Annotated in this window: 105 protein-coding genes, 2 pseudogenes and 1 riboswitch (1 of these 108 cut by a window edge); of the genes and pseudogenes, 58 read left to right on the forward strand and 49 right to left on the reverse strand. The window is 72.2% G+C overall.

Annotated elements, in window-relative coordinates:
* Positions 1–505, forward strand: the end of a protein-coding gene (locus tag EV284_RS33515) for a transglycosylase family protein (RefSeq protein WP_130331551.1). Its footprint begins 719 nt before the window's first position; the window shows 505 of its 1,224 coding nt (coding positions 720–1,224); its start codon lies beyond the left edge, outside the window; its stop codon occupies positions 503–505.
* Between the two features lie 65 nt (positions 506–570).
* Here EV284_RS33515 and EV284_RS07405 read toward each other — a convergent pair whose 3' ends face one another.
* From EV284_RS07405 to EV284_RS07415, 3 genes are all read right to left on the reverse strand, one after another.
* The gene (locus EV284_RS07405; RefSeq protein ID WP_130331553.1) at positions 571–2,028 is read right to left on the reverse strand and encodes a M23 family metallopeptidase; all 1,458 of its coding nucleotides are present in this window, start codon (positions 2,026–2,028) and stop codon (positions 571–573) included.
* Between the two features lie 191 nt (positions 2,029–2,219).
* Positions 2,220–2,789 carry an SMI1/KNR4 family protein gene (locus EV284_RS07410; RefSeq protein WP_130331555.1) on the reverse strand — a complete coding sequence of 190 codons (570 nt, stop codon included), beginning with the start codon at positions 2,787–2,789 and terminating at the stop codon, positions 2,220–2,222.
* Between the two features lie 47 nt (positions 2,790–2,836).
* Complete coding sequence (locus EV284_RS07415) at positions 2,837–3,691, reverse strand: alpha/beta fold hydrolase (protein WP_130331557.1); 855 nt, start codon at positions 3,689–3,691, stop codon at positions 2,837–2,839.
* A 238-nt stretch (positions 3,692–3,929) separates the two neighbouring features.
* Between EV284_RS07415 and EV284_RS07420 the strand changes: the two genes are divergently transcribed.
* Positions 3,930–4,349 (forward strand): cobalamin B12-binding domain-containing protein, encoded by a 420-nt coding sequence (locus EV284_RS07420; protein ID WP_030811885.1) that lies wholly within the window; start codon positions 3,930–3,932, stop codon positions 4,347–4,349.
* A 6-nt stretch (positions 4,350–4,355) separates the two neighbouring features.
* Here EV284_RS07420 and EV284_RS07425 read toward each other — a convergent pair whose 3' ends face one another.
* Together EV284_RS07425 and EV284_RS07430 are read right to left on the reverse strand one after the other, a co-directional pair.
* A complete protein-coding gene (locus EV284_RS07425; RefSeq protein ID WP_242625617.1) occupies positions 4,356–5,966 on the reverse strand; it encodes a DUF5691 domain-containing protein in 1,611 nt (536 codons plus the stop codon).
* Between the two features lie 41 nt (positions 5,967–6,007).
* Entirely contained in the window at positions 6,008–7,363 is a 1,356-nt protein-coding gene (locus EV284_RS07430; protein ID WP_130331561.1) for an SWIM zinc finger family protein, read from the reverse strand.
* Between the two features lie 132 nt (positions 7,364–7,495).
* Between EV284_RS07430 and EV284_RS07435 the strand changes: the two genes are divergently transcribed.
* From EV284_RS07435 to sucD, 5 genes are all read left to right on the forward strand, one after another.
* Positions 7,496–8,626: an AAA family ATPase gene (locus tag EV284_RS07435; protein WP_130331563.1), complete on the forward strand. Its 1,131-nt coding sequence runs from the start codon at positions 7,496–7,498 to the stop codon at positions 8,624–8,626.
* A complete protein-coding gene (locus EV284_RS07440; protein WP_165425477.1) occupies positions 8,623–10,974 on the forward strand; it encodes a DUF5682 family protein in 2,352 nt (783 codons plus the stop codon). The genes EV284_RS07435 and EV284_RS07440 overlap by 4 nt, the downstream gene beginning before the upstream one ends.
* Positions 10,971–12,149 (forward strand): VWA domain-containing protein, encoded by a 1,179-nt coding sequence (locus EV284_RS07445; protein WP_130331565.1) that lies wholly within the window; start codon positions 10,971–10,973, stop codon positions 12,147–12,149. Before EV284_RS07440 ends, EV284_RS07445 begins: the two co-directional genes overlap by 4 nt.
* Before the next feature lie 265 nt (positions 12,150–12,414).
* A complete protein-coding gene (sucC, locus tag EV284_RS07450) occupies positions 12,415–13,596 on the forward strand; it encodes an ADP-forming succinate--CoA ligase subunit beta (protein WP_130331567.1) in 1,182 nt (393 codons plus the stop codon).
* A gap of 28 nt (positions 13,597–13,624) precedes the next feature.
* The gene (sucD, locus tag EV284_RS07455) at positions 13,625–14,509 is read left to right on the forward strand and encodes a succinate--CoA ligase subunit alpha (RefSeq protein WP_030811903.1); all 885 of its coding nucleotides are present in this window, start codon (positions 13,625–13,627) and stop codon (positions 14,507–14,509) included.
* A gap of 85 nt (positions 14,510–14,594) precedes the next feature.
* On the opposite strand, the pseudogene EV284_RS07460 reads toward sucD, so the two are convergent.
* A pseudogene (locus EV284_RS07460) lies at positions 14,595–15,389 on the reverse strand (sigma factor-like helix-turn-helix DNA-binding protein); the annotation flags it as partial.
* Positions 15,390–15,509: 120 nt separating this feature from the next.
* Here EV284_RS07460 and EV284_RS07465 point away from each other — a divergent pair.
* Complete coding sequence (locus EV284_RS07465) at positions 15,510–17,204, forward strand: DUF6350 family protein (protein WP_242625619.1); 1,695 nt, start codon at positions 15,510–15,512, stop codon at positions 17,202–17,204.
* Positions 17,205–17,441: 237 nt separating this feature from the next.
* On the opposite strand, the gene EV284_RS07470 is transcribed toward EV284_RS07465, so the two are convergent.
* Entirely contained in the window at positions 17,442–18,209 is a 768-nt protein-coding gene (locus tag EV284_RS07470) for a hypothetical protein (protein WP_130331569.1), read from the reverse strand.
* 270 nt (positions 18,210–18,479) lie between these two features.
* Here EV284_RS07470 and purN point away from each other — a divergent pair, with 270 nt between their 5' ends.
* Complete coding sequence (gene purN, locus EV284_RS07475) at positions 18,480–19,118, forward strand: phosphoribosylglycinamide formyltransferase (protein WP_130331571.1); 639 nt, start codon at positions 18,480–18,482, stop codon at positions 19,116–19,118.
* Positions 19,115–20,686, forward strand: coding sequence for a bifunctional phosphoribosylaminoimidazolecarboxamide formyltransferase/IMP cyclohydrolase (gene purH, locus EV284_RS07480; protein WP_130331573.1), 1,572 nt, complete (start codon positions 19,115–19,117; stop codon positions 20,684–20,686). The genes purN and purH overlap by 4 nt, the downstream gene beginning before the upstream one ends.
* A 67-nt stretch (positions 20,687–20,753) precedes the next feature.
* On the opposite strand, the gene EV284_RS07485 is transcribed toward purH, so the two are convergent.
* A complete protein-coding gene (locus EV284_RS07485; RefSeq protein ID WP_130331575.1) occupies positions 20,754–21,470 on the reverse strand; it encodes an RDD family protein in 717 nt (238 codons plus the stop codon).
* A 263-nt stretch (positions 21,471–21,733) separates the two neighbouring features.
* Between EV284_RS07485 and EV284_RS07490 the strand changes: the two genes are divergently transcribed.
* From EV284_RS07490 to EV284_RS07505, 4 genes are all read left to right on the forward strand, one after another.
* Complete coding sequence (locus EV284_RS07490; RefSeq protein ID WP_130331577.1) at positions 21,734–22,588, forward strand: bifunctional methylenetetrahydrofolate dehydrogenase/methenyltetrahydrofolate cyclohydrolase; 855 nt, start codon at positions 21,734–21,736, stop codon at positions 22,586–22,588.
* Positions 22,578–23,042, forward strand: coding sequence for a DUF3017 domain-containing protein (locus tag EV284_RS07495; protein WP_130331579.1), 465 nt, complete (start codon positions 22,578–22,580; stop codon positions 23,040–23,042). Before EV284_RS07490 ends, EV284_RS07495 begins: the two co-directional genes overlap by 11 nt.
* A 303-nt stretch (positions 23,043–23,345) precedes the next feature.
* Positions 23,346–24,278 (forward strand): XRE family transcriptional regulator, encoded by a 933-nt coding sequence (locus tag EV284_RS07500; protein ID WP_130331581.1) that lies wholly within the window; start codon positions 23,346–23,348, stop codon positions 24,276–24,278.
* A 309-nt stretch (positions 24,279–24,587) separates the two neighbouring features.
* On the forward strand, positions 24,588–25,577 hold the full coding sequence (locus tag EV284_RS07505) for a malate dehydrogenase (protein ID WP_130331583.1): 990 nt from the start codon (positions 24,588–24,590) through the stop codon (positions 25,575–25,577).
* A 66-nt stretch (positions 25,578–25,643) separates the two neighbouring features.
* Here EV284_RS07505 and EV284_RS07510 read toward each other — a convergent pair whose 3' ends face one another.
* A complete protein-coding gene (locus EV284_RS07510) occupies positions 25,644–26,330 on the reverse strand; it encodes a siderophore-interacting protein (protein ID WP_130331585.1) in 687 nt (228 codons plus the stop codon).
* A gap of 217 nt (positions 26,331–26,547) precedes the next feature.
* On the opposite strand from EV284_RS07510, the gene EV284_RS07515 reads away from it, so the two are divergent.
* From EV284_RS07515 to EV284_RS07550, 8 genes are all read left to right on the forward strand, one after another.
* The gene (locus tag EV284_RS07515; RefSeq protein ID WP_130331587.1) at positions 26,548–28,275 is read left to right on the forward strand and encodes a hypothetical protein; all 1,728 of its coding nucleotides are present in this window, start codon (positions 26,548–26,550) and stop codon (positions 28,273–28,275) included.
* Positions 28,272–28,619: a hypothetical protein gene (locus EV284_RS07520; protein ID WP_130331589.1), complete on the forward strand. Its 348-nt coding sequence runs from the start codon at positions 28,272–28,274 to the stop codon at positions 28,617–28,619. Before EV284_RS07515 ends, EV284_RS07520 begins: the two co-directional genes overlap by 4 nt.
* Positions 28,620–28,644: 25 nt before the next feature.
* Entirely contained in the window at positions 28,645–30,018 is a 1,374-nt protein-coding gene (locus tag EV284_RS33185) for a hypothetical protein (RefSeq protein ID WP_242625620.1), read from the forward strand.
* A gap of 223 nt (positions 30,019–30,241) precedes the next feature.
* Positions 30,242–31,762, forward strand: a complete 1,521-nt coding sequence (locus EV284_RS07530) for an aldehyde dehydrogenase family protein (protein ID WP_130331591.1) — start codon at positions 30,242–30,244, stop codon at positions 31,760–31,762.
* A 55-nt stretch (positions 31,763–31,817) separates the two neighbouring features.
* Entirely contained in the window at positions 31,818–33,350 is a 1,533-nt protein-coding gene (locus EV284_RS07535) for a GMC oxidoreductase (protein WP_130331593.1), read from the forward strand.
* Complete coding sequence (locus EV284_RS07540; protein ID WP_130331595.1) at positions 33,347–34,495, forward strand: glycine betaine/L-proline ABC transporter ATP-binding protein; 1,149 nt, start codon at positions 33,347–33,349, stop codon at positions 34,493–34,495. Before EV284_RS07535 ends, EV284_RS07540 begins: the two co-directional genes overlap by 4 nt.
* Positions 34,495–36,441: an ABC transporter permease subunit gene (locus EV284_RS07545; protein ID WP_130331597.1), complete on the forward strand. Its 1,947-nt coding sequence runs from the start codon at positions 34,495–34,497 to the stop codon at positions 36,439–36,441. Before EV284_RS07540 ends, EV284_RS07545 begins: the two co-directional genes overlap by 1 nt.
* 1 nt (position 36,442) lies before the next feature.
* A complete protein-coding gene (locus EV284_RS07550; protein WP_130331599.1) occupies positions 36,443–37,405 on the forward strand; it encodes an ABC transporter substrate-binding protein in 963 nt (320 codons plus the stop codon).
* A 68-nt stretch (positions 37,406–37,473) separates the two neighbouring features.
* On the opposite strand, the gene EV284_RS07555 is transcribed toward EV284_RS07550, so the two are convergent.
* Positions 37,474–37,974 carry a carboxymuconolactone decarboxylase family protein gene (locus EV284_RS07555; RefSeq protein WP_130331601.1) on the reverse strand — a complete coding sequence of 167 codons (501 nt, stop codon included), beginning with the start codon at positions 37,972–37,974 and terminating at the stop codon, positions 37,474–37,476.
* A gap of 46 nt (positions 37,975–38,020) precedes the next feature.
* Between EV284_RS07555 and EV284_RS07560 the strand changes: the two genes are divergently transcribed.
* Positions 38,021–39,415 (forward strand): PLP-dependent aminotransferase family protein, encoded by a 1,395-nt coding sequence (locus EV284_RS07560; protein ID WP_130331603.1) that lies wholly within the window; start codon positions 38,021–38,023, stop codon positions 39,413–39,415.
* Between the two features lie 46 nt (positions 39,416–39,461).
* Here the strand turns inward: EV284_RS07560 and EV284_RS07565 are convergent, their stop codons facing one another.
* Positions 39,462–40,337 carry a hypothetical protein gene (locus EV284_RS07565; RefSeq protein WP_130332934.1) on the reverse strand — a complete coding sequence of 292 codons (876 nt, stop codon included), beginning with the start codon at positions 40,335–40,337 and terminating at the stop codon, positions 39,462–39,464.
* Positions 40,338–40,453: 116 nt separating this feature from the next.
* Here EV284_RS07565 and EV284_RS07570 point away from each other — a divergent pair, with 116 nt between their 5' ends.
* The 6 genes from EV284_RS07570 (at position 40,454) to EV284_RS07595 (ending at position 46,066) form a co-directional block, all read left to right on the forward strand.
* Positions 40,454–40,810 (forward strand): hypothetical protein, encoded by a 357-nt coding sequence (locus tag EV284_RS07570; protein WP_130331605.1) that lies wholly within the window; start codon positions 40,454–40,456, stop codon positions 40,808–40,810.
* A gap of 17 nt (positions 40,811–40,827) precedes the next feature.
* Complete coding sequence (locus EV284_RS07575; protein ID WP_130331607.1) at positions 40,828–42,015, forward strand: glutathionylspermidine synthase family protein; 1,188 nt, start codon at positions 40,828–40,830, stop codon at positions 42,013–42,015.
* An 84-nt stretch (positions 42,016–42,099) separates the two neighbouring features.
* A riboswitch (ZMP/ZTP riboswitch) is annotated at positions 42,100–42,185 on the forward strand.
* Between the two features lie 38 nt (positions 42,186–42,223).
* Positions 42,224–43,681, forward strand: a complete 1,458-nt coding sequence (locus EV284_RS07580) for a glycine hydroxymethyltransferase (protein WP_130331609.1) — start codon at positions 42,224–42,226, stop codon at positions 43,679–43,681.
* 107 nt (positions 43,682–43,788) lie between these two features.
* Positions 43,789–44,166: a nuclear transport factor 2 family protein gene (locus tag EV284_RS07585; protein ID WP_130331611.1), complete on the forward strand. Its 378-nt coding sequence runs from the start codon at positions 43,789–43,791 to the stop codon at positions 44,164–44,166.
* Positions 44,167–44,248: 82 nt separating this feature from the next.
* The gene (gene trpS / locus EV284_RS07590; protein WP_130331613.1) at positions 44,249–45,283 is read left to right on the forward strand and encodes a tryptophan--tRNA ligase; all 1,035 of its coding nucleotides are present in this window, start codon (positions 44,249–44,251) and stop codon (positions 45,281–45,283) included.
* Between the two features lie 204 nt (positions 45,284–45,487).
* Positions 45,488–46,066: a 2'-5' RNA ligase family protein gene (locus tag EV284_RS07595; protein ID WP_130331615.1), complete on the forward strand. Its 579-nt coding sequence runs from the start codon at positions 45,488–45,490 to the stop codon at positions 46,064–46,066.
* A gap of 11 nt (positions 46,067–46,077) precedes the next feature.
* Here the strand turns inward: EV284_RS07595 and EV284_RS07600 are convergent, their stop codons facing one another.
* Complete coding sequence (locus tag EV284_RS07600; protein WP_130331617.1) at positions 46,078–46,833, reverse strand: decaprenylphospho-beta-D-erythro-pentofuranosid-2-ulose 2-reductase; 756 nt, start codon at positions 46,831–46,833, stop codon at positions 46,078–46,080.
* Between the two features lie 163 nt (positions 46,834–46,996).
* Here EV284_RS07600 and EV284_RS07605 point away from each other — a divergent pair, with 163 nt between their 5' ends.
* Complete coding sequence (locus tag EV284_RS07605) at positions 46,997–47,905, forward strand: YihY/virulence factor BrkB family protein (RefSeq protein WP_130331619.1); 909 nt, start codon at positions 46,997–46,999, stop codon at positions 47,903–47,905.
* On the opposite strand, the gene EV284_RS07610 is transcribed toward EV284_RS07605, so the two are convergent.
* Positions 47,853–49,145 carry a D-alanyl-D-alanine carboxypeptidase gene (locus EV284_RS07610; RefSeq protein ID WP_242625621.1) on the reverse strand — a complete coding sequence of 431 codons (1,293 nt, stop codon included), beginning with the start codon at positions 49,143–49,145 and terminating at the stop codon, positions 47,853–47,855. The two genes, EV284_RS07605 and EV284_RS07610, sit on opposite strands and share 53 nt — an antisense overlap.
* Positions 49,146–49,236: 91 nt before the next feature.
* Between EV284_RS07610 and EV284_RS07615 the strand changes: the two genes are divergently transcribed.
* Together EV284_RS07615 and EV284_RS07620 are read left to right on the forward strand one after the other, a co-directional pair.
* The gene (locus EV284_RS07615) at positions 49,237–49,476 is read left to right on the forward strand and encodes a hypothetical protein (protein WP_130331623.1); all 240 of its coding nucleotides are present in this window, start codon (positions 49,237–49,239) and stop codon (positions 49,474–49,476) included.
* A 12-nt stretch (positions 49,477–49,488) separates the two neighbouring features.
* On the forward strand, positions 49,489–50,871 hold the full coding sequence (locus tag EV284_RS07620) for a metallophosphoesterase (RefSeq protein WP_130331625.1): 1,383 nt from the start codon (positions 49,489–49,491) through the stop codon (positions 50,869–50,871).
* A 67-nt stretch (positions 50,872–50,938) separates the two neighbouring features.
* On the opposite strand, the gene EV284_RS07625 is transcribed toward EV284_RS07620, so the two are convergent.
* The gene (locus EV284_RS07625) at positions 50,939–51,772 is read right to left on the reverse strand and encodes a PIG-L family deacetylase (RefSeq protein ID WP_130331627.1); all 834 of its coding nucleotides are present in this window, start codon (positions 51,770–51,772) and stop codon (positions 50,939–50,941) included.
* A 152-nt stretch (positions 51,773–51,924) separates the two neighbouring features.
* On the reverse strand, positions 51,925–52,704 hold the full coding sequence (locus EV284_RS07630) for a VOC family protein (RefSeq protein WP_130331629.1): 780 nt from the start codon (positions 52,702–52,704) through the stop codon (positions 51,925–51,927).
* Between the two features lie 182 nt (positions 52,705–52,886).
* Between EV284_RS07630 and EV284_RS07635 the strand changes: the two genes are divergently transcribed.
* Genes EV284_RS07635 through EV284_RS07645 form a run of 3 tightly spaced genes read left to right on the forward strand, consistent with a single transcriptional unit; the run spans position 52,887 to position 53,901 of the window.
* Entirely contained in the window at positions 52,887–53,072 is a 186-nt protein-coding gene (locus EV284_RS07635; RefSeq protein ID WP_130331631.1) for a hypothetical protein, read from the forward strand.
* A 59-nt stretch (positions 53,073–53,131) separates the two neighbouring features.
* Entirely contained in the window at positions 53,132–53,575 is a 444-nt protein-coding gene (locus tag EV284_RS07640; RefSeq protein WP_130331633.1) for an NUDIX domain-containing protein, read from the forward strand.
* Positions 53,572–53,901: a hypothetical protein gene (locus tag EV284_RS07645; protein WP_130331635.1), complete on the forward strand. Its 330-nt coding sequence runs from the start codon at positions 53,572–53,574 to the stop codon at positions 53,899–53,901. Before EV284_RS07640 ends, EV284_RS07645 begins: the two co-directional genes overlap by 4 nt.
* Before the next feature lies 1 nt (position 53,902).
* Here the strand turns inward: EV284_RS07645 and EV284_RS07650 are convergent, their stop codons facing one another.
* The 12 genes and pseudogenes from EV284_RS07650 to EV284_RS07705 all read right to left on the reverse strand — a co-directional run bounded on the left by EV284_RS07650 (position 53,903) and on the right by EV284_RS07705 (position 62,194).
* Positions 53,903–54,400, reverse strand: a complete 498-nt coding sequence (locus EV284_RS07650; RefSeq protein WP_130331637.1) for a hemerythrin domain-containing protein — start codon at positions 54,398–54,400, stop codon at positions 53,903–53,905.
* Positions 54,401–54,485: 85 nt separating this feature from the next.
* Positions 54,486–55,214 carry a TetR family transcriptional regulator gene (locus tag EV284_RS07655; RefSeq protein WP_130331639.1) on the reverse strand — a complete coding sequence of 243 codons (729 nt, stop codon included), beginning with the start codon at positions 55,212–55,214 and terminating at the stop codon, positions 54,486–54,488.
* A 9-nt stretch (positions 55,215–55,223) separates the two neighbouring features.
* Entirely contained in the window at positions 55,224–55,739 is a 516-nt protein-coding gene (locus EV284_RS07660; protein WP_130331641.1) for a DUF393 domain-containing protein, read from the reverse strand.
* Entirely contained in the window at positions 55,736–56,143 is a 408-nt protein-coding gene (locus EV284_RS07665) for a hypothetical protein (protein ID WP_130331643.1), read from the reverse strand. The genes EV284_RS07660 and EV284_RS07665 overlap by 4 nt, the downstream gene beginning before the upstream one ends.
* Positions 56,144–56,238: 95 nt before the next feature.
* The gene (locus tag EV284_RS07670; RefSeq protein WP_130331645.1) at positions 56,239–56,649 is read right to left on the reverse strand and encodes a VOC family protein; all 411 of its coding nucleotides are present in this window, start codon (positions 56,647–56,649) and stop codon (positions 56,239–56,241) included.
* 92 nt (positions 56,650–56,741) lie between these two features.
* On the reverse strand, positions 56,742–57,227 hold the full coding sequence (locus tag EV284_RS07675; RefSeq protein ID WP_130331647.1) for a hypothetical protein: 486 nt from the start codon (positions 57,225–57,227) through the stop codon (positions 56,742–56,744).
* A gap of 76 nt (positions 57,228–57,303) precedes the next feature.
* Positions 57,304–57,912, reverse strand: coding sequence for a Uma2 family endonuclease (locus EV284_RS07680; RefSeq protein WP_130331649.1), 609 nt, complete (start codon positions 57,910–57,912; stop codon positions 57,304–57,306).
* Between the two features lie 147 nt (positions 57,913–58,059).
* Entirely contained in the window at positions 58,060–58,821 is a 762-nt protein-coding gene (locus EV284_RS07685) for a succinate dehydrogenase iron-sulfur subunit (RefSeq protein ID WP_130331651.1), read from the reverse strand.
* Complete coding sequence (sdhA, locus tag EV284_RS07690) at positions 58,821–60,575, reverse strand: succinate dehydrogenase flavoprotein subunit (RefSeq protein ID WP_130331653.1); 1,755 nt, start codon at positions 60,573–60,575, stop codon at positions 58,821–58,823. Before sdhA ends, EV284_RS07685 begins: the two co-directional genes overlap by 1 nt.
* Positions 60,576–60,594: 19 nt before the next feature.
* Positions 60,595–60,975: pseudogene (locus EV284_RS07695) on the reverse strand (succinate dehydrogenase hydrophobic membrane anchor subunit); the annotation flags it as partial.
* Between the two features lie 98 nt (positions 60,976–61,073).
* Entirely contained in the window at positions 61,074–61,454 is a 381-nt protein-coding gene (gene sdhC / locus EV284_RS07700; protein WP_037774792.1) for a succinate dehydrogenase, cytochrome b556 subunit, read from the reverse strand.
* 209 nt (positions 61,455–61,663) lie between these two features.
* Positions 61,664–62,194 carry a 2-oxo-4-hydroxy-4-carboxy-5-ureidoimidazoline decarboxylase gene (locus tag EV284_RS07705; protein WP_130331657.1) on the reverse strand — a complete coding sequence of 177 codons (531 nt, stop codon included), beginning with the start codon at positions 62,192–62,194 and terminating at the stop codon, positions 61,664–61,666.
* A gap of 243 nt (positions 62,195–62,437) precedes the next feature.
* On the opposite strand from EV284_RS07705, the gene EV284_RS07710 reads away from it, so the two are divergent.
* The 5 genes from EV284_RS07710 to EV284_RS07730 all read left to right on the forward strand — a co-directional run bounded on the left by EV284_RS07710 (position 62,438) and on the right by EV284_RS07730 (position 66,491).
* The gene (locus tag EV284_RS07710) at positions 62,438–64,012 is read left to right on the forward strand and encodes a glycoside hydrolase family 20 protein (protein ID WP_130332936.1); all 1,575 of its coding nucleotides are present in this window, start codon (positions 62,438–62,440) and stop codon (positions 64,010–64,012) included.
* A 108-nt stretch (positions 64,013–64,120) separates the two neighbouring features.
* On the forward strand, positions 64,121–64,780 hold the full coding sequence (locus EV284_RS07715) for a DUF4328 domain-containing protein (protein WP_130331659.1): 660 nt from the start codon (positions 64,121–64,123) through the stop codon (positions 64,778–64,780).
* 91 nt (positions 64,781–64,871) lie between these two features.
* Entirely contained in the window at positions 64,872–65,384 is a 513-nt protein-coding gene (locus EV284_RS07720; protein ID WP_130331661.1) for a hypothetical protein, read from the forward strand.
* Between the two features lie 121 nt (positions 65,385–65,505).
* Complete coding sequence (locus EV284_RS07725) at positions 65,506–65,904, forward strand: hypothetical protein (protein WP_130331663.1); 399 nt, start codon at positions 65,506–65,508, stop codon at positions 65,902–65,904.
* Between the two features lie 143 nt (positions 65,905–66,047).
* Complete coding sequence (locus EV284_RS07730; protein ID WP_130331665.1) at positions 66,048–66,491, forward strand: Rrf2 family transcriptional regulator; 444 nt, start codon at positions 66,048–66,050, stop codon at positions 66,489–66,491.
* 8 nt (positions 66,492–66,499) lie between these two features.
* On the opposite strand, the gene EV284_RS07735 is transcribed toward EV284_RS07730, so the two are convergent.
* Both EV284_RS07735 and EV284_RS07740 read right to left on the reverse strand, forming a co-directional pair.
* Positions 66,500–67,243: an SDR family oxidoreductase gene (locus EV284_RS07735; protein WP_130331667.1), complete on the reverse strand. Its 744-nt coding sequence runs from the start codon at positions 67,241–67,243 to the stop codon at positions 66,500–66,502.
* Between the two features lie 105 nt (positions 67,244–67,348).
* On the reverse strand, positions 67,349–68,179 hold the full coding sequence (locus tag EV284_RS07740; RefSeq protein ID WP_130331669.1) for an alpha/beta hydrolase: 831 nt from the start codon (positions 68,177–68,179) through the stop codon (positions 67,349–67,351).
* A gap of 325 nt (positions 68,180–68,504) precedes the next feature.
* On the opposite strand from EV284_RS07740, the gene EV284_RS07745 reads away from it, so the two are divergent.
* Both EV284_RS07745 and EV284_RS07750 read left to right on the forward strand, forming a co-directional pair.
* Complete coding sequence (locus EV284_RS07745) at positions 68,505–69,167, forward strand: RNA polymerase sigma factor (RefSeq protein WP_130331671.1); 663 nt, start codon at positions 68,505–68,507, stop codon at positions 69,165–69,167.
* Positions 69,167–70,195, forward strand: a complete 1,029-nt coding sequence (locus EV284_RS07750; RefSeq protein ID WP_130331673.1) for an extensin — start codon at positions 69,167–69,169, stop codon at positions 70,193–70,195. Before EV284_RS07745 ends, EV284_RS07750 begins: the two co-directional genes overlap by 1 nt.
* Before the next feature lie 98 nt (positions 70,196–70,293).
* Here the strand turns inward: EV284_RS07750 and EV284_RS07755 are convergent, their stop codons facing one another.
* Positions 70,294–71,085, reverse strand: a complete 792-nt coding sequence (locus tag EV284_RS07755; RefSeq protein WP_130331675.1) for a L,D-transpeptidase family protein — start codon at positions 71,083–71,085, stop codon at positions 70,294–70,296.
* 89 nt (positions 71,086–71,174) lie between these two features.
* Between EV284_RS07755 and EV284_RS07760 the strand changes: the two genes are divergently transcribed.
* On the forward strand, positions 71,175–72,755 hold the full coding sequence (locus EV284_RS07760; RefSeq protein ID WP_130331677.1) for a methylmalonyl-CoA mutase family protein: 1,581 nt from the start codon (positions 71,175–71,177) through the stop codon (positions 72,753–72,755).
* 32 nt (positions 72,756–72,787) lie between these two features.
* Positions 72,788–73,441: a leucine efflux protein LeuE gene (gene leuE / locus EV284_RS07765; protein ID WP_130331679.1), complete on the forward strand. Its 654-nt coding sequence runs from the start codon at positions 72,788–72,790 to the stop codon at positions 73,439–73,441.
* 1 nt (position 73,442) lies between these two features.
* On the opposite strand, the gene EV284_RS07770 is transcribed toward leuE, so the two are convergent.
* Entirely contained in the window at positions 73,443–74,819 is a 1,377-nt protein-coding gene (locus EV284_RS07770) for an FAD-dependent monooxygenase (RefSeq protein WP_130331681.1), read from the reverse strand.
* Positions 74,820–74,890: 71 nt separating this feature from the next.
* Here EV284_RS07770 and EV284_RS07775 point away from each other — a divergent pair, with 71 nt between their 5' ends.
* Positions 74,891–75,541 carry a TetR/AcrR family transcriptional regulator C-terminal domain-containing protein gene (locus tag EV284_RS07775; RefSeq protein ID WP_130331683.1) on the forward strand — a complete coding sequence of 217 codons (651 nt, stop codon included), beginning with the start codon at positions 74,891–74,893 and terminating at the stop codon, positions 75,539–75,541.
* Positions 75,542–75,543: 2 nt separating this feature from the next.
* On the opposite strand, the gene EV284_RS07780 is transcribed toward EV284_RS07775, so the two are convergent.
* Genes EV284_RS07780 through EV284_RS07790 form a run of 3 tightly spaced genes read right to left on the reverse strand, consistent with a single transcriptional unit; the run spans position 75,544 to position 79,000 of the window.
* Positions 75,544–76,650 (reverse strand): acyltransferase, encoded by a 1,107-nt coding sequence (locus EV284_RS07780; protein ID WP_207228966.1) that lies wholly within the window; start codon positions 76,648–76,650, stop codon positions 75,544–75,546.
* Positions 76,651–76,691: 41 nt separating this feature from the next.
* Positions 76,692–78,026: an alpha-2,8-polysialyltransferase family protein gene (locus EV284_RS07785; protein WP_130331685.1), complete on the reverse strand. Its 1,335-nt coding sequence runs from the start codon at positions 78,024–78,026 to the stop codon at positions 76,692–76,694.
* Positions 78,023–79,000: a glycosyltransferase family 2 protein gene (locus tag EV284_RS07790; protein ID WP_130331687.1), complete on the reverse strand. Its 978-nt coding sequence runs from the start codon at positions 78,998–79,000 to the stop codon at positions 78,023–78,025. The genes EV284_RS07785 and EV284_RS07790 overlap by 4 nt, the downstream gene beginning before the upstream one ends.
* Before the next feature lie 198 nt (positions 79,001–79,198).
* On the opposite strand from EV284_RS07790, the gene EV284_RS07795 reads away from it, so the two are divergent.
* Genes EV284_RS07795 through EV284_RS07810 form a run of 4 tightly spaced genes read left to right on the forward strand, consistent with a single transcriptional unit; the run spans position 79,199 to position 83,877 of the window.
* Entirely contained in the window at positions 79,199–80,509 is a 1,311-nt protein-coding gene (locus tag EV284_RS07795; protein ID WP_130331689.1) for a DUF6716 putative glycosyltransferase, read from the forward strand.
* Between the two features lie 35 nt (positions 80,510–80,544).
* Complete coding sequence (locus EV284_RS07800; protein WP_130331691.1) at positions 80,545–81,786, forward strand: acylneuraminate cytidylyltransferase; 1,242 nt, start codon at positions 80,545–80,547, stop codon at positions 81,784–81,786.
* 13 nt (positions 81,787–81,799) lie between these two features.
* On the forward strand, positions 81,800–82,738 hold the full coding sequence (locus EV284_RS07805; protein ID WP_130331693.1) for an N-acetylneuraminate synthase family protein: 939 nt from the start codon (positions 81,800–81,802) through the stop codon (positions 82,736–82,738).
* Between the two features lie 47 nt (positions 82,739–82,785).
* Positions 82,786–83,877 carry a hypothetical protein gene (locus EV284_RS07810; RefSeq protein WP_130331695.1) on the forward strand — a complete coding sequence of 364 codons (1,092 nt, stop codon included), beginning with the start codon at positions 82,786–82,788 and terminating at the stop codon, positions 83,875–83,877.
* Between the two features lie 4 nt (positions 83,878–83,881).
* Here EV284_RS07810 and EV284_RS07815 read toward each other — a convergent pair whose 3' ends face one another.
* Positions 83,882–84,532 carry a class I SAM-dependent methyltransferase gene (locus EV284_RS07815; protein ID WP_130331697.1) on the reverse strand — a complete coding sequence of 217 codons (651 nt, stop codon included), beginning with the start codon at positions 84,530–84,532 and terminating at the stop codon, positions 83,882–83,884.
* A 233-nt stretch (positions 84,533–84,765) separates the two neighbouring features.
* Between EV284_RS07815 and EV284_RS07820 the strand changes: the two genes are divergently transcribed.
* From EV284_RS07820 to EV284_RS07850, 7 genes are all read left to right on the forward strand, one after another.
* Complete coding sequence (locus tag EV284_RS07820; RefSeq protein ID WP_130331699.1) at positions 84,766–85,992, forward strand: M20 family metallopeptidase; 1,227 nt, start codon at positions 84,766–84,768, stop codon at positions 85,990–85,992.
* Positions 85,993–86,287: 295 nt separating this feature from the next.
* Positions 86,288–87,343: a BMP family ABC transporter substrate-binding protein gene (locus tag EV284_RS07825; protein ID WP_130331701.1), complete on the forward strand. Its 1,056-nt coding sequence runs from the start codon at positions 86,288–86,290 to the stop codon at positions 87,341–87,343.
* A 174-nt stretch (positions 87,344–87,517) separates the two neighbouring features.
* A complete protein-coding gene (locus EV284_RS07830; protein ID WP_130331703.1) occupies positions 87,518–89,077 on the forward strand; it encodes an ABC transporter ATP-binding protein in 1,560 nt (519 codons plus the stop codon).
* Positions 89,074–90,201 carry an ABC transporter permease gene (locus EV284_RS07835; RefSeq protein WP_130331705.1) on the forward strand — a complete coding sequence of 376 codons (1,128 nt, stop codon included), beginning with the start codon at positions 89,074–89,076 and terminating at the stop codon, positions 90,199–90,201. The genes EV284_RS07830 and EV284_RS07835 overlap by 4 nt, the downstream gene beginning before the upstream one ends.
* Positions 90,201–91,490 (forward strand): ABC transporter permease, encoded by a 1,290-nt coding sequence (locus EV284_RS07840; protein ID WP_130331707.1) that lies wholly within the window; start codon positions 90,201–90,203, stop codon positions 91,488–91,490. Before EV284_RS07835 ends, EV284_RS07840 begins: the two co-directional genes overlap by 1 nt.
* Positions 91,487–91,918 (forward strand): cytidine deaminase, encoded by a 432-nt coding sequence (locus tag EV284_RS07845; protein ID WP_130331709.1) that lies wholly within the window; start codon positions 91,487–91,489, stop codon positions 91,916–91,918. The genes EV284_RS07840 and EV284_RS07845 overlap by 4 nt, the downstream gene beginning before the upstream one ends.
* 70 nt (positions 91,919–91,988) lie before the next feature.
* A complete protein-coding gene (locus EV284_RS07850; RefSeq protein ID WP_130332940.1) occupies positions 91,989–93,272 on the forward strand; it encodes a thymidine phosphorylase in 1,284 nt (427 codons plus the stop codon).
* A gap of 189 nt (positions 93,273–93,461) precedes the next feature.
* On the opposite strand, the gene EV284_RS07855 is transcribed toward EV284_RS07850, so the two are convergent.
* The 11 genes from EV284_RS07855 to EV284_RS07905 all read right to left on the reverse strand — a co-directional run bounded on the left by EV284_RS07855 (position 93,462) and on the right by EV284_RS07905 (position 106,902).
* Positions 93,462–94,679: a saccharopine dehydrogenase C-terminal domain-containing protein gene (locus EV284_RS07855; RefSeq protein ID WP_130331711.1), complete on the reverse strand. Its 1,218-nt coding sequence runs from the start codon at positions 94,677–94,679 to the stop codon at positions 93,462–93,464.
* Positions 94,669–95,742 (reverse strand): saccharopine dehydrogenase, encoded by a 1,074-nt coding sequence (locus EV284_RS07860; RefSeq protein WP_130331713.1) that lies wholly within the window; start codon positions 95,740–95,742, stop codon positions 94,669–94,671. Before EV284_RS07860 ends, EV284_RS07855 begins: the two co-directional genes overlap by 11 nt.
* Positions 95,743–95,836: 94 nt before the next feature.
* A complete protein-coding gene (locus EV284_RS07865; RefSeq protein WP_130331715.1) occupies positions 95,837–97,051 on the reverse strand; it encodes an ATP-grasp domain-containing protein in 1,215 nt (404 codons plus the stop codon).
* Positions 97,052–97,144: 93 nt separating this feature from the next.
* Positions 97,145–98,095, reverse strand: a complete 951-nt coding sequence (locus EV284_RS07870; protein WP_130331717.1) for a cupin-like domain-containing protein — start codon at positions 98,093–98,095, stop codon at positions 97,145–97,147.
* A 21-nt stretch (positions 98,096–98,116) separates the two neighbouring features.
* A complete protein-coding gene (locus EV284_RS07875) occupies positions 98,117–98,857 on the reverse strand; it encodes an alpha/beta hydrolase (RefSeq protein ID WP_130331719.1) in 741 nt (246 codons plus the stop codon).
* A gap of 2 nt (positions 98,858–98,859) precedes the next feature.
* The gene (locus EV284_RS07880) at positions 98,860–99,465 is read right to left on the reverse strand and encodes a GNAT family protein (protein ID WP_130331721.1); all 606 of its coding nucleotides are present in this window, start codon (positions 99,463–99,465) and stop codon (positions 98,860–98,862) included.
* A 1-nt stretch (position 99,466) separates the two neighbouring features.
* The gene (locus EV284_RS07885) at positions 99,467–101,110 is read right to left on the reverse strand and encodes an AMP-binding protein (protein ID WP_165425478.1); all 1,644 of its coding nucleotides are present in this window, start codon (positions 101,108–101,110) and stop codon (positions 99,467–99,469) included.
* Complete coding sequence (locus tag EV284_RS07890; protein ID WP_130331725.1) at positions 101,103–103,109, reverse strand: class I tRNA ligase family protein; 2,007 nt, start codon at positions 103,107–103,109, stop codon at positions 101,103–101,105. The genes EV284_RS07885 and EV284_RS07890 overlap by 8 nt, the downstream gene beginning before the upstream one ends.
* Positions 103,106–104,164 carry an FAD-binding oxidoreductase gene (locus EV284_RS07895; protein WP_130331727.1) on the reverse strand — a complete coding sequence of 353 codons (1,059 nt, stop codon included), beginning with the start codon at positions 104,162–104,164 and terminating at the stop codon, positions 103,106–103,108. Before EV284_RS07895 ends, EV284_RS07890 begins: the two co-directional genes overlap by 4 nt.
* The gene (locus EV284_RS07900) at positions 104,161–105,480 is read right to left on the reverse strand and encodes a SidA/IucD/PvdA family monooxygenase (RefSeq protein WP_130331729.1); all 1,320 of its coding nucleotides are present in this window, start codon (positions 105,478–105,480) and stop codon (positions 104,161–104,163) included. The genes EV284_RS07895 and EV284_RS07900 overlap by 4 nt, the downstream gene beginning before the upstream one ends.
* A 129-nt stretch (positions 105,481–105,609) precedes the next feature.
* The gene (locus EV284_RS07905; RefSeq protein ID WP_130331731.1) at positions 105,610–106,902 is read right to left on the reverse strand and encodes an MFS transporter; all 1,293 of its coding nucleotides are present in this window, start codon (positions 106,900–106,902) and stop codon (positions 105,610–105,612) included.
* Between the two features lie 873 nt (positions 106,903–107,775).
* On the opposite strand from EV284_RS07905, the gene EV284_RS07910 reads away from it, so the two are divergent.
* Positions 107,776–108,156 carry an STAS domain-containing protein gene (locus EV284_RS07910; protein WP_130332942.1) on the forward strand — a complete coding sequence of 127 codons (381 nt, stop codon included), beginning with the start codon at positions 107,776–107,778 and terminating at the stop codon, positions 108,154–108,156.
* Here the strand turns inward: EV284_RS07910 and EV284_RS07915 are convergent.
* Positions 108,040–109,053, reverse strand: coding sequence for a sigma-70 family RNA polymerase sigma factor (locus EV284_RS07915; RefSeq protein WP_130331733.1), 1,014 nt, complete (start codon positions 109,051–109,053; stop codon positions 108,040–108,042). The two genes, EV284_RS07910 and EV284_RS07915, sit on opposite strands and share 117 nt — an antisense overlap.
* A 130-nt stretch (positions 109,054–109,183) precedes the next feature.
* Positions 109,184–110,491 (reverse strand): MFS transporter, encoded by a 1,308-nt coding sequence (locus tag EV284_RS07920; protein ID WP_130331735.1) that lies wholly within the window; start codon positions 110,489–110,491, stop codon positions 109,184–109,186.
* Positions 110,492–110,554: 63 nt separating this feature from the next.
* On the opposite strand from EV284_RS07920, the gene EV284_RS07925 reads away from it, so the two are divergent.
* Complete coding sequence (locus EV284_RS07925; protein WP_130331737.1) at positions 110,555–111,508, forward strand: LysR family transcriptional regulator; 954 nt, start codon at positions 110,555–110,557, stop codon at positions 111,506–111,508.
* Between the two features lie 6 nt (positions 111,509–111,514).
* Here EV284_RS07925 and EV284_RS07930 read toward each other — a convergent pair whose 3' ends face one another.
* On the reverse strand, positions 111,515–112,276 hold the full coding sequence (locus EV284_RS07930; RefSeq protein WP_130331739.1) for an alpha/beta hydrolase: 762 nt from the start codon (positions 112,274–112,276) through the stop codon (positions 111,515–111,517).
* Between the last annotated feature and the right edge of the window lie 411 nt (positions 112,277–112,687).

Raw genomic sequence — 112,687 nt, forward strand, 5'->3', positions numbered from 1 at the left:
CGCGGTGAAGGTCGACGACAACGGCCAGCTCACCGACATCTCCGCCGCGGCTCTGCCGGACGGGACCCTGCACGTCCAGTCGCTGGTGAACGGCGACATCTGGGACCGGACCCGCTCCGCCGCCGGTGCCTGGTCGAGCGCCGTGAAGATCGACGACAACGGCGGGATCAAGGACCTCGCCGCCTCCGGGGTCAAGGACGGGACGCTGCACGTCCAGTCGGTCGTCAACGGAGACGTCTGGGACCGGACCCGCTCCGCCGCGGGTTCCTGGTCGAGTGCGGTCAAGATCGATGACAACGGCTCCATCAAGGCCGTCTCCTCGGGCGCCGTCACCGACGGCACGGTGCACGTCCAGTCGCTGGTGAACGGCACCGTCTGGGACCGGACCCGTTCGGCGTCGGGTTCCTGGTCGAGCGCGTCGCAGATCGACGACAACGGCGCGATCCTCGCCAGCTACGGCGCCGGACTGCCCGACGGCACCTTCCACGTCGGCACCATCGCCTGACCGCTGCGCGAACCGCTCACGGGCCGGGGCTCCTCACGAGGGGTCCCGGCCGGCCGCGTTCGGGATCAGGTCGGGTCCAGGCCGTGGCTGCGGAGCCAGGGGAGGGGGTCGATGGCGGCACCGCCCGCCGGACGGACCTCGAAGTGGAGGTGGGGTCCGGTGGAGTTGCCGGAGTTGCCGGAGTAGGCGATCGGTTCGCCGGCCTTGACCGAGGTTCCGGAGGGTACGCGGTAACTGGAGAGGTGGCAGTACCAGGTCTCCGTGCCGTCCTTCGCCGTGAGGACCAGCATGTTGCCGTAGGCGCTGTTCCACTTGGTGGTGACGACACCGTCGGTCGCGGCCATCACGGTGGTGCCGTACGACACGGGGAAGTCGATACCGGTGTGGACGGACATCCAGTTGACGCCCGCCTGCCCGAACTGGGCGCTGAGGCCCTTCTGGAGCACCGGGAGCATGAACTTGGGCCGGAGTCTCTCCTTGAGCGCGGCCTCGGCGGCGGCCTTCTTCTTCTCGAGGGCCTGCTGCGCCCTGAGGTCGATGCGCTCCTGGGTCCGGCTCACCCGGTCGGTGAAGTCGTCGGCACCGGCGGACAGGGTCCGCAACTGGGTGTCGAGCTTGCTGTTGGCGACGGACGGCTTCACGGTGTGCGTGTCGGCGGCGGAGGCGGCGGCCTCCTGCGTCTCACCGGTCAGGTCGCCGACCGAGGCGGCGGCGATTCCCGCCACACCCATCACACAGGCCGACGGCACGGCGACGGTCAGCAGGGCGGAGCGCTTGGCGGGCGTGCGGCGCCGGGAGCGGGCCGCGGCGCGCGAACCCGCGCGCGGGACCGGGGTGACCTCCTCCTGGTCGTCCAGGAGAGAGGGGACGGCGGGGAGTTCACCGGTGCCGGCCAACTCGTCCTCGGCGTCCGGGCGTTCGGTGTGCCGGTGGTCCGCGTACTCGGCGTAGGCGGCGTCGTCCCCGTACGGGTCGTGGGTGACCTGGTCGAAGGTGGCCGTCGCCTGCTGGTCGAACGGCTCCTCGGCCCGCTGGTGCTCGGGCGTGCCGTCGGTGTTCCACTGGGTGGCGTCGTAGGCGCCGGTGTCGAAGGTCTGCGTGCCCCAGTCCCACTGCTGCGCGGGGTCGGAGGCGGACTGCTGCCCGTACTGCGTCCAGGCACCGGTGTCCTCCGGGCTGCCCTGCGCGGGGACGGTCCAGGCGGTGGTGTCGTAGGCGCCCGTGTCGTACGCGGTGTGCTGCTGGGCCGCGTAGGGGTCCTGGGCCAGGTGGCCGCCGTCGCCGGTCTGCCAGTGCGTCGTGTCGTACGCGCCCGTGGCGTGCTGGGCGTCCTGGTATCCGCCGAGGTGCGGGTCGGCAGCGTAGGCCGCCTCGGCCACCGGAAAACCGGTGGTGTCGTAACCGCCGTACGTGGTGAGGTCGTCGTACGGGACTTCCGGTGCTCCGTACGGCGCGTAGTGCGCGGTGGAGGCGTCGGAAGCCGGAGCCGGGGTCATGGTCCCCGACGGGTGACGGTCGTTCACCAACTTCTCTTTCGCCTCGACAACAGGGGCTGCCAGAGCAGTGCGGCGACTGTACCCGGCGGTATGCGGGCGCGACAATCTTCCGCTGGTTTCATGTGGACGGGAAACGGGCATTCGGCCGTGTTTCGGGGTTTGATGAACGCGAGTTTGGCTCTGTGTTCGAAGAGCGTTCGAAGATATGTGACGCTACGTCATCCCTGAGGAGGCTGTGACAGGGCGGACAGCCACTTCGTGTACCACCTGTGGAAGTCGCGCTCCCCTGCGGTGAAGCCATCCCAGTCGGGGTCCAGCAGCCAGATCTCTCCGGCGCGCGGTCCGTTCAGGACGAGGCGGACGTACGTCCCGCAGCCCTGGTCGGCCAGTGTGAGGGTGCCCGGTGTCAGCGCCTCGGCGGCGGCACCGAGGCGGCCGGGCGCGGGCTCGGTCAGAGGGAACGGCGAGGCCAGGCGGCCGGGGAGCCGGTCACGCGCCCACTCGTCGTCGACCGCCCAGTCGTCGTCGGCCTCGGGGCGCGGGGTGATCAGCGGCAGCAGGCCATGGCCGGGGCCGGCGGGGCCGTCGCCCACCTCGGCGACGAAGGAGCGGTACTGCGAAGGCAGCTCGATGCCGTGGGCGGTCTCGAAGGCCCGGATCTCTCGCTCCGCCAGCGGGGGCCGCAACCGGTAACGGTGGGTATCCGCCCCGAAACGCTCCATGCCCGGGTCGAGCGCCGCGGCCTCCCGCAGGCGCGCCTTCACGGTGGTCCACTCCCGGCTCTCCATGGGGTCGAACCTAACGAGGGGGTACGACCCGTCGTGGCCCGGGTGTCTCAGGCGACCGTGAGGCCGCCGCCCTCCTGCCGGCGCATGGCGGAGTCGGAGTCGAGGGCCTCGCGGATGCCGGCGGCGATCGTGGGGTGGACCGGGAGGGCGAGGTGACCGATCCCGCTGACGCGGATGTTGTGGGCCTCCAGGTCGGGGTGGTCGACGCAGGCCGCCTCCAGGGGGGCCATCACGGAGTCCAGGTCGCTCCAGAAGCTGACGAAGCGGGTGCGGCAGCCCGGTGCGGGACGGGCCAGCTCCTGGATCACCGGCGAGTCGGGCCGCATCTGCCGGACGATCGGGTGGGCGTTGGCCAGCGGCACCGCGCGGGTCCCGGAGTGCGGGGTGCCCAGGGTGACCACGGTGCGTACCCGGACGTCACCACCGAGGCACTGCGCGTAGTACCGGGCGATCAGGCCCCCCAGGCTGTGGCCGACGATGTCCACCTGGGCGCTGCCGGTGCGCTCGCAGATCTCCTCCACATGCCGGCCCAGCAGCTCGGCCGCGGTGCGGATGTCGCAGGTCAGGGGGGAGTAGTTCAGCGATTCCACCCGCTGCCTGCCGTGCTGGGCGAGGCTGCGGCGGAGCAGGACGAACACCGAGCGGTTGTCGATGAAGCCGTGCACCAGCACGACCGGCGGACCGGTGGGCACAGGGAGCATCGCCGTGCCCGCGGGCGCGGGAAGGGCGGCCTGACGGCGCTCCTGGGTGAGGCCGGTCGGGTACAGCAGCATGTGACCGGCCAGGATTGCGGCCTCCAGCGCGGTGGCCTTCACCAGCGTCACGGACACGGAGGCCAGTCTGCCGGGCCACAGACGTCGGCAGATCGGGAGGAAGAGTGGCAGTACCCCGGTGACCTTCATTGGCCGACCTCCTGTCGGCACGTGGGGGGCGGCTCTGTCCCCCGCGTGCCCTCATGTCCCACCATGTGATTTCCCCCTCGCAGGGTGCCGCGAAACAGTCCGCTGCGGGATGCTGGGGATAACGTTCGTTCACTTCTCACAGGTGGCGGAACGTGCCAGGTGTGCGGTACTTGTCGGTACGGGACGGAAGCGGCCGCTTCCGCGGTCCCTTGACGGTGGTCCCTTGATGGAGGCAGTGATGGGTGTGGCAGCCGGTCCGATCCGCGTGGTGGTGGCGAAGCCGGGGCTCGACGGCCACGACCGCGGGGCCAAGGTCATCGCCCGCGCGCTGCGGGACGCGGGCATGGAGGTCATCTACACCGGCCTGCACCAGACGCCCGAGCAGATCGTCGCCACGGCGATCCAGGAGGACGCCGACGCGATCGGCCTGTCCATCCTCTCCGGCGCCCACAACACGCTCTTCGCGGCCGTCATCGACCTCCTCAAGGAGCGCGACGCCGCCGACATCCTCGTCTTCGGCGGCGGCATCATCCCGGAGGAGGACATCCCGCCGCTGCGCGAGAAGGGTGTCGCCCAGATCTTCACGCCGGGTGCGACCACCACGACCATCGTGGAGTGGGTGCGGGAGAACGCGCGCCAGCCCGCCTCCTCCTCCTGAGCCCCCTCAGGCCGGGCCGTCCGGGGCCAGCTCGCGCACCATCGCCGCGCGCAGCCGCAGGGTGGTCGCCAGCCGCTGGAACGCCTCCGCCCAGTAGCCCCCGGCGCCGGGGGAGGCGTCCTCCCGCTCGTCCGGCACGGCCAGCAGGCTGTCCAGCCGGGCCGTCTCGGCCGGGTCGAGACAGCGCTCGGCCAGGCCCATCACCCCGCTGAAGCTCCAGGGGTAGCTGCCCGCCTCCCGCGCGATGTCCAGGGCGTCCACGACCGCGCGGCCCAGCGGTGCCGTCCACGGCAGCGCGCACACCCCGAGCAGCTGGAACGCCTCGGACAGGCCGTGTACGGCGATGAACCCGGCCACCCACGCGGCCCGTTCGTCCGCGGCCAGCGCGGCCAGCAGTTTCGCCCGGTCCGCCAGCGACACCGCGCCCGGCCCGCCCGCCTCCGGTGCCGACGGCGAACCCAGCAGCGCCCGCGCCCACCGCGCGTCCCGCTGCCGCACGGCCGCCCGGCACCAGGCGGCGTGCAGTTCGCCCTGCCAGTCGTCCGTCACGGGCAGCGCCACGATCTGCTCCGGGGTACGGCCGCCCAGCCGGTCCGGCCAGGTGTCCAGCGGTGCCGACTCCACCAACTGGCCCAGCCACCAGGATCGTTCGCCCCGGCCCGTCGGGGGCCGGGGGGTCACGCCGTCGCGCTCCATCTCCGGGTCGCAGGCGGCCGGCGCCTCCACGACGATCGCGGCCGCGCGGCCGGTGTGGTCCAGGGCGACGCAGGTCGCGGCCCGCCGCGCCATCCGCGCGGCGAGCGCCGAGCCGGGCAGGGTGGACAGCAGCTCGGCCGCCGTCGCCCGGACGTTGCGGCTGCGGTCGCCGAGCGCCTGCTCCAGGAAGGGCTCGTCGTCGGCCGAGAGGCCCGCGCGCAGCGAGTCCAGGAACATCAGCCGGTCCTCGGCCCGCTCCTGGGTCCAGGTCTCCGCCAGCAACTCCCGTGCGGACGCGGGGGTCCGGGCACGCAGGGCGGTCAGCAGAGCCACGCGTTCCGCGAACAGGCCCTCCTGCCACAGCCGTCGTACACCCTCCGCGTCCTCCGCGCCGGGCAGCGCCGAGCTGCCCCCGGAGGCCGAGCGCTGGGCGAACCGCCAGTCCGGGTTCAGCCGCGCCAGCCACAGGGCCCGCGCACCCGCGAACTTGAGCGCCGCCGGGCGGAGATCGGTGCGGGCACGGGCCGCGTCCAGCAGGGCGGGCACCGTCTGCGGGGGTGCCGCGTAGCCGTGTGCGTTGGCCGCGGCGAGCCATTGGGGGAGCAGTTCGGTGAGGTCGGGGGTGCTGCCCCGGCGGCCGCCGCCTCCGCCGGGGCGGTCGGCCAGGAGGAGGGTGAGGCGGTGGGCCGCTGCGGGCGGCAGGGCGGGGCGGGTCTCGGCGGGTGCGGGTGCCGGGCGGGTGCCCGCCCGGCCGGGACGCAGGCCGGCCCGGCGCCGCACGGCCGCCACGGCGGCGGCGTCCAGCAGGGCGGCCGGGGCCTCGCGGCCGGCGAGGTCGGCGGGGCCGAGGGGGAGCGCGCGGCGGTCGGTGCCCAGGAGGGCGGTGGTGAGGAGGTCGTCCCAGGTGGGCGCCGTGGTCATGGGGTTCCCTTCCGGGCGGGTCATGGACGTGGGCGGGGTGTTCAGCACAGGCTCACCGGCGCGGCCGTCCCTTCCGCCCATGCCGTCAAGGGCGTGAAGCCCCGGTGGCCGCACTCGCCGAAGACGGTGAGCGGAGCGCCGCCGGCCAGCGCGACCAGCCGCCACAGGCCCGGCCGGGCCAGGAACGACGGGGTGAGCGGCAGAGCGGTGTCCGACTCGGCGTCGGCCAGGTGCCAGGAGCCGGAGGTGTCCTCCGGCACGGGTATGACCGCGTCCAGGGTGACCGGGACGGAGTCCAGCCAGGGGTCCTCGCGGAGGGCCTGGCCGTAGGAGGTGAGGGCCTGGGCGGTCGAGGTGCCGGGCGGGCGGGAGGCGGCGGGTGCCGCCGGGGCGTGCCGTTCGCCCAGGGTGGCCCGGACCTGGCCCGCGCCCGGGTGGTCGGACAGGTCCGCGTCCAGGGACAGGCCGACCGGCAGGGAGAGTTCGGGCGCCCGGCCCGCCGCGCCGAAGGAGAGGAGCAGGCGGGTGCGGCCCGACTCCGCGCCGTGCAGCCAGATGCGGCGGGTCGTCAGCTTGGCGTCGGCCGTGTCGTACTGCGCCAGCACCTGCCAGTGGTCCCGCACCGGTGGCCCGTCCGCCGAGGTGGGCAGGCCGAGACGGGTGCGGACGGTGGCCGCGAGGGCGTCCGGGAGCCGGTCGCGGTGCAGCCAGCCCTGGTCGAGCAGATGGAGCAGGGCGCACTCCTCCAGCAGCCGGGCCGGCCAGCCCGTACCGGATGCCGCTATGGCCCCCAACTCCCGTACGCGTGAGGCGAGTCCCGGTGCCTGGGCGTCGACCATGCGGGCCGCCGTCTCCTCCCACAGCCCGTACCCCGCGCGCTCGGCCGAGGCCAGGCCGTCGCGGAGCAGGTCGGCGAGGCGGCGCTCCAGCTCGGTCGCGCCCGCGGTGACCCGCTGGTCCCGGCGCTCCGCACGCTTCCGCGCGGCCTCTGGATCGGCCGCGGGGCCCGCCGCTGCCCGCGTCCTCGTGGTCTCCGCCCGCCCGCGCCGGGCCGCGAGCCACTGCTCCGCCCAGTCCGGCGCCGCCTCCGACCCGGGCACCGCGCCTTCGTCCCCGGCCCAGAGCAGCAGCAGCCCCAGCGCGTGTTTGCACGGGAACTTACGGCTCGGACAACTGCACTTGTAGGCGGGTCCGGCGGGGTCCGACAGGTCCACCACCGTCTGGTACGGCTTGCTGCCGCTGCCCTTGCACAGCCCCCACACCGCCCCCTCCCGGCCGCTGCCCGCACCGGACCACGGCCCCGCCACACCCAGTTTGCTTCCCGCTTTGCGCGACGACGCGTCAGGCGCCAGGTCCAGCACCTGCTCCGCGGTCGGGCGCACCCCCTGCTGAGTCATGCCAACGACGTTAGAACGCCCCACTGACAATCGGTCATGTGAGCGCGTCAGTGCAGGTCAGGGCAATTGTCAGTGGGGTGCTGCATGGTGGATGCCAGATGACCCACGGCCGAGCTGGAGGGGGCCTCAGCCATGACTGTGTCCATGGAACCCACGCACGTCGAACCGATCCCGAGCCAGGCGCCGCAGGCGTTGCGACCGCACGCCGAAGACGCCTTCGCCGCCGAACTCACCGCGCTCGGCGCGCAGGACGACCGGCCGCGCCCGGAGCGCTGGAAGCTGTCCCCGTGGGCGGTCGCCACGTATCTGCTCGGCGGCACGCTGGCCGACGGCACCGTGATCACACCCAAGTACGTGGGCCCGCGCCGGATCGTCGAGGTCGCCGTGACCACTCTGGCCACCGACCGCGCCCTGCTCCTGCTCGGTGTGCCCGGCACGGCCAAGACCTGGGTGTCGGAGCACCTGGCGGCCGCCGTCAGCGGTGACTCCACCCTGCTGGTGCAGGGCACCGCCGGCACCCCGGAGGAGGCGATCCGGTACGGCTGGAACTACGCCCGCCTGCTCGCCCACGGCCCGAGCCGGGACGCCCTGGTGCCCAGCCCCGTCATGCGGGCCATGTCCGAGGGGATGACGGCGCGGGTCGAGGAGCTGACCCGGATTCCGGCCGACGTGCAGGACACGCTGATCACGATCCTGTCCGAGAAGACCCTGCCGATCCCGGAACTGGGCGAGGAGGTGCAGGCCGTGCGCGGCTTCAACCTCATCGCCACCGCCAACGACCGCGACCGGGGCGTCAACGACCTCTCCAGCGCGCTGCGCCGCCGCTTCAACACCGTGGTGCTGCCGCTGCCGGAGAGCGCGGACGCCGAGGTCGAGATCGTCAGCCGCCGTGTCGACCAGATGGGCCGCTCGCTCGACCTGCCCCAGGCGCCCGAGGGACTGGACGAGATCCGCCGTGTCGTCACCGTCTTCCGCGAGCTGCGCGACGGCGTGACCACCGACGGCCGCACCAAGCTGAAATCGCCGAGCGGCACCCTGTCCACGGCGGAGGCGATCTCCGTCGTCACCAACGGCCTGGCCCTGGCCGCCCACTTCGGCGACGGCGTGCTGCGCGCCGGTGACGTGGCCGCGGGCATCCTCGGTGCCGTGGTGCGCGACCCGGCCGCCGACCGGGTCGTCTGGCAGGAGTACCTGGAGACGGTCGTGCGCGAGCGCGACGGGTGGACGGACTTCTACCGGGCCTGCCGGGAGGTGAGCGCGTGAGCGAGGCCCCGCCCCCGGCCGGGGCGTTCGAGGCGGGCCCGCTGCTGCTCGGCGTCCGGCACCACGGGCCGGGCTCCGCGCGGGCGGTGCGGGCCGCGCTGGACGCCGCCGCGCCCGCCGTGGTCCTCATCGAGGGCCCGCCCGAGGCCGACCCGCTGATCCCGCTGGCCGCCGATCCCGGTCTGCGTCCGCCGGTCGCGCTGCTCGCCCACGCGGTGGACGAGCCCGGCCGGTCCGCGTTCTGGCCGATGGCGGAGTTCAGCCCGGAGTGGGTGGCGATCCGGTGGGCCGTCGAGCGAGGCGTCCCGGCCCGCTTCATCGACCTGCCCGCGACCCATTCGCTGGCCTGGGAGGAGGAGACGGGCGACGGCGATCCAGGGGAGGAAGGGGAAGAAGCCGAGCACGCGCGCGTGGACCCGCTCGCCGCCCTGGCCGAGGCCGCCGGGTACGACGACCCCGAGCGCTGGTGGGAGGACGCCGTCGAGCACCGGGGTCCGGGCCGGAGTGAGCCGTTCGCGCCGTTCGCCGCGCTGGAGGACGCCATGGGCGCCCTGCGCGAGCGGTACGGCGACGGCGGCCGGCCGCGCGACCTCGTGCGCGAGGCGTACATGCGGCTCCAGATCCGTGCCGCCCGCAAGGAGTTCGGGGACGAGGTCGCCGTGGTCTGCGGCGCCTGGCACGTGCCCGCCCTCCGCGCCAAGGCCACCGTCACCGCCGACCGGGCGCTCCTCAAGGGCCTGCCCAAGCTCAAGACCGACCTGACCTGGGTGCCCTGGACCCACCGCAGGCTGGCCCGGTCCAGCGGGTACGGCGCCGGGATCGACTCGCCGGGCTGGTACGCCCACCTGTTCGGGGCGCCGGACCGGCCGGTGGAGCGGTGGCTCACCAAGGTCGCCGGGCTGCTGCGCGAGGAGGACCGGATCGTGTCCTCCGCCCATGTCATCGAGGCGGTCCGGCTGGCCGACACCCTCGCCGTGATGCGCGGCCGTCCGCTGGCGGGCCTCACCGAGACCACGGACGCCGTGCGCGCGGTGCTCTGCGAGGGCTCGGACGTCCCCCTGTCCCTGGTGTACGACCGGCTGGTGGTGGGGGACGCGCTGGGCGAGGTCCCGGAGTCCGCGCCCGCGGTGCCCCTGCAGCGGGACCTCGCCCGCGAGCAGCGCCGGCTGCGGCTCAAGCCGGAGGCGCTGGAGCGCGAGCTGGAGCTGGACCTGCGCAAGGACACCGACGCCGCGCGCGGCCGGCTGCTGCACCGGCTGCGGCTGCTCGGCGTCGGCTGGGGCGAACCGGCCCGCTCGCGCGGGAGCACGGGCACCTTCCGGGAGACCTGGCGGCTGCGCTGGGAGCCCGAGCTGTCGGTGCGCATCGCGGAGGCCGGGGTGTGGGGCACCACCGTGCTGGGCGCGGCCACCGCCAGGGCCGAGGCGGACGCGGTCGGCGCGCGGGCGCTGGCCGACGTGACCGCGCTGGCCGAGCGGTGCCTGCTCGCCGGGCTGCCGGACGCGCTGCCCGTGGTGATGCGGGTGCTCGCCGACCGCGCGGCGCTCGACGCCGACGTGAGCCATCTCGCCCAGGCGCTCCCCGCCCTGGTCCGCTCGCTGCGCTACGGCGACGTGCGCGGTACCGACACCGGTGCGCTGGCCGATGTCGCCGCCGCCCTCGCGGAGCGGGTCTTCATCGGGCTCCCGCCCGCCTGCACCACCCTGGACACCGACGCCGCCCAGGAGATGCGGGGCCATGTCGACGCCGTGCACGGCGCGGTCGGGCTGCTCGCCGAGACGCTCACCGGGCACGACGGCCTCCGGCCCCGCTGGCGGGCGGTGCTGCGCACCCTGTCCGGGCGGGACACCGTGCCGGGGCTGCTCCGGGGCCGGGCGGTGCGGCTGCTGCTGGACGACGGCGTGCTCGAGGCCGAGGACGTGGCCCGGCTGATGGGGCTGGCCCTGTCGCCGGGGACTCCGCCCGGTGACGCGGCCGCGTGGGTCGAGGGGTTCGTCGGGGGCGGCGGTGGAGGGCTGCTGCTGGTGCACGACGAGCGGCTGCTCGGGCTGGTCGACGCCTGGCTGACCTCCGTACCCGCCGACGCGTTCACCGACGTGCTGCCGCTGCTGCGGCGCACCTTCTCGGCGTACGAGCCCGGTGTGCGCCGCACGCTCGGCGAGCTGGTCCGGCGCGGTCCGGGCGGCGGTGCCGGGGCCGCGGGCCACCCGGCGACCTCGTCCGGCTTCGCGCCCGAACCCGATGCCGGACGCGCGGACGCCGTGCTGCCGGTGCTGCGCCTGCTGCTCGGTCTCACACCGGAGCAGCCGCAATCGACGGACGACGACCTCGTGGGGGTGCGGGCATGACGAACGGGACGACACGACTCGACGGCGACGCCGAGCGGCTGCGCCGGTGGCGCCTGGTGCTCGGCGGGGACCAGGCGGACGGCACCGGGGTCGCGCTGACCGGCCGGGACGCCGCGATGGACGGCACCCTGACCGCGCTCTACGGCCGGGGCGACAAGGCGGCCAAGAGCCCGGCGGGGCGGGAGCGTTCGGCGGGACTCGGCGGTTCGGCGCCCTCCGTGGCGCGCTGGCTCGGGGACATCCGCACCTACTTCCCCTCCTCCGTCGTGCAGGTCATGCAGCGCGACGCCATCGACCGGCTCGGGCTGGCCGCGCTGCTGCTGGAGCCGGAGATGCTGGAGGCGGTGGAGGCCGACGTCCACCTGGTCGGCACCCTCCTCTCGCTGAACAAGGCGATGCCGGAGACCACCAAGGAGACCGCCCGGGCGGTCGTGCGCAAGGTGGTCGAGGACCTGGAGAAGCGGCTGGCGACCCGCACCCGCGCCACCCTCACCGGCGCCCTGGACCGCAGCGCCCGCGTCAGCCGGCCGCGCCACCACGACATCGACTGGAACCGCACGATCGCGGCCAACCTCAAGCACTACCTGCCGGAGTACCGGACGATCGTGCCGGAGCGGCTCATCGGGTACGGGCGGGCCGCGCAGTCGGTGAAGAAGGAGGTGATCCTCTGCATCGACCAGTCCGGGTCGATGGCCGCGTCCGTGGTCTACGCGTCGGTGTTCGGGGCGGTGCTCGCCTCGATGCGGTCGATCAGCACGCGCATGGTCGTCTTCGACACCTCCGTCGTCGACCTCACCGACCAGCTCGACGACCCGGTGGACGTGCTCTTCGGCACCCAGCTCGGCGGCGGCACCGACATCAACCGGGCGCTCGCCTACTGCCAGTCGAAGATCACCCGGCCCGCCGAGACGGTGGTCGTGCTGATCAGCGACCTGTACGAGGGCGGTATCCGGGACGAGATGCTGAAGCGGGTCGCGGCGATGAAGGCGTCCGGCGTGCAGTTCGTGACCCTGCTCGCGCTCTCCGACGAGGGAGCGCCCGCCTACGACCGGGAGCACGCGGCGGCGCTGGCCGCACTCGGCGCCCCGGCGTTCGCCTGCACCCCGGACCTCTTCCCGGAGGTGATGGCCGCCGCGATCGAGAGGCGTCCGCTGCCCATACCGGACACCGCGTGACAAGCTGGATGGGGGTAGGGGTCGAACAAGTGCACCCCATGAGGCACGGCGTGTCAGGGAAAACGGCATCATGTGACAGGTATCACCGCTCGGGTGTGACTCGCGATTTAGAGGCCCCCGGCAACCAGGGATAACCTGCGAGACGGACATGCCGCGCGCTCGGACACCGTGTGCGCACCCCTTGTGACAAGCGGACGTCACGTTGCCCTTCGCGGCACGCCCACGCATCCAACGACCGCGAGATCACTGATAGGGACGGAAGCGCGTGGACCTGTTCGAGTACCAGGCGAGGGACCTCTTCGCCAAGCACGATGTACCGGTGCTGGCCGGTGAAGTCATCGACACGCCTGAGGCGGCGCGCGAGATCACCGAGCGCCTGGGCGGCAAGTCCGTCGTCAAGGCGCAGGTGAAGGTCGGTGGTCGTGGCAAGGCCGGCGGCGTCAAGCTCGCCGCCACCCCGGACGAGGCCGTCGCCCGCGCGACGGACATCCTCGGCATGGACATCAAGGGCCACACGGTCCACAAGGTGATGATCGCCGAGACCGCTCCGGAGATCGTCGAGGAGTACTACGTCTCCTTCCTCCTCGACCGTGCCAACCGCACCTTCCTCTCCATCGCCTCCGTCGAGGGCGGCATGGAGATCGAGGAGGTGGCGGCCACCCGCCCCGAGGCCGTCGCCAAGACGCCGATCGACGCCATCGACGGCGTGGACGAGGCCAAGGCCCGCGAGATCGTCGAGGCCGCCAAGTTCCCGGCCGAGGTCGCGGACAAGGTCGTCAACGTCCTGATCAAGCTGTGGGACACCTTCATCAAGTCGGACGCCCTCCTCGTCGAGGTCAACCCGCTGGCGAAGGTCGCCTCCGGCGACGTCCTGGCCCTGGACGGCAAGGTGTCGCTCGACGAGAACGCCGAGTTCCGTCACCCCGAGTACGAAGAGCTGCACGACAAGGAAGCGGCCAACCCGCTCGAGGCCGCCGCCAAGGCGAAGGGCCTCAACTACGTCAAGCTCGACGGCGAGGTCGGCATCATCGGCAACGGCGCGGGTCTCGTCATGAGCACCCTGGACGTCGTCGCGTACGCCGGTGAGAACCACGGTGGCGTCAAGCCCGCCAACTTCCTGGACATCGGTGGCGGTGCCTCCGCCCAGGTCATGGCCAACGGCCTGGAGATCATCCTGGGCGACCCGGACGTCAAGTCCGTGTTCGTCAACGTCTTCGGCGGCATCACCGCCTGCGACGAGGTCGCCAACGGCATCGTCCAGGCGCTGCAGCTCCTCGAGGAGCGCGGCGAGAAGGTGGAGAAGCCGCTCGTCGTCCGCCTCGACGGCAACAACGCCGAGCTGGGCCGCAAGATCCTCACCGACGCCGACCACCCGCTGGTCCAGCGCGTCGACACCATGGACGGCGCGGCCGCGAAGGCCGCCGAGCTGGCCCACGCCGCAAAGTAAGCACTCAGGACGAGGACACCAACACACCATGGCTATCTGGCTCAACAAGGACAGCAAGGTCATCGTCCAGGGCATGACCGGCGCCACCGGCATGAAGCACACCAAGCTCATGCTGGGTGACGGCACCGAGGTCGTGGGCGGCGTCAACCCGCGCAAGGCGGGTCAGACCGTGGACTTCGACGGCACCGAGGTACCCGTCTTCGGGACCGTCAAGGAGGCCATCGAGAAGACCGGCGCCAACGTCTCCGTCATCTTCGTGCCGGAGAAGTTCACCAAGGACGCCGTCGTCGAGGCGATCGACGCCGAGATCCCGCTGGCCGTCGTGATCACCGAGGGCATCGCCGTGCACGACACGGCCGCCTTCTGGGCGTACGCCGGCAAGAAGGGCAACAAGACCCGGATCATCGGCCCGAACTGCCCCGGCATCATCACGCCGGGCCAGTCCAACGTCGGCATCATCCCGGGCGACATCACCAAGCCGGGCCGCATCGGCCTGGTCTCGAAGTCCGGCACGCTGACGTACCAGATGATGTACGAGCTGCGTGACCTGGGCTTCTCGACCGCCGTCGGCATCGGTGGCGACCCGATCATCGGCACCACGCACATCGACGCCTTGGCCGCGTTCCAGGACGACCCCGACACCGACCTGATCGTGATGATCGGTGAGATCGGTGGCGACGCCGAGGAGCGCGCGGCCGCGTTCATCAAGGACAACGTGACCAAGCCGGTCGTCGGCTACGTCGCGGGCTTCACCGCGCCCGAGGGCAAGACGATGGGCCACGCCGGCGCGATCGTCTCCGGTTCGTCCGGCACCGCCCAGGCGAAGAAGGAGGCCCTCGAGGCCGCGGGCGTCAAGGTCGGCAAGACCCCGACCGAGACCGCCAAGCTGGCGCGGGAGATCCTGAGCGCCTGACGCTCGGCCCCTCGCGGGCAGCACACCGGCGGGCCCGTCCCCTTGTCTGGGGGCGGGCCCGCCGCTGTTTTCCGCCGGCCGGGTGTCAGCCGGGTGACGGTGCCAGCCGTTCGGGGCCGTTGGCCGCCTCCCCGCGGAGCTTGGCGCGCAGGGTCGCCTCGGTCGGGGAGAGCGGGCCGAGGGCGGGGGCCGGGGGGACGCCCCGTACGGCCTGGGCGGGGGCGACGGGTGCCTCGTAGTGGGTGGGTGCGGAGCGCAGGGTGAGGCCGGTCGCGCCGATGATGGCGACCGTGAAGGCGATGGCGGCGCGGGTCCAGAAGACGTTGCGGCGCTCGCCCGAGGCGCGGACGGTGGTCGGGGCGTCGGCGCGGAGCCGTTCCGTGGAGGCGAGTTCCATCAGGCGCCGGTGCAGGGCGGCCGGGTCGGCCAGCTCCGGCACCTGGGCGGCGACGGCCTCGCGGGCGCGGGTCAGGCGGCCCGCCGCGGCCGGGGTGCTCGCCTCGGTCTCGGCCGCCGTCTCGGGCAGGTCGAGCCCGACGCCGTCGTACAGCACGAGGGTGCGGCGGTAGGAGGGCGGGAGGCGGAGCAGCGCGTTCAGCAGGGCGCGGGCGTCCGGGTCGGCGGGCGGGGGCTCGGGGGTGCGGTAGCGGGGGCGGAAGCCGTGCCAGGGGGAGAGGGCGTACTCGTACGCCGTCGCCCGGACCCAGCCGCCCGGGTCGCGGTCGCGGGCCACCTCGGGCCAGCGCTGCCAGGCCGCCTGGAACGCCCGCTCCACCGCCTCGCGGGCCAACTCCCGCCGCCCGGTGAGCAGATAGGTCTGGCGGACCAGGGCGGGGGCGCAGAACGCGTAGAGCGCGTCGAACGCCTGATCAGGGGTCAGGGAGAGTGCGGTGTTCCGCGTCACGGCTCACCCCTCTGTGTGAAAAGGCACATAAACATATATTGGGCGACACTTCGGAGGTTCGCCTGTTACGCCGGTAAAGCGCGTGTCGTTGGGAGCATGGCGGGCGTGATGCCGCTGACACTCCGTCGCATGTCGTCGTCCCTGCGGTCCCGGATGCGCGACCGTTCACCTGGCCTCGGGCCCGCGCTGGCGGGTGGTGCGCTCGCGGCCGGGCTCGGGCTCGGCGCGTGCGCGGCACTGGTGATGGTGCTGTGGGTCAGTTCGCCCTACCCCGACAGCGGACCCGGCGGGGCGCTGCACGTCGCGGCCGCGCTGTGGCTGCTGGCGCACGGGGTCGAACTGGTCCGCGCCGAGACGCTGTCCGGGGCGCCCCAGCCGGTCGGGCTGACCCCGCTGCTGCTGCTCGCCCTGCCGGTGTGGCTGGTGTACCGGGCCGCGCGGGACGCCACGGACGCGTCCGACGAGCCCGACGGCCCGCCGCCGGTTCCCGCGCGTACGGCGTGGACGGGGGTCGTGCTCGGGTACCTCGGCGTGGGCGCGGCCGCCGCGCTGTACGCCTCCGGCGGCGAACCCCGTCCCGAGTGGACCTGGGTGACGGTGTGTCTGCCGCTCCTCGCCGGCGGCGCCGCCGGGGTCGGTGTCTGGGCGGGCGCCGGGAGGCCGCACCCGCCGGTGTCGTCCCGCCTGCCGCACTGGGTACGGGGGGACACGCTCGGTACGGCGGCCCGCGCGGCCGGAGTGGCCACGGCCGTGCTCGCCGGGGGCGGGGCGCTGCTGCTCGGCGCGTCCCTGGTCTGGCACGGGGAGACCGCCCGGCTGGCGTTCACCCAGCTCACGCAGGGGTGGACCGGACGGCTCACGGTGCTGCTGCTCGCCGTCACGCTGGTCCCCAACGCGGCGCTCTGGTCGGCCTCCTACGCGCTCGGCCCCGGATTCGCCCTCGGCGCCGGGCACCTGGTGCATCCCCTCGCCTCGGACCCCGCCCCGCTGCTGCCCCCGTTCCCCCTGCTGGCGGCCGTCCCCGACGCGGGTGCCGGTACGCCGCTGAACTGGGCCGTCGCTCTGGTGCCGGTGGCGGCCGGGGTGACGGCGGGCTGGTTCGTGGCCGCGTCCGCCGTGCGGCGGGCCCGGCCCTGGCTGCACTGGTCGGCGGGCCGGAGCATCGGTGTCCTGGCCCTGGCCGCCCTGCTCTGCGCCCTCGCCCTCACCCTCCTCGCCGAGCTCTCCGGCGGCCCCCTGGGCACCTCGACCCTCTCCCGCTTCGGACCCCTGGGCTGGCAGACCGGCCCGGCGGCGGCCCTCTGGCTCCTCCTCCTGGGCACCCCGGTGACCCTCATGGCACGAGCCTGGCGCCTGCGTGGTCTCCGCCGCGGCGGCGCGCTGCCCGCCCGCCGCGGGAAGAAGCGCACCCGGCCGACGGCAGCCAAGGCCTCCCGTGCGGCGGAGCCGTCCCCGCAGCTCCCCGGCCCCACCCCGGAGCCGAAGCGGGAGGACCTCTACGACTTCCTGGAAGCGGACACCCCGGAGCCGGCGGCCCCGGCACCCCGGACCCCGGACCGGAGCGAAGACGGGGACCGCAGCGAACGCGGGGACCGCAGCGAACCCGGGGACCGGAGCGAAGCCGAGGACCGGAGCGAACGCGAGGCCCCGTCCCCCGGCGGCCCGACGTCATCCGAGCGCGAGGAGGCCCCCGACCCGGCAGCCGCACCCCGCACTCCCGAGCCGGCCGAAGCCCTGTCCCGGGCCCCGGAAGCCGACCCGGACCCGGCGGGGCCGACCCCCTCGGCCTGACGCCCCGTCGCTCAAGTGCCTACGGGGCGGAGGGGGCGCCCGACAGCCACCGGGCCCCCCGCCCCTGCTTCGTTCCTGCCGCCCGGCACCCCGGTTCCGACCGGGGCACGCCCTTCTCGGCCCGCCGCCGGGGACACTCCGAACCGCCGCCCCGGGAGCCCGCCGCGTGTCCGGCCCGCACCCCGTGGGGCAGTCGACGACGGAGCCGGTTCGGCCGCCGCCCCCTCCGGGCGACCCCTACGAGTCGGCCGACCCCAGGACCCCCCGCAGATGCTCCGGCAGGAGCTGGTCGCAGGACTGCTTCGACTGCTGGGTCAGGGCGTCGTTCACGCACGTGTAGTAGTCGCGGTACACCAGCTGGACGGTGAAGACGGCGGCGACCAGGACGAGGGCGAGAGCGGCGGTGATCATGCCGGTGACGGCCGCGGTGACCTGGGGGCGGGTGCCCGCCGGCCGGGGTTCGTCCGGCGAGGGGGTGCGGGGCTTGGCGCGCAGGGAGCTGCCGCCCCAGTAGAGCGCGAGGGCGCCGAGGAGGAGGGAGACATAGGGCCAGCCGAGGAGGACGAAGAAGACGGCCCACATGCCGGACAGCAGGGCGTAGCGGGCCCGGCGCTGGGCCGGGTCGGTGGGGTCCCAGCGCTGCTTGCCCGCACTGCCGCCGCCCTGGCCCTCCGGCCCCGCGCCGGGGCGCTCGCCGAAGCCGCCGGGGGCGCGGCCGGGCTGGCGGTCGCTCCACTGGCTGCCCCAGCGCGCGTCCCCGGAACCCTCGTGACCCTCCTGGCCCTCGGGGTGCCGCGGGCGCCACGGCTGGTCGGGGCGGTCCTCGGGCGGGGGCGCGTACGGGTTGTCGTCCTTGCGGTCACCGCCCCGGTCGTCGTCGCCGCGGCCTCCGGAGGGTGCCTGGGGCGGCGAGGTCGGCCGCTCCCGCAGCAGGACAACGCCACGCTCGCCCTCCTGGCCGGTCAGCGGCGGGAACGTGAGGAGTCGCGGGCTGCGATCGGGCATCAAAGGAGCGTCTTCCCCTAGGTGATTCGAAGTCCGGCATGAGCCGTCATCCCGTGAACGCGCCGCACGACGGCCGCGTTCCCGGGCCGGCTCGTCCAGAACGCTACCTTCCGGCCACGCCCCCGTCCCGTGGGGGCCGTCCGGAGTGCCGGTATCGTTGCTGGCGGCCGGCCGCTTCGTAGACTTCCCCGTATGGCGGGACGCGAAGCATTCGTAGAACCCTACAAACGTCGGCCGCGACCCACCGCCGTCCCGAGAAAGGGCCCCATCGTGGCCGCCACCCCCGCCGGTCCAGCGGCCCGGCGACTCGTCGTACTGGTCTCCGGTTCCGGGACCAACCTCCAGGCCCTGCTGGACGAGATCGAGCGCGTCGGAGCCGAGGCGTACGGCGCGCGGATCGTCGCCGTGGGGGCCGACCGTGACGGCATCGAGGGGCTGGCCCGCGCCGAGCGCGCCGGGCTGCCCACCTTCGTGTGCCGGGTGAAGGACCACCCGAGCCGCGAGGAGTGGGACGCGGCGCTCGCCGGGGCGGTCGCCGCCCACGAGCCCGACCTCGTGGTCTCGGCCGGCTTCATGAAGATCGTGGGCAAGGAGTTCCTGGCCCGCTTCGGCGGCCGGTTCGTCAACACCCACCCGGCCCTGCTGCCGAGCTTCCCGGGGGCCCACGGCGTACGCGACGCGCTCGCGTACGGCGCCAAGGTCACCGGCTGCACCGTCCACTTCGTCGACGACGGCGTCGACACCGGGCCGATCATCGCGCAGGGCGTGGTGGAGATCCGGGACGAGGACGACGAGAGCGCGCTGCACGAGCGCATCAAGGACGTCGAGCGAAGGCTGCTCGTCGAGGTCGTGGGGCGGCTCGCCCGCAACGGCCATCGCATAGAGGGACGAAAGGTAGTTATCCCGTGACCGCCACCGCCGAGAGCACCAAGCGGCCCATTCGCCGGGCGCTCGTCAGCGTCTACGACAAGACCGGCCTGGAAGACCTCGCGCGCGGCCTGCACGAGGCCGGAGTGGAGCTGGTCTCCACCGGCTCCACCGCGGCCCGTATCGCCGCCGCCGGCGTCCCCGTCACGAAGGTCGAGGAGCTGACCGGCTTCCCCGAGTGCCTGGACGGCCGGGTCAAGACCCTGCACCCCAAGGTGCACGCCGGCATCCTCGCCGACCTGCGCCTGGACAGCCACCGCGAGCAGCTCGCCGAGCTGGGTGTCACGCCGTTCGACCTCGTCGTGGTCAACCTGTACCCGTTCCGGGAGACCGTCGCCTCCGGCGCCTCGCCCGACGAGTGCGTGGAGCAGATCGACATCGGCGGCCCCTCCATGGTCCGCGCCGCCGCCAAGAACCACCCCTCGGTCGCCGTGGTCACCAGCCCCGAGCGGTACGCCGACGTGGCCGCCGCCGCCCAGGAGGGCGGCTTCGACCTCGCCGCCCGCAAGCGGCTGGCCGCCGAGGCGTTCCGGCACACCGCCGCCTACGACGTGGCGGTGGCCGACTGGTTCGCCTCCGAGTACGCCCCGGTCGACGACTCCCCGTTCCCCGACTTCCTCGGCGGCACCTGGGACCGCGCGCACACCCTGCGCTACGGCGAGAACCCGCACCAGCCGGCCGCGCTGTACGTGGAGCCGGGCGCCGAGGGCCTCGCGCAGGCCGAGCAGTTGCACGGCAAGGAGATGTCGTACAACAACTACACCGACACCGACGCCGCCCGCCGGGCCGCCTACGACCACGACGAGCCCTGCGTGGCGATCATCAAGCACGCCAACCCGTGCGGCATCGCGGTCGGCGCCGACGTGGCCGAGGCGCACCGCAAGGCGCACGCCTGCGACCCGCTGTCGGCGTTCGGCGGGGTCATCGCGGTGAACCGGCCGGTCAGCAAGGAGATGGCCGAGCAGGTCGCGGAGATCTTCACCGAGGTCATCGTGGCGCCGGACTACGAGGAGGGCGCGCTGGAGGCCCTCGCCCGGAAGAAGAACATCCGGGTGCTGAAGGCGCCGCAGGGTCCCGCCGCCACCGTCGAGATCAAGCCGGTCGACGGCGGGGTGCTGGTCCAGGAGGCCGACCGCCTCCAGGCCGACGGTGACGACCCGGCCAACTGGACGCTGGCCAGCGGTGACGCGCTCTCCCCGGCCGAGCTGGCCGAGCTGGCGTTCGCCTGGCGGGCGTGCCGTGCGGTGAAGTCCAACGCGATCCTGCTGGCCAAGGACGGCGCCTCGGTCGGAGTCGGCATGGGCCAGGTCAACCGCGTCGACTCCTGCAAGCTGGCCGTCGAGCGGGCGGGCGAGGAGCGGGCGCGGGGTGCCTTCGCGGCCTCCGACGCGTTCTTCCCCTTCCCCGACGGACCGCAGATCCTGATCGACGCCGGGGTGCGGGCCATCGTGCAGCCGGGCGGCTCGATCCGGGACGAGCAGGTCGTGGAGGCCGCCAAGGAGGCGGGCGTGACCATGTACTTCACCGGCACGCGGCACTTCTTCCACTGAGCGGACGTACGCCGAGGGCCGTGCCTCACCCGATCCGGGTGGGACACGGCCCTCGGCCGTACGCGGGTCAGTTCTTGTGCACGACCAGGGTGCCCGCGGCCTTGTCGTGCCAGCCCTGCAGCCGTCCCGAGTTGTCCCAGAACGGGGACAGGTAGACGAGGACCTGGCCGAGGCCGCAACTGACGTAGCCCGCGGCGGTGGGGATGATCCAGCGGACGAAGGACTTGAGCAGACCGGGCTTCTGGCCGGTGTCGGCGCGCAGGACGCGGATGCCGACGGCCAGCTTGCCCAGGGTCGCGCCGACCAGGCCGACCATCAGCCACTCGTACAGCAGCGTCGCTATGCCGAACATGAGCGCGATCGGGACGATCGTGCTCACCATCCCCGAGCTGGCGTCGTTCATGCAGGTCTCGTATGTGGTCGAGGCCGGGTCGCAGTCCTGGGCCGAGCTGGCGAAGCTCGCGATGCCGCCGCCCACCACGACGAGGTAGACCACGAACATGATCGCGAAGTCGATCGCGCGGGCACCGAAGCGGCGGCCCATCGACGCCTGGCGCGGGCCGGGGCCGCCCGGGTGGCCGAAGCCGGGCTGCTGCGGGTAGCCGTAGCCGGGCTGCTGCGGGTAGCCGTAGCCCTGGGGCGGGACGCCGTCGCCCTGCGGGTAGCCGTACTGCGGGGGCACGCCCTGCGGCGCCTGCGGGTAGCCGGGCTGCTGCGGCTGCCCGTATCCCTGCTGGGGGTCCTGAGGCTGACCGTACGGGTTCTGGGGCGAGCCGAAACTCATGGCTGGATTCCTCCGTTGGCACTGCGGGGACGACGCGGACAGCACGGAGGAACGTCAAGATCTGAGCGGTTTGCCCCCCCACCGGACCGCGATGTATGCGCCGTTCATGGTTGTGGAGCCGTCACGCGTTGTCCAGCCGCATTCGCGAGGTGTTGTGCAAGTGCAACATCAACGATCAACGGAGGACATCTGGGACGCGACGGTGGCGGAGCCCACGGGGACCGGATTGGAACCGGGGGGCCGTCATCCGCGAGGATGGGGGTATGACCGCCCAGATTCTCGATGGCAAGGCCACCGCAGCCGCGATCAAGTCCGATCTGACCGCCCGCGTGGCGGCGCTGAAGGAGAAGGGAATCACGCCCGGCCTCGGCACCGTCCTGGTCGGTGAGGACCCCGGCAGCCAGAAGTACGTCGCGGGCAAGCACCGCGACTGCGCCCAGGTCGGCATCGCCTCCATCCAGCGCGAACTCCCCGCCACGGCCACGCAGGAGGAGATCGAGGCGGTCGTCCGCGAGCTGAACGAGGACCCCGACTGCACCGGCTACATCGTCCAGCTCCCGCTGCCCAAGGGCATCGACGAGAACCGCATCCTGGAGCTGATGGACCCGGAGAAGGACGCCGACGGCCTCCACCCGATGAACCTCGGCCGCCTGGTCCTCAACGAGCCCGCCCCGCTGCCCTGCACCCCCAACGGTGTGCTCACCCTGCTGCGCCGGTACGGCGTGGAGACCAAGGGCGCCGAGGTCGTGGTCGTCGGCCGCGGTGTGACCATCGGACGCTCGATGCCGCTGCTGCTCACCCGGCGCAGCGAGAACGCCACCGTCACCCAGTGCCACACCGGCACCCGTGACCTCTCCTACCACCTGAAGCGGGCCGACATCGTCGTCTCGGCCGCCGGTGCGCCGCACCTGATCCGCGCCGAGGACATCAAGCCGGGCGCTGCCGTGCTGGACGTCGGCGTCTCCCGCAACGCCGAGGGCAAGATCGTCGGCGATGTCCACCCGGACGTCGCCGAGGTCGCGGGCTGGATCTCGCCGAACCCCGGCGGGGTCGGCCCGATGACCCGCGCCCAGCTCCTGGTCAACGTGGTGGAAGCGGCGGAGCGGCGTGCCGGCTGACGAGTCCGGGGAGCCGCAGGTGCGGGACGCGATCAGCGCTCCCGACGCGCAGGGGCGCACCAGGCGCATCACCCGCCGCTTCCCGCTGTTCACCAAGGACACCGCGCGCCCCGAGGGCGGCGGCCGGGCCGCGAGCGGCGACGCCCCGGCGCCGGCCCGGCAGTGGCCGGTGCTGGTCGTGCTCTTCGCCGTCGCGCTCGGCCTGCTGCTGGTCGCCGTCGACGTGACCCGCGCCGGGCTCCTGCTGATCGGCGCCGCCCTGCTGGCGGGCGCCGCGATGCGCTGGACGCTGCCCGGCGTCGGCATGCTGGCCGTCCGCTCCCGCTTCACGGACATCGTGACGTACGGGGTGCTGGGCCTCGCCATCGTCCTGCTGGCCCTGATGGCCCAGCCCGACCCCCTGCTGCAGATCCCGTTCCTGAAGGACACCCTGCACTTCACGGTGTCCAGCTAGGGCTCCGGGCAAGGCCGGTGGCTCGCCCCCACCCCCGATCAGGGGCGAGCCACCGGGACCTCACCCTGGCGGGCCGGGCCGGTGCCGGGCAATGTCCTGCCGTGCGCTGTGGCACGGAGGTGACCGTTCCGCCATCGTGTCCGCGCCCTGCCACATCCGGGCAATCGGCGCCGCGACAAGGGCAGTTCGCCGGATACGTTCCGATCACCCCCCTCCCGAGGGCTACCGTGGAGCGGGGGCGGCGGCGAGACGCGGGGAGGCGTCGCGGTGCCCGCCGGGGGAGGAACGAGGGGGGAGCGGGCCATGGCTCGTTGGAAGGCGCTGCCGGAGGAGCTCGACCCGCAGATCGGGGAGTTCACCCGTCAGTTGCGGCGGCTCGTGGACCAGGGGGGCCTGAGCGCCGCCGCGCTGGCCGACCGCACCGGATACAGCAGGACGTCCTGGGAGCGGTATCTGAACGGGCGGCTGCTCGCGCCCAGGGGGGCCGTCGTCGCCCTCGCCGAGGTCACCGGCACCAGCCCGGTGCACCTCGCCACCCTGTGGGAACTTGCCGAACGCGCCTGGAGCCGGGCGGAGTCGCGGCACGACCGGACGATGGAGCAGATCCGGATCACGCACGCCCGCGCGGAGCTGGGCGACCTCGGCGGGGGCACCGGGACCGCGACGGCCGACGCCCCGCCGGTGTCCCCGTCGTCCGCCGAGTCCCTGTCGTCCGCCGAGCCTCCGCCGTCCGCCGAGCCCCCGGCGGGCAAGCGCCGCGTCCTGTTCTTCCTCGCGGGTGCCGTGGCCGTACTCGTCGTCCTCGGCACCGTCTTCCTGCTCACCGGCCGGGGTGACGGCGAGGGCGCGGGGCAGGCCGCCGGGTCCCCTTCGCCGTCCGCCACCGGTGCCGCCGGTCTGCCGCCCGGCGTGAAGTGCGTGGGCGTCGGCTGCACGGGCAAGGACGCCGAGGCCATGGGGTGCGGCGGCGACCTGGTGACCACCGCCGGGACCGCCACCGTCGGCGCGGCCACCCTGGAGGTCCGCTACAGCAGGACGTGCGGCGCGGCCTGGGGCCGGATCACCGGCGCCAGGCCGGGCGACCGGGTGCGTGTCACGGCGGACGGCGAGACGCGGCGGGGCGCGGCCGTGGCCGGGGAGACGTACACGTACACCCCGATGGTCGCCGTCGGCCGCGCGGGCGAGGCCGAGGCGTGCGTGAGCCTGGTGTCAGGACGGACCGGGTGCACCAGGTAGGCGGAGTTTTCCGGCGCGGCACGCATGGGATGCCCGAACCGGGGCACGCGGACTTGTACCCCCCCCACGGGAGTCCGGCGAGCCGGTACCCCCACCGGCGGCCGCCTTCGTCCTCCTCTCCCGGACGGGCGGCCGCTGCCGTGTGTGGCGGCGGCCCCCGCCGAGCCGGGCTGTGGGGTGGGCCACAGGGCCCCGGACGTACCGCGTGCCGGATGCGCGATAGCCTGACCGCTGATCTCTCTTGATGCCAAGAGATCGATCATCCGCACGGGGCAGGGACGCCCCACCGCCAGCCATACGGAGAACGCCATGACCCGCACTCCCGTGAACGTCACCGTCACCGGCGCGGCCGGCCAGATCGGTTACGCCCTCCTCTTCCGCATCGCCTCCGGGCAGCTCCTCGGCGCGGACGTGCCGGTCAACCTCCGCCTCCTGGAGATCACCCCCGCGCTCAAGGCCGCCGAGGGCACGGCCATGGAGCTGGACGACTGCGCGTTCCCGCTGCTGAGCGGCATCACCATCACCGACGACCCGAACGTCGCCTTCGACGGCACCAACGTCGCCCTGCTGGTCGGCGCCCGCCCGCGCACCAAGGGCATGGAGCGCGGTGACCTCCTTGAGGCCAACGGCGGCATCTTCAAGCCGCAGGGCAAGGCCATCAACGACAACGCCGCGGACGACATCAAGGTGCTCGTCGTCGGCAACCCGGCCAACACCAACGCGCTCATCGCGCAGGCCGCCGCCCCGGACGTACCGGCCGAGCGCTTCACCGCGATGACCCGCCTGGACCACAACCGCGCGCTGACCCAGCTCGCGAAGAAGACGGGCACCCCGGTCTCCGAGATCAAGCGCCTGACGATCTGGGGCAACCACTCCGCGACCCAGTACCCGGACATCTTCCACGCCACGGTCGCCGGCAAGAACGCCGCCGAGGTCGTGAACGACGAGCAGTGGCTGGCCGACGACTTCATCCCGACCGTCGCCAAGCGCGGCGCCGCGATCATCGAGGCCCGCGGTGCCTCCTCGGCCGCCTCCGCCGCCAACGCGGCCATCGACCACGTGTACACCTGGGTCAACGGCACCGCCGAGGGCGACTGGACCTCCATGGGCATCCCGTCGGACGGCTCCTACGGCGTCCCGGAGGGCCTGATCTCGTCCTTCCCCGTCACCACCAAGGACGGCAAGTACGAGATCGTCCAGGGCCTGGACATCAACGAGTTCTCCCGCGCCCGCATCGACGCCTCGGTGCGGGAGCTGGCGGAGGAGCGCGACGCGGTCCGCGGTCTCGGCCTCATCTGAGCCCGGTGGACAACGAGTGACGGGCCCCCTCCGGTCTTCCGGACGGGGCCCGTTCCCGTCTCCCGCCTACTCCAGGCCGCGCTTGCCCGGCGCCCAGAACGGCTTGGTCAGCACCGAGCGCCGGTCCCAGCCCGCGTCCCGCAGCACATGCCGTACCGCCTGCACGGTCCGCGCCTCCCCGGCGACGTACGCCATCCCGCCCGGCGCCGGGGCCAGACGGCCCACCGCCTCGGGGAGCGGGACGGTGCCGCGCAGCACCCAGTCGAGCCGGCCGGCGTGGGCCAGCGGGAGCCGGTCGTCCGCCGTGGCGGTCTCCACACAGCCCGAGACCCGCGCGCCGTCGGGCAGCGCGGCGAGCATCGCGCCGAAGGCGACGGACGCCGTCTCGTCCCCGACGAAGACGTGGTGCGCGGCGTCCGGGCGCAGGGTGAAGGAGCCCTCCGGCTTGCCGAGGCGCACCTCGTCGCCCGCCGCCGCCCGGCGCGCCCAGCGGGCACCGGGGCCGTCGCCCTCGTGGTCCAGCACACACAACTCCAGGGCGCCGGACGGTTCGTAGTGCCACACCGAGTACGTGCGCCGGGTGAGCGCGGAGCCCACGAGCACCCGGACCTGCTGGCCGGGGAGCACGTCGAGCCCGGCCAGCGCGTCGCCCTCGATCCGCAGGCGCCGCATCCGCGCGGTGAACCGCTCCACGGCGGTCACGGTGCCACGGAGCATCAGCAGATCGAGGACAGGGTTCAGCAGCGCAGGCATGCACGGCTCCTAGAAGTGGACAACTCGGGTCTACCGGACCGGAGTTGATCATCGGTGGGGGGTGGAGGGCGATGCTACGCGCTCCGGGACGGGGGCGGCGGCGGGGTGGTCCGGTTCCGGTCGCCGGATTCCGGTTTCCTGACCGGCCGTCACCCCTCTATGCTCGGCGCTCGTCCACTCCTCGTGGGCGAGGGACTTCCATGCATCGGGGGATGGCATGAGCAGTGCTCAGGTGCCGCCGCAGGCGGAGCGGACGTCGGCCGAGCGGGCGCCGGTCCATCCGCCGCCCGTCCCGCCCCACACCAGCGAGGCCACCCGGCTGCTGTGCGCGGGCACCTATCTGGATTCCGGCTACCGCGACCGCGTCATCGAGGAACTCCACCTCAACGAGCAGCGGATCGCCGCCCCTTCGCTCGGCTTCGACGCGGCGCGGGTGCTGGCGCACGCGCTGCGGGCCCGGCGGCAGGAGCTGGTCTGGGCCGGGGCCATCGCCGGACTGTGGCTGGTGGGCATGCCGCTCAGCGGCGGGCTGCTCGCGCTCTACCTGTGGCCCAGCATCTGGCTCGCGCTCGCCCCCTGGCTGCGCGGCCGCGCCGCGACGCCGCCGCTGTACCGGCTGGTCCTCGCCTTCCTGGCGCGGTGGTGGGGGCGGGTGTGGTTCGCCGCGCTGTTCCTGCTGACCGTCGTCACCGCGTTCGGCGGGGGCCCCTCCCCCGAGCCGTCCTACGATCCGTACGGGTACGGGGGGTACGGCGACTACGGCGGTTCCGAAAGCCTCTCCGACTCGCTCACCCCGGCCGTGGAGCTGTGGCAGGCGTGGTGCACCCTCGTCGTGCTCGCGCTCATCGCGCTGTGCGTGCACGCGCAGCGGACCCAGTTCAGCCGGGCGCTGGCGGGTGAGCTGTCCCCGCAGCGCTTCCCGGACGCCGCCGCCGACCCCGCCGAGCAGGCGCCGAGCCCGCGTTTCCAGCGGCTCCGGCAGCGCATCCGGCTGGAGCAGCACGCCCCGCTGGTCATGTACCACGAGGCCCGGCCCTTCTGCGGGGCCGGAGACGCGTACGACACGTGGGTGCTGGCGGTGGAGCTGAAGCCGGACGAGTTGGCCAAGGAGCGGCAGCCGCTCAGCAACCGGGCGATCCTGGAGAAGATCCGCCCCCGCCTGGAGCAGCTCCGCGTCCCGGCCGCGTACGCGGGGCCCGGCGTCCGCGACCGGCTGCGCTGGCTGGAGATCGACGAGTGCGTGTTCCTCCCGGTGGAGGGGCTGAAGAAGCGGGAGCAGGCCCCTTACACGGCCGAGGCGTTCGAGCAGCACCGGGCGCGGGCGGTGGAGGAGGGGGCCGAGAAGCGGCGGCACTTCCTGCGGGTGCGGGTCGGCGGCTGGGAGGAGGAGCTGGTCGTCACCGTGTACGTCCGCGTCCACACCCAGGGCGGCATGCTGATGCTGGAGATCGCCCCGCATGTGCTGACCCCCGTGCGCGAGGACTTCAAGGACGCCGACCGGGCGGCCCACCGGTTCCGGCACAACAACTCCCTCGGCAAGGCCGCCACCGCCCTCGTCCTGGTACCGGGTTCCGCCGGGCGGGCGCTCGCCCAGCTCGGCCGGGGGCTGGTGCTCGGCTGGCGGCTGCTGACCGGCGGGTACGCGAACGCGCTGCCCGACGGTCCCGCGCTCTCGGTCCGCGAGCTGGGGTCCGCGCCCGTCGGCTCGCTGTTCCAGGAGATGGACGTGGTCCGGTACCTGCGCGGGGTGCAGGACCGGGTGGCCGACGGGGTGCGGTCCGCGCTCGCCGAATCCGGCTACCAGACCGGGGAGTTCGTCCAGAAGGTCGTCAACATCCGCAACGGGGACGTCCACATCGGCCGCGTCGAGGGCAGCACCTTCGCCGTCGGCAGCCACGCCAACGCCACGGGCGCGCCCGCGCCGCAGAAGGGAGCCGGAACATGACCGGTCAGGAGCCGAACGTGCGCATCGGGGACGTCTCGGGCAGCACCTTCGCCATCGGCAGCCACGCCCACGCCGAGAGCCACCAGCACGGTACGGGCACCCCCGCCGACCAGGAACTCCTGGCAGCGGTACGGGAGCTGCGCGCCGACCTCGCACGGGTACGAGCCACCGACCAGACCGCCGCGCTGGGCGAGGCGCTCGCCGACACCGAGGCCGAACTCAGCCGCACCGGCCAGGCGAGCCCCACCCGCCGGGAACGCCTGCGCGAGCTCCTCGCCGACTCCCAGTCCCTCCTGACCGTCCTCGCCTCGGCCGGCACGGTCGCCGGCCTGCTCGGACTCTGACCGCGACAACACAAGGGGGGCCGCGATGAGCGGGGGAGAGCAGCACTGGAACGAAGACACCCAACGCTGGGAGACGGGGCCGGGCACCGACCCGGCCCCGCCGCCACCGTCCCGCCCGGACCACGCCCCGGCTCCGGTGTGGCCCCCGGCCGACCCGCCGGGTCCCGCCGGGCCGCCGGCCTCCGAGTGGCCGGCCGCCCCCACCCAGGCCCCCGGCGCCCCGGCTGCCACCTGGCCGCCGGCGGACCGCCGCACGCCGCCCGCCCCGGCCGACTCCCCATCTTCCGTCGACCCGTCGCCCCCCACCCCGCCCCCGGCCGAGCCGCCGGCGTCCACCGACCCCTCCACGCCCACGGGGCCGACGGCCGGCGACCGGCCCCCGGCCGAGCCAACGGCGTCCACCGACCCCTCCGAGGGCCCCGTCACACCGCAGGGCGCGACGCCTGATACCCGGCCCCCGGAGGGCCCCTCGGCTCCCACCTGGCCGCCCGCAGGCCCGCGCACGCCCCCTCACTCGGCCTGGCCGCCGGCCGAGACCTCGACGCACGCCGAGCCCCCGGCCGCCTCGTGGCCCCCGGCCGAACCGGCCGCCGCCTGGCCGCCCGCCGATGCCTCGTCCCCGACCGCCAGCTGGCCCCCCACCGCTCCGACCTCGGTCTTCCCCGCCGCCGACCCGGTGCCGCCCCGCGACGGTCCCAGCCGTCGTGTCCTGTGGTCCGTCATCGTCGGGGCGGCGGCGGCCGGGATCGCGGTGAGCCTGGTGCTGACGCTGGTCGTCGGGAAGGACGACGGGGACGACCGGAGCCGGAAGGGCCTGGGGCACAGCTCTTCCGCTCCCGTCACCCGCAGCCCGAGCCCCGTCTCCACTTCCCCCGAGCCCAGCCCCTCGCCCAGCGCGCCCCCGGCCGGATACGAGCTGCACGACGACGGTGAGGGGTTCCGGGTGGCCGTGCCCGAGGGGTGGACGCGGGCCACCGTGCCCTCCGAGTACGGGATGGCCGTGGTGAACTTCCGCAGCCCCGACCGGGAGCGCAGGCTCCAGGTGTACGAGGTGTCGGAGGCGAGCCCGGACGCGTCCTTCGACCTGTACCTCTCGGACCAGACGGCCAAGCCGCGCGGATTCCAGCAGCTGGCGCTGACCAACCTGGACGAGGGGGACTTCACCGGCTCCCGGCTGGAGTACCTCGCGGACACCATCCGCAACGAGCCCGAGGTCGGGACCTGGCACGTCTACGACGAGCGTTTCGTCGCCGCCGACGGCAAGATCTACGCGCTCGCCGCCTACGGCCCGGACGCCGACGGCAGACAGGCTGAGCTGGAACTCCTCACCACCGCGCTCGCCTGGTTCTGCCCGCCCGGCATGAACTGCGACCCGGCCGGGAACGCGGCGCTGGACTGATCGAATAGACCCGGTTCGCACGGGTGCGTACCGCGGTCGTGATCCACGCCACCTTCTTACGTCCGATTCCTCCGGCTTTCTCCCGTAATTTCCGTGACCCAGCGCACTTTCGGCCACCAAATGCGCATGCGCTTCATCCGCCTCGGGCATGCGGTCATCCGCCCGGACGTGGCAGCTCTGGTCACGCAGGGCGTCTGAACAGGAACGGAAGGCAAAACCGATCATGGCGGACAGAACGGAACGACCGGCCGAGGCCACCATTCACGCCGGAGGCGCGTGGCTGGAAGCAGCCTCGGGTGCGACCCGCGAGATCCTCGACCCCGCGGACGGCAGGCCCTTCGCCGTCGTCGCGGAAGGCGGCAGCGAGGACGTCGACCGGGCGGTGGCCGCCGCCCGCCGCGCGTTCGACGAGGGCCCGTGGCCGCACACCCCGGTCGCCGAGCGCGCCGCCCTGCTGCGCCGCGTCGCCGACCTCCTGGTCCGCGACCGCGAGGAGCTGGGCCTGCTGGAGAGCAGGGACGCGGGCAAGACCGTCGAGGAGGGCCGCGTCGACATCGACTGCGTCGCCGACGCCTTCCGCTACTTCGCGGACCTGGTCGCCGCCGAGGCGCCCGGCCGGGTGGTCGACGCGGGCTCGCCCGACATCCACAGCGTCGTCGTGCACGAGCCGGTCGGTGTCTGCTCGCTGATCACCCCCTGGAACTATCCGCTGCTCCAGGCGAGCTGGAAGATCGCCCCGGCACTCGCCGCGGGCAACACCTTCGTGATCAAGCCCAGCGAGATCACCCCGATGACCACCGTCGCGCTCATCGGGCTGCTGATGGAGGCCGGACTCCCCGAGGGCGTCGCGGGCCTGGTCACCGGCCCCGGTCACACCGTCGGCGCCCGCCTGGCCGACCATCCCGACGTCGACCTCGTCTCCTTCACCGGCGGCCTGGTCAGCGGCGTCAAGGTGGCCCAGGCCGCCGCGCCGAGCGTGAAGAAGGTCGCCCTGGAGCTCGGCGGCAAGAACCCCAACGTGGTCTTCGCCGACGCCTGCGCCACCGAGGAGGGCTTCGACACCGCCGTCGACCAGGCCCTCAACGCCGCCTTCATCCACAGCGGCCAGGTCTGCTCGGCGGGCGGACGGCTGATCGTCGAGGAGTCCGTCCGGGACCGCTTCGTCGCCGAACTCGCCTCCCGCGCCCGGAAGATCAAACTCGGCCGCGGCACCGCCCCCGGCGTCGAGTGCGGCCCGCTCGTCTCCGAGCAGCAGCGCGCCAAGACCGAGGACTTCGTCGCCTCCGCGCTCGCCGAGGGTGCCACGCTGGTCTGCGGCGGCAAGCGCCCCGAGCCCACCGCCGACCGCCCCGAGTCCGGCTACTTCTACGAGCCGACCGTCCTCGACCACTGCCACCGCGAGATGCGCGTCGTGCGGGAGGAGGTCTTCGGCCCCGTCCTCACCGTCGAGACCTTCCGCACCGAGGACGAGGCCGTCGCCCTCGCCAACGACACCGAGTACGGCCTCGCGGGCGCCGTCTGGACCGCCGACCCCGGCCGCGCCCGGCGCGTCGCCGCCCGGCTGCGGCACGGCACCGTGTGGATCAACGACTTCCACCCCTACCTGCCGCAGGCGGAGTGGGGCGGCTTCGGCAAGAGCGGCACCGGCCGCGAACTGGGCCCCGCCGGCCTCGCCGAATACCGCGAGACCAAGCACGTGTACCAGAACCTCGCCCCGAGCCCGGTGCGCTGGTTCGCCGGCTGACCCCGGCCCCTGAAGACCTTCGTACGACCTCCCGCCCCCAGGAGTCAGACACCCCATGCCCGAAGACACCCACGAGTACGACTACGTCGTCGTCGGCGGCGGCACGGCGGGCTCCGTCATCGCCTCCCGCCTGACCGAGAACCCGGACGTCACCGTCGCCGTCATCGAGGGCGGCCCGAGCGACGTCGACCGCGACGACGTGCTCACCCTGCGCCGCTGGATGGGCCTGCTCGGCGGCGACCTCGACTACGACTACCCGACCACCGAGCAGCCGCGCGGCAACTCCCACATCCGGCACAGCCGGGCCCGCGTGCTCGGCGGCTGCTCCTCGCACAACACCCTGATCTCGTTCAAGCCGCTCCCCTCCGACTGGGACGAGTGGGAGCAGGCCGGGGCCACCGGCTGGGGCGCCGTGCAGATGGAGGCGTACTTCGCCCGGCTGAAGAACAACATCGTCTCGGTGGACGAGAAGGACCGCAACGCCATCGCGCGGGACTTCGTGGACGCCGCGCAGTCCACGCTCGGCGTGCCGCGCGTCGAGGGCTTCAACAAGAAGCCGTTCACCGACGGTGTCGGCTTCTTCGACCTCGCCTACCACCCCGAGAACAACAAGCGCTCCTCGGCCTCCGTCGCCTACCTGCACCCGGTGATGGACGAGCGTCCCAACCTCCACCTCTTCCTGGAGACCTGGGCGTACAGGCTGGAGCTGGACGGCACCCGTGCCGAGGGCGTCCACGTCCGCACCAAGGACGGCCGCGAACTGCTGGTCAAGGCGCGCAACGAGGTGGTCCTCTGTGCCGGCGCCGTCGACACCCCGCGGCTGCTGATGCACTCGGGCATCGGCCCGCGCGCCGACCTGGAGGCCCTCGGCATCCCGGTCGTGCAGGACCTTCCCGGCGTCGGCGAGAACCTGCTCGACCACCCGGAGTCGGTCATCGTCTGGGAGACCCACGGACCCATCCCGGAGAACTCCGCGATGGACTCCGACGCGGGCCTGTTCGTCCGCCGCGACCCCGAACACGCGGGCCCGGACCTGATGTTCCACTTCTACCAGATCCCGTTCACGGACAATCCGGAGCGCCTCGGCTACGAGCGGCCCGAGTTCGGCGTCTCCATGACCCCGAACATCCCCAAGCCCAAGAGCCGCGGCCGTCTCTACCTCACCAGCGCCGACCCCGAGGTCAAGCCCGCGCTGGACTTCCGGTACTTCACCGACGAGGACGACTACGACGCCCAGACCCTGGTCGACGGCATCCGCATCGCCCGCGAGGTGGCCAAGTCGGAGCCGCTGGCCCACTGGCTCAAGCGCGAGGTCTGCCCCGGACCCGAGGTCCAGGGTGACGAGGAGCTGAGCGAGTACGCGCGCAAGGTCGCGCACACCGTGTACCACCCGGCCGGCACCTGCAAGATGGGCGCCGCCGATGACGAACTCGCCGTGGTCGACCCCGAGTTGCGCATCAGGGGTCTGCACGGCATCCGCATAGCCGACGCGTCCGTCTTCCCGACGATGACCGCGGTGAACCCGATGATCGGAGTGCTCATGGTCGGGGAGAAGGCCGTCGAACTGATCGGTGGTGACGCGCGATGACGCTCACCGTTCCCACCCGTAAGCCGCCCACCTCCGCCGAAGGGTCCGACGCGCCGGTGTTCGCCGTCGACGGCCTGTGGAAGGTGTTCGGCCCCAAGCCCGAGCGCGTCCCCGCCGACCCGGCGCTGGCCGCGCTGAGCCCCGCCGAGCTGCGCGCCGAGACCGGCTGCACGGCCGCCGTGCGGGACGTGTCCTTCGAGGTCCGCAAGGGCGAGGTCTTCGTCGTCATGGGCCTGTCCGGCTCCGGCAAGTCCACCCTGGTGCGCTGCCTGACCCGGCTGATCGAGCCCACCGCGGGCACCATCGCCATCGACGGCGAGGACGTACGCGCCATGGACCGCGGCCGGCTGCGCGAACTGCGCCGGCACCGGGCCGCGATGGTCTTCCAGCACTTCGGCCTGCTGCCGCACCGCACGGTCCTCGACAACGTCGCCTACGGCCTGGAGATCCAGGGCATGGGCCGCGCCGAGCGCCGTGAGAAGGCCGCCGAGGTCGTCGCCAAGGTCGGCCTGGCCGGCATGGAGAAGCGCCGCCCCGGTCAGCTCTCCGGCGGTCAGCGCCAGCGTGTCGGGCTCGCCCGCGCCCTCGCCGTCGACCCCGAGGTGCTGCTGTTCGACGAGCCGTTCAGCGCGCTCGACCCGCTGATCCGGCGCGACATGCAGGACGAGGTCGCCCGCCTGCACAGTGAGGAGGGCCGCACCATGGTCTTCATCACCCACGACCTCACCGAGGCCCTCAAGCTCGGCGACCGCATCGCCCTGATGCGCGACGGCCGCGTGGTCCAGCTCGGCACCCCCGAGGAGATCGTCAACTCCCCGGCCGACGACTACGTCCGCGAGTTCGTCCGCGACGTGCCCCGCGAGCAGGTCGTCACCTGCCGCACCGCCATGCGCCCCGCCTCCCTGGAGGAGGCCGGCAGCGGCCCCGCCGTCCGCCCCGAGGCACCGGTCGCCGAGGCCATCGAGGCCGTCGCCCGCGCGGGTGAACCGGCCCGCGTAATGGACCACGGCACCTGCATGGGCGTCGTCGACTCCGACGCCCTGCTCAACGTGGTCGCGGGCACCGGCACGGCCGCCCCCGCCCCCGCCGAGCGGGAGGCCGAGCCCACCCTCGTGTCCGCCGCCCCCGAGTCCAAGGCGGTCTGATGGCCACGCTCACCGCCCCCGCGGCCCGGCGCGCCCTGCCCGGCCTGCTGAAGTCCCGTCCCGCGGCCAAGCTGCTCACGCTCGCCGTCGCCGCCGTGATCCTCGTCCCCCTGCTCGACAGCCGGTGGGGCAGCGGACACTGGCCGCACGCGCTGACCGTGAGCCTCACCGGCCCGCTCGGCGACGCCAGCGACTGGGTGATGAACAACCGGGACACCCACCCGCTGTTCCTGTACTTCTTCGGCCACATCAGCAACGCGGTCGTGCTCTGCGTACGCGGTGTCTACCTCGCCCTGCTCGCCATGGGCTGGGTCGGCGTCACCGTGCTCGGCTCCCTGGTCGCCTGGCGGGCGGCCGGAGCCAGGCTCGCCGCCGGGACGGCCGTGGCGTTCCTCGCCTGCGGTGCGCTCGGCATGTGGCTGCCCACCATGCAGACGCTCGCGCTCATGGTGGCCGCCGTACTCGCGTCCGTCGCCGTCGGCGTCCTGCTCGGCCTCGCCGCCGGGCTCTCCGACCGGCTGGACCGCGCCCTGCGCCCGGTGCTCGACACCATGCAGGTGCTCCCCGCCTTCGCCTACCTGCTGCCCGTGGTGCTGGTCTTCGGCATCGGCGTCCCCGCCGCCGTCCTCGCCACCGTGGTCTACGCCGCCCCGCCGATGGCGCGGCTCACCGCGCTCGGTCTGCGCGGCGCCGACCCCGAGGTGCTGGAGGCGGTGCGCTCGCTGGGCGCCACCCCGCGCCAGCGGCTGCTGACCGCCCGTATCCCGCTGGCCCGCAAGGAACTCCTGCTCGGCCTCAACCAGACGATCATGATGGCGCTGTCCATGGCCGTCATCGCCTCCGTCATCGGCGCGGGCGGCCTCGGTGACCGCGTCTACCAGGCGCTCGCCTCCGTCGACGTCGGCGCCGCCCTCGCGGCCGGCATCCCGATCGTGCTGCTCGCCGTCGTGCTGGACCGGGTGACCGGCGCCGCCGGCCGCGCCGCCGACAGCCCCGGCGAGTCCCGCCGTACGGTGTGGCTCCTCGCGCTCGCCGGCACCGCCGTCGCGGCTGTCGTCGCCCGGCTGCTCGGCCGCGCCGAGTGGCCCGCCGGCGCCACCCTCAACATCGCGGAGCCGGTCAACCACGCCGTCAACTGGATGACCGCGCACCTCTACTCCGGCGTGCCCGTCATCGGCGGCACCGCCGACTGGGCCGCGCACTTCACCACCTGGATGCTGGACCCGCTCCGCGACGGCCTGCGCGCGCTGCCCTGGTGGTCGGTACTGCTGATCGTCGCCGCGCTGGCGTGGCTGATCGGCACCTGGCGCACCGCGCTGACCGCCACCCTCGCCATGGCCGCGATCGGGGTGCTCGGCGTCTGGGACTCCTCCCTCGACACCCTCTCCCAGGTGCTCGCCGCCGTCGCCGTCACGCTGGTCCTCGGCATCGCCACCGGTATCGCGGCGGCCCGCAGCGACCGGGTGGACCGGATGCTGCGCCCGGTGCTGGACGTGTTCCAGACCATGCCGCAGTTCGTGTACCTGATCCCGGTCGTCGCCCTGTTCGGCGTCGGCCGCGCCCCCGCCGTCGTCGCCGCCGTGGTCTACGCCCTCCCGGCCGTCGTCCGGATCACCGCGCAGGGCCTGCGCCAGGTCGACCCGGCCGCGCTGGAGTCCGCCCGCTCGCTCGGCGCCACCGGCCGCCAGCAGCTCTGGCAGGTCCAGCTTCCGCTCGCCCGCCGCTCGCTGCTGCTCGCGGTGAACCAGGGCGTGGTCCTGGTCCTCGCCGTCGTCATCATCGGCGGCCTGGTCGGCGCGGGCGCCCTCGGCTACGACGTCGCCTTCGGCCTCGCCCAGGGCGACCTCGCCACCGGCCTGGTCGCCGGTGCCGCGATCGTCTGCCTCGGCCTGATGCTCGACCGGGTCACCCAGCCCACCGGCCGCCGCACGAAGAAGGGAGCGTGACATGCGATTCCGTACGACCCTCTCGGTGAGCGTCGCCGCCGCGTCCGCGCTCGCCCTGCTCACCGGCTGCGGCGCGGCCGACATGACCAAGCAGGCCAGCCCGTTCGCCAACGCGGGCGGTGCCAGGAGCATGACCCTGTCCGTGCAGTCCTGGGTGGGCGCGCAGTCCAACGTGGCGGTCGCCAAGTACCTGCTGGAACACAAGCTGGGCTACCGCGTCGACACCGTCCAGGTCGACGAGATCCCCGCCTGGGACGCGCTCAGCCAGGGCCGCGTCGACGCCCTGCTGGAGGACTGGAGCCACCCCGACCAGGAGAAGCGGTACGTCCACGACAAGAAGACCGTCTCCTACGCGGGCGGGCTCGGGGTCACCGGGCACATCGGCTGGTTCGTGCCGACGTACTTCGCCAAGCAGCACCCCGACGTCACGAACTGGAAGAACCTCGACAAGTACGCGTCGCGGTTCCGCACCGCCGAGTCCGGCGGCAAGGGCCAGATCATGGACGGCTCCCCGGCCTACGTCACCCACGACAAGGCCCTGGTGAAGAACCTGAAGCTGAACTACCAGGTCGTCTTCGCCGGGTCCGAGGCCGCGCAGATCACCCAGATCAAGCAGTTCGCCAAGGAGAAGAAGCCCTTCCTGACCTACTGGTACACCCCCCAGTGGCTCTTCAAGAAGGTGCCGATGACCGAGGTGAAGCTCCCGCCGTACAAGGAGGGCTGCGACACCGACGCCGCGAAGATCACCTGCGCGTACCCGAAGACCCCGCTGCGCAAGTTCCTCAACGCCGACTTCGCCCGCTCCGGCGGCAAGGGCGCCGCGTTCCTGAAGAAGTTCCAGTGGACGACGGAGGACCAGAACGAGGTCTCCCTCATGATCGCCGAGCAGAAGCTCAGCCCGGAGGAGGCCGCGAAGAAGTGGGTCGACGCCCACCCGGACACCTGGAAGCGCTGGCTTCCGTGAGCTGACGCCGGACGGCGGACGGCGGCGCGTGCCCAGGGGGCCGCGCCGCCGTCCGCCGTCCGGGCCGCTCACGTGTACTGCCCCGCCGTGTAGTGCCCCGGCACCATCCGGGTGGACACCGCGAAGCGGTTCCAGGCGTTGATCACCGTGATCGCGGCGATCAGCTGCGCCAGCTCCGCCTCCTCGAACTGCTTGGCGGCGCGCTCGTACACCTCGTCCGGCACGAAGCCGTCGGTGAGGACGGTGACCGCCTCGGTCAGCTCCAGTGCCGCCAGCTCCTTCTCCGTGTAGAAGTGCCGGGACTCGTCCCACGCGCTGAGCTGGACGATCCGCTCCACGCTCTCCCCGGCCGCGAGCGCGTCCTTGGTGTGCATGTCCAGGCAGTACGCGCAGTGGTTGAGCTGCGAGGCGCGGATCTTCACCAGCTCCAGCAGCCTCGGGTCGACGCCCTTCCGGGCCGCCGCGTCCAGGCGGACCATCGCCTTGTAGACGTCGGGGACGTGCTCCGTCCAGGTCAGGCGGGCGGGGTGCTCGGGGGTGTACTCGGTGGTGTTCTCCGTGGTCTCCATACGGAAAGCCTAGGAGCGAAGCAGCCCAGGAGTATGGTCCATTCCCATGGCGGAATCATGGGCCAATCTGGGGATCGACCTCCACCTCGAACCGGCCGGGAGCAGCGGTCTGCGCCGGGGTCTCACCGACGCGCTGCGCGACGCCGTGCGCACCGGCCGGCTCGCCCCCGGCACCCGGCTGCCGTCCTCCCGCACCCTGGCGGCGGACCTCGGCATCGCCCGCAACACCGTCGCCGAGGCGTACGCCGACCTGGTCGCCGAGGGCTGGCTCACCGCTCGCCAGGGCTCCGGCACCCGCGTCGCCGAGCGGGCCGTACCGGCGGCCGCGACGGCGGGCACGCCCGTCCGGCGCCGCACGCCGGGCCGCCCCGCGCACAGCCTGGTCCCCGGCACCCCCGACCTCGCCGCCTTCCCCCGCACCGAGTGGCTCAGGGCCGCCCGCCGCGCCCTGACCCGCGCCCCCAACGACGCGCTGGGCTACGGCGATCCGCGCGGCCGCCCCGAACTGCGCGCCGCCGTCGCCGGCTACCTCGCACGCGTCCGGGGCGTCCGCGCCGACCCCGACTCGGTGCTGATTACGGCGGGGTTCTCGCACGCCCTCCGCCTCCTCGGCACCGTGCTGCGCGGCCGGGGCGCCCGCACGGTCGCGGTCGAGTCGTACGGCCTCTACGTGCACCACGACCTGCTCGCCGGAGCGGGCCTGACGACCACCGCGCTGCCGTACGGGGAACTCGGCACCGACACGCGGCGACTGGGCGCGGAGGGCGCCGTACTCCTCACCCCCGCCCACCAGTTCCCCATGGGCACCCCGCTGCATCCCGACCGGCGGGCGGCCGTCGTCGACTGGGCCCGGCGGACCGGCGGACTGATCCTGGAGGACGACTACGACGGCGAGTTCCGCTACGACCGCCAGCCCGTCGGCGCCCTCCAGGGCCTCGATCCCGAGCATGTGGTCTACCTCGGCACCGCCAGCAAGTCCCTCGCCCCCGGACTCCGCCTGGGCTGGATGGTGGTGCCCCCGGCGCTGCTGGCGGAGCTGACGGAGGCCAAGGGGCACGCCGACACCGTCGGGGTGCTGGACCAGCTCACGCTGGCCGAATTCCTCACCTCGGGCGCGTACGACCGCCATGTGCGGGCCGTCCGGCAGCGCTACCGGCGCCGCCGGGACCAGCTGGCCGCCGCCGTCGCCGACCGGGCGCCGGAGGTGACGGTCACCGGGATCGCGGCCGGGCTGCACGCGGTGCTGCGGCTGCCGCCCGGCACCGAGCAGGCGGTCGTGCGGGCCGCGCACTGGCAGGGACTCGCGCTGCACGGTCTCGCCTTCTACCGGCACCGACTGGCCGTCGCCGAACCCCTGGAGGCGCTCGTCGTCGGCTACGGCACCCCACCGGACAGCACCTGGCCGACCGTCCTGGAGGCCCTGTGCCGGGCACTGCCGTGACCCCGCGCGGGTGCGGTGCGCGAGGCCGGCGCCCTTCCCGCGCGGGTCAGCCCACGGACGCGGTGCCCACGCCTTCCCGGGCGGCGGCCGGGCCGGAATCCCCGGCCTCCGCCCCCGGCGCCTCCCCGAACCGCGCCAGCGCCAGCGCCCCCGCCACCGCCACGACGAACCCCAGCACCGCGAGCGGGCCGAGCCCCACCCGCGTGCGGTCGCCCAGCCAGAGCACGCCCACCGCCGCCGGGCCCAGGGTCTCGCCCAGGACCATCCCGGCCGTGGCCGTGGTGACCGAGCCGCGCCGCAGCGCCGAGGTCAGGAGCAGGAAGGCGGCACCGCCGCCGAGGAGCAGCGCGTACAGGGACGGGTCGGTCAGCAGGGCGTACGGGCGAAGGGAGCCGACCAGGCGGACCGCCACCTCCACCACCCCGAAGCCGCACCCCGCGCCGAGCCCGAGGAGCAGCGCGCGCGGCCGTTCCGGGAGCCGGCCGCCCACCGCGCCGAGCAGCGCCACCCCCGCCGCCGTCGCGAGCAGCGCGTACGGCAGCCAGGCCGGGCCGCCGCGGTCGCCCTCCGCACCCGAGGCCAGCCCGAGCAGCGCGAGCCCCGCGCACACCACGCCGACCGCCGTCCACTCCGGCCCGCTCAGGCGTACCCCGAGCAGCCGAGCCGCGACCACCGCCGTCACCGCGAGGCTCGCGGCCAGCGCGGCGCCCACGGCGTAGATCGGCACCGAGCGCAGCGCCAGGATCTGGAACACGAAGCCGAGTCCGTCGAGGGCGAGCCCCGCCGCGTACCGCCACTGCCGTACCGCCCGCAGCAGCAGCGCCGCCTCCCCGCCGCCCCGTCCTGCTGCCGCCCGCGCGGCCACCGCCTGAAACACCGTGGCCGTACCGAAGCAGACCGCCGCACCGAGCGCGCACACCATTCCAAAAAGCACAAAGCGACTGTAGGGGAACGGGCGTACGCGGGGGCGCCCTGCCGGAAACTCACACCGATCTCTAGGCTGACTGCCGAACGGACCACCGACGGGGGAAAGAGAAAATGGCCGACACCCGCGCACAACTGCGCTCCACCACAGTCGTTCTGGGCGGCATGGGGCTGCTCGCTGCCGCCCTCACCGCATGCTCCTCGTCCGACCCGGACAAGCGCTGCGTGGACCGCGACAGCTACACCGTGGGCAAGGGCTACCACGTGGTCTCCGACAAGAACTGCAAGTCCGCCACGTCCACCGACGGCGCCTACTACTACGGCGGCAAGAAGAAGGGCTCCTGGGTCCGCAGCGGCTCCTTCACCCCGCCCCGCAAGTCCGGCGGCGGTTCCGGCCGTTCGGGCGACGACGACAGCCACAGCGTGCACCGGGGCGGCTTCGGCGGCGGCCACGGCAGCTCCGGCGGCTGACCGGCCGGGCCGCAGCGATGGAACGCCGTACGATCACGCCCCGCCCCGACTGGCAGCGCACCGTCGAGGAACAGGGGATCGTCTACCCGCTCACCCGCCACCCCGACGGCTCCCTGCGTCCCTACTGGGACGAGAGCGCCCACTACGTCTTCTCGCTGCCCGAGGTGGAGGCGCTGGAGGAGACCGTCGAGGAACTGCACGCCATGTGCCTGGCCGCCGCCGGGCACCTGGTGCGGCACGGCCGACTCGCCGACCTCGGCATCACCGACCCGCGGGTCGCCGCCGCCGTCACCGAGTCCTGGCACCGGCGCGCCGAACTCCCGTCCGTGTACGGCAGGTTCGACCTGCACTACGACGGCACCGGCCCGGCGAAGATGCTGGAGTACAACGCGGACACCCCGACCTCGCTGGTGGAGGCCGCGTCCGCGCAGTGGTTCTGGATGGAGGAGCGCTTCCCCGGCGCCGACCAGTGGAACTCGCTGCACGAGCGCCTGGTGGACACCTGGCGCCGGCAGGCGAAGCTCCTCCCGCCGGGCGCACCGCTGCACTTCGCGCACTCCTCGGCCGACGAACTCGGCGAGGACCTGATGACGGTCGCCTACCTCAAGGAGACCGCCGAGCAGGCCGGGCTCGCCACCGACTGGCTCGCCATGGAGGAGATCGGCTGGGACACCCTCTCCGGCCGCTTCGTGGACAACGGGCTGAAGTTCATCCGGGCGATCTTCAAGCTATACCCGTGGGAGTGGCTCACCACCGACGAGTTCGCCGGGCACGTCCTGGACACCCTGGACAACGGCGGCGGTACCGGCAGCACCCTGTGGATCGAGCCCGCCTGGAAGATGCTGCTCAGCAACAAGGCCCTGCTGGCCGTCCTCTGGGAGCTGTACCCGGGCCACCCCAACCTCCTCCCGGCCTACCTGGACGGCCCCCGCGAGCTGGCCGCCACGACCGGCTACGCCGCCAAGCCGCTGCTCGGCCGCGAGGGCGAGGGCGTCACCCTGCACCCGCCCGGCAGCCCGGCCCCGCCGGCACCCGAGGAGACCTGCTGCTACCAGGCCCTCGCCCCGCTCCCCGTCTTCGACGGCAACCACGTCGTCCTCGGCGCCTGGGTCGTCGGCGACGAGGCGGCCGGGCTCGGCATCCGCGAGTCCTCGGGCCTGATCACCGACTCCTACGCCCGCTTCCTGCCGCACGTGATCCTCTAGGGGGTGTCCCGCCGGCCGGGCCGCCCCCTGCACCCGTCCGCTCCTCGGACCGGCCCGCGCCCCTCACCCGCGGCCGGTAGGCTGGTCGTGGGCCGTGACTGGCGCGCTGGGATGGGATGGACCATCGGGGAGCGGCCCGGGAGTCAGTGCCGTGCGCCTGGGCCGAACCGAACACGACGACACACCGACGCCCTGTCCGGAGGCCCCCATGCCCGAGAACCCCACCCCGTCCGGCTCCGCCGAGACCACCGCCTACCGCGCCGCGCTCGACGTCATCCGCGCGGTCGAGCCCCGCGTCGCCGACGCGATCGGCCAGGAGGTCCACGACCAGCGCGACATGCTCAAGCTGATCGCCTCCGAGAACTACGCCTCCCCGGCCACCCTGCTGGCGATGGGCAACTGGTTCAGCGACAAGTACGCCGAGGGCACCGTCGGCCGCCGCTTCTACGCCGGCTGCCGCAACGTCGACACCGTCGAGTCCCTCGCCGCCGAGCACGCCCGCGAACTCTTCGGCGCCCGGCACGCCTACGTCCAGCCGCACTCCGGCATCGACGCCAACCTGGTCGCCTTCTGGGCCGTCCTCGCCGACCGGGTCGAGGTGCCCTTCCTCCAGAAGACCGGCGCCCGCCAGATCAACGAGCTGTCCGAGGCCGACTGGGCCGAGCTGCGCCAGGCGTTCGGCAACCAGCGCATGCTCGGCATGTCCCTGGACGCGGGCGGCCACCTCACCCACGGCTTCCGTCCCAACATCAGCGGCAAGATGTTCGACCAGCGCTCCTACGGCACCGACCCGGCCACCGGCCTGATCGACTACGAGGCCCTGCGCGCCCAGGCCCGCGAGTTCCGGCCGCTGATCCTGGTCGCCGGCTACTCCGCCTATCCGCGCCTGGTGAACTTCCGGATCATGCGGGAGATCGCGGACGAGGTCGGCGCGACCCTCATGGTCGACATGGCGCACTTCGCCGGTCTGGTCGCGGGCAAGGTGCTCACCGGCGACTTCGACCCGGTGCCGCACGCCCAGATCGTCACCACCACCACCCACAAGTCGCTGCGCGGCCCGCGCGGCGGCATGGTCCTGTGCGACGACTCCCTCAAGGACCAGGTCGACCGGGGCTGCCCGATGGTGCTCGGCGGCCCGCTCCCGCACGTCATGGCCGCCAAGGCGGTCGCCCTTGCCGAGGCCCGCCGCCCCTCCTTCCAGGACTACGCCCAGCGCGTCGTCGACAACTCCCGCGCGCTCGCCGAGGGCCTGATGAAGCGCGGCGCCACCCTCGTCACCGGCGGCACCGACAACCACCTCAACCTGATCGACGTCGCCGCCTCCTACGGCCTCACCGGCCGCCAGGCCGAGGCCGCCCTGCTGGACTCCGGCATCGTCACCAACCGCAACGCCATCCCCGCCGACCCCAACGGCGCCTGGTACACCTCCGGCATCCGCGTCGGCACCCCCGCCCTGACCACCCGCGGTCTGGGCACGGCCGAGATGGACGAGGTGGCCGGCCTGATCGACCGCGTCCTGACGGCCACGGAACCCGGCACCACGAAGTCCGGCGCCCCCTCCAAGGCCCAGCACGTCCTGGACGGGAAGACGGCGGACGAGATCGCGCAGCGGGCGACGGACCTGGTGGCGGCCTTCCCGCTGTACCCGGAGATCGACCTCGGCTGAGCGCCTGAGGGGCGCGGGGAACCGCGCGACCGGCCACGACGCCGCCGCGGTCACCCGCGCCCCGAACAACCCCCCAACCAGGGCGGAACGGCTGGTATTACTGGGGCATGCAGGAAGAGACCGCACGCTCCGCGATCGACACGTTCATCTCCGCGTTCAACGCCTCGGACGACACCTCTGTGACGGCCCTGCTCTCCCAGGCCCTGACCTCGGACGTGGTCTTCTGGGGGCCGCTGGGCCGCAGCGAGGGAATCGCGGCGGTCGAGCAGTTCGTGCTGGACATCCGGCGCCACCCGGCGGGGACCGGCACGATGGTGCGCTCCTCAGCGGTGGACATGCCTGACGAGTGGGCCCGGTACCGGTGGGTCTTCACCACGCCCGACGGAGGCCCCCGCCTGGCCGGAACGGACGTCGTCCATCTGCGGCGGAGCCTCATCGACCAGGTCATCGTCTTCGCGGGGGAGACCGAGCCGTCCGCCTCCTGAGCCGTCCTTCCGCCGCTGTCCTTCTCCTGCGGACGCGGTACCAGGCACTGGACCCGCCTCCACCTCTGGAAGAATGGGCACCATGGCCCCCGCTGAAAAGCCCACCGCTGAAAAGAAGCCCCGCGTACTCTCCGGAATCCAGCCCACCGCGGGCTCGTTCCACCTCGGCAACTACCTCGGTGCCGTCCGCCAGTGGGTGGCCCTCCAGGAGACGCACGACGCGTTCTACATGGTCGTCGACCTGCACGCGATCACGCTCCCGCAGGACCCGAAGGACCTCCGCGCCAACACCCGCCTCGCCGCGGCCCAGCTCCTCGCGGCCGGGCTGGACCCCGACCGCTGCACCCTCTTCGTGCAGAGCCACGTCCCCGAGCACGCCCAGCTCGCCTGGGTCATGAACTGCCTCACCGGCTTCGGCGAGGCCTCGCGCATGACCCAGTTCAAGGACAAGGCCGCCAAGCAGGGCGCCGACCGGGCCAGCGTCGGCCTCTTCACGTACCCGATCCTCCAGGTCGCGGACATCCTGCTGTACAACGCGGACGAGGTGCCGGTCGGGGAGGACCAGCGCCAGCACGTCGAGCTGACCCGCGACCTCGCCGACCGCTTCAACGGCCGCTTCGGCGAGACCTTCGTCAGCCCCAGGCCGTACATCCTCAAGGAGACGGCGAAGATCTACGACCTCCAGGACCCGGCGGTCAAGATGAGCAAGTCGGCGGCCTCCCCCAAGGGTGTCGTCAGCCTGCTGGACGACCCGAAGACGACGGCGAAGAAGGTGAAGAGCGCGGTCACCGACACCGACACGGTGATCCGCTTCGACCGGGAGAACAAGCCCGGCGTGAGCAACCTGCTCACCATCCACTCCACCCTCACCGGCACGCCGGTCGCGGACCTGGAGCGGAGTTATGAGGGCAAGATGTACGGCGCCCTCAAGACCGACCTCGCCGAGATCATGGTCGCCTTCGTCACCCCCTTCCGGGAGCGCACCCAGCAGTACCTGGAGGACACCGAGACGCTGGACTCGATCCTCGCCAAGGGCGCCGAGAAGGCCCGCGCGGTGGCCGCCGAGACCCTGGCCCTGGCCTACGACCGGGTCGGGTTCCTGCCGGCGAAGCACTGACCGGCACTGACCGGCACGGACCGGGCGTCCGGGGGCGCACAGCCGCCCCCGGATGTGCGACCCGCACGCGTGTCCGGTAGGGCAGAGCGCCGTACATCACTTCCGTTGCGCCTGCCCTGCGGACACCCGTGGCCGTACAGTCGATAGCCGACGGCCGTACGCGAGGACGGCCCACAGAACAGAAACGCGACGACAGGAGACGACGTGGGGATCGTAACGATCGGCGTGTCGATCGCGGTCCCGGAGCCTCACGGCAGCCTGCTCCAGCAGCGGCGCGCGGGCTTCGGCGATGCCGCCGCGCTCAGCATCCCCACGCACGTCACCCTGCTGCCGCCGACCGAGGTCGAGGAGTCGGACCTCGCCGCCGTCGACGCCCACCTCGCCGAGGTCGCCGCGGCCGGACGCCCCTTCCCGATGCGGCTGTCCGGCACCGGCACCTTCCGCCCGCTCTCGCCCGTGGTCTACGTCCGGATCGAGCAGGGCGCCGAGGAATGCACGGAGCTCCAGCAGCAGGTGCGGGACCCGGCCGGGCCGGTGCCGCGCGAGCTGCAGTTCCCGTACCACCCGCACGTCACCGTGGCGCACGGCATCGAGGAGGCGGCGATGGACCGCGCCTTCGAGGAACTGGCCGGGTTCGAGGCGGCCTGGCCGTGCGCCGGGTTCGCGCTGTACGAGCAGGGCGCGGACGGGGTGTGGCGCAAGCTGCGCGACTACCCCTTCGGCGCCAACGTCGTGCCCAGCCAGGGCGGTCCCGCCGAACGCGACCCCATCGCGAGCCGCTGAGCGCCTGCCGTTCAGAGCGGCAGCCGGCGGAACAGGGCACGCGGCGCGTGCCGCAGCAGTGACATCACCGGGCGCAGCGCGCCGGGCACCCACACCGTCTCCGAGCCCCTGCGCAGGCCCAGTTCGACGGCCGCGGCCACCAGCTCCGGGGTGGTGGAGAGCGGTCCGGGCGCCAGATGGGCGGTCTTGCCGGTACGGACGAAGCCGGGGCGTACGACCATCACGTGCACGCCCGTCCCGTACAGCGCGTCGCCGAGGCCCTGCGCGAAGGTGTCCAGGCCGGCCTTGCTGGAGCCGTAGATGAAGTCCGAGCGGCGGGCGCGTTCGGCGGCCACCGAGGAGAGGACCACCAGCGAGCCGTGGCCCTGGTCCTGGAGGGCGCGGGCGGCGACCAGGCCGGCGGAGACCGCGCCGGTGTAGTTGGTGGCGGCGACCCGGACCGCGCGCAGCGGCTCCCGCTCGTCCTGTGCCTGGTCCCCGAGGACCCCGAAGGCGAGCAGCACCATGTCGACGGCGCCCTCGGCGAACACCTTGCCGAGCACCGTCTCGTGGGACTCCGGGTCCAGCGCGTCGAAGGCGACCGTACGGACGTCGGCGCCGAGCGCGGCCAGGCGGCCGGCCGCGCGGTCGAGGGCCGGGCCGGGGCGGCCCGCGAGCCATACGGTGCGGGTGCGGCGGGCGACGAGGCGGCGCGCGGTGGCCAGCGCGATCTCCGACGTGCCGCCGAGGACGAGCAGGGACTGGGGAGGACCGCAGACAGCAGACATGCGGGTGACCGTATCGCCCGCGTATGGGAGGGTGGCCGCACGGCGGCACCGGGCTCCCCGCAATGGGTGATTAGTGCGACGCGCCGAGGGGCCGACGAGGGGGGGCGGGCGCCATCCGGGGTACCGGCACATGGAGTTCCCGCGAAAAGGGCAGAGGCGGATCATGGACTGGCTGAAGAAGCTGCCCGGCATCGGGCCGATCGTGACCTGGCTCGTGACCACGCACGCGTGGCGCTCGTACGCGCGCCTGGACCGGGTGAACTGGACGTGGCTCGCCGCGGCCATGACGTTCGTCAGCTTCATCGCCCTGTTCCCGCTGCTGACCGTGGCCGCGGCGGTCGCCGCGGCCACGCTCGACCCGGCCCGGCAGAAGACGGTCGAGAAGAACATCGCCGCCCAGTTCCCCGGCCTCGCCGACCAGCTCGACCTGAACGGGCTGGTGCAGAACGCGGGCACGGTCGGGCTGATCGCCGGCGCCGCGCTGCTGTTCACCGGTATCGGCTGGGTCGGCCAGGTCCGGGACTGCCTGCGCGCGGTATGGGAGCTGCCCGAGCGGGACGGCAACCCGATCGTGCTGAAGCTCAAGGACGCCGGGGTGCTGATCGGTCTCGGCGGCGCTCTGCTGGTGACTCTGGCCGCCTCCACCCTCGCCTCGGCCGCGATCGGCCGGCTGGCGTCGGCGATAGGGCTCGACGAGCACAGCTGGGGCACCGTACTGCTGCGGGTCGCCGCGTTCGCCGTCGCCGTCCTCGCCGACTTCCTGGTGCTGCTGTACGTGCTGAGCCTGCTGCCCGGCGTCGAACCGCCGCGCCGCCGCCTGCTGGTGGCGGCCCTGCTCGGCGCGGTCGGCTTCGAACTCCTCAAGCTGCTGCTGAGCGGCTACATCCAGGGCGTCGCCGCGAAGAGCGTGTACGGCGCCTTCGGTGTCCCCGTCGCCCTGCTGCTGTGGATCAACTTCACCTCGAAGCTGATCCTCTACTGTGCCGCCTGGACGGCGACGCGCAGCGACGAGGGCAAGGTCACGGACGCTGCCGACGACGCATCAGATCAGGCAGCGGCCAGCGGCGATTGACCAGGAACGCCCCGCCGGCGAGCAGCACCAGCAGCCCGGCCGCGATGGCCACCGCGGTACCCGCGCCCCGCGAACCGCCGCTCCGCGTGGCGGCGGCGGCGCCCTTCACCGGCTCCGACCCGGCGCCCGCGGTGCCCTGCGCGGCGCCGGTGACGTCCGCGCTGGGCGCGCCGCTCGGCCGTGCGCTCGGGGTGGCGTTCAGCGGCGGGACGAGCACGCCGACCGGCTTGACCTTGCCGGCCGCCTTGAAGCCCCAGTCGAAGAGCCGGGCGGTCTCCTTGTAGACCTCGTCGTGCTCGTGCTTCTCCGGGTTCATCACGGTGACCAGCAGCACCTTGCCGCCGCGCTCGGCGACCCCGGTGAAGGTGGCGCCCGCGTTGGTGGTGTTGCCGTTCTTGACCCCGGCGATGCCCGGGTAGACGGACGTGTCCGCGTCCCCGCTCAGCAGCCGGTTGGTGTTCTGGATCTCGAAGGTCTCGCGGGTGCCCTTGCCCTTGCCCTTCTGCGTGGTGGCGCCGGGGAACTTGGCGCGCACGGTGGAGCAGTACTCCCGGAAGTCCTTCTTCTGGAGCCCGGAGCGGGCGAACAGGGTGAGGTCGTACGCCGAGGAGTACTGCCTGGGGGCGTCGTAGCCGTCGGGGCTGACCACGTGGGTGTCGCCGGCCTGGAGGGCGTCGGCGTGGGCCTGCATGTCCCTGACGGTCTGCGGGACACCGCCGTTCATCGCGGAGAGGACGTGGACGGCGTCGTTGCCGGAGCGCAGGAAGACACCGAGCCACAGGTCGTGGACGGTGTAGGTCTCGTTCTCCTTTATCCCGACCATGCTGGACCCGGCGCCGATCCCGGCGAGGTCGGTGGGCGCCACCCGGTGGCGCTGGTCGCTGGGGAAGCGGGGCAGCACGGTGTCCGCGAACAGCATCTTCAGGGTGCTCGCCGGGGGGAGCCGCCAGTGCGCGTTGTGCGAGGCGAGCACGTCGCCGCTCTCCGCGTCGGTGACGATCCAGGAGCGGGCGGTCAGGCCCCCCGGCAGCACGGGGACGCCCGCGGCGAGGTTCACCTGCGTACCGGGCACGCCGAGGCGGGCACCGCCGACCTGGGACATGCGGGCCGGGGGAGCGGCCGTGGGACTGCCGGACGGCTTGGGTGCGGCGAAGGCTGACGGGGCGAGGCCGGAGACGGTCAGCAGTGCGGCGGACGTGATCAACAAGGATCGCTGAGCGATCTTCTTCGGTGCGGACACGATCGAGAACGTACCTGCCACGGGCTGTGAAGTCCCGCCTCCCGCTCCACCCCGGCCATGGAGCCGGATCGCGGGCGGTGATACTGGACTCATGAAGCTCAGCCGCCCGGTCTCCTGGTTCCTGCTCGCCTTCGGGGTGTGGAGCTGGGTCATCTGGGTCACTTTCGTTAAAAACCTGATTGCGGACGGCAGCGGTCTCGCCTTCGACGACGGGCATCCCACGGCCTACTTCTGGGTGCACCTGACGCTGGCGGTCGTGTCCTTCGTACTGGGGACGGTCGTCGGGGTCATCGGGTTGCGCGGACTGCGCGCACTGCGTCGGACGTCATAGGAGACACGCCGGGTGGTCATCGTCTTCGCGCTCGTCGCCCTGGCCGTGCTGGCCCTCGTCGCGGGCCTGCACCGGTACGTCTGGTCCCGCCTGATCCGCGACACCACCCGCCCGCGCGGCCCGGCCCGGCGCGCGGGCACGGTGCTCTTCGTCGCCGCCCCGGTGCTGATGATCGCCGCCCTGGTCGCGGAACGCTCCGGCGCGCCCTTCTGGCTCCAACAGGCCCTGGCCTGGCCCGGGTTCCTGTGGATGGCCCTCGCGCTCTACCTGCTGCTGGCGACGGTGGCCACGGAGCCGGTGCGGGTGTGGGCGGCCCGCCGGGCGCGCCGGGCGACCCGGGAGGCGGTGCTGGCGGGGCTGGGCGGTGTGCGGATGCCTCCGGCGGAGCGGGCCGGGGCGGCTGACGACGCGCCGACGTCCCGGGCGGAGTCCGTGCGGGCTGAGCGGGCACCCGCGCCCCCGACAGAGCCGTCCGTGCGGGCTGACGAGGCGCCCGCGCCCCCGGCCCCGGCCCCGGCCCCGGCAGAACCGTCCGAAGGGCCGCCGGCCACGGCGCTCGCCGCCTCCGCCCTCTCCCGCCGCGTCTTCGTCTCCCGCGTCGCCGGGGGCACGGCGGCCGCGGTGGCGCTGGGCACGACGGGCTGGGGCACCTACGGGGTGCTGCGCGGCCCGCGCGTGAAGCGGCTGACCGTCCCCCTGGCCAGGCTCCCGCGCTCGGCGCACGGCTTCCGGATCGCGGTGGTCAGCGACATCCATCTGGGCCCGGTGCTGGGGCGGAACTTCGCGCAGACGGTGGTCGATACGATCAACTCGACCCAGCCGGACCTGATCGCGGTCGTCGGCGACCTGGTGGACGGCAGCGTGAAGAACCTGGGTCCGGCGGCGGCACCGCTGGCGGGGCTGGAGTCCCGCCTGGGCACCTACTTCGTCACCGGAAACCACGAGTACTTCTCCGGTGCCGCCCAGTGGCTGGACGAGGTCCGCACCCTGGGCATGCGCCCCCTGGAGAACGCCCGCACGGAACTGCCGTACTTCGACCTGGCCGGGGTCAACGACCTCCAGGGCGAGAGCGAGGGCCACGGCCCGGACTTCCGGAAAGCCCTGGGCGACCGCGACCCCTCCCGCGCCTGCGTCCTCATGGCGCACCAGCCGGTCCAGGTCCACGAAGCCGTCCGCTACTCCGTGGACCTCCAGCTCTCCGGCCACACCCACGGCGGCCAGCTCTGGCCCGGCAACCTGATCGCCAAGGCGGCCAACCCGACCGTGGCCGGCCTCGACCGCTACGGCGACACCCAGCTTTACGTCAGCCGCGGCGCGGGCGCCTGGGGCCCGCCGACCCGCGTGTGGGCACCGTCGGACATCACGGTGATCGAGCTGGCCTCCCGCGAGGCATAGCCGACGCGGCCCGGCCGAGGGGGCCGCCCGGCCACGTTCCCGGGCGGCACCGTTCCCGGACCCCGGCTCAGCGGAGCCCGGCGAACAGGTCGGTCTCCGGGGTCGGGGCGCCCGTGGGGTCCTGGACGCGGAGGAAGGTCTCCGTGCCCATCAGCTCGGCGAAGCGCTCCTTGCCCATCCTCAGGAAGAAGATGTTCTCGCCCTGGCTGGCGTGGGCGGCGAGGGCGTCGTACTTCTGGTCGCTGTAGGGGGTGGTGTCGACCCAGGTGGTGATCTCGTCGTCGGGGAGGCCGATCTCGGCCAGGGCGGCGGCCTCGGCGGGGTCGGGCTCCGGCATGTCCTCCGCGAACTCGCGCATGACCTCGCCGAAGCGGGCCATCTGGGAGCGGGGGACGGTGGTCCAGTAGACCTTGGGGGTCAGGTCGGTCAGCTCCAGCGCGGCCATCGTGATGCGATGGGCCTGGATGTGGTCGGGGTGGCCGTAGAAACCGTTCTCGTCATAGGTGACGACCACATCGGGGCGGTAGTGCCGCATCAGCTCCGCGAGGCGAGCCGCGCCTTCCTCCACGGGGGTCCGCCAGAAGGAGCCGGGCGCGTCGTTGCTCGGCCAGCCCACCATCCCGGAGTCGGCGTAGTCGAGCATCTCCAGGTCGCTGATCTTCAGGACCTCGCAGCTCGCCTCCAGCTCCTCCCGGCGCATCCGGGCGACCGCCGCGGGATCGTGTCCGGGGCCGCCCGGCTTCACACCCCCCGGCCCGTCACCGCAACCGCCGTCGGTACAGGTCACCAGCACCGTCCGGATGCCTTCCGCCGCATACCGCGCGAGCACCCCTCCGGTCCCGGTCGCCTCGTCGTCGGGGTGGGCGTGCACTGCCATCAGCGTCAACGGCCGGTCGGTCATGAAGAGTCCTCCTGCGAGATACGGCTTGGCCCGTGGCGGGCGTACCGGTCAACCTCGCCGACGGGACCGGATGTTCCCGCCCCCTTGGTCCGCCTCGGTCAGGGCTCGATGCGCAGGTCCTCGATGAGGCCGCCCCACCGGGGAGCGCGGGCTCACGAACCGGCCGGCCTGATCATCGCGAACGGCGCGCCCTGCGGGTCGGCGACCACGGTCATGCGGCCCGCGGACATGTCGAACGGCGGGACGAGGACGGTGCCGTCGCGGCGGACCAGGGCGTCCACCGTGGAGTCGACGTCGTCGACCGCGAAGTACGTCAGCCAGTGGGCCGGGGTGCCGGGCGGGTCGTTGGCGAGACGGGTGACGCCGCCGACCGTGAGGCCGCCCACGCGCACTTCCCAGTAGGAGTCGCTGCCCTCCATCGGCGAGAACTCGATGCCGAACACGTCACCGTAGAAGGCCGCGGCACCGTCCACGTCGCTGGTGTGCAGCTCGGTCCAGGTCAGGGCGCCGGGCTCGTTGACCACGCCCGCGCCGGTGAACTCGCCCCGCTGCCAGACGCCGAACACCGCGCCCTGCGGGTCGGTGGCGACCAGCATCCGGCCGAGGTCGCCGACATCCATCGCCGGGGCGAAAGGCTCGCCGCCCGCGGCGATGATGCGCTCCTGGGTGGCGACCGCGTCGCCGGTGGCGAGGTAGGTGGTCCAGACGGTGGGCGGTTCCGGGACGCCCTCCGGGGCCGCCGCCGGGCCGATACCGGCGACGGGCCTGCCGCGCAGCTCGCAGACCGCGTACCCGCCGAACTCGGCCGGGCCGGGCGCGCCCTGCCAGCCGAACAGGTCCCGGTAGAAGTCCAGCGCGGCCTGCTGGTCCTGCGCCGTCAGATCGACCCAGCAGGGGGCGCCGGCCGGGTACGGGGTGGTGACTTCGGGCATCGCTCGCTCTCCAAGGTGGTATGTCGGGGTGGACACCCTTCCGTCCCGGTACGCACACGTCCCTCCGACACGCCGCGCGGCGGACACCGGCTCTACCCGTCCGCCTCTGCCCGGCCTGCCACCATGCGATGAAGTACGCAGGGGCGCCGGGCGGTTGGCCCTGTTGATCAGGCGGTGCCGAGGTGGACGCGGACGACCGGGTGGGGGAATTCCGCGGGGAATGGGCCGGCCTCTGGTCGCTGCGGCCCGTCGCCGGCGGGACGGAGTGGACCGTCCGCCCGGAGGAAGCCCGCCCGGCCCCCCCGGAGCAGCGCATACGCGCCCTGACCGCCCGCGCGAACGCCCGGAGCAGGGGTGAGTACCTGTGAGCCGCGCCGCAGGTTCTACTGACCGGGTACCGCGATTCAGCGAAGCGAAAGGCTTGGTCATGAAGCGAGTTGTCGCCTGGCTGTGGCACGCCCTGCGGGGGTCCGTGCAGTGGAGGGTCCTGTGGCTGGCGAACGCCACGTTCATGGTGGGTGTGACCGGGGTCGTCCGTGACGACGCCGGCCGGGTGCTCCTCCTCAAGCACCGGATGTGGCCCGAGCGGCGGCCGTGGGGGCTGCCCACCGGGTTCGCGAAGAGGGGCGAGGAGTTCCCGCTCACCGTCGTCCGCGAGGTCAAGGAGGAGACGGGGCTCGATGTGACGCCCGGCCGTCTGGTCCGCCTGACCAGCGGCTACCGACTCCGCGTGGAGGTCGCCTACGAGGCGCTCCTCACCGGAGGAACCCTGAAGATCGACGACTTCGAGATCGTGGAGGCCCGGTGGTTCGACCCGGACGAGTTGCCGCAGGGATTGCAGGACTCCCATCGCCGGCTCATCGCGCCATGAGGCACTGCAACCAGCCGGGCCGCCCGCCCCGCGACGAGCCGGCCCGGCACCTGAAGGTCACCGGCGAGGACCTCGCCGAGTTACCCCCACACGAACTGACTTACGTCACCTGTGAGTTGGAGGCCACCCACGACGGCCCCCACGCCGACCACCTCGGCGAGATCGACCGCGACACCCGGCTGTGGGTCCAGTGGGACGGGGACCGGTACGACTTCGTCCGGCTGGCCCCCTGCGAGGCCCCCGCCGAGGACGGCGACGCGTGCAGCCTCTTCGCCGGCCACGACCCTGGCCACTCCTGGGAGATGCGGGACCTCCTGCACGGCTGACTCAGTCGGAGGAACCGACGATCCGGCGCAGGTTCTCGACCGAGCCGGGCTCGTCCTTGAGGTGGCGTTCGCGGTCCGCCAGGAACGCCTCGCCCAGCTCCTCGCGGCGCTTCATCGGGACGTTCTCGCGGGCGCCGTTGAGGATGGTGCGCTCCTCCTCGTCGGTGTGGTGGGTGATGGCCTCCACCAGCTCCTCCAGCTTGGAGTCCCACTCCTCGGAGCCGACCTCCTCGACCTCCAGCAGGGCCAGGAGGGCCTGGTTCCCCTCGTCGTGCTCGTGCTCGCCGTGCTCGACCTCTTCGTTGTCGATGTCCCGGTACCGCTTCAGGGCCGGATAGACCTCGTCCTCCTCCGCCAGCGCGTGCGCGACCAGCAGGTCGGCGAACTCCTTGAGCGCGGCGGCCCGGTCGGCCTCGATGCTGCGCATCTGCCGGAAGAGGTCCTCCATGCGGCGGTGGTCCTGGAGGATGAGCTCGACGACGTCCTGGGTCTCGGCCATGGGGGGCACCACTTTCGTGCGAAGTGTTCGGGTGTCCACCGTGTACCCCCGGCCGGTGCAGGAATGACCGCGCCGCGCGGCCGGATCAGCTCCGGCTTCGCGGGGCCGGGAGGGCCTTCGTCATCCCCGGCAGGAAGTCGTTGAAGAGTTCGTGCACCTCCAGGACCAGCGGGCGCAGGACGCGGAAGCGGGAGAGGGCCACACCGCGGGCGGTGAGGCGGGCGCCGCGCCGGGCCAGGCGGTAGCTGCGCTCGCGGTTCTCCGTACGGTCGAAGACCCAGTAGAGGACCAGTCCCATCTGGGAGAGCCACATCAACTCGGGCAGGGCGTCCCGCAGCTCGGGGGAGACCTTGGACCTGGAGCCCCTCAGCACCTCGCGGTGCACGCTGATCGCCTGTTCGCGGGCGTGCTCGCTCTCGGCGGAGAAGGGGCTCAGCGGGCTGTCCGGGTCGGCCGCGTTCTTGAAGAACTGCACGGCGAACTCGTGGTACGGCTCCGCGATGTCCAGCCACGCGGTGAGCACGCCGGCGAGCCGGGCCTCCAGGTCGGTCTCCGTCTCCAGCACCGACCGGGCCGCCACCTGGTGCTCGGCGGCGATCCGGTCGTAGAAGCCCTGGATCAGGTGTTCCTTGCCCGCGAAGTAGTAGTAGGCGTTGCCGACCGAGACGCCGGCCTCCTTGGCGATGGCCCGCATCGTGGTCTTGTCGTAGCCGTTCTCCTGGAACAGCCGCATCGCCGTCTCGAGGATCAGCGCGCGGGTGTGTTCCGACTTGCTCTGGGGTCCGGCCTCGGGGCCGTCGTTCTTCGCGGGCACGTAGGGAGCCTAACCAGTGGGGCAGGTGCCGTCGGCGCAGGCCGGGGGGTCGTACACCCAGCCCTGGTCGGGCAGGTACCGCCAGCCGTCCTTACGGCTGTACGGGGCGGCCCCGCCACCCCGTCCGCCGCCGGGCGGCCCGCTCCACAGCGCGCCCCGGTACTTCGCCGCCGCCAGCACCGCGCCCCGCGCCAGCACGGCGCCGGCCGGGGTGCTGAGCCGGTGGGCCAGCGGGCGGTGCTCGCGCAGCGCCCACAGCACCACGACCCAGGCCGCCGCACCCCGGTACACCTGGCCGGAGTCCCCGATCACGGTGACCTCCTCCAGCGTCGCGGCCGGGTCCACGCCGGGGAACCGGGTCCGGGCCTCGGCCGAGCCGGCGGGCACCAGCTCCAGCGGGACCAGCTGCCGCTGCCGCAGCAGCCAGTCGCGCAGGTGGGTGCAGAGACCGCACTCGGCGTCGTAGAGGACCGTCAGGCCCCGGACCGGGGCGCTCGTGACGCCCCGGTCCACGGCCCCGCTCATGCTCCGGCCGTCGGCGCGACCCAGCCCTGCGGGGCGACCGGCGGCTGCGTCTCGCGCTCCATCAGGCCGCGCCGGCGGATCTTGTTGAGCACGAAGACGTTGCCGAGGTGCATCGCGCCGAGGACCAGCAGGACCACTCCGAGCTTGGCCGAGAGGGTCTCGAAGATGCCCCTCGTGTCCTCGATGGTGCCGTCGTCGCTCAGGTAGAGCGTCACGAAGCCGAGGTTGACCAGGTAGAAGCCGACCACCAGGAGGTGGTTGACGGCGTCCGCGAGCTTCTCGTTGCCGTGCAGCACATCCGCCAGGAAGACCCGGCCGTTGCGGCTGAGCGTGCGGGCGACCCAGACGGTCAGCCCGATGCTGACGGCCAGGTAGATCACGTAGGCGATGACGGTGCGGTCCATGCCCCACCCCTTCTTGAACGCGTTCAAAACGCTGACAGGGATGACTGTAGACCTGTTTTTGAACGTGTTCAACCAAGCGGGGTGAGGTCTGGATCTCAAGCCCTGCGGGCGAGTTCGGGGCGCTTGGTGTAGTCGGTGAGGCCGAAGACGTTGCCCCACGGGTCCGCGAACTCCACGGTCCGCCCGGTGGCCGTGGACATCGCCTCGTCCACCGGCTCGATCCCCACCGCCGCCAGCCGCCGCGCCGCCGCGCGGGCGTCCGGCACCTCCAGCCAGAGCCGGGACGCGGGCCAGGAGGGCGGCCGGTGCCCGAGCCCGTCCTCCAGCCGCAGCAGAATGCCGGGCGTCTCCCCGCCGACCCTCAGGAGCGCGATACCGCCTTCATCGAACCGGAACCCCACGGTGAATCCGGCCCGTTCGTAGAACGCGACGGCCTCCCCGACGTCACCCACGGGCAGTACAACGTTGTCGAACCCCAGCAACTCATGCGCTTCGTCGTCTGACATCCCGTCAGGCTAGGGCGGCTCCGCGCCTCGACAGGGCGGGCCGCCCGTACGGAGGTCCCGCGATCACTCGTTGGGCCGAGAGGGCCCGGCGGTCACACCCCGCTCAGCGAGCGCGCGTAGGCGACCTGGGCCATGACCGCCGGGAAGGCGTCCTGCCGGTGAGCCGGGATCATCGTGGAGTGGTGCCGGCCCGCGCTGGTCACGCTGACCTGGATGTAGCCCGTGGTCTTCTTCTCCTTCATCAGGAGGAAGAAGAGTCCGAGCAGGCAGAAGACGAAGAAGACGATCGCCAGCACGATGGCGTGCGGCGGGATCTTCTCCTCGGTGTGCGAGAGGTCGGTGGCGTTCCAGATCGCACCGCGCAGCGGCAGAGTCCCTGCCGGGGTGAAGATCTGATCGCCGACCACCGTGATGTCCCCGAGGGCCAGCAGCGGGGCTCCGCCCAGGGCGGGGGGCTGCTGCGGGAAGCCGTAGCCGGCGGGCGGCGGGTACGCGGGATAGCCGTAACCGGGCGTCGCCGGGGGCTGCCCGGGGCCCCACTGCGGGTTCCCACCGGGCTGCGGGTACGGCTTGCTCATGCGGATGGCCCCCTGTGTCACGCGATCTCTGGCGGAGCCACATCCTGCCAGGCCCGGCGCGGTGGCACGAAGGGGTTCAGGGACGCTGAGGGCGTCCTGCCTCGATGATCGCGGCCGCGTCCAGGGTGACCTTCGCGCCGATGATGTCGGGGAGGACGACGAGTTCGCCGGGGGCATAGGGGCGGTGGCTCTCGTAGGTGTCTCCGACGGGGCTGGAGAGCACGTGCAGCCGTTCGTGCTTCCGGTCCACGATGACGTACACCGGAACCTTCGCCTCGGCGTAGGCGGCGACCTTGGTGCGCAGGTCGGTGCGGTAGTTGCTGGAGGTGACCTCCACGACCAGGCGGAAGCACACGGGGTCGTAGCAGTTGTTGCTCACGTAGTGCTCCCGATAGTCGCCATCGACCAGGGAGAGGTCCGGGATCGCGTAGTCGTCGGAGCCCGTCGGCAGCCAGAGGCCGATGCCCTGTACGACCTTCGACTCGATGCCGTGCAGTCCGGCCGCCATGAAGGGAGCCATCACGTCGGTCAGGGCGATGCCGTGCGGACCGTCAGGGGGCGGGGACACGAGGAGCTGGCCTCCGATGATCTCGACGCGGTAGCCCGGATTACGCTCCATGAGCCGGTTGGCTTCCGCGATCAGCGCGCTCTCGCCGTGAGGCTGCTCGACGGCTGCTGCGGACATGAGGTGCCTCCCAGGGGCCGGTGCCGAGAACATCATCGTAGGACGTACCGCCCCACTGCGTCCCGATCAATCACCTTCACCCGAACGTGTCCGACGACGCCAAAGGGCCCCGCTCCGGAATCGGAGCGGGGCCCTTGTGGGGGTGATTCAGAAGCGGCGCGTGATCAGTGCCCGCTTCACTTCCTGGATCGCCTTCGTGACCTCGATACCGCGCGGGCAGGCGTCCGTGCAGTTGAAGGTCGTGCGGCAGCGCCACACGCCGTCGCGGTCGTTGAGGATCTCCAGGCGCTGCTCACCGGCATCGTCGCGCGAGTCGAAGATGAAGCGGTGGGCGTTCACGATCGCGGCCGGGCCGAAGTACTGGCCGTCGTTCCAGAACACCGGGCACGACGAGGTGCACGCGGCGCACAGGATGCACTTCGTGGTGTCGTCGAACCGCTCACGGTCCTCGGCGGACTGCAGGCGCTCACGGGTCGGCTCGTTCGTGTCGTTGGTGACCAGGAACGGCATGACGTCCCGGTACGCCTGGAAGAACGGGTCCATGTCGACCACGAGGTCCTTGAGCGCGGTCAGGCCCTTGATGGGCTCGACCGTGATCGGCTTCCCCGGGTTGACGTCCTTGATCAGCGTCTTGCAGGCCAGGCGGTTCTTGCCGTTGATCCGCATCGCGTCGGACCCGCAGATGCCGTGGGCGCAGGAACGGCGGAAGGTCAGCGTGCCGTCGAGGTCCCACTTGATCTTGTTGAGCCCGTCGAGGACGCGCTCCTTGGGGTCCATCTCCAGCTGGAAGTCCTCCCAGTGGACCTCCGGCGACACCTCCGGGTTGAACCGGCGGATGCGGAGGGTGACCGTGATGTAGGGGGACGCGGCGGACGCCGCCTCGGCCTTGTCCAGAACAGGGGTAGCCATCAGTACTTACGCTCCATCGGCTGGTAGCGGGTCTGGACGACCGGCTTGTAGTCGAGACGCACGGTCTCCGAGCCGTCGTCGCCCACCTCGCGGTACGCCATCGTGTGACGCATGAAGTTGACGTCGTCGCGGTTCGGGTAGTCCTCGCGGTAGTGACCGCCGCGGGACTCCTTGCGGGCCAGTGCGGAAATCGCCATGACCTCGGCCAGCTCCAGCAGGTTGCCCAGCTCGATGGCCTCCAGCAGGTCGGTGTTGAACCGCTTGCCCTTGTCCTGGATCGACACGTTGAGGTACCGCTCGCGCAGCTCGGCGATCTTCTCGACCGCCGTCTTGATCGTCTGCTCGGTGCGGAACACCATGACGTTGGCGTCCATGGTCTCCTGCAGCTCCCGGCGGATGTCGGCCACCCGCTCGGTACCCGTGGCGTCCCGCAGCCGCTCGATCTGCGCGACGACCATCGCGGCCGGGTTCTCCGGCAGCTCGACGAAGTCCACCGTGTGGGCGTAGTCGGCGGCGGCGATGCCCGCGCGACGGCCGAACACGTTGATGTCCAGCAGCGAGTTGGTGCCCAGGCGGTTGGCGCCGTGCACGGAGACACAGGCGACCTCGCCGGCCGCGTACAGACCCGGCACGACGGTGGTGTTGTCCGACAGGACCTCACCCTCGACGTTGGTCGGGATGCCGCCCATCGCGTAGTGCGCGGTGGGCTGGATCGGGATCGGGTCCGTGTACGGCTCGATGCCCAGGTAGGTGCGCGCGAACTCGGTGATGTCCGGGAGCTTCGCGTCGAGCTGCTCCGGCGGGAGGTGCGTGAGGTCGAGGTAGACGTGGTCGCCCTCGGGACCGCAGCCGCGGCCCTCACGGATCTCGGTGTAGATGGAGCGGGAGACGACGTCACGGGACGCGAGGTCCTTCATGACCGGCGCGTACTTCTCCATGAAGCGCTCGCCGTCCTTGTTGCGCAGGATGCCGCCCTCACCGCGGGCACCCTCCGTCAGCAGGATGCCCATGCGCCAGATGCCGGTCGGGTGGAACTGGAAGAACTCCATGTCCTCCAGCGGGATGCCCCGGCGGAAGCACGCGGCCTGGCCGTCACCGGTCAGGGTGTGCGCGTTGGACGTCACCTTGAAGAACTTGCCGGTGCCGCCGGACGCGTAGATCACGGACTTCGCCTGGAAGACGTGGATCTCGCCGGTGGCCAGCTCGTACGCCACCACGCCGGAGGACGTCTTGACGCCGTCGACCTCGGTGATGAGCTGGTCCAGCACGTAGAACTCGTTGAAGAACTCCACGCCCTCCTTGACGCAGTTCTGGTACAGCGTCTGGAGGATCATGTGGCCGGTGCGGTCGGCCGCGTAGCAGGACCGGCGGACCGGGGCCTCGCCGTGGTTGCGGGAGTGACCGCCGAAGCGGCGCTGGTCGATCGTCCCGTCGGGCGTCCGGTTGAACGGCAGGCCCATCTTCTCCAGGTCGAGGACGGCGTCGATGGCCTCCTTCGCCAGGATCTCGGCGGCGTCCTGGTCGACCAGATAGTCACCGCCCTTGACCGTGTCGAAGGTGTGCCACTCCCAGTTGTCCTCCTCCACGTTGGCCAGCGCGGCGGCCATGCCGCCCTGCGCGGCGCCCGTGTGGGAGCGGGTGGGGTAGAGCTTGGTCAGCACGGCGGTGCGGCTGCGCTTGGTGGACTCGATGGCCGCGCGCATGCCCGCGCCACCGGCGCCGACGATGACGGTGTCGTACTTGTGGATCTTCATGATTCTCGCAGCCCCGTGCCTAGCGGATGTTCGGGTCGAAGGTGAAGATCACCAGCGTGCCCAGCAGGATGGTGAACACCGTGGCCGTGTAGAGCAGGCCCTTGAGCCACAGGCGGGTGTTCACGCGCTCCGCGTAGTCGTTGATGACCGTGCGCAGGCCGTTGGCGCCGTGCAGCATCGCCAGCCACAGCATCGCCAGGTCCCAGACCTGCCAGAACGGCGACGCCCAGCGGCCGGCCACGAAGGCGAAGCCGATCTTGGACACACCGCCGTCCAGCACGAGCTGGATCAGCAGGTGGCCGAGGACGAGGACGACCAGCACGATGCCGGACAGGCGCATGAAGAGCCAGGCGGCCATCTCGAAGTTGCCCCGCGTGGACCGGGGGGTCTTCTTGGTACGGGTGCGCGAGCGCGGCGCGTCGAGGGAGAGCGCGTAGGCGTCCTCGGCGGCGTCCGCGGAGGAGCCCGTCAGGTTGATCTCAGAGGTGGACATCGGCGTCAGCTCCCGAACAGGACACGAGCGGCGTGGCCGAGGACCGGGTACAGGGCGCCGGCCATCAGGATGATCCAGACGCCGAGGACGCTCCACAGCATCTGCTTCTGGTAGCGCGGGCCCTTCGACCAGAAGTCGACGGCGATGACGCGCAGACCGTTGAGCGCGTGGAAGAGGATGGCGGCCACGAGGCCGTACTCCAGCAGCGCGACGATCGGGGTCTTGTACGTGGCTACGACCTTGTCGTAGTCCTCGGGGGAGACACGCACGAGAGCGGTGTCCAGCACGTGAACGAACAGGAAGAAGAAGATGAGGACGCCGGTGACTCGATGAGCCACCCAGGACCACATACCTTCCCGGCCGCGGTACAGCGTTCCAGCCGGCACGGAAGAACCCTCCGGGTGCGGGGACTAGGGCCGCGCCGGCTTCACTGTCGGTCGGGCCCGGCCGGGTACGGTCCACCGGCCCTCAGCATCGTATCCATGAGGCGCGACGGGACTGACGGGGGGCCTGTTTCGGGTGATCCGGCCGCTTGTGGCGTTCCGGGTCGTGCGCATCCGTTCCGTTTGGTCCGCTATACGCCCGGCTTGGCCCGCTATACGCCCGGCCGGGGCGCGTAGTGGCTGGTCGCGCGGGTGGCGGCGGTGCCCAGATGGGTCGTGAGCCGGTGCCGGGCCAGGCCCCGCAGCTCCTCGGCGGCGATCACCCGCTCGTCCTCGGGATCGTTCGCCAATCGTGACCGGATGCCCTCCAGGACCCGGTCCAGCGCCTCCTCGGGGGAGGCCCCGCCCGGCGCGATCACGAAGACATGGCCGAAGCGGGCCTCGTAGGCGGCGTGCGCCGCGCTCAGGGCCGTGTGGGCGGCCGAGTAGGTGTCCTCGGGCAGCTCGGGCAGGGACTCGCCCGCCAGGGCGTCGGCCAGGTCGACGGCCCGCAGGTCATAGGCGGCCTCGTCCGCCGCGGCCAGCAGGGCGGCCAGGTCGGGGTAGGGGCGGTGCTCGGCGAGCCGGTGCGCCCAGCGGGCGTTGCGCAGACAGCGCAGGAGCAGCGCGCGGGCCTCCTCGGCCGGCGCCAGGTTGAAGGCGTCGAGCGGGGTCGGGAGATACGGCGAACGGTGCGCAGGCAGCGTGGATCCTCATGGGAGGGGGGACAGGGTCGTGCCGGGACGGCAGGGGGACCTGTGAAGGATGTGCCGACACGTTATCGAGAGTGGTCACTGTGTGTCCGGCTGATGCCCGAATTTCACTCGGACGGGAGAGTTTCGGAACGTCTCGGTGACGGGTGAACGGCGGATCGGCCGTACGTTGGGAGGGTGAGCCAGCACAGACATCGTGCTTCGGCACGACAGCTCAAGCGGAAGCGGGCCATCATGGCCGCCGCGGTCGTCGGGACCGTGGTGACCGGGGTGGGCGTCGGAGTGTGGGCGTCATCCGGAGGGGGTGGTTCCGGTGGGGGCTCGGACGCCGGCGCGGTCGGTGCCTCCCGGCAGGCCGATCCGCCGACCCCGTCCCCCAGCCGCTCCTACCCCATGTCGAAGGCGCCGCAGACCATCCCGGCGGTGCGCGAGCACACCGCGGCCCGCGGACCCGGCTGGAAGCCCGGGAGCGGCGGCCGGGTGGTGGTCACCGACCCGGCGCTGGCCGACGAGGGCAAGCTCGTAGCCGGTGAGCTGGGCCTCGACTACGGCGGCGAGAACAGCGACTCCCGGGCCGGCGACGTCCGCCTCGGCCTCGGCGGGAGCGGCGGCCCGGAGTCGTACACCATGACCGTGCGCGACGGCCGGGTGGACATCGAGGGGCCCGCCGACGCGGGCGTCTTCTACGGGACCCGGACCCTCAAGCAGGAGGTCCGCGGCGGTGGCACCGCCCCCGAGGGCGTCGTCAAGGACGAGCCCGCCAAGCCCTCACGCGGTTTCATGCTCGACATCGCGCGCAAGCCGTTCTCGGAGACCTGGATCGAGGACCGGATACGCGAACTGGGCGATCTGAAGTACAACGAGCTGGGACTGCACTTCTCGGACGACCAGGCGTTCCGCATCCAGTCCACCAGCCACCCCGAGGTCGTCTCCAAGGACCACCTCACCAAGGCGCAGGTCAAGAAGATCGTCGACCTGGCCGCCGCCCGGCACATCGCGATCGTGCCCGAGATCGACTCGCCCGGGCACCTGGGCGCCGTCATCGCCGCCCACCCCGATCTCCAGCTCCGCAACGTCAACGGCAAGGCGACGCGCGGCGCGATCGACATCTCCAAGCCCGAGTCCGCGAAGATCGTCGACGATCTGCTCGACGAGTACGCGGACCTGTTCCCGGGCGACAAGTGGAACCTGGGCGGCGACGAGTACCAGGCGCTGGTCGTGCCCGACCCCGAGGCGTCCTACCCGCAGCTCGCCGCCGCCGCCCGCGACGCCTACGGCGCCGACGGCAACGTCGCCGACCTCACCACCGGCTGGCTGAACGGCCGCGCGGACACCGTCCGGGCCCACGACCGCACCATGCGGGCGTGGAACGACGGCTTCCTGCGCGACTCCACGATCCAGCCCGCCAAGGACATCCAGGTCGCCTACTGGACCGGCAAGGAGATCGGCGCCCGGCCCCCGGTGGACTACCTGAGCGAGGGCCGCAAGGTCTACAACTACAACGACGAGTACCTGTACTACGTCCTCGGGGAGCCGAACGACTTCACCTACCCGACCGGCCAGCGGATCTACCAGCAGTGGACCCCGCGCGTGATCCGGGGCACGAGTGCCGTGCCGGCGCAGTACGACGGTCAGATCCTCGGCGGTTCCTTCGCCGTGTGGTGCGACTTCCCGAACGCCCAGACCGAGAGCCAGGTCGCGTCCGGCATCCGGATGCCGCTGCGGGCCACCGTGCAGAAGCTCTGGGACCCGGGGCAACCCGCGCTGTCCTGGCCGCAGTTCAAGGAGCTGGCGAACCGGCTGGGGTGAGTGGACGGAAGGTGGGCGCAACACGTAGGTTTCCGTGTTCGCTCGTGTGTACGCGGCTCTGGGGAGGGCCGCGTACACCGTTTCAGCCGTACCGGGGGGAACACCGCCATGATCTGCGCCAGTTGCCACAGCACCGAGGCCGTCACCGGGGAGACGCGGTGCGCGCGGTGCGCGCCGGTGACGCCCTTCGTGCCGCCCTCGCCGCCGCTGCGCTCGCCCGTCGGGCTGGGGCAGGCGACGGTGGTGATGCTGGGACTGGTCGGTGCCGGTGATGTGGTCGCCATTTGGGCCGATCTGGCGAAGCCGTCTCTGCTGACCGGGTTGGTCCTCGACAACGCGCAGGGGGCCCTGCTGCTCGCCACGGCGGTCGTGTACCTGTGCTGGCTGTGGCGGATACGGGCCAACGCCGATGTATTCGATGCCAGTTCGCAGAGCCTGGCGCGGTGGTGGACGATCGGGGGCTGGTTCGTCCCGATCGTGAACTTCTGGTTCCCGCGCCGGATCGTCCTCGACGCGTGGGACGCCGGCGCGCCGCAGGGGCGGCCGGCCGGTCACGGTCTGGTCGACCTGTGGTGGACGGCCTGGGTGGCCGGGCTGATCGCCGACCGGCTGCTGCGGGTGGGGTCCGGGGCGGGGATGCTCGCGGTGGTCGACGGCATCGACCTCGTCGCCGCCGTGCTCGCCGCCGCGGTGGTCCTCCGGCTGACCCGGATGCAGAACGAGAAGGCGCTTCAGGGCCCCTCGCTGCCGTCCGCCGCGCTTGGCTGAAAACGGTGACTGTGACACTCCGGGCCCCTCGCACGCTGTAAGGGGAAATGCGGGCTCCGTACAGGCGGTGCCCAGGCGAGGGAGGCATTCCATGAGCCTGGAGGAACTGATCGCGCAGGCCGACGCACGCGGGCTGGCCGCGAGCGGACTGGCTTGTTCGGATCGGTGCGTGTCCCTGGTCGTCGAGGACGACGAGTTGCTGCGCCCGCTGTGGGCGCATCTCGTGGACGGCTCCGACTGGTCCGGGAGCCTTCAGAAGGTGCGGGCCGCGCTGGACGCGGTGGAGCCCGGTACCGAGGCGGCGGGGGTGGCGCGGGAGATGCTGCTGTCGGCTCCGGCCGAGCGGGAGGGCGCGGCGCTGCGGGAGTGGGCAAAGGCGTGCTCGGCGGCCTCGCTGCGGGTGCACCGGCTGCTGGACCCGGCCCACGGCTTGGCCGAGGATGCGCTGCCGCTGGTCGAGGCCGAGCTGGGGCGGCAGACGGTCGTCCTCCAACTCCTCGCGGAGCACGGGCCGCAGGGGTTGCGGCGGGCGCTGGACGTGTCGGGGGAGGGGCGGCGGGTGCTGCGGGCGGTGGTGTCGCGGCGGGCGCGGGCCCAGGCCTAAACCTGGACCAGGGGTGGGTTCTGTGTCCGTCCTGTCGGCAGGTTGGGGCGGTCCTGCGCCGGTTGCCGAAAGGCCGCCGAATCCGTGTGACGCACGACGGGCCAGGACCGCTGACCCCTATGTGACTACCCAGTACGCAACAACGCAGACGGACTACCGCCCCTCGGCCGCGGCACGCCCCGCGCGGTGGGCCGCGGACACGGTCGCCACCCTGCGCGAGGGTGCCCGCCTCCGCCTCGACTACTCCCCCCGGAGCCTGTGGCGCCTGGACCGCGTCATCGACGAACTGCGCCACGACCACCCCCCGTACGAGGCCGTCGCCCGCGTCCTGCGCGGCTTCGGCGCCTACGCCGGCGAGGTCATCGCCCGCGAGACGGGCGCGCAGTGGCACGCCACGGCCGACACCCACTGGCTCCGCACCCCCGACGGCCGCCTCTGGGACCCCCTGGAGGAGGCCTACCTGGCCTTCACCGGCGAAGGCTCCCTGCGGGGGCTGTGCCGGGAGGCGACGGGGGTCTAGCCGGCCGCTTGCCGAACCGCGTCCTGCCCCGGTGCCGCCCGGGTGGCACACCGGGGCGAGCGGCCCGGCCAGGCCCTCGCGACCCGCACCGCACGGTCGGTGTAACATCAAAAGTTACGATTGAGGAAGGGTCGGCCGGGCTGATGAGTGCCAACAGCAGGATGAGCATCGCCGTGCACGTGCTGGCGTGGATGGCCCTGGACCGGCTCGACGAAGAGACGATCGCGACGTCGCAGCGCATCGCCGAGAGCGTCAACACCAATCCCGTCGTGATCCGCCGCTGCCTGATGGAACTCCGCGACGCGGGCATCGTCCACGGCAAGCGGGGTGCCAAGGCCGGATGGACCCTGGCCCGGGAACCCGGGTCGATCACGCTGCGGGACGTGTACGGCGCGGTGGAGGGCAACGGACTGTTCGCCCTGCACCGCACTCCGCCCAACGAGGCCTGCCCCGTCGGCTTCGGCATCCGCCCGGCACTCAGCTCCGTGTACGCCCGCCTGGACGACGCGGTACGGGACGAACTCGCCTCGATCTCGATCGCTGACGTCCTCCGCGACGCGCAGGCGGAGCGACGCGTCGCCGGCTGACCCCGTCGTCACACCTGCCGCTGGCCGCCGTCGACGAAGAGCTCGACACCGGTGACGAACGTGCTCTGATCACCGGCGAGGAACAGCGCCACATCCGCGACCTCCTCCGGGCGCCCCATGCGGCCCAGCGGAACCTGGCTCACGAAGCCCTCCCGCATCTTCGCGGCCGACTCGGCGTCGGGCGCGAGACCCGCGATCCCCGGAGTGTCGGTCGGCCCCGGTGCCAGCGTGTTGACGCGGATCGCGCGATCGCTCAGTTCGTTCGCCCACGTGCGGGAGAAGGAGCGGATGGCGGCCTTCGAGGCCGCGTAGACGCCGAACGCCTCCTCCCCTCGCGCCGTGCTCCCGGTGAGGATCACCGAGGCGCCGTCGTTCAGCAGCGGAAGCGCCTTCTGGACCGTGAACAGCGTGCCTTTGACGTTGGTGCCGAAGGTCGAGTCGAAGTGCTCCTCCGTCAGGTCCTCCAGGGTGGCGAACTCACCGCCGCCGGCGTTGGCGAACAGCACGTCGATGCGACGGCCGCTCTCCGCCACCGCCTCGTACAGGCGGTCGATGTCAGCCAGGTTCGAGACGTCTCCCCGGACCCCCGTGACGTTCTCGCCGATCTCGGCCACCGCCGCGTCGAGTGCCTCCTGGCGGCGGCCGGTGATGAAGACGTGCGCGCCCTCCTCGGCGAACCGCTTGGCCGTCGCAAGGCCGATCCCGCTGTTGCCGCCGGTGACGACGGCCGTCTTTCCTTCGAGCTTTCCCACCGCATCCTCCATTCACCGCGGGCCGGCATCGACCCATCCTGGATGTAACAACTTACATTACATTCAGGGTCGAGGGTCGGGGACGAGTGCCGGTCGCGCGGGTGATCACCCCTCGATGAAGGAGAGGATCTCCGGGTTGAGGACGTCCGGGTGGAGCGAGAGCATTCCGTGGGGCCATCCCTCGTAGCTCTTGAGCGTCGCGTTCTTCAGCAGCGCGGCGGACTTCGGCGCGGAGTCCTCGTAGGGCACCACTTGGTCGTCGGTGCCGTGCAGGACGAGCACCGGGACGTCGATGCTCTTGAGGTCCTCGGTGAAGTCGGTCTCGGAGAACGCCTTGATGCATTCGTAGTGCGCGTTCGCCGCACCCCTCATCCCCTGCCACCACCAGCGGTCGATGAGCCCCTGGACGACCTCGGCGCCGGGCCGGTTGAAGCCGTAGAACGGGCCCGCCGGGACGTCGATGTAGAACTGCGCGCGGTTGGCGGCGAGCGCCTCGCGCAGCTCGTCGAAGGCCTCGATCGGGGTGCCCTCGGGGTTGCTGTCCTTCTTGACCATGACCGGGGGCACCGCGTTGGAGATGACCGCCTTGGACACCCGGCCCGGCTTGGCCCGCGCCACGTAGCGGACCACCTCGCCGCCCCCGGTGGAGTGCCCGATGTGCACCGCGTCCTTCAGGTCCAGGGCGTCGGTCAGGGCGGCCACGTCGGCGGCGTAGGTGTCCATGTCGTGCCCGGCCGACGGCTGGCTGGAGCGACCGTGGCCGCGGCGGTCGTGGGCGATGACCCGATAGCCCTTGGAGAGGAAGTACAGCAACTGGTTGTCCCAGTCCTCGTGGCTCAGGGGCCAGCCGTGGTGGAAGACGATCGGCCGGGCGTCCCGGGGACCCCAGTCGACGTAGAAGATGCTGGTGCCGTCAGGTGTGGTCACTGTGCCCATGGCTGATACCTCCGGCCCCCCGGAAACGTGTCGGCCCGCGTTTCTGCCACGCTACGCGCGCGCCGTCAGGGGTGCATGTCAGTGCTCAGGGGGCCGGAGGACAGAGCGACGGCCGGAGTCGCCACCCCCCACAGGAGAGACCCCGGCCGTCGCGTGGTGCGGACCGCTGGGCGGTCCGTAACTTGTTCAGCGTCATGGCCGCGTCATATGTCACACCTGGGCGTGTCACGAGTCAGTTGCATCTTCCACAGACATGGACGAGCAGCGGTTTCAGGCCGTAACGTGCCTTTCGCGCCGACCGAGTGACGGGCGTAAAGGGAGTGCGGTGCAGGGGGACGACGCGGAGTTGACGGCCGCGGTGCGCGCGGCCCAGGCGGGGGACGAGACCGCGTTCCGTACGGTGTACCGCGCGGTGCATCCACGGCTGCTCGGCTATGTGCGCACGCTGGTGGGCGACTTGGACGCCGAGGACGTCACGTCCGAGGCGTGGCTCCAGATCGCCCGCGACCTCGACCGGTTCGGCGGCGACGCCGACCGCTTCCGTGGCTGGGCCGCGCGGATAGCCCGCAACCGCGCCCTGGACCACATACGGATGCGCGGCCGCCGCCCCCTGATAGGCGGCGACGAGACCGAACTGACCGGCAGAGCGGCCGAGTCGGACACCGCCGGCGAGGCCATCGAGGCCCTGGCCACCGACGGCACCCTCTCCCTCATCGCCCGGCTCCCGCAGGACCAGGCCGAGGCCGTCGTCCTGCGCGTGGTGGTCGGGCTCGACGCCAAGACCGCCGCCGAGACGCTCGGCAAGCGCGCGGGCGCCGTCCGCACCGCCGCGCACCGGGGGCTGAAGCGGCTGGCCGAACTCCTCGGTGCCGACCCGGAATCGACGGGAGTGCTCGACGCGCTCCCGCCCCAGCGAACGCCGCGCGGTGGCGCGGTGCGGTCCGCGAGTGTGACGCATACGCGTACGCGGACGCAGAAGGACATGTGATGGCCGACGAGCACGACAAGTGGCTGGACGGTGAGACGTCGGAACGTCTGCTGCGCGGTGAGCCGTTGGAAACCGTCGACGCCGACGCGCGCGTCCCCGCCGACCGGCTCGCGGGACTGCTCGGCGCCCTGGCCGCCCAGGGCGCCCCCGCCCTCGGCGAACTCCCGGGCGAGAAGGCCGCGTTGGCCGCGTTCCGGGACGCCCGGGCGACCGTGCCCGCCGAGAGCGCGTACGGGTACGGCGACGCCGGCCTGGTCCGCATCGGCGCCCCCGCACCCCGTACCCGTACCCGTCGCTCCCGCTGGGGCCGGCCGGTCCGGCTGGGCCTCGCCGCCGCGCTGGCCGCCGGCACGCTGGGCGGGGTCGCGGTGGCCGCGGGGAGCGGGGTGCTGCCCGGCCCGTTCCGGCACGACGCCCCCCGCCCCGGCGCCTCCGTCTCCGCCGCGGCGACCCCGGCCCGGCCCGGTGACCCGGCATCCCCGACCCCCTCGCCGGGCATCCCGGGCACCCCGGACGTCACTCCCCGCGCACCTGCCCCCGAAGCCTCCCGCGAGGAAGCCGGCAGCACCGGCGGGGCCACGGACCAGCCGCCCGCCGCCGAGCCCTCGCGCCGGCCCGGCGCCCGCTGGTGGGCCGCCGCCACGGCCTGCCGCGACCTGCGGGAAGGCCGGGAGCCGGCTACCGGGAACCGGCGGACCCTGGAGGGCCTCGCGGGCGGCCCGACGCGGGTCAAGGTCTACTGCCGTGCCCTGCTCGCCGCCGAGGTGAACGGCCGCACCCACGATCACCGGGGTACGGAGGGCGGGGGCGACGAGGACGGGAGCGGCGGCCGGCACGACGGCGACCAGGGCGACGACGACGGCCGCACCCCCCGCCCGCGTCTCCGCCTCAACCTCCCGCCGACCCGTCAGACCCCTTCTGACCTGCGACTTTGTCAGTTCCGAAAATTTGTTTCGGAAAGGTGTGACGTTTCTGGGCGCGACGGCGCAGTACTGAGTGAGCCGACTGGTCATCGGCCGTCGCACTGAGCCGGGGTTCCCCCCGTACCCCAAGGCTCGTGCATTGGCGCGGGCGGGACACGTTCCCCCGGTCCCGCCCGCGCCCCAACTTCACCGGTGGAACCCGCTCACCGGTACACCACCACCCGGTCCCCGTTCCGCACCTGCGCGAAGAGCGACGCGATCGCCCCCTCGTCCCGGACGTTCACGCACCCGTGCGAACCGCCCGCGTACCCGTGCGCCGCGAAGTCGTAGGAGTAGTGGATCGCCTGCCCGCCGCTGAAGAACATGGCGTACGGCATGGGGGAGTCGTAGAGCGTCGACACATGGTGCCGGGACTTCCAGTAGATGCTGAACACCCCCTCACGGGTCGGGGTGTACTGCGAGCCGAAGCGGACCGAGACCGTGGTGAGGGTGCGGCCGTCGATCATCCAGCGCAGGGTCCGGCTGGTCTTGCTCACGCACAGCACCCGCCCCGTCAGACAGCGCGGGTCGGGCGGGGCGGCGGGCTGGCCGCCCATCAGATACAGCTCCCACCGGCCCGGCCGGTGCGTCATCGCCAGCAGCCGCTGCCAGGTGACGGTGTCCACGCGGCCCGTACGGGGCAGCCCCCGCTTGCCCTGGAAGCCGCTGACCGCCTGCTCGGTGAGGTCGTCGTACTCGCCGGTCGGCCCGTCGTTCAGCCACTGGACCTGACGGAGGCGTGCTTGCAGCTCCCGTACGCCGGACCCGCTGTCCCCGCGCGAGTACAGGGCCGCCGCCCGAGCCGTGGTGTGGGGCCGGGCGGACGGCGTGTCGAAGTGGACCGGATACCGCGGCTTCCCGTCGGCCCCCGCGGGCGGCGGCTTGCACCCCCCGAGCGCCGCGGCGAGGGCGGCGGCCGAGGCGAGCAGGGCGACGGTTCTCCCCGGAATCCTCATGCCGGGGATGCTTCCCCCGCGCGCCCGCCGCCGAACAACGAGGCATCGTGGAAGGCGACCGACCTCCCCTTCGGACTCCGGAGGCAGCCATGGCGCGAGAGTCGGAGTCGGGCACGCCGATCGAGCCGGTCTACGGCCCCGAGGCACTGACCGGCTGGGACCCCGCCACCGAGCTGGGCGAACCGGGCGCGTACCCCTACACCCGCGGGGTGTACCCGACCATGTACACCGGCCGCCCCTGGACCATGCGCCAGTACGCCGGCTTCGGTACCGCCGCCGAGTCGGGCGCCCGCTACCGCGCCCTGATCGCCCACGGCGTCACCGGCCTGTCGGTCGCCTTCGACCTGCCGACCCAGATGGGGTACGACTCCGACGCGCCCCTGGTACGCGGCGAGGTCGGCCGGGTCGGGGTCGCGGTGGACTCGATCGAGGACATGCGGGAGCTGTTCGACGGGATTCCGCTGGACCGGGTCTCCACCTCGATGACGATCAACGCCCCGGCGGCCGTACTGCTGCTCCTGTACGAACTGGTGGCCGAGGAGCGGGGAATACCCGGCGACCGTCTGGCCGGCACCGTCCAGAACGACATCCTCAAGGAGTACATCGCGCGCGGCACCTACATCTTCCCGCCCCGCCCCTCCCTCCGGCTGACCGCCGACCTCTTCGCGTACTGCGCCGCCGCCCTGCCGAGGTGGAACACCATCTCCGTCTCCGGGTACCACATGGCCGAGGCCGGCGCCTCGCCCGCGCAGGAGATCGCGTTCACGCTGGCGGACGCGGTCGCCTACGTCCGCACGGCGCTCGCGGCCGGCATGGACGTGGACGACTTCGCGCCCCGGCTGTCCTTCTTCTTCGTGGCGCGGACGACCCTGCTGGAGGAGGTCGCCAAGTTCCGTGCCGCGCGCCGGATGTGGGCCCGGATCATGCGGGAGGAGTTCGGGGCGCGCGACCCGAGGTCGTGGATGCTGCGCTTCCACACCCAGACGGCCGGGGTCCAGCTCACCGCCCAGCAGCCGGAGGCGAACCTCGTCCGCGTCGCCGTGCAGGCGCTCGCGGCGGTCCTCGGCGGCACCCAGTCCCTGCACACCAACGCCTTCGACGAGGCCATCGCGCTGCCCACCGACAAGAGCGCCCGCCTCGCCCTGCGCACCCAGCAGATCCTCGCCCACGAGACCGGCCTGACCGCGACCGTCGACCCCTTCGCCGGGTCGTACGCGGTGGAGCGGCTCACCGACGACGTGGAACGGGCCGCACTGGGGCTGCTGCGCCGGGTCGAGGAGCTGGGCGGGGCGGAGGCGGGCGTCGAACTCGGCTACCAGAAGGCCGAGATCGAGCGGAACGCGTACCGGATCGCCCGCGAGACGGAGTCCGGGGAGCGGGTGGTGGTCGGCGTGAACCGCTTCCGCCTCGACGAGGAGGAGCCCTACGCCCCGCTCCGCGTGGACCCGGCCGTGGAGACCCGCCAGCGCGAACGCCTCGCCCGCCTGCGGGCCCGCCGCGACACCCACACCACCGACGAGGCCCTCCTCGCCATCCGCGCCGCCGCCGAGGGCAGCGCCAACGTCCTTCTGCCCATGAAGCGCGCCCTGCGGGCCGAGGCCACCCTGGGCGAGGTCTGCGACACGCTGCGCTCGGTGTGGGGGACGTATCAGCCACCGGACGCCCGCTGAGCCACCGACGCCCGCGTGGGACACTCGCATCCATGTTCGGCGTCATTGATCTGCCCGCCTACCTGGCCGGGCTGCTGCTCATCATTCTGCTTCCGGGGCCCAACTCCCTGTACGTGCTGTCCGTCGCCGCCCGCAAGGGGATCAGGCCGGGGTACACCGCGGCTGCCGGGGTGTGGTGCGGGGACACCGTGCTGATGACGTTGTCCGCCGCGGGGGTGGCCTCGCTGCTCCAGGCCAACGCGGTGCTGTTCGGGATCGTGAAGTACGCCGGTGCCGGGTATCTGACCTGGCTGGCGATCGGGATGCTGCGGGCCGCCTGGCAGATGTGGCGCACCCGGCGCGCGCCGGTCGTGGCGGAGGCCGTCGCCGAGGAGGAGCCGGAGGCCGAGCGGCCGTTCCGACGGGCGCTGGTGGTCAGCCTGTTCAACCCGAAGGCGATCCTGTTCTTCGTGGCCTTCTTCGTCCAGTTCGTGGACCCGGCCTACGCCTACCCCGCGCTGTCCTTCGTCGTGCTCGGCGCCTTCGCCCAGGTCGCCAGCTTCCTCTACCTCAGTGCCCTGATCTTCAGCGGCACCAAGCTGGCCGCCGCGTTCCGCCGCCGCCGGCGGCTGTCGGCGACGGCCACCTCGGCGGCCGGGGTGCTCTTCCTCGGCTTCGCGGTGAAGCTGTCGCTGGCCGCGGGGTAGTTCAGGCCAGGCCGACGCGGGTGAGGTAGGTGCCGAGGCCCTCGGCCGAGTCGCCCGCCCAGCCGACGTAGCCGTCGGGGCGGATCAGGAGGACGCCGGGGCCGTACGCGGCCGGCAGGGAGCGTACGCCGGGGAGTTCGGCGCCCAGCAGGGTCCAGTGCGGGCCCCGGAAGGCGTCGAAGAGGCGGACGCCGTCCACCGTGCCGTCCGGGGCCCGGTCGCCCGCTCGTACGGTCGAGGGCTCCGCGCGGGTGTCCACGCTGAGGGAGGACTCCCGGTAGCCCAGGTCGAGCTGGACCGTCGCCTTCCCCCGCCGGACCTCGCCCCGGTGCACCCCCGTGGAGAGGTCCAGCATGGCGGCGGCGTTGGCGCGGCGCTCCTCCTCGTAGGTGTCGAGCAGGGCGTCCGGGGCGCCGTCGCGCAGCACCGCGCCCAGCTTCCAGCCCAGGTTGTAGGCGTCCTGGACGCTGGTGTTCAGCCCCTGCCCGCCCGCCGGGGAGTGGACGTGGGCCGCGTCACCGGCGAGGAGGACCCGGCCCGACCGGAACCGGTCGGCGAGCGCGGCGCGCGGCCGGAACTCCGAGGCCCAGCGCACCTCGGTGAGGTCCTCGGGGCCGAGATGCGTCCCGGCGCCGACCAGCTTGCGCAGGCCCTCCAGGGAGAGGTCGGGCATCTGGCCCTCCGGCAGCCGCGCGGCCAGCTGGAAGTCCTCGGTACCGGCCAGCGGGCACAGCATCAGGCCGGTGCCGTCCTCGCCGGGGAAGGCGTGCCAGTACTCCCGGTCCAGCCCGCGCACCCGGACGTCCGCGACCAGGAACGGGCTCGGGTCCACCGTCTCCCCGGTCATCCCGATCCCCACCGCGCGCCGCACCGCCGAGCGGCCGCCGTCGGCCGCGACCGCGTAACGGGCGCGGACCGTCGTACCGTCCGCGAAGCGCGCGGTCACGCCCTCGGGGTCCTGGTCCAGCCCGGTCACCTCGCGGTCGAAGGCGACCCGGCCGCCCAGTCCGGTCAGCCGGGCGTGCAGCACCTCCTGGGTGCGCCACTGGGCGACCATCAGCGGATCGGTGTACGGAGCGCCCTCGGTCGCCTCCACCGGCTCGAACATCGGTCGTACGCTGACCTGTTCGCCGTCCCGCCAGATCATCCGGGGCGGGTAGGGGCCACCGGCCGCGCGGATCGCGTCCAGCACGCCGAGGTCGTCGAAGACCTCCTGGGTGCGCGGCTGGACGCCCTTGCCGCGCGAACCGGGGAACAGGGCGCCGGCCCGCTCCGCCACCAGCGCGTCCACCCCGCGCCGGGCGAGGTCCACCCCGAGGGTCAGCCCGGCCGGGCCGGCCCCCACCACCAGCACATCCACCTCTGTCGGGACATTCATGGCAGAACTCCTTAACGTCGTTAAGTGCCGTCGCTCCCGAGCGTGCCCTTAACGTTGTTAAGCTGTCAAGCGTGAGTACGGAACGACGCGCCCCCCTGGACCGCCGCAAGGTCGCCGACACCGCGTTGCGGCTGCTGAACGAGACCGGCCTGGACGGGCTGACCCTGCGTGCCATCGCCCGCGAGCTGGACGTCAAGGCGCCCGCGCTGTACTGGCACTTCAAGGACAAGCAGGCGCTGCTCGACGAGATGGCGACCGAGATGTACCGCCGGATGACGGCCGGCGCGGTGCTCGACCCCGCCGACACCTGGCAGGAACGGCTGCTGGCTGCCTGCCGGGGCCTGCGCACCGCGCTCACCGGCTACCGCGACGGCGCCAAGGTCTTCAGCGGCTCCCGCTTCACCGGTACCGAGCACGCCCCCGCGATGGAGTCCCACCTGCGCGTCTTCACCGCCGCCGGCTTCACCCTGCCCCAGGCCGTGCGGGCGATGCGCACGGCGAACATGTACACCATCGGCTTCGTCACCGAGGAACAGGGCGTACGGCCGCTGCCCGGCGAGCGGCGCGAGGGGTACGACGTGGAGGAACGGGCGCGCAGACTGGCCGAGTTCCCGCTCGCGGCCGAGGTGGGGAAGCTGCTCTTCGACGACTACGACGAGCAGTTCGAGGACGGCCTGAAGCTGATCGTGGCCGGGATCGAGGCCGCGTACGGCATCCGCTGACGTCAGCTCCTGAGCGCCCGGCGCAGCCGGGGCCCGAACGGCTTCTCCACGAACCGGTGCAGCAGCCACGCCAGCGCCAGCATCCCCGCGACCGTCACCCCCAGCGTCGGCCACGCCCCGAGCCCGAGCCCCCGGTGCAGCACCCGGATCGCGAACCAGCCCAGGTGCTCGTGCACCAGGTAGAACGGGTAGGTCAGCGCGCCCGCCGTCACCAGCCACGGCCAGGAGGCCCACCGGGTCCAGCCCAGCGCCACGGCCGCCACCGACGCGAAGGCCAGCGTGACCACGGCGACGATCACCACCGGGTGCCGGCCGAAGTCGCCGTGCGCCCCCGGATGCCACAGCCCGCGCACGGCCGCGCTCTGCCCGAGCAGCCAGGACATCGCCACCAGCCCCCACAGCAGCGGGCTGCCGCCGAAGCGGTGGACCAGGTACAGCGCGAGTCCGCCGACGAAGAACGGCGCGTACTCCGGCATGACGAGGGCGTCGGTGAGGGCGTTGCCCGCGGTGGTGGAGATCGCGGCGGCCAGCGTCCAGACGCAGGCGAACAGCACCACGCGCCGGTAGGTCGCCCCGCGCCACACCACGAACAGGGCGAACAGCGCGTAGAACCGGACCTCCACCCAGAGCGTCCAGCACACGCCGAGTATCCGGGAGGCACCCATCGGCTGCTGGAGCATGGTCAGGTTGACCAGGAACTCGTCCGCCCGCACCGGGTGCACCACCACCGGCAGCACGAAGGCCGCCCCGGTGACCAGCACCAGCGCCACCCAGTAGGCGGGGTAGAGACGGGCCACGCGGGAGCGGAAGAAGTCGCCGAGCGTGCGGCCCCAGCCGCTCATGCAGATCACGAAACCGCTGATCACGAAGAAGAACTGCACGCCCAGACAGCCGTAGGGGGTGATCTGGGAGAGCCGGGGGAAGACCTCGGACGGGCTCTGGTGCCAGGACTCCGATATCGTCCCGCCGCGCCCGGTGTAGTGGTACATGCACACCATCAGCGCGGCCAGGAGCCTGAGCCCGTCCAGGGCGAGCAGCCGCCCCCGCGCCCCGGTGGCGACCGGCTGGGAGAGGCCGGCGGGCGCGGCCGGCGGCGAGGTGGCGGTCATCTGCACAGTCCTTGGCATCGAATCGGTCGGTGGCGGGCGGTTCAGCCGCGGGCGGTCCGGCGCAGGCCGCGGGCGCGGCGGGCCACCCGGCGGACGGTGGCGTTGCGCGGGATGAACGCGAGCTGCGCGGGCACCCCGCCGGGCAGTCCCAGCACGGTCAGCCGGCGGCGCTTGAAGTAGCGCAGGGTGGCCGGGTCCAGGTGCCGGGCGAGGAAGCCCGCCGCGTCGGCGCGCAGGCGGGGCAGGATCTTCGGCTGCATGGCGAAGCCCACCGCGCGCACCAGTTCCCCCAGTTCGGCGGTCTCCATGCCGCGCCGTCCCTCGGTGACGGCCGCCCGGTCGCCCAGCTCGGGCAGCAGCGCGTCGACCACGGTGACCGGCACCCGGTTGCTGTTCTCGTACGGGGCGAGCCGCTCCAGCAGGGTGCCGGTGCCGACCCGCGCCACGGGGAGGCCGTACAGCGTGGCGGCGGTCAGCAGGGCGGTGGAGAAGCAGCCGACGACCAGTGCCGGGCGCATCCGCTGGTACAGCACCTCGGCCAGCACCGGGGTGTCCAGCACCGTGAGGTCCGCCCCGAGCCGCTCCGCCTCCTCCTCCAGGGTGCGGGCGTAGCGGGCCGGCGCGGTGGGGTGCGGCTTGAACACCACTCGGCTGTGCCCCAGTCGGACGGCTCCGCGCAGCATGCGGACGTGCAGCGCCTCCTCCTCGTCCGGGGTGAGGATGTCCAGCGCGGAGAGGTACTGGCCCAGCAGTAGCGCGGGTTCCTCGATCGAGGGCAACTCGTCGCCGGTGTTCGCGAGTTCCGCCAGCACCTTGGTGAAGGCGGCGGTCGGCACCACCTCGGCCGGCACCCCGAACTCGGTGAGCAGCAAGGGCTGAAGGCCCGGTACGAGGTCGAGGTGGAGCAGCCGGTCCACGCGGGTGCCGACCAGCGGGTCGATCTTGTTGCGGGTGGGGCCGTAACTCATCAGGCCGTCGGCGTAGACCGTGACCGGGGCGCCGGTGAAGATCTGCGCGAGCGCCAGCGACGGGTTGACCTGGATCGACTCGACCGCCAGCTCGACCGGTCCGTCCCCCAGCCGCCACTCGTGGCGGAAGTACCGCTGCCACAGCGGCATGTCGTCCGCGCGGGGCAGCCAGCCGCCGGGGTGGAAGGGGTGGATGGTCTCGTTGTAGGACAGCACGTCGTCGAACCGGTCCCGCAGCCGCTCGAAGCCGGGCATCTCGTCCAGCGGGGGCGTGGTCTCGGGGGTCGCCGCGTTGTTGCAGACCAGCAGCAGGCGCCGGTCGGCGGGGGCGAAGCAGCCGGAGTCCAGGGCGGCGGCCAGCGTGGCCACGCCGTACAGCGTGGACGCCTGGAAGATCTGGGTGGTCACGCGGCGGCCCCGGCGGGGGAGGGGCGGCGGCGCAGCCGGCGCAGCCGGGTGGCGCGGGCCAGATCCATCGAGTCCAGCGCCTCGTTCAGCACGTCCTGCGGCATGCGCCTGAGGGCGGCCGCGCTCAGGGATTTCAGTTTTCTCGCCACCGCGGGCTCGAACCTCTCGATGCTTCCCAGATGGTGGGAAATGATCGCGCAATAGGTGCGCACGGCCTTCGGCAGCAGTTCCTCCGCATCCCGGTCGGCGGTTGTCTCCGCTATGACCTGGTCGAAGGCGCGCAGGAAATCGAGCTGGCGGACGTCGCCGATTTGGGTCAGCGAGGAGGCGACCCCGCGCCGGTAGAAGACGCCGAGCAGCCCGACCACGGCGAACGACTCCGCCTCCCGGTGCAGCCGCCAGATCCACGGCCGGTCCTCCGCCGTGCGCAGCCCGTCCGTGAAGTGCAGCAGCCCCCGCTCCGCGAGCCGCCGGTGGTAGATCCCGGCCCAGGCGTACGCGTAGTCCACCGACGTCGACCGGTCCGCGGGCAGGATGGCCGCCCTCGGGTCCAGGACGGCGTCGCGCCGGCCGTGCGGCACCCGGTGCACCGACCGGGCCCGGCCGGTGCACTGGACGTGGTCGGTGCGCAGGAAGTCGCACCCCAGGTCGTCCATGCGCGCGACCAGTCGGTCGTAGTAGCCGGGGGCGAGCCAGTCGTCGCCGTCGAGGAACGTCAGGTACTCGCCGCGCGCGCGGTCCAGACCGGTGTTGCGGGCGGTCGCCAGCCCGCCGTTGCGCTCGTGCCGGACGACGACGGCGCCCGGCAGTTCGCGTCCGGCGCGCTCGAGGATGCCCGGCGTCCCGTCGCGGGAACAGTCGTCCACGAGAATGAACTCGTAATCGTCCCGCGCGTTCGCACGAAGACTCCTCAATGTGTCCGGCGCGTATTGCTGCACGTTGTAGAACGGCACGATGACCGAGAGCTTGACCACGCCGAGGACGTTAGGGCGGGGCCCGGCATTCGTGTCGACGCTCGAATTGATACCGGGTGAACGACGCGTGGCGAAGCCGTGAACCGGGTTTTCCCGAGGGCGGATCCGGGCCCGAATCCCCATTCGTCGATGTGCTGTTAACCGTTTGTTGAGTTCGGGTTGGGCCGCGGCTACGAATCGCTTCCTAGCGTCTTCGGCGTGCCAGCAAGTGCAACGAAGTCCCCGCGGATCGCCGTCCTCGCCGATTCCGACACCCGGTGGAAGTGGGGCGCGCTCACCGCGCGCCGTATCGCTCCCGCCGCTGCCGGACGGCTCGACGGCTACCTCCTGCGAGGCCGGGCCACCCCGACACCCCGCCAGCTCACGGAGACCGGCGCCACCGCCGACTCGCTCCGCGAGGTCACCGGCGCGGAGTTCCTGCGCGCCGTCACCGGGGAGTCCTACGACATCCTGGTCCTCGCGCTGGTCGGCGGCGGGGTGCAGGCCATGCTGCACGGCCTGAGGCACGCCTGGGGGAGCGGTCCGCGCCCGGTGGTCGTCACCGGTTACGTCGGTGTCGTCTACGAGAAGCTCGCCGACGGCCTGCTGCTGCGGCACGGCGCCGACCTCGTCCTCGCCAACTCGGCCCAGGACGCGGACCGGTTCCGCGCGGTGTACGAGGGGGTCGGGGCGGACGCCGGGGCGGTCACCGAGGTGGCGCTGCCGTTCCTCGGCGGCCAGCCGTACACGGGTGAGGGGGCGCCGCGCACCGTGACGTTCGCCGCGCAGCCCTCCGTACCGGAGAACCGCGCCGACCGCACCTACCTGCTGGACCGGCTCGTCGCCCACGCCCGGCGGCACCCCGAGCGCGAGGTGCTGCTCAAGCTGCGCTCCAAGCCCGGTGAACACACCACGCACATTGAGGAGCTGCCGTACCAGAAGCTGGTCCGGGGGCGGGAGCTGCCGGCCAACCTCCGCCTGGTGTACGGGCACATGGGGGAGGTGCTGGACCGGACCGACCTGCTGGTCACCGTCAGCTCCACCGCCGCCCTGGAGTCCCTGCACCGGCGCATTCCGACGGCCGTGCTGACCGACCTCGGGGTGCGGGAGGCGCTGGGCAACCACCACTTCCTGGGCTCCGGGTGCCTCACCTCCTGGGACCGGCTGGACGCCGGGCACCGCCCGGAGCCGGACCTCACGTGGCTGGCCCGGCAGGGCGTCGCCGCCGGAGACGGTTCGTACGCGGGCGCCTTCGACGCGGCCCGCGCCCGGATCGCCGCCCTGCTGGAGCGGTCCGGCGCGCTGCCGCCGCTGGAGCCCTACTACACCCCCGAGACCGCGCCCGGCTATCTGCCCGGCATCCTCGCCCGCCACCACCTCGGTCCCGACGGCGCCCCGCTGCCCGGCAGCCCCGCCACCCGCGCGGAGGCGGGACCCGTCCGGCAGATCGTGCGCCGGGCCGCCCGGGGCGCGTACCGGCACGGCGTCCAGCGGGTCGCCCCGGTGATCCGGCGGATGGGCGAGCTGTGAGTACCGCACCCTCTTCCTCTCAAGGAGCTGACCCCATGACCCACTGGCCCGCCGATCCGGGCGACCCGCCGCGCCGGGTGCTCGCCGTGATCCCGGCGCGCGGCGGCTCCAAGGGGGTGCCCGCCAAGAACCTCGCCCCCGTCGGCGGCGTCCCGCTGGTGGCCCGCGCGGTGCGCGCCTGCCTGGCCGCGCCCGCCGTCACCGACGTCGTCGTCTCCACCGACGACGCCGCCGTGGCCGCCGAGGCCCGCGCGGCCGGCGCCGAGGTCGTCACCCGGCCCGCCGCCATCGCCGGCGACACCGCCACCTCCGAGGCCGCCGTCCTGCACGCCCTGGACGCCTTCGAGGAGCGCGCCCGCGCGGCCGTCGACGTGGTGCTGCTCGTGCAGTGCACCAGCCCCTTCCTGCTCGCCGACGACATCGGCCGGGTCGCCGAGGCGGTCGTCCGCGACGGCGCCGACACGGCCGTCACCGTCGCCCCGTTCCACGGCTTCGTCTGGCGCGACGGCACCCCCGGCGAGCCCGGCGGCTTCGGCGTCAACCACGACAAGGCCGTGCGCCCCCGCCGCCAGGACCGCCCGCAGGACCTGCTGGAGACCGGCGCCGCCTACGCGATGGACGTCACCGGCTTCCGCGCCCACGGCCACCGCTTCTTCGGCCGTACCGAGCTGGTCCGCACCGACCCGGCCCGCGTGCTGGAGATCGACGACCCGCACGACCTGGCCCGCGCCCGCGCCCTGGCCCCGCTGCTCGACACCGTCCCGGCGGGCGCGCTGCCCACCCGCGACGACGTCGACGCCGTCGTCCTCGACTTCGACGGCACCCAGACCGACGACCGGGTGCTGATCGACACCGACGGACGGGAGTTCGTCTCCGTGCACCGGGGCGACGGGCTCGGCATCGCCGCGCTGCGCCGCGCCGGGGTGCCGACGCTGATCCTGTCCACCGAGCAGAACCCCGTCGTCGCCGCCCGCGCCCGCAAGCTCCGGCTGCCGGTGCTGCACGGCATCGACCGCAAGGACCTCGCCCTCAAGCAGTGGTGCGAGGAGCAGGGCATCGCACCCGAGCGGGTGCTCTACGCCGGCAACGACGTCAACGACCTGCCCTGCCTCGCCCTCGTCGGCTGGCCCGTCGCGGTCGCCGACGCCCACGACGCCGTACGCGGCGCCGCCCGCGCCGTCACCACCGTCCCCGGCGGATACGGCGCGATCCGTGAGATCGCGGGCTGGCTCCTCGGCCCCTCCCTCGACACCCTCCCCACCCCCGCAAGCAGTTAAGGAAACACCTGACATGAGCGCCAACTCCCGCATCCGCCACTTCGGTTCCCGCGAGGCCGGCCCCGGCCGCCCGGTCTACATCACCGGCGAGATCGGCATCAACCACAACGGTGAGCTGGAGAACGCCTTCAAGCTGATCGACGCCGCCGCCGAGGCCGGCTGCGACGCCGTGAAGTTCCAGAAGCGCACCCCGGAGATCTGCACCCCGCGCGACCAGTGGGACATCGAGCGCGACACCCCCTGGGGCCGGATGACCTACATCGACTACCGCCACCGCGTGGAGTTCGGCGAGGACGAGTACCGCCGGATCGACGCGTACTGCAAGGAGAAGGGGATCGACTGGTTCGCCTCCCCGTGGGACACCGAGGCCGTCGCCTTCCTGGAGAAGTTCGACGTCCCCGCCCACAAGGTGGCCTCCGCCTCCCTGACCGACGACGAGCTGCTGCGCGCCCTGCGCGCCACCGGCCGCACGGTGATCCTCTCCACCGGCATGTCCACCCCGAAGCAGATCCGCCACGCGGTCGAGGTGCTCGGCTCGGAGAACATCCTGCTCTGCCACGCCACCTCCACCTACCCGGCCAAGGCCGAGGAGCTGAACCTCCGCGTGATCAACACGCTGGAGAAGGAGTTCCCGAACGTCCCGATCGGCTACTCCGGCCACGAGACGGGCCTGCAGACCACGCTGGCCGCCGTCGCCCTCGGCGCCGTCTTCGTCGAGCGCCACATCACCCTGGACCGCGCCATGTGGGGCTCCGACCAGGCCGCCTCCGTCGAGCCGCAGGGCCTGGTCCGCCTGGTCCGCGACATCCGCGCCGTCGAGGCGTCCCTCGGCGACGGCGTCAAGAAGGTCTACGACTCCGAGCTGGGCCCGATGAAGAAGCTGCGCCGGGTCTCCGGTGTGGTCGCCGAGGCGGAGATCGCCGCCGCCGCGGGCGAGCCGGTCACGGTCTGACCCCTCCCTCGCCCGACTGCTCTACGACGGGACGGTCACCAGCCCCCATGAGCCCTCGCGCCGGACACCCCGGCCCCCCTGCCCGCACGCTCGCCTTCGTGGAGAGCCCGGTGCAACTGCTGAACGTACTGGAGTGGGCCCACGCGGGCGGGGTGCCCGCGCGCCGGGGGGCCGGGGCGGAACTGACACTCGTCGTACTGGCCCCCACCGACCCCATGACCCGGGGCCAGCTGCGCCGCATGGCCGACCTCGCCCGGGACGAGGGGTACGAGGTGCGCTGGGAGGAGGCGCGGGGCGGCGCGAGCGCCCCGTTCCAGACCGTCGGCGCGCTGGCCGGGGCGCTCCGGCGGGCCGGCCGGATCGTCATGGGCGACCCCTTCTCCCGCTACGTACAGCTCCTGCTCACCATCACCCGGGCACCCGAGCTGGTCGTGGTGGACGACGGCACCGCCACCATGGAGTTCGTCGCCCAGCTGGCCCGCGGGGAACGCCTGGTGCGCTGGCACCGCAAGGGCGGTCCGCCCGGACCCCGTGACCTGCTCTTCGCCCCGGTCTCCGCCACCGCCCGGCGCCGGCTCACCCCGAGCGCCGGCCGGCGGGTGGAGGTCTTCTCCGCGATGCCGGTGACCCAGACCCCGGACGGTGTCACGGTCACCGCCAACGAGTTCACGTGGACCCGCGCCCGCTTCGGCCCGCCCCGCGTGACGAAGAGCGCCGACCTGGTCGGCACCTCCCTGGTGGAGACCGGCGTGGTCGACGCCGACCGCTACCTCGCGGCCGTCCAGGCCCTGGCGAAGGCCCACGGCGCCACCCGGTACTTCGCCCACCGCCGCGAGAGCACCCCGAAGCTGCACCGGCTGGCCACCGAGACCGGCCTGGAGGTCGTCCGCCCCGACCTGCCGCTCGAACTCATCGCCCGGCGGGGCCCGATCGGCGGTACCGTGCTGAGCTTCCCCTCCACGGTCGTCCACACCCTGCCCCTCGCCCTCAAGGGCACCGGCGTCCGCGTCGCCGTCTGCGACATAGACCCGGCCTGGCTCACCGCCCACGCCTCCCCCCGGGCCCAGGACTTCCTGTCGGGGGTGACGGGCACGGCCCGTGACACGCACCGGCTGACCACGGTGGCGCCGGGGACCTGAGAGGTCAGTCCTTCCGCGCCAGTACGAACCCCCGCGCCCGCGCCTCCTCGCCCTGGGGTTCCCGGACCACGGACGCGACCGGGGTCAGGCCCGCCTCCCTGAGGCCGGCGGTGACCGCCGCGGGGGAGCGCATGTAGTAGTGCAGATCGATCTCGTGCCCGAAGCGTTCCGTCAGGTGCAGGTAGTCGGCCTCGCCGGTCTGGAAGGCCAGCAGGACCGGCGCGCCGGGGCGCAGCGTGCGGTGGAACTCGGCGAAGGCGCGCGGGAGGGCGTCGTCCGGGACGTGGATCGTGGAGTAGAGGGCCAGGATGCCGCCGAGAGTGGCGTCCGGCAGGTCCAGCGCGGTCATCGAGCCGATGTGGAAGCGCAGGCGCGGATGGGCCTCGCGGGCCAGAGCCACCATCGCGGGGGAGAGGTCCACCCCGAACACCGGCACGCCCAGACCGTCCAGCAGGGCGGTGACGAACCCCGGCCCGCTGCCCAGGTCGGCCACCGGGGCCGGGCCGTTCTCCTTGACCAGCTCGGCGAAAGCGCTGATCAGGGAGCGGTCCAGGGGATGGGGGAGGCCCGAGGGGAAGCGCTCGGCGTACTCCTTGGCGAACGCGTCGTAGGACGAGCGGGTGGTGTGCAGGAAGTCCGCGGTGGTGTCGGTCACGCCGCCGCACCCTACCGGCGCCGCCGCGCCGCGCGGGTCCGGTCCCTGGACAAACCGAGCGCCGGGGCGGCGGGCGTGGTATCCGTGGAGGGAGAAAGAAAGGTTTTACCCAACCCAGTCCACCGCCATGCGTCCGCCGGTCAAGTTTTCTTCCCCCCAACGGGCTGAACTTTTGTTGATCGAGGGTCAGTTGACCGTCCGGGCGTCCTACCCTTCAGAGGGTGAACCGATTGATGACCCGAGAGACCGTGGCCGATCTTCCCGGTGCTGTGCTCCCCGGCGCGCTCAGCGAGTCACTGCACGCCGAGCTCGTAGCCTTCCGCCGCGACCTGCACATGCACCCCGAGCTGGGCAACCAGGAGTTCCGCACCACCGCCGCCATCAAGGAGCGGCTGGAGCGGGCCGGGCTGAAGCCCCGCGTCCTGGTCACCGGAACCGGGCTCATCTGCGACATCGGGCACACCGAGGGCGAGCGCTCCGGCGTACCGCTGCTGGCCCTGCGGGCCGACATCGACGCGCTGCCCATCCCGGACACCAAGGACTGCGCGTACCGGTCCACGGTGCCCGACCGCGCCCACGCCTGCGGCCATGACGTGCACACCACCGTCGTGCTCGGCGCCGGCCTGGTGCTCGCCGCGCTGCACGCGCAGGGCCTGCTGTCCCGGCCGGTACGGCTGATCTTCCAGCCCGCCGAGGAGCAGCTCCCCGGCGGCGCCCTGACCGCCATCGCCGACGGCGCGCTCGAAGGTGTCGGCCGCATCCTCGCCCTGCACTGCGACCCCAAGGTGGAGTGCGGCCGGATCGGCCTGCGGCACGGCCCCATCACCAGCGCCTGCGACCGGCTCGACGTGGCCCTGGACGGCCCCGGCGGCCACACCGCCCGGCCGCACCTGACCACTGACCTGGTCACCGCCGCCGCCCGCGTCGCCACCGACGTGCCCGCGCTGATCGCCCGCCGGGTCGACACCCGCAGCGGACTCGCCCTGACCTGGGGCCGTATCGAGTCGGGCCACGCGGCCAACGTCATCCCGCAGCACGCCGAGCTCTCCGGCACCGTCCGCTGCCTGGACCTGGACGCCTGGCGGGACGCGCCCGACATCGTGCACGCGGCCATCGACGAGGTCGCCACCCTGCACGGCGCCAAGTCGGAGATCACCTACGTGCGCGGGGTGCCCCCGGTCGTCAACGACCGCGAGACCGCCGAGCTGCTGCGCCGCGCGATGGTCGCCCGCCGCGGGCTGGACTCGGTGGAGTCCACCGAGCAGAGCCTCGGCGGCGAGGACTTCTCCTGGTACCTGGAGCACGTCCCCGGCGCGATGGCCCGCCTCGGCGTCCGCCGCCCCGGTGAGCGGACCGTACGCGATCTGCACCAGGGCGACTTCGACGCCGACGAGAACGCGATCACGGTCGGCGTGGAGCTGTTCACCGCGGCCGCGCTGATGGAGTCGCCCGAGGTGTGACCGGCACCCGGCAGGACCCGGAACGGCCCCCGCGTGGCACGCGGGGGCCGTTCGCGCAACACATCCGCAGGCCATTCGTATCCGCCCCGAAACATGGCGGCCCAGGGCTCGGCAGATCGAGTTCAAGTGCCGTTTGCCTCGGTTCGATAACAGCTGCCCGAGAGGTGTTTTTCTGACATCTACGCGCGTTACGATGCCGCGAAGCCGACGCCGACGGGGCGTCTCGGCCGGGGCGTCGTCAGACGCTCCCACCAAGCGCCATGGTGGCGCTCAGGTCAGGTGAAGGAGCCTTCCCGTGCGCCGGGTAGCCAAGCTTTCCGCTGCGTGTATAGCCACCGCAGCTCTCGCCCTTACTGCCACGGCCTGTGGCAGCACCTCCTCCGAGAACGACAAGTCGTCCTCCCCCTCCGGTGACGGCAAGGGTGTCAAGATCGGTCTCGCCTTCGACGTCGGCGGCCGTGGTGACCACTCCTTCAACGACTCCGCCGCGCGCGGTGCCGACAAGGCGAAGGGTGAGTTCAGCGGTTCCCTCAAGGAGCTGACCGCGAAGACCACCGACACCGAGGCCGACCGCGAGCAGCGCCTGTCGGACCTGGCGGACGCGGGCTACAACCCGATCATCGCCGTGGGTTACGCCTACGCCGTGTCGATGGACAAGGTCGCCGTCAAGTACCCGAAGACCAGCTTCGGCATCGTCGACTCGGTCGTGAAGGCCAAGAACGCCGACAGCATCACCTTCACCGAGGAGCAGGGCTCCTACCTGGCCGGTGTCGCCGCCGCGCTGAAGACCAAGACCAAGCACGTCGGCTTCATCGGCGGTGTCGACGTCCCGCTGATCAAGAAGTTCGAGGCGGGCTACGCCCAGGGCGTCAAGGACACGAACCCGAAGATCAAGGTCGACGTCCAGTACCTGAGCCACGGCACGGACACCTCCGGCTTCGCCAGCCCCGACAAGGGCAAGGAGGCCGCGCAGGGCATGCTGGACAACGGCGCCGACGTCGTCTACTCGGCGGCCGGCTCCTCCGGCAACGGCGCCATCGAGGCCGTCAACGGCAAGAAGGGCGCCTGGGCGATCGGCGTCGACTCGGACCAGTACAACATCCCGGGTCTGGCCAAGTACAAGAGCTCGATCCTGACCTCGGTCGTCAAGAACGTCGACGTCGGCGTCTACGACTTCATCAAGTCCGTCCACGACGGCAAGCCGCTGACCGGCAACAACGTCTACTCGCTGGCCAAGAACGGCGTTTCGCTGGCCACGAGCGGCGGCTTCATCAACGACATCCAGCCCAAGCTGGACGCCGCGAAGAAGAAGATCGTCGACGGCTCCGTCAAGGTCAAGACCACCCCGTGATCTGACCGGTCCACCCAGGACCGTGGCTCGGCGTGGGGGCGCCTTTCGGAGCGCCTCCCGCCGGGCCATAACAATGTGTCAACTCTACGCGTGTAGTACCGAGTTGCCGCGCTAGCGTCGCCGACGCCTGCCCTCCCTCCCCCACGCAGCCCCTTTCCCCGAGGAGAGTGCGCCATCAACGCGTCCAGCCCTCCCGCTGCCGTCGAACTGCGCGGCATCACCAAGCGTTTCCCCGGCGTCGTCGCCAACCGCGACATCGACATCACGGTCCGCACCGGCACGGTTCATGCCCTGTGCGGCGAGAACGGCGCCGGCAAGTCCACCCTGATGAAGATCCTCTACGGCATGCAGCAGCCGGACGAGGGCACCATCACGGTGGCCGGCGAGCAGGTCGTCCTGCACAACCCCGGTGACGCCATCGCGCGCGGCATCGGCATGGTGCACCAGCACTTCATGCTCGCCGACAACCTCACCGTCCTGGAGAACGTCGTCCTCGGCGCCGAGAAGCTCTACGGCATCGCGGGCAAGGCGCGCGCCAAGATCAAGGAGATCTCCGACGCGTACGGCCTGAACGTCCGCCCCGACGTCCTTGTCGAGGCGCTGGGCGTCGCCGACCGCCAGCGCGTGGAGATCCTCAAGGTCCTCTACCGGGGCGCCAAGACCCTGATCCTCGACGAGCCCACCGCGGTCCTCGTGCCCCAGGAGGTCGACGCCCTCTTCGACAACCTGCGCGAGCTGAAGGCCGAGGGCCTCACCGTCATCTTCATCTCGCACAAGCTGGGCGAGGTGCTGTCGGTCGCCGACGAGATCACCGTCATCCGGCGCGGCACGACCGTCGGCACGGCCGAGCCGAGCAGCACGACGCCCAAGCAGCTCGCCGAGCTGATGGTCGGCAGCGAACTGCCCACGCCCGAGACCGAGGAGTCCACGGTCACGGACGTTCCCATGCTGGAGGTCTCCGGGCTGCACCTCGCCCAGAAGGACCTGGACGGCGTGGAGCGGATCATCCTCGGCGAGGTCTCCCTCACCATCCACAAGGGCGAGGTCCTCGGCATCGCGGGCGTGGAGGGCAACGGCCAGTCCGAGCTGGTCGAGGCGATCATGGGCATGCGCGCTCTGGACGCGGGCGTCGTGGTGCTCGACGGCGAGGACATCTCCGCCGTGCCCACTCGCCGCCGCCGCGAGTCCGGCATCGGCTACGTCCCCGAGGACCGCCACCGCCACGGCCTGCTCCTGGAAGCGCCGCTGTGGGAGAACCGCATCCTCGGCCATGTCACCGAGCGCCCCAACTCCCGCCGTGGCCTGATCGACATCAAGGCCGCCCGCGCGGACACCGAGCGGATCGTCGCCGACTACGACGTGCGTACGCCCGGCATCGACGTGACCGCGGCCTCGCTCTCCGGCGGCAACCAGCAGAAGCTGATCGTCGGGCGCGAGATGAGCCACGACCCCAAGCTGCTCATCGCCGCCCACCCCACCCGTGGTGTGGACGTCGGCGCGCAGGCGGCCATCTGGGACTACATCCGCGAGGCCCGCCGCGCGGGTCTGGCGGTGCTGCTGATCTCCGCCGACCTGGACGAGCTGATCGGCCTCTCCGACACCCTGCGGGTGATGTTCCGCGGCCGCCTGGTCGCCGACGCCGACCCCGCGACGATCACCCCCGAGGAGCTGGGCTCCGCCATGACCGGTGCCGCCTCCGGCCACCTGGAGCACACAGAGGACGCCGACCGATGAACAAGCTGACCTCACGGATCGACAAGGAGCGGCTGTTCCTCGGCATAGCCGCGCCGCTGCTCGCGGTCGTCGCCGCGCTCGTGGTCACCGCCTTGGTGATCCTCGCGACCGGCAAGAACCCGGGCGCCGCGTTCAGCGACATGGTGACCTACGGCTTCGCCAGCGACAGCCAGGTCTACATCCTGAACAAGGCGACGACGTACTACCTCGCGGGTGTCGCGGTGGCCATCGGCTTCCGCATGAACCTGTTCAACATCGGTGTCGACGGCCAGTACCGCCTCGCCGCGTTCGTCGCCGCCGTCCTCGGCGGCGCGCTGACCGTGCCCGGCTGGCTGGCCGTCCCGCTGATCATCCTGGCGGCCATGGCGACCGGTGCCCTGTGGGCGGCCATCGCCGGCATCCTCAAGGTGACCCGGGGGGTCAGCGAGGTCATCGCGACGATCATGCTGAACTCGATCGCGACCGCGATCATCGGCTACCTCCTCCAGCCGGGCAAGCTCGGCCACCTCGACGCGGCGGGCACCCTGGTCTCCACCAAGCCGCTGCCCTCCTCGTCCTTCCTGCCGAACTTCAACGCGGGCCCGGCGGGCATGCTGGACAGCCTCATCGTGCTCGCCGTCCTGGTCGGCGTCGCCTACTGGTTCGTCCTCGGCCGCACCCGCTTCGGCTACGACCTGCGCACCGTCGGCCAGTCCGAGTCGGCCGCCGCCGCGAGCGGCGTCAGCGTCAAGAAGATGATCGCCACCAGCATGATCATCTCCGGCGCGGTGGCCGGACTGATCGGCATGCCGACGCTGCTGAACGACGGCCACCAGTTCGACAACAGCTTCCCGGCGGGCATCGGCTTCACCGGCATCGCCATCGCGCTGCTGGGCCGTAACAACCCGGTGGGCATCGCGCTCGGCGCCCTGCTGTGGGGCTTCCTGGAGCGCACCACCAACCACCTGGAGTTCCAGGGCTACGACAAGGAGATCCTCGGCGTGATCCAGGGCGTCATCGTCCTGTGCGTCGTGATCGCCTACGAGGTCGTCCGCCGCTACGGCCTCAAGCGCCAGCAGCAGCGGGTCGGTGCCGAACTCGCCGCCCAGGCCGCCAAGCCGACCGAGATGCAGGAGGTGGCGTGATGACCGCCACGATGACGGACGCGCCGCCGCCCGCGGCGCCCAAGGCCCCGGGCAGCGCGGACAAGCGCTCGGGCCGCTCCACCACCCGGATCTTCCTGATCGTCGCCGGCGCCCTGCTGCTCATCGCCGCCGTGCGCATGGTCACCGGGGCCAACCAGCTCACCTCCGAGGGCCAGGTCAACGCCGCCCTCGGGCTCGCCGTGCCGATCGGCCTCGCCGGTCTGGCCGGCCTGTGGTCCGAGCGGGCCGGCGTGGTCAACATCGGCCTCGAGGGCATGATGATCCTCGGCACCTTCGGCGCGGGCTGGATCGGCTGGCAGTCCAGCCCCTGGCTCGGCCTGCTGTGCGGCATCGGCTTCGGTGTCCTCGGCGGACTGGTGCACGCGGTCGCCACGGTGACCTTCGGGGTCGACCACATCGTCTCCGGTGTGGCGATCAACCTGCTCGCGCTGGGCGCCACGCAGTACCTCGCCAAGCTCTTCTTCGCCGGCGGCCAGGCCGCCGAGGCGGGCGGCAACCCCAAGCAGTCCCCGCCGGTCGACTCCCTCACCGACATCACCGTGCCCGGCCTCTCCGGCGCGCTGCACTCGGTCGAGCAACACCACTGGTTCCTCATCTCCGACATCGCGGGCATCCTCGGCGGTATCGTCACCGACGTGTCCGTGGTGACGATCCTCGCCGTGCTGCTCTTCGTGGGCAGCTGGTGGGTGCTGTGGCGGACCTCGTTCGGCCTGCGCCTGCGCTCCTGCGGCGAGAACCCGGTCGCGGCGGAGTCGCTCGGCGTGAACGTGTACCAGTACAAGTACGCGGCCGTCGCCATCTCCGGCGGTCTCGCCGGCCTCGGCGGTGCCTTCCTCGCGCTGGTCACCTCGCACACGTACCTGGAGGGCCAGACCGGCGGCCGCGGTTACATCGGCCTCGCGGCGATGATCTTCGGCAACTGGCGGCCCGGTGGCCTGGCCATGGGCGCCGCCCTGTTCGGCTACTCCGACGCCCTCCAGCTCCGCAACGGCGGTGTCACCGTGCACGCCCTGCTGCTCCTGCTGGTCGTGCTGCTCGCCGCCCTCGCGGGCTGGAAGCTGTACCGCAAGGCGCTCTGGCAAGGTGTGATCAGCGCGGTCATGGCCGTACTGGTCCTGGCCTGGTACCTGTTCACCGACGAGGTCCCCAGCGACTTCGTCGGCGCCACCCCGTACGTCGTCACGCTGCTGGTGCTGTCGCTCTCCGCGCAGCGGCTGCGGATGCCGAAGGCGGACGGCATGCGGTACCGGAAGGGGCAGGGCAAGTGACCACCGCGACCGGCCCGTCCGGCTCGTCGGGCTCGTCCGACTCGTTCGACTGGGAGAAGCTGCGCGCCGAGGCCCGCGAGGCCATGGCCCACGCCTACGCCCCCTACTCGGGCTACCCGGTCGGCGTGGCCGCCCGGGTCGACGACGGCCGCACGGTCACCGGCTGCAACGTGGAGAACGCCTCCTACGGGCTCGGGCTGTGCGCCGAGTGCGGGCTGGTCTCGCACCTCCAGCGCACCGGCGGCGGGCGCCTGACACACTTCACCTGTGTGGACGGCACCGGCGCCCTCCTCGTGCCGTGCGGCCGCTGCCGCCAGCTCCTGTACGAGTTCGGCGGGCCCTCGCTGCTGCTGGACACCCCCGAGGGCGTCCTCCCGCTCTCCGAGATGCTTCCGCAGGCCTTCGGCCCGGACCATCTCACCAAGTAAGTCCGTGCGGCCCCCCTGCCCGCAGTGCGAGCAGGGGGGCCGCACACCTGCACCTCCCGGAAGGAACTCCCTGGCCATGGACGCCATCTCCGTCATCCGCAGCAAGCGGGACCGCGCCGCACTGACCGACGAGCAGATCGACTGGGTCATCGACGCGTACACCCGCGGCGAGGTCGCCGACTACCAGATGGCCGCCCTCAACATGGCGATCCTGCTCAACGGGATGGACCGCCGGGAGATCGCCCGCTGGACCGCGGCGATGATCGCCTCCGGCGAGCGCATGGACTTCTCCTCGCTGTCCCGCCCGACCGCCGACAAGCACTCCACGGGCGGCGTCGGCGACAAGATCACGCTTCCGCTGGCCCCGCTGGTCGCCGCCTGCGGCGCGGCCGTCCCGCAGCTCTCCGGGCGCGGCCTCGGCCACACCGGCGGCACCCTGGACAAGCTGGAGTCCATCCCCGGCTGGCGGGCGCTGCTCTCCAACGAGGAGATGCTGGCGGTGCTGGACGGCGTCGGCGCGGTGATCTGCGCGGCGGGCGACGGCCTGGCTCCGGCCGACAAGAAGCTGTACGCCCTGCGCGACGTGACCGGCACGGTGGAGGCGATCCCGCTGATCGCGTCGTCCATCATGTCGAAGAAGATCGCGGAGGGCACGGGCTCCCTGGTCCTGGACGTGAAGGTCGGCTCCGGCGCCTTCATGAAGAACATCGAGGACGCCCGTGAGCTGGCCTCCACCATGGTGGGCCTCGGCACCGACCACGGGGTGAAGACGGTCGCCCTCCTCACCGACATGTCCACCCCCCTCGGCCTGACGGCGGGCAACGCGCTGGAGGTCCGCGAGTCCGTGGAGGTCCTGGCGGGCGGCGGCCCGGCGGACGTGGTCGAGCTGACCCTCGCCCTGGCCCGCGAGATGCTCGACGCGGCCGGCCTCAAGGACGCCGACCCGGCCAAGGCCCTGGCCGACGGCTCCGCGATGGACGTCTGGCGCCGCATGATCGCGGCCCAGGGCGGCGACCCGGACGCGACCCTCCCCGTGGCCCGTGAGCAGCATGTGGTCACGGCCCCCGCCTCCGGCGTCCTCACCCGCCTCGACGCCTACGACATCGGCATCGCCGCCTGGCGCCTGGGCGCGGGCCGCGCCCGCAAGGAGGACCCGGTGCAGGCCGGCGCGGGCGTGGAACTCCACGCCAAGCCGGGCGACACGGTCGTCGCGGGCCAGCCCCTGCTGACCCTCCACACGGACACCCCGGAGCGCTTCTCCTACGCCCTGGAGGCGACGGAGGGCTCGTTCGACATCGTCCCTGCCGGGACGGCGTTCACGGCTTCGCCGGTGGTGCTGGGGCGGGTGGACTGAGCGGAGGGACCCCTTCGTCCGGGACGAAGGGGCCGTGGGTTCACATCCCGCCACCCCGAGGGTGACGTACCGGCTCAGGGGCCTGATCCGCTTGGCGGGTCGGGCCCCTGAGCGGTTCCTGGGGTCGTTCTGGGAGCCACCCCGGCCGGCCCGCTCGGCATCGGTGACGGGAAGAGGGGTGTCCTTGCCTCACGCTTTCGCGGGCCGGTATGCCGGGAAGAGATCCTCGGGCGAGGTTTGCGCGTCCTCGGATCCGAAGCCGCGGATGTGCAGCCCGTGGCCGTCAAGAAAGCGCAGCCACCGGGCGGCCTCGTCCGCCGACTCCGCCGCGCGGTGCAGACCTGCCGACAGCGCACCGTCCAGCAGGCGGGTCAGCCCGAAGGCCAGCGGCAGGGACACGCACTTCGCCATCGCGCTCTCCTGCTCGTCGCCGGTCACGTCCAGCAGCTGCCCGCCGCGCCACCGGGTGCCGCCGTCGGGCCCGCGGAGCTCCAGGGCGACGGAGAGCACCACCCGGTCCCGGTCGGCCGCCCCCGTCGGATACCGGTCCGCCAGCTCCTTGGCGAGCGCCCGTATCCGGGCCTCGTCCCGGGTCCGCACGGTCGCGAAGACGTCCGACCAAGCCGCGCGCCAGCCCGCGTTGCGCAGCGTGCCGCGGACGAAGGTGTCCAGGTGCCAGCGCTCGGGGAAGCCGTACTGGGTGACGAACGGCACGCTGTCGCGGTTGGGGTAGACCTCGAACTCCTCGCCTGCCAGAACTAGTTGCCGGGTCGCCTCCCAGGGATGCCGGGCAGTGCGTTCGAGGCCGCCGTCGACATAGCGGGCCGGCGAGCCGAGCGCGGCCAGCACCCCGTACGGCGCCCAGCTGAAGCGGTAGCGGAAGTCGTTCGGCACGGCCGGGACGCCGCCGCAGTACGAGGTGAAGGCCACGCCCGCCGCGGAGTCGCCTGCCTCCCGCCGGGCCCGCTCCACCAGCTGATGTGCCATCAGGTGATCGATACCGGGATCGAGACCGGCCTCGGTCAGGACGGTCAGGCCGGCGGCGGCCATCTCTTCCGCCGGCACGCTCAGCTCGTCCGACACGTAGCTGGTGCAGGCGAAGTGCGCCCCACGCGCGGCGGCCAGCCGCAGCAGACCCGGGTGCTCGGCGGCGGGCAGCATCGAGACGACCACGTCGCCCGCGTGCACTTCGGCCGCCAGAGCGGCCGGGGACAGCGCCCGCACCTCGGCGCGGCCGGCCAGCCCCAGGCTCGCGAGTCTGCGCTCGGCGCGTTCGGTGGTGCGGTCCCACAGCACTACGCGCTCGGCGTGATCGCACAGCAGGGCGAGACCGGTCCGCCCGGTCGACAGACCGGTGCCGATCCAGTGGACGGTGCCGCTGGCGGCGATCGGAGCCTCATTCGGCATGGGCGGTCTCCTCGGCGGGGGGAAGGTGGGCGGAATCGACCGCGTCCTCGAAAAGGCGCAGAGCGCGCTTCCAAGGGGAGGCGTCGCCGTTCAGATCCAGCAAGTGAGGGTGGAGTTCTGCCGAGAAGGCGTGACTGGCCTCCAGCGGCAGCAACGAGGGCAGGTTGTCGATGGCGATGAGGTCCACCGGACGCTCGCCGTCACGCAGCCGCAGCACGGGCCGTTCCCAACTGGTGGTGCTGGTGTAGACCGGCAGCACATTGCACTCGGAGGTCACGTCGCAGGTCACGTCCACGACGACGCGGATGCGGCGCCGCGGGTCGTCGAGATCCTCCGGGGTCAGGAACGGCGGCACCGGCCGGTTCACCAGGACCGTGTTCACCAGGACGTCGTGCCCGAGCAGCGCCTCGCGGTCCAGGTCCCGGGTCTCGGCCACGTCCCAGCGGACCGGGCTGAGGCCGGCGGTCTCCAGCGCGTCGCACGCGCCCCGGCCGCTGCGGCCCAGGGCCCCGATCACCAGCGCGTCGCCACCGGCCCCGGCGCCCCGCCGCAGGCGGTCGTCCAACTCGTCCCGATCCAGGGTGCTCAGGGGAACGGGCAGTTCGTCGCGCCGGTGCAGCACCGCGAGCGCCGCACCCACGTAGCCGGCCCAGTAGCCGAACGCGGCCAGCCGTCTTCCGGAGTCGTCGGTGAGGTACTCCAGGTCCAGCAGCGCGCCGCCGCCCGCCGCGAACCGGGCGAGCAGCTCGTCGGCCCGCGCCTGCCCCTTGTAGGCGTGGCCGAAGAAGATGTGGCGGTGCCTCAGGGCGCCGGGCGCGTCGGGTAGCTCCTTCAGACCCAGGATGTGCTGGTCCCCGGGCGCGTCGACCCAGCTTCCGGCCGGTGCCGTCCGGCACCCCGCACGGACGTACTCGGCGAGCGGGAACACCCGCTGGGGCGACTCCTCCACCGTGATCTGCACGCCCTGGCTCACCAGACGGGCGGCGTGCTCCGGCACGAGGGGTGCGCGACGCTCGCTCGCTCGGGTCTCGTGCCGCATCCACACGTGGGGCAGGTCCGACATCGGTTGGGTTCCTTCCTGATGGGGACGCCGGTCGGGAAAGGGGCGTCGCGGGGGCCGGCCTGCCAAGCCCTTCCGGGCCCGGGGGCCGCGGCTCTCAGACCGGCGCGTCCAGGAGCGGCTCGGACTTGACCCGGACCAGGTCACGCGCCCTCTCGGCGTTGGCGACGGCCTGGACCGCATCCTCCCCGGTGCACAGGACATAGCCCTGGCGCGCGGCGGAGGAGGTGAGGGCGCCGAGCTCCTGACCAGCCTCGAGTGCACACTGCACTCTGATCACACCGGCGGCGTTCTGGGCCTCCGCGACACCCTCCACGCCCACGATCCGTATGTCCTCGTACGAGAAGAAGCGGATCGCCGCCGCGGGCGCCACCGGCGTGCGCCCCGGACGCGGAAGACCGAGCAGCGTGGTGACGGTCTCCGTTATCAGGTCGACGCCGCTCACCATCTCGCACAGCTCCCAGATCTGGTCGCCGCCGGCCCGGGTCTGCGCCTCGATGAGCCGGGGACCGGCCGCCGTGAGCCGCAGCTCGGTGTGGACCGGGCCGTCCTTCTGCTCGATGAGCGTCAGGAACTCCGTCACAAGCAGCTCGATCGCGGAGCGCGTCGCCTCGTCGAGCCGCGCGGGCATCTGGTGCCCGGTCTCCACGAAACGCGGCAGCCGCGTGGTCACCTTCTCGGTGATGGCGGCGATCTCGTGCCGCCCGCCCGCGGAGATGGACTCGACGCTGAACTCGGGACCGGTCAGGAACTCCTCGACGAGGATGACGGGTCCGTCGGTGGCCCGCCGGGTCCACTCCCAGCGCTCGGCGACCTCCTCCTCCGTCTCCGCCAGGAACACGCCCTCGCTGAGCCCGCCGTCACGGGGCTTGAGCACGACGGGCGACCCGCCCAGCTCCCGCATGAACCGCAGGGCGTCGTCGGGCGTGGCGCACAGGCGGTGCCGGACGGGGCTCAGCCCGTGCCGGTCCAGCAGCTCCCGGGTCCTGGTCTTGTCCCTGGTCAGCTCCACCGCCGTCAGGTTGTCCCCCGGGATGCCCAGGGCGCGGGCGCACCGCGAGGCCGGGTACAGCCCGTACTCGGTGAAGGAGACCACCGCGTCGAAGGGGTCGACCGAGTGCCAGGCGCGCGCCACCGCCAGTACCTCGTCGAGGTTCCGGTAGTCGAGGACGGCATAGTGGGAGGCGTTCGTGAACTGCCTTTCCGTGACGCGCTCCGGGATCTGCATGATGGAGTAGCGCACGCCGAGCTTCTCCAGCTTGTCCAGCTCGATGCCGGGTGCCCCGACCAGCAGCACGTGTTTCTGTGTCACTTCCGCTCGATTCCCTCACGTCGTGATGAAGAGCCGGCCCCGCCGTGGGCGGGGCCGACTCACCCGGCCACCGGCCGGGTCGCGTCCCTCCGGTTACGGACGCAGCCGGGACAGGTCGATGTTCATGCGGTTCGCCCAGGCGCGGCTGCGCATCAGCACCACGTCGAAGAGCTCGGGGTGCGTCCGCTTGACCTCGTCCGGGTTGAGGGCCAACGCCAGCAGCTCGCCCATGCGCTGGCGGATGTGCGTCCGCAGGTTCGCCTCGTCGAGGCACTTGCGGCCCAGTCCGATCGAGTCGCTCAGCAGCTCGATGCGGTGGTACCAGTTCGCCGGCAGATAGACCACGTCACCGGGCTTCAGCGTGAACTGCATGAGCTCGGTGTCGGGCGAGTCGCACAGCGCCTTCCAGCCCTCCGCGGTGTCGGCGCGAAGCTCGGCCTTGGGCCCCATGACGTACCAGAGCTTCTCACCGACGATCTGCGCGTGCATCACGTCGACGGTGTACGAGTCCTGGTGGAGTCGGGTCACACCGCCCTTCTGGCCCAGCCACAGCTGGTGATTGGTCGACGGCGCGTCCCCGTACAGGTTGCGCCGGAAGTCGTACTGCGCGATGTCCATCTCGGGCATGTCGTCAGCCAGCTCGGGAGCGGTGGTCTGGTAGTACCACTCCTGAAGGTAGATGGGCGTCGCGCCGTCGCCCTCGTTCTCCTTCAGCATCGTGACGAACTCGGCGACGGTCGCCTCGCGGGCCGCCTTGGTGTTGTAGCTGTCCACGATCACGCGGACGGACCCGCAGCGTTCGGCGAGGTGGTCGAAGGACCACTTCTGCACCGAGGGCCAGTCCTCTACGAAGCCCTCCAGCACGACCGGACGCATCTGGTGGCGGTACTCGCGCTCGAACTCCTCGAGCGTGAGCCCCTTGCGGCGCTCCAGTTGCGGTGCGCTCTTCACCACCTCCGAGAGCGGGCCGGTATGGAAGGCCCGCTCGACGGCCGCGAGGCTGTCCAGGTCGTGCCGTCGCAGAATGTTGGGCTCGGACTCCATGCTTGTTCCTCCCCTTGCTGACTAACGGATGCTGTCGGTCACGATGCCGCGTACGGCTTCCAGCACTTCGGTCTTCGCGGCCCCCTGGTCCGGAAGCCACCGGTGGATGAAGTGATCACAGTCGAGCCAGATCACCCGGCGCGAGCGGGCCTTCGTGGCGTGTTCGAGGTAGCCGTCGATCGTGTCCGCGGGCACCACCTGGTCCTTGCCGGCGCCGATGATCAGCAGATCGCCGTCGAACTCCTCGAGGCCGGCGAAGGCCGGGGAGTCGGCGTGGTTGCCGGGACGGGTGCCTTCGCCGAAGGTCTGGTCGGCCGCGTCCGCCGGGTAGGCGGCCGGGCAGAAGAGCACCAGGGCGCGGGGCTTCAGCTGAGGCACGCTCCACGACGCGAGATGCGAACCCATGCTCGTGCCGATGAGCACGGGACGCCGCTCGTCGCCCAGCAGCTCGGCCGCCGCCAGGGACTCCTCCTTGCGGCGACGCAGGGTGGCTTCCGTCATCACCCCGGTGCTGTCACCGTTGCCCGAGAACTCGAAGGTCACGGACGAGTGGCCGTGCGCCGCCAAGTCGTCCAGCAGGTAGCGGATGGCGTGCCGGGTAGCGGTGGGGCCCAGCCCGTGCAGGTGGATGACGTCGGGCGCGGTGTCATGCGCGGCGTGGACCGTGGTGGCCGCCAGCCGGTGGTCGCCGACGTCGAAGAACGTGTCCACGGTCGCCGGAACGGCCTGGCCGGCCCGCGCCGGATCGTTGATGAGGGACACGTTCAGGCCCCCGTGTCGTGGGCGAGCGCGGCGAACCGCTCCTTGCGGAGGGCCGGCCACTCGTCGCGCAGGATGCTGTAGTAGACGACATCGCGTCGACGTCCGCCGGGCATGTAGTTGAAGCTGCGCAGGACGCCCTCCTCGTGCGCGCCCAGCCCGGCCAGGCCCTTGCGGGCCACGGTGTTCAGCACGTCGGTCTTGAATTCGACGCGCTCGCACTCCAGGACGTCGAAGGCGTGGTCCAGCAGGGCGAGCTTCGCCGCCCGGTTGACGCCGGTGCCCCGCATGGCCGTGGCCACCCACGACCATCCGATCTCCAGCCGGCGGTCGGCCTTGGCCAGATTCCCGTAAGCGCTGCTGCCGACGATCCTGCCGCTGTCCCGGTCGATGATCGCGAAGACGTTGCGCACGCCGGTGAGCGTGTCCTTGATCGCGCCCTCCAGGAAGAGGTCGAGGTCGGCGGGCGTCTCGATCCGGCTCACGAAGTAGCGCCAGATCTCCTCGTCGTAGACGACGCGCTCGAACTCGGCGCGGTCGGTGACCCGGACGCGGCGCAGTTCCACCCGCTCGTTGGAAAGGACGACATCCGGAAGGTTTTCCCAGCTCACGTTAGTTTCCTTTTGGTTCCGCGGGTTCGGGCTCGGCCCCTGACGCCACGATGACGAGTGGGTGCTCCGCCGAAGGGGCGGTCCCGGACCCGGAGTGGTTCTGGTAGATGCGGGACAAGTCGTCGGCGTGACGCTGATGGATGTCCCGCCGCCTTGGTTTGAACTGCGTCGTCAGCAGGCCGTTCTCCATCGAGAACTGCTCCGCCGCGATCACGATGCCGTGGATCTTCCCCTCGTCCTTCTGGCCCGTGTTGACCTCGGCCACGTGCCGGCTCAGCGCGGCCAGGTCCGGTGCGGGGGACGCGGGTGAGATGACGACGGAGAGGAAGTCCTTCCCGTTGCCGTAGAGCACGCAGTCGTGCACCGCGGGATGCCGCCGGATCTCCTCCTCGATCGGCGGCGCCAGGACGTTGTAGCCGAGGCCGACGGTGAGGATGTCGTCCACGCGGCCGTGGATGAAGAGGAAGCCGTCCTCGTCGATGTGACCGACGTCGTACGTCTTCACCTCGCCGGTGGGCAGGAACATCTTCTCGTTGACCCCCGGAGCGCACCACGTGTAGCGCTGGTTCACCGGGTGCCTGCTGCCGACGATCAGGATGCCGTCGCGGTCGAACCTGACCGTCTTGTTCGGCAGGACCTTGCCGACGCTGCCCAGGCGGAAGGCGCCCGGGTGGTTCTTCGCCACGATGCAGGTCTCGTTGAGCCCGTAACCCTCGTAGAGCGGCACCCCGCCCTCGTTGAAGAACTCCAGCACCGTGCGGCTCGCCGGGGCGGAGCCGGTCCACAGGTAGCGGACGCGCCCGCCGAGTTCCGCCTGGATGAGCTCCCGCCGCTTGTCCGCGTCGGTCGGCAGGCCCCTGGCCTCCAGTCGGGCCCTCACCCCTTCGTAGAACCCGGGAACGCCCATGATGACGGTCGGAGACGCCGCCTGTGCCAGTTCCACGGCGTCGTCGATGCGGGCGATGGTCACGTCGTGGCCGCGTACCAGTGCCGAATAGATCCAGTAACGCTGCTGCAGGAACCAGTTGCCCAGGAACGTCAGCAGGTTGTCGCCGTCGCCGTGGGCGAACACCCGCTGCACCTCGTGCAGGGAGCTGTTCACGCTGGCGACCGTGACCTCCAGGCCCTTGGGGCTCCCGGTGCTGCCGGAGGTGAACTTGACGGAGAGGATGTCGGCGGGGTCGTACCCCTCGTGGAAGGGGAGTTCGCCGTGATGGGAGAAGTCGTCGGCCCACGCGGCGACACGGGCCATGTCCTGCCGCGCGCCGCCGTCACCGGCGTCCTCGGTGAACAGCAGCTTCAGGCCGTAGTCCTGGAGCACCCGATCCGCGTCGAAGCGTCCGGGTTCGAAGCCCGCGGTGATGGCGCCGAGCTTGATGAGGGCGAGATCGAGCAGCACCCATTCCAGGCTGTTGCGGGAGAGGATGCCGACGCGGTCCCGCGCCTGTACGCCGAGAGCGCGCAGGTGGTGGGCGACGTTGACGGCCCGGGCGTCGACTTCGGCCAGGGTGAGGGAGCGCAGCTCGCCCGCGACGTGGTGGTGCAGACGGTGCCGTGTGTCCGTGTTCGCCACGAGCGAGAGGGTGTTGACGACATCGATGACCGGCTCACCGGCGGTGTCGGCTCCCGCGATCTCGTCAGACACCGGCTTCCTCCGGTGTCCCGGCCGGGCGGAAGAAGACCGCGTCGGTGAGCCGGACATTCGTACCGGCGGGCAGCAGCTCCACCGTGCTCGGCCACACGCCGGCCTCGGCCAGGCCGAGAGCAGCCGCCAGCCGCTCCGCGAACCGGGGCATGACCGGGGCCGCGGCGAGCGCCAGCAGCCGGGCCGCGGCCAGCTCCAGGGCGACGGTGGTCCTGGTGTGGTCGTCCCAGCGGTCGACGCCGGCCACGGCGTACTCGGCTCCGGTGAACCGCCGTACGTCCTCGACCACGCCGTTCAGTTCCTCCGCCGCCTGGTTCAGCGAGAAGCCGTCCTGGCCGAGGCTGCGGGTCACGGCGGCCAGCCGCACGGTGAGCCGGTCCAGGAACGCCGTCTGCTCCGGCGTCCACACTCCGGCGTCCGGTGCCTGGCCGCCGTACCCGTCGGCGACCCGAGTGCCCAGTTCGTTCAGCCAGCTCTGCCAGCCGCCGATCAGCGTGTCCCTGAGCACCGTGTCGTAGACGGCGGGATCGAAGTTGGTGCGCCGCCCCTCCGGGCGGGTCAGGGAGAGGAAGAACCGGACCGCGTCGACACTGTCGGCGCTGAGCACGTCCTTGCCCCACACCGCGTGCCTGCGGCTGGTGGAGAACTTCTGCTGCTCCAGCAGGTAGAACTCGTTGACGTGGTAGTCGATGTCCGGCTCCCAGCCGGGGTGGGCCAGTTTGTAGAGCACGGGGTAGAGCAGCGAGTGGTAGAAGCTGTTGTCGTACCCGAAGAAGTGCACGATCTTCCAGTCCTGCTGCGGTGCCCCGGCCCGCCAGTCCCTGTCCAGGCCGCGCCCCAGCGCCTCGATGCCGTGCAGGAAGCCGTACGACATCTCCGGCCACACCCAGATGACCTGGTCCTCGCCGCCCGCCTCGGCGGGCGCCACTCCCCACTGGGAAGGATGCGTGAGCGGCAGGTCCAGCTGTGGCCGCGCGAAGACACGGTGGGCGAGCTCGCGCAGTCGCGCCGGGACCCGCCCCAGGCTGTGGTGGGCGGCGACCTCGTCGGCGAACTCGTGCAAGGGGAGGCAGTAGCGGGCGACGTCGTCGCGCCGGGGAGCCTCGCCGGAGCGCCGGGTCCGCGGGTCCGCCAGGTCCGCGCAGACGTTGGGCTCGCCGCACTCCTCGCAGATGTTGCCGTTGGTCGGCTGCCCGCAGCCGGGGCAGCCGCCGGCGACGCCGACCTCGTAGAGGTAGTCGCCCGTCTCGGCATCGAACAGCGCGGGCGTCTCGCGCAGGGCCACCCGCCCGGACGCCGCCACCCGGGAGAAGAACGCGCGGAGCCCGTCCTGGTAGGTGGCGTCCGTGTCGGTGGCGGTGTACTGATCGGGCCGGATGTCCATCAGCGCGAGGGTGGCGGCGATCTCGGCCGAGAAGTGGGCGGCGGTCTCGGCCGGCTTCCGGCCGTCGCGCCGCGCACGGTCGACCACATAGCTCTGGTAGTCGTCACTGCCGGTGAGGTGCCAGGCATCGACCCCGTTCATGCGCTGGAAGCGCACGTAGGCGTCGGCACCCAGGTACGGGCCGGACAGGTGGCCGAGGTGGAGGTCGCCGTTGGGCGTCGGGGGAGTGGAGAAGACGAAGACCGGGCGCTGCCCGAAGCGCCGCCGCTCCGCCGCTCCCGCACCGGCCGCCCGGACCGCGCGGGCGGGATCGCGCCAGTACAGGTCGAAGAAGACGAGATCCTCCGTGCCCACGTTCTCGATGACATGGGTCTCGAACGGCTCGAACATGGCGACCACGCCGGGTCCCACGGGGGTGCGCTCGCCGTCCACCACGAGCTCGCCCGTGCCCTTGACGATGACGAAGACCTCGATCTCGTCGTGCTGGTGCGCGTCGCTTCTGCCTCCCGGCACGACCCGGCCCCAGCCGGCGCCCGGGCCGAGGCCGGTGACCGTGCTCATGTCGATGCCGAACGCGGCGGACAGATCGTCGGGGGCGAAGTGGTGGACTTTCACGCTGATTTCCTTTGTCCGGGGAGGATCCGCAGCAGATCGGCGGTCTCGGCGGCGATGGCGGGGGCGAGTCGGTAGCCGGACCCGTTGGCCGCGCCCGCGAAGACGACGCGTGCGCTGTCGTCGAGGGCACGCACGAGCGGTTCCCGGGTGGGGCTGTAGGCGTCGCAGAAGACGCGGCCCGATGTGGCGCGCGCGGCCAGGCCCGGCGCGTAGCGCTCGAGGCACGCGCGCGCCTCGGCCAGATGGGCCGCCGAGATCCCCTCGGCGATGTCGTCGGGCTCCACGTCCCATTCCTGGCACGTGTAGCTGAAGAGCCAGTGGCCGCGGTGGTGCAGCGGGAGCAGGAAGGCGTCCTCGTCCTCGAACACCACGGCGCCGGCGTGCGCTTCCGGTACCCCGTCGACGTGCAGGGCGATGACCTTCTTCACCCGGGCGCCTAGCGGCTCGACCAGCGAACGCCACGCCGGGTCGGCGAGCCAGGGACCGGGTGCGAGCACGGCCTTGGACGCGCTGAACGACTCACCGGTGGAGAGCCGCAGCGTCACCGCGGCGGAGCCGGGCTCGACCGCGGTGACCCTCGTCCCCTCGCGGAAGGCGACCCGCGGGCGCAGGTGCCGGGCCAGGGCTTCGGTGAGCGCCCCGACATCGGCGTAATGGCAGCCCCGGCCGGTCCAGACCGACGTCCCCCGGGGCACAGTGATCAGCCCGCCGTGGACGTCCTGCGCCGGCGTGAGGCCGGCCCGACCGAGGTAGGTGCGCTCGACGCCCGCGGCGTTCGAGGAGAGGACGCTCAGGGCCAAGGGGTGGATGGGCAGGGACGGTTCGTCGCCGAGCAGCTCCTCGTAGGACGTCTGGCTGAGGTCCGCCATCTCCCGGACCCGTGGTGTCGTGCCGCGGGGGAAGTGCAGCCCGGCCGATCGTCTGGTGGCGCCGCAGGCCACGACATCCCGGTCGATGACGGCCACTCGGCTCTGCGGCGCACGCGTCGTTATCTCGCGGGCGATGAGACAGCCGATGACGCCACCGCCGATGACGGCGATGTCGGCGTCGGTCATCCGTGCATCTCCCGCATCGTCTCGGGGACCTCGGGCTTGGCCGCCCATTCGATGAAGGAGTCCAGTTGGTCGTCCTTGCGGACGCCGCGTATCCGCTCGGCGATCCGCTGGCTCCGCCAGGCGATGAGGCTCAGGTTGCGGTCCGCCAGGCCGCGCTGCTGAGGAGCGGCGTTGTGGACGAAGATGTTGCGGTCGGCCGGGCCGTCCCACTGCACGGCGAAGCTCTTGTCGATGCGGAGTTCGCCGTCCTCCCGCTGCAGACGGTCCGCGACGGGCTCGAGGACGGTCATCGGCGCGGGCCGGAAGCCGGTCGCCCAGATGATCACATCGGCCTCGACGTTCGTGGCCACGCCGGGGTGGTCGATGTCCCGGATCTCGACGGACCAGTCGCCCGCCGTGCCCCGCCTGACGTTGGTGACCTCGCGGCCGGGCAGCAGCGAGAAGAGATCCTCGTTGCCCTCGGTGAACCGGTGGATGTAGATGCGCTGGTAGATCTCGCGCAGCGTGGAGCCGGAGATGCCGTCGCTCGTCAGTACGTGGTCGGCGTTGAGCTTCTGGCGGATCGCCTTGTCGAGGAGGGCGAAGTGGTCCGAATAGCCGGGCATGTAGAAGTCGTTGGTGAACGGCGTGTCATCGATGGGGAAGTAGTTGCGGCGCCGGGCGATCCAGGACACACGCCGCGGTCGCTCCCCGGGGGGGCGGGAGATGAGGTCGAGGAACGCCTCCGCGCCCGACTGGCCTCCGCCCACCACGCACACGCGCTTCCCGCCGAGGCTCCGCGCCTTCTCCACGACGTCGCAGACGTGGAACTGGTCGTCGCCGAGCAGGTCCATGGCCACGGGCGGGACCCACGGGCTGGTGCCCATGCCGATGGAGACGTTGTCGGCGGTCACTGTCCGGCGGTCGGTCTCCACCACGAAGGTCTTGTCGAAGTCGACGGAGAGCACCCGCTCTCCGAAGACGACGTTCTCGTTCCGTTCGCACACCCAGTTCAGGTAGTTGCGGTACTCCCTGCGGGGCATCGCGTCGAACTGCGCGTTGATGAAGTGGTAGATCTTGCCCTGGTCGTGCAGGTACGACAGGAACGAGAACTGGTTGATGGGATCCGCGAGGCTCACCAGGTCCTTGAACATCGACACCTGGAGCGTGGTGTCCGGCAATTGCTGCCCGTCGTGCCAGGTGAAGAACTGCTTCTGGTCGAGGAAGAGAGTGGGGATCGCCGTGTCGCCGTACAGGAGGGACGCAAGGCTCAGATTGGCGGGTCCGGCACCGACCCCGATGCAGCCGTAATGTTGGTCGTCTTTGATCCTGCGCATGGTTGATACCCCTGGATAGTGAACTCGCTGGCCGGCCCCGCAGGGCCCCGGACGCACACCAACTGCAGGTCGAATGGTTGTCACGTCGACTCGCAGAGTTGACGGAGTTTTGACTAGACGTGTGATCGACTAGGGACGTGGAGGGGTGGGAATCCCCAATTCAGGTGCACCTGAATCGGTGGGTTCCTTATCGACGAGTTGGGGCCTTCGAGCTGCCGCAGCCGCGACCGGCCGTACCGCCATTCCAGTCAGAAGAAATACGGCGGCGAGCACTGCCCACCCGGCTGTTCCGTTGTTGATGACGCCCACCGTCATCAAAAGAGGCCCCACGGCTACTTGGACGCTGGAACCGATGTGAAAGGTTGCCAGGTATTCGACCCGGGAACGAGTGGGCGCGAGCCCGAAGGACAGACTCCATTGCGCGGCGGACTGGAACATCTCCCCGAAGGTGAGAAGGACGATGCCGGCCAGGAGTACGACTGTCACCTCGACCGCGGAGTGGGCGTACGCGGCCGCCGCGAAGCAGGCGCAGGACAGGGCCAGGGCGACGCCGGCTCTGCGCATGGCCGTGATGCCCCCGGTCACCTTCTCCGTACCGCGCGCCACCCTGACCTGGAGCAGGATGGCGATCACGGTGTTGACCACCAGGAGGATCGCGACGAGCGAGTCGTCGGCCCGGGTGTGTGTGGTGATCCAGAGGGGGACGCCCACGCTGAGCAGCGCCATGTGGAGCAGCATCAGTGCGTTGACTCCTGTGGCCGCCGTGTACCACCGGTCGCGCAGCGCCGGCAGGCGCAGCGAGGAGACGCCCCTGGAAGAGCGGGCGGACCGGTCGGCGGGCCGAAGCCGCAGGAAGGCCAGCAGCGTCGCGGACAGGATGAAGGAGACGGCGTCGCCGATCATGATGGTCAGGAACGAGGATCGGGTGCCGATCTGGATGGCGAGCGCCGCGAGGAGCGCGCCGCCCGTGTAGCCCACGTTGTAGACGACCCGGAATCTGGCGGCCATGGCGTTGCGGGACTCCTCGCCGACCACCTGCTCCACGAGCGCCTGGCTCATGGGCCGGGCCGACTGCTCCGCGATCCCCAGCAGTCCGGCGACGACCATGAAGGAGACGAAGCCGTCCACCAGGACGTAGGAGGCGAAGCCCGCGGCGCAGCACAGATGGAGCAGCATAAGCACCGCCCGGGGACTCCACCTGTCGGCGAGTCTGCCGAAGGGGATGGGGCCGAGGATGCCGAGCACGCCTGCTACGGAAAGACCCAGACCCACCTGGCTGGTGGAGAGGCCCACGATCCTGGTGAAGAACAGCGCCGACCCCGCCAGATAGAGGCCGGTCCCGGTGGCATCGACGAGACCGACGAGCAGCAGCCCGGCGCCGCTGCGATTGACCGCGAGTCTGCGTATGAAGGTGTCACTCACGCTCTGTCACCCATCGCGAGTGGTGACAGAGGGCGTGACGGACCTGTGTGGCTAAGTGTGCTCGTCTCACTTTGAATCCCCCGTTGAGCCCTGACCGCGCCGTGCCCGATCGACTTCCACTGTGAGCAGCGGCCCCACTGTACCGATATGGTTTGGCACCCACAAGAATTATTTACGGCTGCCGGAAGGCGCTTTCTGTCGGTGCTTGTTCGTGGTGGCTTCACCGACGAAACGTCGGGCCATCAGGCCGGTTATCGCGAAGTGGATCACGGCTTCGGGGCTGGCAGAGGTCCCGTGATCGAGCGACCAGATACATCTCCGCCACGTACTTGAGTCCTCGCAAAGCCCCCCTGTGGCGTCATCCGCGACGCGACGTCAACGTAGGGGTGGGCCGAGTGCGTGTCAAGCGTTTTGACGATTCGTCAATGCCCGTAGAGTGCGTCAAATGGTCTTCGACTGAGCGGGTTTGTCCCGATTGCGTCGCGCCGTGCACGCCGGCCGCGCCTCGAGTGGGCCGACGGGCGGTGCGCGGCGCGGCCGGCCCTTCACCACATTTGGACTGCTGGATTCCGTCCGATTCATCCTGAGGCGACAAAGGGGTCGGGGGGAGCCGTTTTCTGAGGGAAAAGACCGCGACGTATCTGCACTGGGGTGAGCGACCGCGACAACGCCCGCGTCGATCTGAAGGTGTGGCCGACTTCCACGCTCGCCACCGCGCTGGAGCCCTACATCGGCCGCGAGGTCGAGTTCTGCGCCACCGGTGAATTTCGCAAAGACTTCATCTATCGGCTCTCCATCGTTATTCCGCTGAAGCGTGTGCGCGCTCGTCGAGCGGATCCGGGCGCGTCCGCGCGCGGGGCTCGCCACCGTGCGATGAGTTGTGGCCGTCCCCGCGGTCTACCCAACGTGGACCCCAGGACCGACCCCGTGTGCGTGCTGCGTGGCCCCGTCACCCGCGATGAGGTGGCGGGGCTGTCCGATGTGGTGCGGGGGTTGGCCTCCCGCAGCGGGGTCGTCGTCTGTGACGTGGCAGGGCTGGGGCCGCCGGGGCTGGCGCAGGTCGACCTGCTCGCCCGGCTGGAGCTGGCCGCCCGCCGGGGCGGCGGGCGGATAGCCCTGCGCGACCCCGCGCCCGCGCTACGCGCCCTGCTCGGCCTCGTCGGGCTCGGCATCCAGGTGGAGGGGGAGGTCGAACAGGGGGAACCACCGGGGGGTGTCGAGGAAACAGTGGAAACCCGTGATGCGGCCTCCTGAGATCTCCAGTACCTGGACCGCCCAGGGGGTGAAGCCGCCCTTTTCCGGGTCGGGCTTGTAGTGGGCGAAACCGGGGAGGCCGTTAACCTGGACCGGGAGGAGGCGGGACCCCGCGCAGGAGGCGCCCATGGTGGACATGAAGCCGGTGATGTCGGCGGGGCCGAGCAGCCAGAGGTCGAACGGCGGCATCGTCATCACCGCGTCCTCGTGGAGCAGGGCGGTCAGTGCCGTCATGTCGTACCCCTCGAACGCCTTCACATAGCGCTCCAGGAGCTGCTTCTGCTCCTCGTCCAGGGGGTCGGAGACCGCGGCCTCGGCGCCGGGGTCCGCGCGCTCGGCGAGGGTGGCGCGGGCCCGCTGGAGGGCGCTGTTGACCGAGGCGACCGTGGTGCCGAGCAGCTCGGCCACCTCACTGGCCCGCCAGGCCAGCACCTCGCGCAGGATCAGCACCGCCCGCTGCTTGGGCGGCAACTGCTGGAGCGCCGCCATGAACGCCAGCCGGATCGACTCGCGGGCCACCGCCGCCTCCGCCGGGTCGGTCACCGCGGGCAGCACCCGCGCGTCCGGCACCGGCTCCAGCCAGGTGTGGTCCGGGCGCGGGGAGAGCGCGGCCCGGGTGAGCGGGGTCGCTTCGGTGAGGTCCATCGGGCGGGCCCGCTTGTTGCCCGCGGCCAGCATGTCCAGACAGACGTTGGTGGCGATCCGGTACAGCCAGGACCGCAGACTGGACCGGCCCTCGAACTTGTCGTAACTCCGCCAGGCCCGCACCAGCGTGTCCTGTACCGCGTCCTCCGCCTCGAAGGACGAACCGAGCATCCGGTAGCAGTACCCGGTCAGCTCGGTCCGGTGCTTCTCCAGTGCGACATCGAGGTCCGCCGTCGCCGTGCCCTCACTCATCGTCCACCCACCCCTGTGGCCGTCCCGTACGCGCGCCGTCGCGCCCCAGTACTCCGGAAGCTACCGCAGCCCACTGACAATGGCCCCCGGAGTGGGGAAACCCGAGGCGCGGGCGGGCGTGCGCACCGGGTCAGTGCGCCGGTACGGCCTCCCGGCGCGCGGCGGTACGGGCCGCGAGGGTGCCCAGCGCGGTGATCGCGACGACCCCCGCGACGGCGAGCAGGCCGACGCCGACCGTGCCCGCCCAGCCACCGGAATGGAAGGCGAGCGCGCCGAGAGTGCTGCCCGCGCTGGAGCCGATGTAGTACGACGACTGGTACAGGGCGGTCGCCTGGGCGCGGCCGTGCGTGGCCGTCTTCCCGACCGCCGAGGAGGCGACCGCGTGGCCCGCGAAGAAGCCGGCCGTGATGAGCACCAGGCCCAGCAGGACGAGCGGCAGGGACGGCACCAGCGACAGCAGCAGGCCCGCCGCCGTCGTGCCGCCCGCCGTGTACAGCGCGCCCCGGCGGCCGAGGCGGCCCACCAGCCGGCCCGCCGACGACGCGGAGACCGTGCCGACCAGGTAGACGAGGAAGATCGAGCCGATGATGCCCTGCGGCAGGGAGAACGGCGCCTCGGTCAGCCGGTAGCCGATGACCGTGTACACGCCGCCGAACACCGTCATGAACAGCGCGCCGATCGCGTACAGGCGGCGCAGCAGCGGGGAGGAGAGGTGGTCGCGGACCGCGCGGGCCAGCACGCGGGGGCGCAGTGAACCGGCCTCGAAGTGCCGGGGCGCGGGCAGCAGCAGCCGGAACGCCACCGCGCAGCCCACCGCGACCAGGCCGATCACCCCGACGGCGATCCGCCAGCCCCACTCCTGGGCGACCCAGCCGGTGATGACCCGGCCGCTCATGCCGCCCACGCTGTTGCCCGCGACGAACAGGCCGATCGCCGTGACCAGTGCCTTCGGCCGGACCTCCTCGGCCAGGTACGCCGTCGCCGAGGCGGGCAGCCCGGCCAGGGCGGCGCCCTGCACGGCCCGCAGCGCGACCAGCGCGCCGATGGACGGCGCGAACGGCACCAGCAGGCCGACGCCGACGGCGACCATCAGGGACGCCGTCATCACGGTCCGGCGGCCGAACCGTTCCGACAGCGCGCTCATCGGCAGTACGAACAACGCGAGCCCGCCGGTCGCCGCCGCCACGGTCCAGCTCGCCTCGCCGGCCGCCACCCCGTAGTCGTCGGAGATCAGCGGCAGCAGGGCCTGGGTGGAGTACAGCAGCGCGAAGGTCGCCACGCCCGCGAGAAAGAGGGCGAAGCTCATCCGGCGGTAGCCGGGGCCGCCGGGCGTCAGCCGCGAGTCGGCCGGGGCCGGGTCCGGAGCGGAGGTCTCGGGGGAGGGGACGGGCGTGCGGGCGTCCACGGTGAGGGACGCCCCGGTACTGGCGGGAGGCATGCCTCGAAACTACGGACGCGCCCACTCATCCGTCCAATGCATGGAATCGCCATAATCGTTCCCATGGAGCATCAGCGAAGGTCACAGACGCGCCTGTCACCGTCCGGTGACACAGAAGACATGGCGCTGCTGCTCGCGCCCCGCCTCGCCTACTTCGCCGGGGTGGCCCGTACCGAGCACGTCACCCGCGCCGCGCACGAGATGAACGTGCCGCAGTCCACCCTCTCCCGGGCGATGGTCCGGCTGGAGCAGGACCTCGGGGTGGGCCTGTTCGCCCGGCACGGCCGCACCGTCTCGCTCACCCCGGCCGGGCGCACCTTCCTCGGCTCGGTGGAACGCGCCCTCGCCGAGGTCGAACGGGCCGCCGAGGAGGTCCGCGCGGACGCCGACCCGGCCACCGGCAAGGTCGCCTTCGGCTTCCTGCACACCATGGGCCCCGAGACCGTACCCGGTCTGCTGCACGCCTTCCGCGCCGACCATCCCCGGGTCCGGTTCAGCCTGGTGCAGAACTACGGCGAGGCCATGCTGGAGGGGCTCCGGGCGGGCGAGCTGGACCTCTGCCTCACCTCCCCGGTGCCGGACGCGCCCGATCTGGTCGCCCGGCGGCTGGACGAGCAGAAGCTGCGCCTGGTCGTCCCGGCCGACCACCGGCTGGCGGGGCGCCGCCGCGTCCGGCTCGCGGAGGCGGCCGACGAGACCTTCGTGACCCTGGAGCCCGGCTACGGCCTGCGCCGCATCACCGACGACCTGTGCCGCGAGGCGGGGTTCCGGCCCCGGGTCGCCTTCGAGGGGGAGGAGGCGGAGACGCTGCGCGGGCTGGTGGCCGCGGGACTCGGGGTCGCCCTGCTGCCGCCGCCCACCGTGCCCCGGCCGGGTGTGGTGGAGCTGACGGTGACCGCGCCGCGGGCGGTCCGCGAGATCGGCGTCGCCTGGCTGGCCGACCGGCCGGACACCCCGCCGGTGACCGCCTTCAAGAAGTTCCTGCTCTCCAGGCGGGGCGGTCTGCTCCCCTCCTGAACCCGGCTACCTGCGCAGCGACTTACCGAACCCCGACGCCAGTGGCATCCGCAGCCCTATCGGCGGCGGCGCCGCGAGCGCGTCCTCCACCGGGCGGGACAGCGGGCTGCCGAACAGGGCGCCCAGGGCGAAGTCCACGGTCAGCGCGAGCACTTCGTCCCGGTGCTGGTGCAGCCCGTGACCGTCGGAGTGCACCTCGAACCGGCACACCTCCCGGTTCACCTTCTTCGCGCGGGCCGCCAGCCGGAAGGACAGCTCCGGATCGCACCGTTCGTCGTTCGTGCCGTGCGCGACCAGCACCCGGCGCCCCACCAGCTGCTTGACCGGCTCGTCGGCGTCCGCGCCCTCCTCCGGCAGCCAAGGGGCGATCGCCACCACCGAGTTGACCGCCTCGTGGCCCCCGGCGCCCAGCGCGGCCCGGCCGCCCATGTCCAGCCCGACCAGGCACACCGGCACGTCCCCGTACCGCCGCACCACCTCGTCCGCCGCCCAGCCGGCGTCCGCCGCGAGGTGCGCCTCGGCGCCGTTCCAGCCGCGGTAGCGGTAGTGGACCGGGTGGACGGCGAGCCCGTCATCCCGGCCGGCGCGGGCCAGGCTGCGGGCCAGGGCGCGGGCGAAGGTGCCGGGCAGGAGTGGGGACGGCCTGCGGGTGGAGACCTCGTCACCGCCGGGGAGCACCAGTACCGCTCCGCTGACCGCGCCCGGCGCGGGGCCGACCGCCTTGCCCAGCCTGGCCGTCCGGACCGGCGTCGTCGCTTGCTGTCCCATGGCAGAACACTGTCAGAAGCCGCGGTGTACGAAACCCTTCCCGGCGGTCACCATTGCGTATCGACGCGCACGGGGTACGGATCGCGCCACTGTGTGAACGGCCGGAATACGCGCACCCTGTCGAGGGGCCCGTCCGCACGCTCGATTTCCGGTGCCGGTTCGGAAGTCAATGCGATGAAATCAAGGTTCATTCCTTTCGATGAACGGTCCACGGCGGTCCGGGACTTCACCCGTCCCGGATGTGAAGGGCGCCCGCCCGAACGGCCGTTCCCGCCCGCCGCTGTCACCAGCGCCTATGCGGGAAGAGAGTGTCTGTATTACTCATCGCGCGCCCGGAGAATGCGTACAGACGTTCACCGGCCGTCCGCATTTCGGTGATTGCGGTGGGCGCTCCGCGGTGTTTACGGTCAT

It is taken from the genome of Streptomyces sp. BK022, from assembly GCF_004217355.1.
GTDB classification, from domain to species: Bacteria; Actinomycetota; Actinomycetes; order Streptomycetales; family Streptomycetaceae; genus Streptomyces; species Streptomyces griseoluteus.

Excerpts from the sequence above, each read along its gene's own strand:
- EV284_RS07420 (WP_030811885.1), top strand. The coding sequence starts at position 3,930 with ATGGGTGTGGCAGCCGGTCCGATCCGCGTGGTGGTGGCGAAGCCGGGG.
- sdhA (WP_130331653.1), bottom strand. The coding sequence starts at position 60,575 with ATGAAGATCCACAAGTACGACACCGTCATCGTCGGCGCCGGTGGCGCG.
- EV284_RS07925 (WP_130331737.1), top strand. The coding sequence starts at position 110,555 with ATGGAGCATCAGCGAAGGTCACAGACGCGCCTGTCACCGTCCGGTGAC.
- EV284_RS07860 (WP_130331713.1), bottom strand. The coding sequence starts at position 95,742 with ATGTCGGACCTGCCCCACGTGTGGATGCGGCACGAGACCCGAGCGAGC.
- EV284_RS07515 (WP_130331587.1), top strand. The coding sequence starts at position 26,548 with ATGAGCAGTGCTCAGGTGCCGCCGCAGGCGGAGCGGACGTCGGCCGAG.
- EV284_RS07930 (WP_130331739.1), bottom strand. The coding sequence starts at position 112,276 with ATGGGACAGCAAGCGACGACGCCGGTCCGGACGGCCAGGCTGGGCAAG.
- EV284_RS07760 (WP_130331677.1), top strand. The coding sequence starts at position 71,175 with ATGGCGCGAGAGTCGGAGTCGGGCACGCCGATCGAGCCGGTCTACGGC.
- EV284_RS07505 (WP_130331583.1), top strand. The coding sequence starts at position 24,588 with ATGACCCGCACTCCCGTGAACGTCACCGTCACCGGCGCGGCCGGCCAG.
- EV284_RS07750 (WP_130331673.1), top strand. The coding sequence starts at position 69,167 with ATGGCCGACGAGCACGACAAGTGGCTGGACGGTGAGACGTCGGAACGT.
- EV284_RS07605 (WP_130331619.1), top strand. The coding sequence starts at position 46,997 with ATGGACTGGCTGAAGAAGCTGCCCGGCATCGGGCCGATCGTGACCTGG.
- EV284_RS07570 (WP_130331605.1), top strand. The coding sequence starts at position 40,454 with ATGGCCGACACCCGCGCACAACTGCGCTCCACCACAGTCGTTCTGGGC.
- EV284_RS07685 (WP_130331651.1), bottom strand. The coding sequence starts at position 58,821 with ATGGCTACCCCTGTTCTGGACAAGGCCGAGGCGGCGTCCGCCGCGTCC.
- EV284_RS07530 (WP_130331591.1), top strand. The coding sequence starts at position 30,242 with ATGGCGGACAGAACGGAACGACCGGCCGAGGCCACCATTCACGCCGGA.
- EV284_RS07410 (WP_130331555.1), bottom strand. The coding sequence starts at position 2,789 with ATGGAGAGCCGGGAGTGGACCACCGTGAAGGCGCGCCTGCGGGAGGCC.
- EV284_RS07615 (WP_130331623.1), top strand. The coding sequence starts at position 49,237 with ATGAAGCTCAGCCGCCCGGTCTCCTGGTTCCTGCTCGCCTTCGGGGTG.
- EV284_RS07500 (WP_130331581.1), top strand. The coding sequence starts at position 23,346 with ATGGCTCGTTGGAAGGCGCTGCCGGAGGAGCTCGACCCGCAGATCGGG.
- EV284_RS07575 (WP_130331607.1), top strand. The coding sequence starts at position 40,828 with ATGGAACGCCGTACGATCACGCCCCGCCCCGACTGGCAGCGCACCGTC.
- EV284_RS07660 (WP_130331641.1), bottom strand. The coding sequence starts at position 55,739 with ATGAGCGGGGCCGTGGACCGGGGCGTCACGAGCGCCCCGGTCCGGGGC.
- EV284_RS07415 (WP_130331557.1), bottom strand. The coding sequence starts at position 3,691 with ATGAAGGTCACCGGGGTACTGCCACTCTTCCTCCCGATCTGCCGACGT.
- EV284_RS07625 (WP_130331627.1), bottom strand. The coding sequence starts at position 51,772 with ATGACCGACCGGCCGTTGACGCTGATGGCAGTGCACGCCCACCCCGAC.
- EV284_RS07895 (WP_130331727.1), bottom strand. The coding sequence starts at position 104,164 with ATGACCGACGCCGACATCGCCGTCATCGGCGGTGGCGTCATCGGCTGT.
- EV284_RS07870 (WP_130331717.1), bottom strand. The coding sequence starts at position 98,095 with ATGGAGTCCGAGCCCAACATTCTGCGACGGCACGACCTGGACAGCCTC.
- EV284_RS07545 (WP_130331597.1), top strand. The coding sequence starts at position 34,495 with ATGGCCACGCTCACCGCCCCCGCGGCCCGGCGCGCCCTGCCCGGCCTG.
- EV284_RS07435 (WP_130331563.1), top strand. The coding sequence starts at position 7,496 with ATGACTGTGTCCATGGAACCCACGCACGTCGAACCGATCCCGAGCCAG.
- EV284_RS07840 (WP_130331707.1), top strand. The coding sequence starts at position 90,201 with ATGACCGCCACGATGACGGACGCGCCGCCGCCCGCGGCGCCCAAGGCC.
- EV284_RS07490 (WP_130331577.1), top strand. The coding sequence starts at position 21,734 with ATGACCGCCCAGATTCTCGATGGCAAGGCCACCGCAGCCGCGATCAAG.
- EV284_RS07680 (WP_130331649.1), bottom strand. The coding sequence starts at position 57,912 with ATGTCCGCAGCAGCCGTCGAGCAGCCTCACGGCGAGAGCGCGCTGATC.
- EV284_RS07910 (WP_130332942.1), top strand. The coding sequence starts at position 107,776 with ATGAGTTGTGGCCGTCCCCGCGGTCTACCCAACGTGGACCCCAGGACC.
- EV284_RS07755 (WP_130331675.1), bottom strand. The coding sequence starts at position 71,085 with ATGAGGATTCCGGGGAGAACCGTCGCCCTGCTCGCCTCGGCCGCCGCC.
- EV284_RS07720 (WP_130331661.1), top strand. The coding sequence starts at position 64,872 with ATGAGCCTGGAGGAACTGATCGCGCAGGCCGACGCACGCGGGCTGGCC.
- EV284_RS07630 (WP_130331629.1), bottom strand. The coding sequence starts at position 52,704 with ATGCCCGAAGTCACCACCCCGTACCCGGCCGGCGCCCCCTGCTGGGTC.
- EV284_RS07805 (WP_130331693.1), top strand. The coding sequence starts at position 81,800 with ATGAGCGCCAACTCCCGCATCCGCCACTTCGGTTCCCGCGAGGCCGGC.
- EV284_RS07800 (WP_130331691.1), top strand. The coding sequence starts at position 80,545 with ATGACCCACTGGCCCGCCGATCCGGGCGACCCGCCGCGCCGGGTGCTC.
- EV284_RS07810 (WP_130331695.1), top strand. The coding sequence starts at position 82,786 with ATGAGCCCTCGCGCCGGACACCCCGGCCCCCCTGCCCGCACGCTCGCC.
- EV284_RS07915 (WP_130331733.1), bottom strand. The coding sequence starts at position 109,053 with ATGAGTGAGGGCACGGCGACGGCGGACCTCGATGTCGCACTGGAGAAG.
- EV284_RS07920 (WP_130331735.1), bottom strand. The coding sequence starts at position 110,491 with ATGCCTCCCGCCAGTACCGGGGCGTCCCTCACCGTGGACGCCCGCACG.
- EV284_RS07710 (WP_130332936.1), top strand. The coding sequence starts at position 62,438 with ATGGCCGCCGCGGTCGTCGGGACCGTGGTGACCGGGGTGGGCGTCGGA.
- EV284_RS07510 (WP_130331585.1), bottom strand. The coding sequence starts at position 26,330 with ATGCCTGCGCTGCTGAACCCTGTCCTCGATCTGCTGATGCTCCGTGGC.
- EV284_RS07485 (WP_130331575.1), bottom strand. The coding sequence starts at position 21,470 with ATGAGTTTCGGCTCGCCCCAGAACCCGTACGGTCAGCCTCAGGACCCC.
- trpS (WP_130331613.1), top strand. The coding sequence starts at position 44,249 with ATGGCCCCCGCTGAAAAGCCCACCGCTGAAAAGAAGCCCCGCGTACTC.
- EV284_RS07640 (WP_130331633.1), top strand. The coding sequence starts at position 53,132 with ATGAAGCGAGTTGTCGCCTGGCTGTGGCACGCCCTGCGGGGGTCCGTG.
- EV284_RS07670 (WP_130331645.1), bottom strand. The coding sequence starts at position 56,649 with ATGTCAGACGACGAAGCGCATGAGTTGCTGGGGTTCGACAACGTTGTA.
- EV284_RS07585 (WP_130331611.1), top strand. The coding sequence starts at position 43,789 with ATGCAGGAAGAGACCGCACGCTCCGCGATCGACACGTTCATCTCCGCG.
- EV284_RS07565 (WP_130332934.1), bottom strand. The coding sequence starts at position 40,337 with ATGGTGTGCGCGCTCGGTGCGGCGGTCTGCTTCGGTACGGCCACGGTG.
- EV284_RS07770 (WP_130331681.1), bottom strand. The coding sequence starts at position 74,819 with ATGAATGTCCCGACAGAGGTGGATGTGCTGGTGGTGGGGGCCGGCCCG.
- EV284_RS07550 (WP_130331599.1), top strand. The coding sequence starts at position 36,443 with ATGCGATTCCGTACGACCCTCTCGGTGAGCGTCGCCGCCGCGTCCGCG.
- EV284_RS07645 (WP_130331635.1), top strand. The coding sequence starts at position 53,572 with ATGAGGCACTGCAACCAGCCGGGCCGCCCGCCCCGCGACGAGCCGGCC.
- EV284_RS07430 (WP_130331561.1), bottom strand. The coding sequence starts at position 7,363 with ATGACTCAGCAGGGGGTGCGCCCGACCGCGGAGCAGGTGCTGGACCTG.
- EV284_RS07535 (WP_130331593.1), top strand. The coding sequence starts at position 31,818 with ATGCCCGAAGACACCCACGAGTACGACTACGTCGTCGTCGGCGGCGGC.
- EV284_RS07520 (WP_130331589.1), top strand. The coding sequence starts at position 28,272 with ATGACCGGTCAGGAGCCGAACGTGCGCATCGGGGACGTCTCGGGCAGC.
- EV284_RS07560 (WP_130331603.1), top strand. The coding sequence starts at position 38,021 with ATGGCGGAATCATGGGCCAATCTGGGGATCGACCTCCACCTCGAACCG.
- EV284_RS07425 (WP_242625617.1), bottom strand. The coding sequence starts at position 5,966 with ATGACCACGGCGCCCACCTGGGACGACCTCCTCACCACCGCCCTCCTG.
- EV284_RS07600 (WP_130331617.1), bottom strand. The coding sequence starts at position 46,833 with ATGTCTGCTGTCTGCGGTCCTCCCCAGTCCCTGCTCGTCCTCGGCGGC.
- EV284_RS07900 (WP_130331729.1), bottom strand. The coding sequence starts at position 105,480 with ATGCGCAGGATCAAAGACGACCAACATTACGGCTGCATCGGGGTCGGT.
- EV284_RS07835 (WP_130331705.1), top strand. The coding sequence starts at position 89,074 with ATGAACAAGCTGACCTCACGGATCGACAAGGAGCGGCTGTTCCTCGGC.
- EV284_RS07855 (WP_130331711.1), bottom strand. The coding sequence starts at position 94,679 with ATGCCGAATGAGGCTCCGATCGCCGCCAGCGGCACCGTCCACTGGATC.
- EV284_RS07445 (WP_130331565.1), top strand. The coding sequence starts at position 10,971 with ATGACGAACGGGACGACACGACTCGACGGCGACGCCGAGCGGCTGCGC.
- leuE (WP_130331679.1), top strand. The coding sequence starts at position 72,788 with ATGTTCGGCGTCATTGATCTGCCCGCCTACCTGGCCGGGCTGCTGCTC.
- EV284_RS07465 (WP_242625619.1), top strand. The coding sequence starts at position 15,510 with ATGGCGGGCGTGATGCCGCTGACACTCCGTCGCATGTCGTCGTCCCTG.
- EV284_RS33185 (WP_242625620.1), top strand. The coding sequence starts at position 28,645 with ATGAGCGGGGGAGAGCAGCACTGGAACGAAGACACCCAACGCTGGGAG.
- EV284_RS07675 (WP_130331647.1), bottom strand. The coding sequence starts at position 57,227 with ATGAGCAAGCCGTACCCGCAGCCCGGTGGGAACCCGCAGTGGGGCCCC.
- EV284_RS07665 (WP_130331643.1), bottom strand. The coding sequence starts at position 56,143 with ATGGACCGCACCGTCATCGCCTACGTGATCTACCTGGCCGTCAGCATC.
- EV284_RS07540 (WP_130331595.1), top strand. The coding sequence starts at position 33,347 with ATGACGCTCACCGTTCCCACCCGTAAGCCGCCCACCTCCGCCGAAGGG.
- EV284_RS07740 (WP_130331669.1), bottom strand. The coding sequence starts at position 68,179 with ATGGGCACAGTGACCACACCTGACGGCACCAGCATCTTCTACGTCGAC.
- EV284_RS07650 (WP_130331637.1), bottom strand. The coding sequence starts at position 54,400 with ATGGCCGAGACCCAGGACGTCGTCGAGCTCATCCTCCAGGACCACCGC.
- EV284_RS07730 (WP_130331665.1), top strand. The coding sequence starts at position 66,048 with ATGAGTGCCAACAGCAGGATGAGCATCGCCGTGCACGTGCTGGCGTGG.
- sucD (WP_030811903.1), top strand. The coding sequence starts at position 13,625 with ATGGCTATCTGGCTCAACAAGGACAGCAAGGTCATCGTCCAGGGCATG.
- EV284_RS07580 (WP_130331609.1), top strand. The coding sequence starts at position 42,224 with ATGCCCGAGAACCCCACCCCGTCCGGCTCCGCCGAGACCACCGCCTAC.
- EV284_RS07555 (WP_130331601.1), bottom strand. The coding sequence starts at position 37,974 with ATGGAGACCACGGAGAACACCACCGAGTACACCCCCGAGCACCCCGCC.
- EV284_RS07715 (WP_130331659.1), top strand. The coding sequence starts at position 64,121 with ATGATCTGCGCCAGTTGCCACAGCACCGAGGCCGTCACCGGGGAGACG.
- EV284_RS07780 (WP_207228966.1), bottom strand. The coding sequence starts at position 76,650 with ATGACCGCCACCTCGCCGCCGGCCGCGCCCGCCGGCCTCTCCCAGCCG.
- EV284_RS07820 (WP_130331699.1), top strand. The coding sequence starts at position 84,766 with ATGACCCGAGAGACCGTGGCCGATCTTCCCGGTGCTGTGCTCCCCGGC.
- EV284_RS07470 (WP_130331569.1), bottom strand. The coding sequence starts at position 18,209 with ATGCCCGATCGCAGCCCGCGACTCCTCACGTTCCCGCCGCTGACCGGC.